This window comes from Amycolatopsis coloradensis, assembly GCF_001953865.1.
GTDB lineage: Bacteria > Actinomycetota > Actinomycetes > Mycobacteriales > Pseudonocardiaceae > Amycolatopsis > Amycolatopsis coloradensis.
The window spans coordinates 1-82435 of record NZ_MQUQ01000027.1 but is presented as its reverse complement, the minus strand read 5'-3'; the positions used below and the strand labels follow the sequence as shown (position 1 = coordinate 82435).

At 68.9% G+C, this 82435-nt stretch carries 40 protein-coding genes and 1 pseudogene; 19 read left to right on the top strand and 22 right to left on the bottom strand.

Features of this window, described 5'->3' with window-relative positions; all coding sequences use genetic code 11:
* Positions 1–40 precede the first annotated feature (40 nt).
* From BS329_RS37130 to BS329_RS37115, 3 genes are all read right to left on the bottom strand, one after another.
* Positions 41–844: an SDR family oxidoreductase gene (locus BS329_RS37130; protein ID WP_076167683.1), complete on the bottom strand. Its 804-nt coding sequence runs from the start codon at positions 842–844 to the stop codon at positions 41–43.
* 917 nt (positions 845–1761) lie between these two features.
* On the bottom strand, positions 1762–2766 hold the full coding sequence (locus BS329_RS37125) for a YihY/virulence factor BrkB family protein (protein ID WP_076167681.1): 1005 nt from the start codon (positions 2764–2766) through the stop codon (positions 1762–1764).
* A gap of 1002 nt (positions 2767–3768) precedes the next feature.
* Positions 3769–4974 carry a M24 family metallopeptidase gene (locus tag BS329_RS37115; RefSeq protein WP_158075871.1) on the bottom strand — a complete coding sequence of 402 codons (1206 nt, stop codon included), beginning with the start codon at positions 4972–4974 and terminating at the stop codon, positions 3769–3771.
* 265 nt (positions 4975–5239) lie between these two features.
* Between BS329_RS37115 and BS329_RS45605 the strand changes: the two are divergent.
* A pseudogene (locus tag BS329_RS45605) lies at positions 5240–5443 on the top strand (IS256 family transposase); the annotation flags it as partial.
* Positions 5444–5654: 211 nt separating this feature from the next.
* On the opposite strand, the gene BS329_RS37110 reads toward BS329_RS45605, so the two are convergent.
* Both BS329_RS37110 and BS329_RS37105 read right to left on the bottom strand, forming a co-directional pair.
* Positions 5655–6251: a response regulator transcription factor gene (locus BS329_RS37110; protein ID WP_076167678.1), complete on the bottom strand. Its 597-nt coding sequence runs from the start codon at positions 6249–6251 to the stop codon at positions 5655–5657.
* 366 nt (positions 6252–6617) lie between these two features.
* Positions 6618–7439: a TetR/AcrR family transcriptional regulator C-terminal domain-containing protein gene (locus tag BS329_RS37105; protein WP_076167676.1), complete on the bottom strand. Its 822-nt coding sequence runs from the start codon at positions 7437–7439 to the stop codon at positions 6618–6620.
* A 189-nt stretch (positions 7440–7628) separates the two neighbouring features.
* Between BS329_RS37105 and BS329_RS37100 the strand changes: the two genes are divergently transcribed.
* Entirely contained in the window at positions 7629–9185 is a 1557-nt protein-coding gene (locus BS329_RS37100) for an MFS transporter (RefSeq protein ID WP_076167674.1), read from the top strand.
* Between the two features lie 639 nt (positions 9186–9824).
* On the opposite strand, the gene BS329_RS37095 is transcribed toward BS329_RS37100, so the two are convergent.
* From BS329_RS37095 to BS329_RS37085, 3 genes are read right to left on the bottom strand one after another with little or no spacing between them, the layout of a single operon-like run.
* Positions 9825–10649: an aspartate 1-decarboxylase gene (locus tag BS329_RS37095; protein WP_158075870.1), complete on the bottom strand. Its 825-nt coding sequence runs from the start codon at positions 10647–10649 to the stop codon at positions 9825–9827.
* 20 nt (positions 10650–10669) lie between these two features.
* Complete coding sequence (locus tag BS329_RS37090; protein WP_076167670.1) at positions 10670–11860, bottom strand: NAD(P)-binding domain-containing protein; 1191 nt, start codon at positions 11858–11860, stop codon at positions 10670–10672.
* A 41-nt stretch (positions 11861–11901) separates the two neighbouring features.
* Positions 11902–13305 (bottom strand): MFS transporter, encoded by a 1404-nt coding sequence (locus BS329_RS37085; RefSeq protein ID WP_158075869.1) that lies wholly within the window; start codon positions 13303–13305, stop codon positions 11902–11904.
* Positions 13306–13366: 61 nt separating this feature from the next.
* On the opposite strand from BS329_RS37085, the gene BS329_RS37080 reads away from it, so the two are divergent.
* Both BS329_RS37080 and BS329_RS37075 read left to right on the top strand, forming a co-directional pair.
* Positions 13367–14137, top strand: a complete 771-nt coding sequence (locus BS329_RS37080) for an ArsR/SmtB family transcription factor (RefSeq protein WP_076167669.1) — start codon at positions 13367–13369, stop codon at positions 14135–14137.
* Between the two features lie 389 nt (positions 14138–14526).
* On the top strand, positions 14527–14751 hold the full coding sequence (locus tag BS329_RS37075) for a hypothetical protein (protein ID WP_076167667.1): 225 nt from the start codon (positions 14527–14529) through the stop codon (positions 14749–14751).
* Positions 14752–14936: 185 nt separating this feature from the next.
* Here BS329_RS37075 and BS329_RS37070 read toward each other — a convergent pair whose 3' ends face one another.
* A complete protein-coding gene (locus tag BS329_RS37070) occupies positions 14937–15587 on the bottom strand; it encodes a response regulator (RefSeq protein ID WP_084750713.1) in 651 nt (216 codons plus the stop codon).
* Positions 15584–16834, bottom strand: a complete 1251-nt coding sequence (locus BS329_RS37065; RefSeq protein ID WP_143253365.1) for a sensor histidine kinase — start codon at positions 16832–16834, stop codon at positions 15584–15586. Before BS329_RS37065 ends, BS329_RS37070 begins: the two co-directional genes overlap by 4 nt.
* A gap of 118 nt (positions 16835–16952) precedes the next feature.
* Here BS329_RS37065 and BS329_RS37060 point away from each other — a divergent pair, with 118 nt between their 5' ends.
* The 3 genes from BS329_RS37060 to BS329_RS37050 all read left to right on the top strand — a co-directional run bounded on the left by BS329_RS37060 (position 16953) and on the right by BS329_RS37050 (position 20513).
* A complete protein-coding gene (locus BS329_RS37060) occupies positions 16953–17726 on the top strand; it encodes an ABC transporter ATP-binding protein (protein WP_208619349.1) in 774 nt (257 codons plus the stop codon).
* Positions 17711–19294, top strand: a complete 1584-nt coding sequence (locus tag BS329_RS37055; protein WP_076167664.1) for a hypothetical protein — start codon at positions 17711–17713, stop codon at positions 19292–19294. Before BS329_RS37060 ends, BS329_RS37055 begins: the two co-directional genes overlap by 16 nt.
* A 163-nt stretch (positions 19295–19457) precedes the next feature.
* Positions 19458–20513 carry a hypothetical protein gene (locus BS329_RS37050; RefSeq protein ID WP_208619348.1) on the top strand — a complete coding sequence of 352 codons (1056 nt, stop codon included), beginning with the start codon at positions 19458–19460 and terminating at the stop codon, positions 20511–20513.
* A gap of 265 nt (positions 20514–20778) precedes the next feature.
* On the opposite strand, the gene BS329_RS37045 is transcribed toward BS329_RS37050, so the two are convergent.
* On the bottom strand, positions 20779–21237 hold the full coding sequence (locus tag BS329_RS37045; protein ID WP_084750697.1) for a MarR family winged helix-turn-helix transcriptional regulator: 459 nt from the start codon (positions 21235–21237) through the stop codon (positions 20779–20781).
* A gap of 57 nt (positions 21238–21294) precedes the next feature.
* Between BS329_RS37045 and BS329_RS37040 the strand changes: the two genes are divergently transcribed.
* Both BS329_RS37040 and BS329_RS37035 read left to right on the top strand, forming a co-directional pair.
* The gene (locus tag BS329_RS37040; RefSeq protein ID WP_076167663.1) at positions 21295–22518 is read left to right on the top strand and encodes a multidrug effflux MFS transporter; all 1224 of its coding nucleotides are present in this window, start codon (positions 21295–21297) and stop codon (positions 22516–22518) included.
* 1027 nt (positions 22519–23545) lie between these two features.
* Positions 23546–24709 (top strand): GGDEF domain-containing protein, encoded by a 1164-nt coding sequence (locus BS329_RS37035; RefSeq protein WP_158075868.1) that lies wholly within the window; start codon positions 23546–23548, stop codon positions 24707–24709.
* A 346-nt stretch (positions 24710–25055) separates the two neighbouring features.
* Here the strand turns inward: BS329_RS37035 and BS329_RS37030 are convergent, their stop codons facing one another.
* Together BS329_RS37030 and BS329_RS43070 are read right to left on the bottom strand one after the other, a co-directional pair.
* Positions 25056–25928 (bottom strand): hypothetical protein, encoded by an 873-nt coding sequence (locus BS329_RS37030; RefSeq protein WP_076167661.1) that lies wholly within the window; start codon positions 25926–25928, stop codon positions 25056–25058.
* Positions 25847–26704 (bottom strand): SigE family RNA polymerase sigma factor, encoded by an 858-nt coding sequence (locus tag BS329_RS43070; RefSeq protein ID WP_076167660.1) that lies wholly within the window; start codon positions 26702–26704, stop codon positions 25847–25849. Before BS329_RS43070 ends, BS329_RS37030 begins: the two co-directional genes overlap by 82 nt.
* A 676-nt stretch (positions 26705–27380) precedes the next feature.
* Here BS329_RS43070 and BS329_RS37020 point away from each other — a divergent pair.
* From BS329_RS37020 to BS329_RS43060, 3 genes are all read left to right on the top strand, one after another.
* A complete protein-coding gene (locus BS329_RS37020; protein WP_244197444.1) occupies positions 27381–28190 on the top strand; it encodes an ESX secretion-associated protein EspG in 810 nt (269 codons plus the stop codon).
* 10 nt (positions 28191–28200) lie between these two features.
* Positions 28201–28413: a hypothetical protein gene (locus BS329_RS43065; protein WP_143253363.1), complete on the top strand. Its 213-nt coding sequence runs from the start codon at positions 28201–28203 to the stop codon at positions 28411–28413.
* A gap of 496 nt (positions 28414–28909) precedes the next feature.
* On the top strand, positions 28910–29545 hold the full coding sequence (locus BS329_RS43060; protein ID WP_143253362.1) for a hypothetical protein: 636 nt from the start codon (positions 28910–28912) through the stop codon (positions 29543–29545).
* Positions 29546–30335: 790 nt separating this feature from the next.
* Here BS329_RS43060 and BS329_RS37015 read toward each other — a convergent pair.
* Positions 30336–30572 (bottom strand): hypothetical protein, encoded by a 237-nt coding sequence (locus BS329_RS37015; RefSeq protein ID WP_143253361.1) that lies wholly within the window; start codon positions 30570–30572, stop codon positions 30336–30338.
* Positions 30573–30844: 272 nt separating this feature from the next.
* Between BS329_RS37015 and BS329_RS37010 the strand changes: the two genes are divergently transcribed.
* The 4 genes from BS329_RS37010 (at position 30845) to BS329_RS36995 (ending at position 35189) form a co-directional block, all read left to right on the top strand.
* Positions 30845–32503, top strand: a complete 1659-nt coding sequence (locus BS329_RS37010) for a DUF2079 domain-containing protein (protein WP_076167655.1) — start codon at positions 30845–30847, stop codon at positions 32501–32503.
* Between the two features lie 655 nt (positions 32504–33158).
* Entirely contained in the window at positions 33159–34298 is a 1140-nt protein-coding gene (locus BS329_RS37005; protein WP_158075867.1) for an MFS transporter, read from the top strand.
* 116 nt (positions 34299–34414) lie between these two features.
* Complete coding sequence (locus BS329_RS43615; RefSeq protein WP_158075866.1) at positions 34415–34579, top strand: hypothetical protein; 165 nt, start codon at positions 34415–34417, stop codon at positions 34577–34579.
* Entirely contained in the window at positions 34572–35189 is a 618-nt protein-coding gene (locus tag BS329_RS36995) for a CGNR zinc finger domain-containing protein (protein ID WP_076167652.1), read from the top strand. Before BS329_RS43615 ends, BS329_RS36995 begins: the two co-directional genes overlap by 8 nt.
* Positions 35190–35311: 122 nt before the next feature.
* Here the strand turns inward: BS329_RS36995 and BS329_RS45300 are convergent, their stop codons facing one another.
* On the bottom strand, positions 35312–35587 hold the full coding sequence (locus tag BS329_RS45300) for a hypothetical protein (protein WP_208619347.1): 276 nt from the start codon (positions 35585–35587) through the stop codon (positions 35312–35314).
* A gap of 91 nt (positions 35588–35678) precedes the next feature.
* Here BS329_RS45300 and BS329_RS36990 point away from each other — a divergent pair, with 91 nt between their 5' ends.
* Together BS329_RS36990 and BS329_RS36985 are read left to right on the top strand one after the other, a co-directional pair.
* Positions 35679–36023 (top strand): hypothetical protein, encoded by a 345-nt coding sequence (locus tag BS329_RS36990; protein ID WP_076167684.1) that lies wholly within the window; start codon positions 35679–35681, stop codon positions 36021–36023.
* Positions 36024–36033: 10 nt separating this feature from the next.
* Positions 36034–36762 (top strand): dienelactone hydrolase family protein, encoded by a 729-nt coding sequence (locus BS329_RS36985; RefSeq protein ID WP_076167650.1) that lies wholly within the window; start codon positions 36034–36036, stop codon positions 36760–36762.
* Here the strand turns inward: BS329_RS36985 and BS329_RS36980 are convergent.
* The 7 genes from BS329_RS36980 to BS329_RS36950 all read right to left on the bottom strand — a co-directional run bounded on the left by BS329_RS36980 (position 36749) and on the right by BS329_RS36950 (position 80453).
* A complete protein-coding gene (locus BS329_RS36980; RefSeq protein ID WP_076167648.1) occupies positions 36749–36982 on the bottom strand; it encodes a DUF6480 family protein in 234 nt (77 codons plus the stop codon). The two genes, BS329_RS36985 and BS329_RS36980, sit on opposite strands and share 14 nt — an antisense overlap.
* Positions 36983–37354: 372 nt before the next feature.
* Positions 37355–37552: an MbtH family protein gene (locus BS329_RS36975; protein WP_076167647.1), complete on the bottom strand. Its 198-nt coding sequence runs from the start codon at positions 37550–37552 to the stop codon at positions 37355–37357.
* Between the two features lie 17 nt (positions 37553–37569).
* Positions 37570–38811, bottom strand: a complete 1242-nt coding sequence (locus BS329_RS36970; protein WP_084750688.1) for an MFS transporter — start codon at positions 38809–38811, stop codon at positions 37570–37572.
* Positions 38808–53639: a non-ribosomal peptide synthetase gene (locus tag BS329_RS36965; protein ID WP_076167643.1), complete on the bottom strand. Its 14832-nt coding sequence runs from the start codon at positions 53637–53639 to the stop codon at positions 38808–38810. Before BS329_RS36965 ends, BS329_RS36970 begins: the two co-directional genes overlap by 4 nt.
* 10 nt (positions 53640–53649) lie before the next feature.
* Positions 53650–71286: a non-ribosomal peptide synthase/polyketide synthase gene (locus BS329_RS36960; protein ID WP_435818565.1), complete on the bottom strand. Its 17637-nt coding sequence runs from the start codon at positions 71284–71286 to the stop codon at positions 53650–53652.
* A gap of 77 nt (positions 71287–71363) precedes the next feature.
* Positions 71364–72662 (bottom strand): serine hydrolase domain-containing protein, encoded by a 1299-nt coding sequence (locus BS329_RS36955; RefSeq protein WP_076167640.1) that lies wholly within the window; start codon positions 72660–72662, stop codon positions 71364–71366.
* 1290 nt (positions 72663–73952) lie between these two features.
* Positions 73953–80453, bottom strand: coding sequence for a non-ribosomal peptide synthetase (locus BS329_RS36950; RefSeq protein ID WP_076167638.1), 6501 nt, complete (start codon positions 80451–80453; stop codon positions 73953–73955).
* Between the two features lie 242 nt (positions 80454–80695).
* Here BS329_RS36950 and BS329_RS36945 point away from each other — a divergent pair, with 242 nt between their 5' ends.
* On the top strand, positions 80696–82354 hold the full coding sequence (locus tag BS329_RS36945) for a DUF885 family protein (RefSeq protein ID WP_076167636.1): 1659 nt from the start codon (positions 80696–80698) through the stop codon (positions 82352–82354).
* Positions 82355–82435: the final 81 nt, after the last annotated feature.

The window sequence follows — 82435 nt, the reverse complement described above, 5'->3', positions numbered from 1 at the left end:
CGCCGACCGGATTACCTACCCAACGTTGCTTGATACGGCACTAGGTACCCGATGCGGTCGTGGCGGTGCCGCCGTCGACCGGGACGATGGTGCCCGTCAGGTAAGACCCGGCCCGGCTAGCGAGGAACACGGCGATGCCTGCCATGTCGTCGTCGCGGCCGAGCCGGCGCAAAGGGGCCTTCGCCGCGATCGTGTCGCCGATGGCGTCGATCGTTGCCGCCATCATCTGCGACGGGAACACTCCTGGGGCCACCGCGTTCACCGTGACGTGCTGGGGGCCCAGTTCCCTCGCAAGCACCCTGGTGAGTTGATGGAGTGCCGCTTTGCTGCTGGCGTACGAGTAGTTGGGCGCTTCGGCGACGTGGATGGCGGCGATACTGCCGATGTTGATGATCCGCGCGGGATCATCGGTGGTGCCCGCCCTGCGCAGTGCGGGCAGCAGCGCCTGCACCAGCCAGAACGGCGACTTGAGGTTGAGGTCGATCACTGCGTCCCAGGCCTCGGCCGGGAACGTCTCCAGCGGCTCGCGCCACATCGCTCCCGCGTTGTTGACGAGGATGTCCAGGCGTTCCGAGTCGGCCTTGACAAGATCAGCGAGGCGCTGACACTCGTCGTACCTGGACAGGTCCGCGGGGATTGCTTGAACGTCGCCGAATTCGGACAGTAGACGCTGTGCCTCCGCGCACGCGTCCGCCTTGCGTGAGCTGACGACGACGCGGGCGCCCGCCTGCAGAAGACCGCGCGCGATCATCATCCCAATGCCCCTGGTGCCGCCCGTGACAAGTGCGTACTTCCCACTCAGGTCGAAAAGTGCTGAGTGAGTGGTGAAATGGTTGTCCGCCATTGGTCCTCGTCCGTTCTGTCGTGGAAGCAGGTGCTGACACGGTCACGCGTCCAGTGCAACTGAATTGAACTGATGGGAGGTAAAGCCGCGTGTCCATGGAGCGTTGTCGGCGCTTTCGTTCAGGGGATTCTCGGGCGTCCGCCTTGCGCGCCTCCTGCGGGATCCCTTACTTCTCCTCCGGGTAACTGGAGCAGACTTCAAACAGATTGACAGGCGTCCTGGACGTCTGGGAGACCCTGGCGATACAGGTACTGTGCGAGCCCCCTTGCCTGGCGCGCCGGCTCACGCCGCCACAATCCCCTCCCGCACAGTCATTTTCCTGATTGCTTTGGTCTGTATTGCGACCCGGCATCGTCGTCGTGAATCGAGGCTCGGGCCAATGTCGGGCCTGCGTGAACGCAGGTTGCGTGTCAGCTCCGCTAGCTGGAATGGAGTAGCAGTAGGACAGCGTTTAGCGTCAGACTCGCAGTTCAGGGTGGATAGCGGCTACCTACTGGTTGTCAGCGGAAGATCTTGCCGAAAGGCGCCGGTGTTGACGGTCGTCGCCAGGTCGAGCATCGCGTCGAGACCGCCCTCGTCACCGACGAATAGCCTGCGCGCTCGGGCAGGGCTCTGATCCCTGGTTACGTGCCAGACTGGTTCCTTATGGTAAAGAACCGGCTACGGAGAGGTCGTGCGAGTGAACGCGGACGAGGACACGAGAGGGCCAGTGTGGCTGCTCGACCAGCTGATCGACGCCCCCCGGGAGATACGCCTGTACCCAGTCAAGAACCACCACGTCAGAACAGATCGCGATGCCAACTAACGCCTGTCGTCACAGGAATCCGGTGCCAAGAAGTGCTCGAAGTGGAGAAGTCCTGCGTGGACCTCGGGCGCCTACTCTCGAGGGCGGCCACGCCGCGCGGTTGGCGGAGATCTCACTTGGCGGTGTCGCCACGCGTTCCGGTCTCGGCTTCGGCGACTTCCGCGGCCTGTTCGTCGTCCATCGCGCGGGTGTCGCGCGGCGGGAGGAACGGTTCGTCCTCGGCCGGTCGTCCGGCCGCCTGTTCCTTGCCCCGCGCGAGTTCCGCGTCGAGTTCGGCACCGAGCAGGACCGCGATGTTCGAGATCCACAGCCAGACCAGGAACACGATCACCCCGGCGAGGGAGCCATAGATCTTGTTGTACGAAGCGAAGTTGCTCACGTAGACGGCGAATCCGGCGGTCGCGGCGATCCACAACGTCACGGCGACCAGACCGCCCGGTGTCATCCAGCGGAACCGGGGTTGCCGCACATTCGGACTCGCCCAGTAGAGCACCGCGAACGCCAGGACCGCCAGCGCCGCGATCACGGGCCATTTCGCGATGTCCCAGACCAGAACACCGGTCGCACCCAGTCCGACGAGATCGCCGAGCGACCGGGCGACATCGCCTGTCGCGACGATCCCGATCGCGCAAAGGGCGAGGATGACGAGCAGAGCGAGGGTGAGACCGAGCCGCAACGGCCAGGTCTTCCAGATCGGACGGCCTTCGGGCATGGAGTAGATGACGTTGGAAGCGCGCATGAACGCGCCGATGTAGCCCGAAGACGACCACAACGCGGTTAGTACACCGAAAATCGCCGCGGCACCGGCCAGTCCGCTCGACCGGGACAGTTCCTCGATCGCGCCGATCAGGATCTCACGGCCCTGACCCGGCACGATCCGACCCGCGTTGTCGATCAGGGCCTGGGTGGCCGACGGCCCGAGCAGGCCGAGGATGGCGGTCAGCACCAGCAGACCGGGGAACAGCGACAGCACACCGTAGTAGGTGAGCGCGGCCGCCCAGTCCAACTGGTTGTCGCGGTTGAACTGGACGACCGTCCGCTTGAGGACCGCCCACCACGATCGCCGCGGCAGGTCGGTCGGGCCGTCGGGCTCGGTGGAATGCTTCGAGGTAGCCAAGTTGACCTCCTGGTGGGGACTACTCCGGCATACCCCGCAACACCGGGGAGAAAACCGTGGAGAGGCCGGCCGATCACCGGTGACTGTTCGGCCGGCCCTTCCCGCGGGTGTCAGGCGACGTCGTACCGGTCGCGGCCCCAACTCGCAACCGAAGTCATGGGTTGTTCATGCTGCTACGCGGCTGGCCGGGCCGAACGCCGCGGCCGGTGGTCCAGCCGTCCCAGGCGACCATCGGCTGAGGGTGTCGACGGGGTGGGCGAGGTTGCAGACCATCGCACGACCGTAAAACCGCACCCCCGGCGGTGACCGACCATGTTCACCCGACGAAGAAACCGTGCCTGCCGGCCAGAGGCCGCAAGGGCGATTCCCCGGGGGCGAGCAGGCCGCCGACCTGGAGTTGTTGAACGTCTGGCGAGCGAACCGGCTGAGCCTGCACTTCGAGCAAGCGCACATCGATACCTCGACGCTCGGGTGCCCTTCGCGATCGTCGGCACGACCGGGAGGAATCAAGACGGCAGCCGCGAACGCCACCATTGCGCTGTGCCCGGACCTGCCCAGGTGACCGCTCCGATCCCACCTCGACGCCAGGTTTCGCACCGTGCGATCACCACGTCATGCCTCTCATCGTTGCCTTCGGTACCGACGTATCACCGAAATCCAGTAGTGACTGCTGCTCAGGAGAAGCCAAGCGCCGAGTCCTACATTGAACCAGTTGTTCCAGCGCATCGGCCCCTCATCAGTGACGCCCAGGACGATCCAGAAGATCCCGATGACGTCCCAAAGCAGGGCGAGCCCCATCGCTGCCTTCAGCGGGATCCTCGTCTCGCCGAATCTCCAGGTCGTTGACGCCATGTCATCCCCCTCATTGTTGGAAACCCGCATACTTTCGCCGCCGCAGCGCTCCCGCTCCTCAAGGCTCGCGCGCCGGATGCCGCCTTAGTTAGCGATGCCGAGGGTGTTGCCCTCGGACTGTAGCTCCTCGTCCGCGGGTGCCGACGAGGTTCAGGCTGACAGTGCGTCTTCGAACGGGAAGGTCGTCAGCTGCTCTCCTCCGCCGGGTTGGATCAGGTACGGGTTTTCCAGTTTGACACCTTCTGTACCGTCGTCAGCGGTCACATAGCTTTCCACACAAATGATCATTCCGGTTTCGAGTGTGCCGTCGTAGGACGGTGTCCGCGCTTCATATGCAGGCGGAACCTGTGGATACTCGACCGACATCCCCACACCGTGCACATAGCCGAAACTGTGCTCGCGATAGCCTTCGGGTGGCAGCCAGGCCCGATCACGGAATTCCCGGAAAGTCAGCCCGGCGCGCAACAGAGCGGCGTTGTGCTCCAATTGTTCGCGAGCGAGAGCGTAGAGGGTTCGTTGCGTTCCACTTCGCCGTCCGCCACCGGCGAGAAAGGTCCGGGACACGTCGGCGTTGTAGCCGAACGGGCCGATCATGTCGGTGTCCAAGCACACCAGATCTCCTGTTTCGACCTCACGAGGACCGGCTTCCTGATACCACGGCCTGGTCCTCGGCCCCGAGTTCAGCAACCGCGTCTCGATCCATTCCCCACCTTGTTCGGCGTTCACGCGGTTGAGGATGGCCCAGAGTTCGTTCTCGCTCCTACCAGGACGTGAACTTGCCTCAGCCACTTCAGCGAGGGCATTTTCTGCCACCTCCAACGATTTGCGCATGCACGCGACCTCTTCGCTGGACTTGATCATCCGAGCGCGCTCCAGCACACTCTGGCCGTACCGCACCTCGACGCCGGCCTCCTGCAACGCGGACAGCTCCGGCACACTGGTCCGGTCGATCGCCAGCGGGCCTTGTCCGTCCACCAGGTCGGCGATCTCGGCGGCCCAGTCTCTGGCCCGTTCGACCACCTCAGGACCACCTGATATGTGGTTGACCGCGACCGCCTCCCGCACCTCTCCGATGGTGTCCAACGCCTCGCTGAGGTGGCCGGCATCGCGGTATTCGAACAGGATCGTGGACCCGCTGGCGGGCACATAGAGATATCGGCTCGGGAAGTGCATGGTCCACAGCTGCATGTTTCGCGCGTCAGTGGCGTATCGGATGTTGACCGGGTCGTTGAGCACGGCCCCCGCGTAGCCCGCCTCACTCAGCGACTGCTGAACGCGCTTCAATCGGTACGCCCGCATCCGAGCCAGCTCGGCAACCCCGGGTGACGTCGATTCAGCCTTCTCGATCCGGGCCATCCCTGTCCTCTCGTCCGAGGGCCCAAACAGCCCTGGTGACCGACGAAATCCGATCATCCGACGCATACCCCGTTCGGCCGCCATCGATGCACGCGCGCGGGACCGTCCGGCCTGCCTCGGTGTCGGCTCCGACTCGGCGGCCCCGCCCTTACCCCAGAGGTAATCGACAGGGTGCTATCGCCGCGAAGCGCGGCCACCGCTGCTTAGGCTTCCCCGAGGAACTGCAGGACGTTCGGTGCGACTCCCGGTTATGGAAGTGCACCTGATGACCGACATGATGTCCGGCGTGGAGAACGCTGAGGACTCGAAGCCCAAGACCGGTTTGGACGGCCTGGACGACCAGCTCGTCGAGCAGCTGCTGAGCCGTGCCCGGGCTGATTGTTGCGGCAGCTGACCAAGCGGTTGCCGGAGTCCGCACTGGACGGCGAGATCACCGATCATCTGGGCTATGACGGGCACGACCCGGTTGGCCGCAGGACGGACAACTCAAGCAACGACAAAGAAAATCTCGATCCGCGAGGCAGGAGAGCAAAAACTGCATGTCAGCGAGGACACGGCGCAGATCGAGCGCGGCGCCGCTCGCCACACCCGACCAGTGATTCACCGCGAACACCTCGTCTGCCGGAGAATCGGGCGGACCTTCCGACGACAGAACCCGACGGGGTTGCCATGCCCCGGAGTCAGGTCACGAGGCCGCGGCGGAAGCCGTGGGCGACAGCTTGGGCGCGGTCGTGAACGCCGAGCTTGCCGAACAAACGGCGGGCGTGGGTCTTGACGGTGTCCTCGGCCAGATACAGCTCGCGGCCGATCGCGCCGTTGCTCTTTCCCTGACTCATCCCGTGCAGGACCTGCAGCTCACGTTCGGTCAGCTCGACACGCGCCGCGGACGGCTGACGCGGGATAGGCACGGTGACGTCGGCCAGGGTGGTGGCAAGCGCCGCGATGACTTCCGGACGGGAGGCGTTCCAGCGCAGATAGCCACGAGCGCCACTGGCGATCGCGATAGCGATCGTCGGCGTGTCGTCCGGCGCGCCGAACACGATCACGTTCGCCCGCGGGTTGACCGCGATGAGCCTCCGGGCCGCCTCGACACCACCGGGTACGGCTCGCTGAGTACCGATCAAAACCAGGTCGACCGGCTCACGGGCATACCTGGCCCGCAACTCCTCACTCCGTGCGACGTTATCGATGCGGCTGATGCCCGGGACGGCTGCCATCAACCTTGTCAGCCCTTCGCGGACACTGCGCCGGTCGTCACAGATCAAGACCGTCGTCACCGGATCTCCCTCCGCGCTCACGGTGGAACGGCAGCAGCGCCGTGAGACCTGGCCCGCACCCCACGACGGGACGTCGGCGTGGCGATACCGCTGCCCGCTCCCTCCGAAGGAGACTAGCGTACAGAGAGTTACCGCCCGGTACGGACGCGTTATTCGCGACAGCCGGGCCCGGAACGGTGGCCGAGGACTGGATCTCGCGGGTATACGGTGGCCCGTCGACCGGGGGCGTGCCCACCAGCCACCGCAGCGACGAGACCCCTGCCGTTGAGGAGGTCGGGGTGGACTTCCTCAGCGCGGCCGTGGCTATCTCGCCCGCCGCGCCCCGGTCGGGACACTCGGCTCCCCGGCACGAGGGACTCACCGGCTTCACGCTTCGATGCCCTGCCGTTCGAGATCGGCCGCGATGCCGTCCAGGACACCCGCAAGGCCGGCCGCGAACAGGGTGTCGAGATCCCAGGGGTCGGCGCCCGCGCGCATCGCGGGGGCAAGCCGCGGGTACGCGCCGGGATCGAAGACCCGGCGGTGTTCATCGTCGCGGCCGTGCCCCGTCTGCGGCCTGACGCGTCCCGCCTCCACGTCGCTGACGTAGGTCAAGGCCACACCTTGCACGTAGGAGGCGAACGTGAACATGTACCGGAAGGCGTCGGCGGGTTCGAGACCGAGTCCGTCGAAGGCGGAAAAGGCACTCTCACTGTCGGCCGCGAGTGCCGGGCTGGAGTGCGTGCGGGTCGTCACGAGGATTTTCGACAGGATCCAGGGGTGGCGGTGATAGAGCTCCCAATCGCGATAGGCGGCTCGTTCGAGGCCGTGCCGCCAGTCACGCGGCGGCGCATCGGGCAGTGGGATGTCGGTCAACGCGGCCTCCACCATCAAAGCCACCAGTTCGTCCTTGGAGGCCACGTGCCGGTACAGGGCCATGGTGCTCGCTCCGAGACCAGTGGCGACCCGGCGCATCGACAGCGCGTCCAGCCCTTCAGCGTCCGCAACCTCGATCCCCGACCGTACGATGCGCTCGATCGTGAGGTGTGGTGCGGTGCCGCCCTCCTCCGGTACGCCGACCGGCTCTTCCGTCCTCCGCGCCCGATAGGCCCGTGCCTGGCAGGCGCGGGAACAGTAGCGCCGCGGACGCCCCCGTTCCGTGGACTCCAGTGCCCTTCCGCAGGACGCACAGGCCGACGACACTGACATCACGCTCCCTTATCGTCACACCTCGGAGTTTGTGACGAAATTCTATCCCACATCCATCGCCTCACCCTGAGCAGGGGACTTTCGCGCGAATAATTTGCTTGCGGCCATCCTTGTCCGCATGTGTATCTTGTACGCGTTCATGCGTATTAAGTACGCACGGTGTGACGAAAGTAGTTCGGGAGCGACGGAATGATCGAAGAAAGCAAGAGAGCCGGAACCCGGCAGTGGATCGGGCTGGCCGTCCTGGTTCTGCCCTGCGTGCTGGCGTCCATGGACCTGTCCGTCATGTTCGTCACGCTCCCCTCCCTGACCGCCGACCTCCAGCCGAGCAGCTCCGAACTGCTGTGGATCATGGATGTCTACGGCTTCCTGCTGGCCGGCCTGATGATCACGATGGGCACCCTCGGGGACCGCATCGGACGACGGCGAGTGCTCCTGACCGGCGCCGCGGCCTTCGGCCTCGCCTCGTTCCTGTCCGCTTACACGTCCAGCCCCGAGGTCCTGATCGCGGCCCGCGCCCTCATGGGAATAGCCGGAGCCACACTGGCTCCCTCGACCCTCGCCCTGATCCGGAACATGTTCCACGACGACCGGCAACGGGCCACCGCCGTCGGCGTCTGGACGGCAGGCTTCGCGGGTGGCGCCGTCGTCGGGCCCATCGTCGGCGGACTGCTGCTGGAGCACTTCTGGTGGGGCTCGGTCTTCCTGATCAACGTCCCCGTGATGATCCTGCTGCTGGTGCTGGGGCCGTTGCTGCTGCCCGAGTACCGTGCCCCTGAGCCGGGCCGCTTCGACCTGCTCGGAGCGCTGTTGTCCCTGGTCGCCATCCTCGCCGTGATCTACGGCATCAAAGTGACGGCAGAGCACGGTTTCGGCTGGATCCCAGCCATCACCATCTTCGCCGGCCTCACCGTGGGCGCGCTGTTCCTCCGTCGCCAGCGCACAACCGTCAGTCCGATGATCGACCTCGCGCTCTTCCGCACCCGCCGGTTCACCGTGCCACTGCTGATCAACGCCCTGAACACCTTCGCCATGATCGGCTTCTCACTGTTCAACTGGCAGTTCATGCAGCTCGTCCTCGGCATGAGCCCCTTCGAGTCCGCCTTGTGGTCACTGCCCACGTTCCTCGTGATGCCCGCCGGTATCGCACTGGCCACCGCGATGTCACACCGTATCGGCAAACCCAACGTGATGATCGCCGGACTTCTGGTGGCGACCGCCGGATATCTCGCACTGTCCCTGATCCGGACCGGCTCGGGCATCGGCTACCTTGTCGGTGCCCTGACGGTGGTCTCCCTGGGCATCGGCGGCGTCGCCGCCGTCGTCACCGAGGTGATCTTGTCCGCCGCGCCGCCGGAGCGGGCCGGCGCCGCCTCCGCACTGGCGGAGACTTCCGCGGAGTTCGGCGGCGCGCTGGGCATCGCGGTACTGGGCAGCATCGGCACCGCCGTCTACCGCTCGCAAATGACGTCCCGGGCCCCGGCCGGCCTCGACCCCGCAGAACTGGCCGCGGCCACGGAAACCCTGGGCGGAGCCGTCGACACCGCCCAGGCCCTTCAGCCCCGGACCGCGGAAGCACTGCGAAGCGTGGCCTTCGACGCCTTCACCCATGAGATGCGGATCGCCGCATTCGTCAGCGTCCTCGTGACAGCAGGCGGAGCCATCCTGATCACCACTATGCTCCGCGTTTCACGCGCCGCACGGCAACCACGGCCAGACGACGAATCCACCACTGTCGACTCGTGAGAGTTACCAGCACGGTTTTCGGCGCGGCAGGCCCGAACCACGGGTGCGCGGGCCTACCACGCGGACATGACCCGACCGGCCGAGGTTTCCGGCGGGACGGTACTGGCCTGGGCCGATCAAGCTCTCGGCCGGATCATTGGCCAGGCTGACCCGATTCCAGCCAGGGTCGTTCGGCGACCCTGGCTGGAATCGTGTGTGGCGGATCGTCGGCCGCTGGTCACATCAGCCTCTCCAATGCGGCGAACGGCGGTCAGAGGAACGACTCCCCCGATGCCTGACGCCCCAGGCGCCGGCACCGCGGCGGTCATCCGGCCCACACCTTCAAGGGCAGATCGCAGGGCATGTTCATGCCGCCCTCAACAGTGTGGCAACCCCACGTCATGGACCTTCACCAGGCGCGCCAAGGAATCCGGTCTTCTGCCGTCGACGGGTTCGATCGGCGACCGCCATGATCGAATCGTTCCGGGGACGAGTGCGGACCGAGTGGCCCGACCGCCGCCGACGCCACACCGCACTCGACTGCCCACACCGATCGAGTACGAACCCCCGACACCCCAGGATCACTCCAATAGCCTGAACTCCAGCAGCCCGACTCCGCCAAACAAGGTGAGGATCTCCGCCAAAGCCGAGGCGAGGGGTTCAGAGGATCGGCTCCTTGAGGAGGTTGCAGATGGTCGGCTTTCGTTGGTCAGTGGTACCGATGAAGGCGGCTTCGGAAACGCGGTCACCCACATCGGCGACGGCGGAGAGCGCGCCGGATATGCCGACCGTCTTCTTGGTCAAGCTCGGCACGACATAGCTTTCCGCTGAGGCGGCCCCTCGGCTGGCGTTGTACACGAGGATGCTCTGGTTGGAACAGAAGCCCGCACGGCGCATGTAGTCAATGGGTAGCTCGGCGCTCATCTCGATACAACCACGCCGCTCGACTTCCTGGATCTCCAGTCCGGCCAGCAGGTTCGACAGCAGTATGCGGGGCAGTTCGAGGCGACGGGCGAGTACATCATCAGACACGGAGTCGACCTGGCGGTGCTGGTGGCGGTTTTCCAGCACGATCTTCGCCTTGCTGTAGTCGTTGAGCACTTCCGTCTCCGGATAGAAACGGGCGTCGATCAGCGCGGGCTCGAATCGCCCCGCGATGTGCGATTCGTACTGCTCCTGGTTCAACGTGGTCCGTGCGATCAGACAGCAGACGTCGCCGACCTCGAGCAGGTGCGCCACCGAGCCGCGCACCTCCACCTCTTCGTTGTCGCCGGGCAGGATGAAGGTGGACATACGGTTCATCCAGTTGTCACCGCCGACCTTGGTGAGGACGACCTGCTCATACGGCGCGAAGTCCATCATCGCCATCATCGCGGGAGGGAGAATGATTCCTTCGGGAATGTCGGCTGTGGAATCCCGGACCGAAGAAGTGACCCGGATGTTGTGCAGGCAGGATCGCTTTACCGTGTAGCTTGACGTAGACAACGGCAGTGCTCCTTATCTGTTTATGGAACCTGGTGAGAATCGGAGTCTTTTCTCGCCGGATACCCCAGGAGAATGTGCCCGGCAATGATGAGGGCCGACACTCGCGCTGCTGCGGTGAAGTCGAAGAAGTGTCCGAAGTCCGCGACCGCGAACTTGCTGGTGAAATAGAGGCCTGGCACGGTGGACTGGAAGTGTCCGTCGAGTGTCGGGAGTCCGTCGCCCCGGCGGACGCCCGCCAGAGCGGTGCCCTGGTTGAGGAATTCGAGTCTGCGCAGATCCGGCCGATAGCCGGTGGCCAGCACCACCTGATCGACCACCAGCGACCGGCCGGTGTCGAGCTCGGCCAGCAATCTGCCGTCCTGACGTTCCCGACAGGAAGTGATCTGGCTGTTCGGCCACAGCTTGACCTCGGGCCGGTCGATCCTCGGCGCGAGCCAGGGCTCCAATTGGCTTCGGCCGATGCGCCACATGCGTTGGGTGATCTCCTCCTGTTCGTCGGTGGCGAGGTCGCGGTACCAGCACGGGTCGTCGATGAACCGGTCCAGCAGCGGGTTGACCCAGGACCAGTCCGCCGTGGCGAAACGCGGCGTGGGGTGGCGGTGTACGACGTGTACTTCAGTCGCGCCGTGCTCGGCCGCGAGCGCCGCCGACTCGAACGCGCTCTGCCGACCACCCACGATCAGGCAGGAACGGCCGTCGATGACGGCCAGGTCGGTGAAGTCCTGGCTGTGGGCGAACCGCCCGTCAGGCAGCATCCCCGCCCACTCCGGGGGAACATGCGCGCCGGCACCGAACCCGGTGGTCACCACGACCCGGTCGACGTTGACGACCTCGCCGTCGGACAGGGTCAACGCGAAATGTCCGCCCGCCGCGTCCAGACGTGTCACCTCGCGTTCGTCGGCCGATACCCGGCGGCGTCGCGCGATCCATTCCGCGTAGTCGAGATAGCATCTCAGTGGTATCGGATCCAGCTCGGCGGCACTGAGTCCGTTGACCTGCGCGTAGCGTTGCAGTGTGTCGGTCTCCTGAGGGTCCAGGTGCCAGTCGGGCCGGGAACGAAGAAACATGCCGGCCGGCATGTGCTCTCGCCAGAACGACATGAGGCGGCCGAACAGAATGTGCTCGATACCGAGGTGTTGACATTGGAGGGACAGGGCGAGGCCATACGGTCCCGCGCCGATGATGGCCACCGGGACCTTCTTTTGACGCACTGGTATCTCCTTGTGTCGTCGTGCTCCGTGCCGTCGGGGCGTTAAGAGAAGACGCTGCGCGCGGTCACCGCGGCGGAGATCACGATCACCAGCGTGGCGACCATCTCGGCGACAGGGATATTGCCGGGCAGGTCGTTCGCGGTGAGCGAGCCCAGCGCCGCGATGCCAAGTACCCCGCCGAGTTGCCTGCTGGCGTTGAGCAGACCCGAGGAGATCCCCACACTCCCGTCCGGAGCACTGGACAACACGAGCGCGGTCATGGAGGTGGTGATCAGGCCGGATCCGACGCCGAACACCAGCAAGGCCAGCGCGAGGACCGGATAGGGCAGCGCGCCCGCGATCACGAACCCCACGCAGCCGACCATGGTGCACAGTTGACCAACGAACAGCGGCCGCCAGCCACCTCGGTTCGCCGTCCAGGGACCGGCGATCCAGGTGGCCACCGGTGCGTGCATCAGGGTCAGCGGCAGGAACGCGAGCCCGGTCAGCAACGGTCCGTAACCCCGGTCGCCTTGCAGGGCCAGCGTGTAGACGAAAAGCGAGCCGTACATGGAGAAGTTGAACGCGGCGCCGGCGAGCAGACCGGAACGCAGGGGTGGCGAGGTGAGCACGGCTCTGGGAATCAAGGGCTTCGGTCGACCGCGTTCCCAAAGCAGGAAGAGCCCGGCGAAGACGACACCGGCGCCGAACGCGGCCAGCACCGGCGCCGCCCCCCAACCGATCCTGCCCGCTTCGATCAGGCCCGCCGTGATCGTGGTCAGGGCGAGCACAGCCAGCGCCTGGCCGAGCGGGTCCAGCGCGACCCGACGCCCGGACACCGGTCGCCGGTACACCGAAACCAGGAGCAGGGCGAGGATGCCGAACGGAATGTTGACCAGGAATATGCTCCGCCAGCCGATGGTCTGCACCAGCCCGCCGCCGACCACGGGACCGGCGGCGAAGGCGACCCCCGAGATCGCCGCCCACATGCCCAGCGCTCGCACCCTGGCCCTGGTGTCCGGGTAAAAGCTGTGGATGAGCGCCAGCGAGGTGGGGGCCAGCAGGGCGGCGCCGACACCCTGGCCGACCCGAGCGGCGATCAGCCAGCCGATGTCGGGAGCGAACCCGCACCCGATCGACGCGATCGTGAACACCACAAGACCCGCCTGAAAACCGCGTCGCGCGCCCCAGCGGTCACCGAGAACCCCGGTAGAGAGCAGCAGTGCGGCGAAGGCGAGCGTGTAGGCGTCCACGACCCACAACAGCTCGCTGGTGCTTGCCCCCAGTTGTGCACGCAGCGTCGGAACGGCCACGTTGAGCACATTGGCGTCCAGGATCACCAAGGCGAAACCAACGCAGATTCCGGCAAGGCCCCATCCCCGCCTCGCCGTGTTGGGCGATGCCGAACCCGGCGCGGCGTGAGCCGACACGTTGCCGGTTGGGCTCTCTTCCCAGGCGAAGGTCACGGGCCCATAGTGGCCCGGTGAAGCTTCCAGCCCGGTGGAAGTATGACGTTATGATGAAGTGATGGACACCATCGGTAGCCATGAGTCGACGGGTGACGTCGACATCGCCGCCATCGCGGCACTGTTCGGTGATCCGGCCCGTGCCCGCATCCTGCTGGCACTCGCGTCCGGCCAGGAGATGATCGCCTCAGCGCTCGCCGCGGAAGCCGGGCTGTCGGCGCAGGCCACCAGCGCGCACCTGCGCAAACTCCTCGACGCCGGGCTGATCATGGTCATCCGACGCAGCCGCTACCGGTGTTACCGCATCGCCCGAGCGGAAGTGGCGAGCGCGTTGGAAAGCTTGGCCCGCTTGGCGCCGTCCCATCCCGTGCGCTCGTTACGGCAAAGCAGGCATGGCCGTGCCCTGCGATTCGCCAGGATCTGTTACAACCATCTGGCCGGCCAACTCGCCATCGCGATCGGCGACGCGCTCATCAGGCAGGAAGCCATCATCAAGGTCCCCACACCCGACGAGCGGGATGTCGAGGAGACCTGGATATGGGGTCCCAACGCGCCACAGGTCCTGAACAAGGTGGGCATTCGAGCCTGCCTCACCGACGCCCACGCGGCCGGCAGCGTGCCGGTACGCACCTGTTACGACTGGAGCGCGCGCCGCCAACACCTGGCGGGTTCGCTCGGCGCGAGCCTGCTGACCGCGATGCTGGACCGCGGCTGGCTCACGAAAATTCCAGGCCAACGCGCCGTCCACCTCACCGACGATGGCTGGCACGCGCTGGAGACGAACTTGTTCACGGATGCCTGTCCGCCCCTCCCGTGTGCACAAGGACGGTGAGTCCCACCCCAGTGGGTCACAGGGCCTTTTATCGGCTGGATCACCGTGCACAGCAACGGCCGCACAGTCGGATAGCGCTTGACCAGCTCCGCCCGCCACGCCGCATCGGCGCCCTCATCCGCGGTGCCCGTCAGCGCCACGATGTCCAGCAGCGCCTGGGAAATCTGCTCGCGCGGCACCACCGCCATAGCGGTGGCGGCACTGGCCACCACAGGCGGAAAACAGATCGCGCCTGACAAGATCGACGTCAGGGGCGGAGCAGAGGTCCGGATTGCTTTGCCGGGCGAGACGAGTCCGCGCGAATTCGGATCTGGGTCGGCCGCGGTTCGGCGAAGTGGAGTGAACGCATCCCAGGATTATCGGAAGCCCTTCCCGGGTAGTAGAGGGCCATGAAAGCCGACACGTCCAAGGACGTCGACAACCGGTCGCCCTTCACGTGGAGGGCGGCGACAACGTCGTTGATGGCTGTCATGATGGTGGTAGCGGGCATCAGCATCCTCGCCTCCAGTGGCCAGGGAATCGGGTGGTTCTTCCTGGCGCTCGGACTGATCACTGCTTTGGTAGCCGCCTGGTTCCTCCAGCTCGCCCGGAAGTCCCGCCACCCGCGGGGCTGAGCTCGAGAAAGCCTTGACCGTCGAGACCGGCCAGCGGGCGTGCGCCGTGGCGAACACGATCCGGACCGACGGAACGACCGTGGCCGCGCGACCACTGCTCAGTGACCATTTCACCTGTGCTCACAGCAAAGACACTGTTCACTCCTCGAAACAGGCGTTCGGTATCCACCTCCATCATGGTGAGATCAAGAGTGGCCTGCCTCGTGGGCGATGATCGCCAGCTGGATCCGGTTGGCGAGGCCGAGCCGGGTCAGCGCGCTGGAGATCGTCGCCTTGATGCTGGACCGGGAAAGATGGAGTCGCTCGGCGATCTCCACATTGCTCAAGCCCTCGGCGACGGCGCGCGCGACTTCCCGTTCCCGTTCGGACAACAGGTCCATTCGGGCCCGCGCGGAACCGGCGTCCGGTCCTTTCCGCGCCGCCATCGCGATCACGCTCCGCGTGACGTCCGGCGACAGCACCGGTTCGCCCGCCGCCGCACGCCGGACCGCGTCGACGATCTGCTCCGGTGGCGTGTGTTTGAGCAGAAATCCCGCCGCGCCGGCACGCAGCGCGGCGAGCACGGTCTCGTCGGCGTCGAACGTCGTCAGCATGACCACGGCGGGTGCGGGCTCCCCCGTGCGGCGGCCGAGCGCCGCGGTGGCGGCGATCCCGTCGAGCACCGGCATCCGCACGTCCATCAGGACGACGTCCGGGCGCAGCCGGGTGACGGTGTCCGCCACGTCGGCGCCGTCCGCCGCCTCGCCGGTGACTTCGACATCCGCCGCACCGCCGAGCATGAGTTTCAGGCCGCTGCGCACGAGAGGGTCGTCGTCGACCACGAGCACCTTGATCACGACGCGCACGGTATCCGGGCTCGCATGCGGAACTCCCCTTCGTCGATCTCTCTGGTCAGTTCCCCGCCGTGCAGCGCGACCCGTTCGGCGAGGCCGATCAGGCCCGCTCCCGCGCCGGGGATCTCGCTCGTAGTGACGCCGATCGGTGCGGCGTTGGCCACCTCGACCAGCACCTCGCCCGCCACGCGGCCGCTCACCAGCACGTCGACGGTGGCGCCGGGAGCGTGTTTGCGGGCGTTCGTCAGTCCTTCTTGGACGATCCGGTAGATCGTGCGCTGCACCTGTGGCCGCAGGTTTCCGAGCCCGTCGGCGAGATTGGCACGCACCTGTTGCCCGCTGAGGCGGGCTTCGTTGACGAGCATCGGCAACCGGTCGACCGTCGGCTGTGGCGCGTCACGTCCGTCCTCGCCGTCGGGTTGCTGACGGAGCAGGTCGAGGACTTCCCGCAACTCGTCCAGCGCCTGATGGGCGTTGGACCGCACGACCGCCACCACGTCCCGGACCTCCGCCGCCGAAGGTTCCGGCGCAGCGCCGGACTCCGCCTGCGCCGTGCGGTACTCGAGGGCACCCGCGTGCACCGCGAGCAGCGAGATCCGATGCGCGAGGACGTCGTGCATCTCGCGCGCGATGCGCTGGCGTTCGGCGCGACGACTGTCCTCGAGTTCGCGGATGTGCCCGCGCCGCTCGGCCTCCGCGCGCATCCGCAGCGCGTGCACGACCTGACGGCGGGCGCGGACCCCGATCCCGGCCGTCACCACGAGCGCGGCCCCCAGCCCCAGGCTGATCAGCCAGGGCAACGGCTGATCTGCCGCCCCGGGGAAGAACGCATGGATGTAGGGGACGCTGATCAGCACCGCCAGCGCCGTGATCGGGATCGCCGGTTTCCAGCCACGGTGCAACGCGAGCGAGAAGAGCAGGAGGATCATCGCCGCGGCCGCCGTGTTCGCCACCGCCCCGGCCGTCGCCGCGAGCAGTCCGATCGCCACCGGGAACCGTCGTCGCCACCAGATCGCCAGGCAGACGGCGGCCCCCGCGACCGCGTCGGCGACCCGCGCCCAGGTGGGCAGGCCGAGAACGTCGGGGAGCACGAAGTACTCGAACTCGAGGCACCAGGCGAGCGCCGCGATCGCGAACATCGTGATGTCCGAGGCCCAGTCCCGGGGCGTGCGCGCGCCGGAGGGCTCACCCGGCTCGTCCGCGCGGGCGAGCTCGCGGGGCAGCATCCACCGGTCCACCGTCACGGCCATCCTCGCAGTGTAGGGAGGACGGACAGGACAAGTGGCCATGATCTTCGCGGCCACCCGGCCAGAGGACCTGTCCCCGAGACCGAAGCGCCGCGTGGGGGGCACCGGCCATCGTGAGTCCATGCTGACCGAAACGGCGCCCGCGCTGCGGCTCGACGGGCTGACGAAGACGTACTCCGGGAAAGCCGCCGCCGACCACGTGAGCCTCACCGTGCCGGCGGGCTCTCTCACCGGGCTCGTCGGTCCGAACGGCGCGGGCAAGACCACCTCGCTCGCGATGACCGTCGGGCTGCTTCGGCCGGACTCCGGGACCGCCGTCGTCCACGGCGTCGACGTCTGGTCCGCACCGGCCGAGGCCAAGACCATGCTCGGGGTACTGCCGGACGGGCTCGCCCTGCCTGAGCGGTTGACCGGTGGCGAACTGCTCACGTACTGGGCACTGCTGCGAGGGATGGACGCGGCGGTCGTGCGGTCACGGGCGACCGAACTGATGCGGATCCTCGAACTGGACGACGCCGAGGAACGCGGGCTGCTCGTGATCGAGTATTCGACCGGGATGCGCAAGAAGATCGGCCTGGCCACGGCGTTGCTGCACGCGCCCAAAGTGCTCGTACTCGACGAACCCTTCGAGGCCGTCGACCCGGTTTCGGCGCGGGTCCTGCGGGCGATGCTGCTGCGGTTCGTCGCGGCGGGCGGTTCGGTGGTCATCTCGTCGCATGTGATGTCGCTGGTCGAGAACCTGTGCGACCGGGTGGCCGTCATCGCGGACGGCCGCGTCGTGGCGAGCGGCCCGCTTTCCGAGGTGCGTGGGGAGGCGACGCTCGAGGACGCCTTCGTCCGGCTCGTCGGCGAGCGCGGTGTCGGGGAGGAGGAGCTGCTGTGGTTGGCGACCTGATCCGGCTGAAGCTCACGATCCAGCGGCACACCCCCAGCTGGAAACGGCTGCTCGGGCTGGTCGCCGGGATCGCGGCGGCCGCCGGCACCTTCGTGATCGGGTTCGTCGCCGCGCCCGTGGCCCGCGCCGATGTCCTGCTGCTCGCCCTCGCGTTCTGGGTCGCGGGATGGATGGTAGGCCCGGTTCTCACCTCCGGGGCCGCGATGCTCCGTCCGGAGTACTTCACCCTGCTGCCGTTGCCCCGGCGACGGCTCGGGGCGGGACTGCTCGCGTCGGCGTTCGTCGGAGTCGGTGGTGCGGTGACGGCGATCGCGGCGCTGGCGTTGATCCCGTACGCCCTTGCCACGGCGACCGATGCCACCGCGATCGCTTCGGCCGTCACGGCCCTCGTCGGCGCGGTACTCCTGGTCGTGTTCGTGGTCGCGCTCTCCCGGACGGTCTACGCGTTGCTCGGCGCGGCGATGCGGACCCATCTCGGCGTGGAACTCGCGGCCGTCCAATACGGTCTGCTGCTGTCGTCGATGGTGGCGGGATGGGTCGTGGTGCGCCCGGCGCTGAACTCGGTCCCGGTGTTCCTGCGCGAAGGCTTCGGTTCCGTCCCGGCGCGCGGGGCACTGGAGTGGACGCCGATCGGCTTGCCCGTGCGGGCCATCGACGCGATGGCGGCCGGGCAGCCGCTGCCCGCGCTGGGCTCGATCCTCCTGCTCGCCGCCGTCACCGCGGCCGTGACCCTCGCCGCGATCGCACTGCTGACACCGCACGTCGGCGATCGCACCGTGCGCCGTCGCCGCCGCCCCTGGGGCAGCCGGGCGCTGACCCGGGCCAGACTGCTGCCGACGAGCCCGCTCGGCGCCGTCGTCGGCAAGGAACTTCGCACCTGGTGGCGGGATCCGTGGCGGAGCCTGGAGATCCGGTCGGCAATGTGGTTCGGTGTGTTCATCGCGGTGTACGGCGCGATCGCGGGTCTGCCCGAGATCGCCGGGCTGGCCGGTGTCGCCGTCGCGTTGACGGTCGCGCTCAGCGGCGCGAACCTCTACGGCCAGGACGGCACCGCGCTCTGGCAACTCGTGGTGGCCGAGAGCCGGGACGCGGTACGCGCCGACATTCGTGGCCGCCAGCTCGCCATCACCGTCCTGTTCGGACTCTCCGGGATCATCCTGTCACTGGCGATGATGACCGTGACCGGGATCTTCGACTACGCCGTCCCGATCCTCGCGGTGCTGATCGCCCTGCTCGGTGTCGGCTGCGGCACCGCCGTGGCGATGTCGGTGCTCGGCGCGACGCCCGGGGTCGATCCGCACAAGCGGGTCAACGCCACCGACGCCGGGGAGAACACCGCCGGGATCTTCGCGGCGTTCCAGATCCAGCTGTGGGCAACGGCGCCGACATCGGCGATGGCCGCGGCACTGACGTTCGCCGGGGACTCGCTCCCCGGCTGGTTCCCCGCGGCGACCTTCGCGGTGGCACTCGTCAACGCCATCGCCGGCGCCTGCCTGGGTGGCGCCATCGCGACACGAAGGCTGGCGACGCGGCTGCCCGAGACGTTCGCCAAACTTCGGCAAAGCTGACAAAGTCTGATCTGTCCGTGCATCGACCGGTGGCAGGGTGAACATCGTCTGAAGGTCGTGATGGCAGGTGTGATCGCTTGTCTGGGGTCGAGCGAGCACAGCGCTGCCGGCTCGAACCGGGCTGGCGTTCGCGGTCGACCCGCTGGGTGAGGTGTCGCCGGGGGTGGGTCATGTGGTGAACGCCGGAGTGCTCGACCTGCCCGCGTCGGCATGGCATCGCTCCAGAGAACTGTTCGCGGAAAGGAACGACCGGATGCTGACCGTGCGCGGCATTTCCTATCTCGTCGGCGAAACTCCAGTGGACCTGGTCCGTCGCGACCTGACCGCGATCCGGGACGACCTGCACTGCACCGCGGTGATGTCCATCGGCGCCGACGTCGACCAGCTGATCGCGGTCGCCGGCCAAGCGCTCGAGCTCGGCCTGGACGTGTACATCCGGCCCAACGCGACGGAGCTGCGGCCTCCTGAGCTACTCGCGCATCTGACAAGGACCGCGGCGTCCGCGGAACAGCTGCGGCTCCGCCATCCGGGAAAAGTAACCCTGCTGGTCGGCAGCGAGTTCTCGCACACCTCCCGGGGCATCGTTCCCGGCCCCCGCTCCTATCTGCGCTTGCGGCTCATTCTGCGAGCACACACTCTGCTCCGGCGCCGCATCAACCGCCGGCTCGACGCCCTACTCGCGAAAGCGGCGGAAGCCGCCCGCGACGTATTCCACGGGCCGCTCACCTACGCCGCGGCCGGCTGGGAAACGGTGGACTGGTCCCGATTCGACCTGGCCGGGGTCAGCCTCTACCGGTCCGGGACCGACCACACGAGCTACGAACGGCGGGTCCGCGCGCTGGTCAGCGAATCGGCCAAACCGGTGGTGATCACCGAATTCGGCTGCGGCGCCTTCACCGGGGCGGACGTCCGCGGGCCCGGCTCCTTCCACATCGTCAACTGGTACGCCAGCCCGCCGCGGATCATGGACGCACATCCGCGCGACGAGGACATCCAGGCCCGCTATCTCGCCGAGCTGATCGACCTTTATGACCAGACAGACGTGCACGGCGCCTTCGTCTTCACTTTCAGCATGCCCGATTTCGCTTATCACGACGATCCGGCGCTCGACTTGGACCGAGCCGGATTCGGCATCGTCACAGCGAAAGCCGACCACTCGGCGCAATGGCGGCCGAAAGCGGCGTTCCACGCCGTCGCCCATCGCTACGGCGGCAGATAGGCCAACTCTGAACGTCGGCGGCAAGAGGGCTGTCCAGCCTCGACGTGAGCTACGGGAAGACGGAACTGTTGCTCATGCGGTTGTCCGCGGTCGCCGGTAAGCGGCTTCACGGCAGGCGGTGACCGGGGTGAAGAGGACGGCGAGGGTTCGCACGGTGATCGCGATGGGCAGAGGGGCTGACATGGAGGACTCCTTCGATGAACGTGTCACCGGTGGAGGAGGCTGCCTCCGTCGTCGCTCGGTGCTCAACGGGGCGATTCGGGCGTCAGCGGGTTTTGAGCGCTTTCCCGAGCGAGGCCAGCGCTGGTCCCGCGGCGGCCAGCTTGTCTCGTTCGTCCGGAGAAAGATTCTCCAGCGCGACGGCGAGTAGCTCGGCCCAGGAGCTCTCGATCCGTGCCATGCCGTGCTGTGCGTTCATCGTCGGAAGCAGTCGTACCGACCTTCGGTCGTCCGGATCGGGCTCGCGTTCCACGAGCTCGCGGGCGACCAGGTTCCGCACCACGACGCTGGCGTTGCTCGTCTGCAATCCCAGCTCACGCGCCATCGTGCTCAGAGGAGTGCCCGGTGTGTCCAGCACGTAGCGCAGCACTTCCAGTTCCGATGGCGGGAGCTGGTACAGCCCCGCCTCGGTGACTCCTCGCAGCCGTAGTGCACGGGACAACCCGTACAGGCCGGGTACCAGGCCTCTCGCCTGCTTGAGTCGCGCGGCGTTGTCATCGGTCACGGCACCAGTGTACCGTTAGTTATAGTTATATAAATATAGCTAACTGGGAGACCCTGGATGCCCTCTGTCAAACCCGCCGGCGCGCTCATCGCGGTGCTGGCCTTGTTGTCCTTCGTGCTGCCGATGGCCACCGACCTGTACCTGTCGGCGTTCCCGCGGATGGCCGAGGACCTCGGCACCGATGCCTCTGGCGTGCAGCTCACACTCACCGCGTTCTTGATCGGACTGGCGGCCGGGCAACTCGTCCTCGGCCCGTTGTCCGACCGGTACGGACGCCGAGGTCTCCTGCTCGCCGGAACCGCCCTGTGCGCGGCGAGCACGGCCCTTTGCGCTCTCGCTCCGACGCTGGAGTGGTTGGTGGCACTGCGTTTCGTCACCGGTTTCGCCGGCGCGGCGGGGGTGGTGCTCGGTCGCGCCGTTATCTCCGACATCGCCACCGGCGCCGCCGCGGCCCGCCTGTTCGGCATCCTGATGGCCCTCGGCGGCATCGCGCCGATCGTCGCGCCACTGGCAGGCGGAGCGGTTTTCGAGGGATTCGGCTGGCGCGCCGTCTTCTGGCTGCTGGCCGCGGTGGTGCTGTCGATGTTCGCCGCGGCATTCTTCCTGATACCGGAAACCCTGCCGCGAGAACGACGCCACGCCAAAGGATTCACGACTACGGTGCGCGCGGCGGCCGGAGTGCTGGGCAACCGGGTCTACCTCGGTCACACCCTTGTCTTCGTCTTCGCGTCCGGAGCGCTGTTCTCCTATATCTCCGCCTCGCCCTTCCTTTATCAGAAGATGCTCGGCATGAGTGTCCAGGAGTACTCCGTCATCTTCGCCGCGGGAGCGCTGATCGCCACCCTGTCCAGCGCTGCCAGCGCCAAACTGGTCGGCCGTGTCCCTCCGTCGGTGCTCCTGCGGATCGGATTGGTGGCCATGTCGGGCTCCACGGCGGTGTCCTTGCTGATCGCGACCATCGGGAAATTGACCCCGGTCAGCGCGTTGTCGCTGCTGGCGATCACCGGTGCCGGCCTCGGCCTGGTATTCGGCAACGCCACCGCACTGGCGATCGAAGCGGTCCCCGAATCCGCCGGGACCGCGTCGGCACTGCTAGGAACACTCCAAAGTGGACTCGGCGCACTCGCCGCGCCCCTGGTCGGACTCGGCGGCCAGCACACCGCGATTCCCCTCTACCTGGCCATGACGGCGTGTTCGGTCGCGGCCCTGCTGTGCGGGTCGTTCCTGGTGGGAAAGAAGGCGAAGCGACCACAACCCGCGCGTTTCAAGCCCGCCCCTTGACGTGGCACTCGCTCGGACGCCGCAGAGCGGCGACTGGGCCCGATAACCGAAGTTCCGGCAGGCTGCTCGTGGGTCCGGACCACCGAAGTCGGTCACCCGGTCCCAGATCCAGACAGCTCGTGCCGAGCGGCAGTACCACCGAGGCCAGGTCAGTGACATCATGCCTTGAATCTCGTTCGCGGCACCCTCTCCAGCACCGTATCTTGCGGCGATGTTCGCGCCGGAGGCCGGGCTCGGACCACGGCACTGCTCCGAGCCCGGCTGGGCTTGGCGCCGGAGTCGGTTGCATTTCCGCTACGCACCTGTTCTGCGGCTGCACGGCACGGACGACCTGCTTCACCTGGAAGAATCAGTGCCCGATAGCTCCTGTGACATGGGCGAGTACGGCGAAGGCAAAGCCCGGCCCGCTCAGGCACCAAGCCTTCTCGCGAGGTACGTCGGCTCCCGACTTCGCGACATCCGTCGGCGGGGTCCTCCTCAGCTTCGACGCCGCACCGCACCACCACATCGAGATAGTGGCCATCACCGGCCGCCCATGGGGCCCGCCGGTGCGCCCGTCATCGGACTCGGATCATTGATCACCAAGCGGGTGTTCGGCCTTGCCGTTGTCCCGGTCATTCAAGGTCAATCCCTGCTTGCGGCCTTTCTTCGACTGATGTTCGTATTCAGGAGCCTGACACCTCGAGAGTCGACGTTCAGCTCGGCACAGACGCTTGCATCGAGGCAGGACACTGCGCGCGGGCCGGTGAGCGCGTGCGGTGTCCGACCCTGCTGCGCCCGAAGCTGTCGGTATGGGCCAAATGACCGAGAAGAGTTGTACCACCCTGGTCGCGGCGTGGCTGCCCGCTAAGGTTGGTTCACCGGGGTGGAACTCCGGACGTGATCCACGCGCAGGGGAGGGCCAGTGGATTGGCGGGGGGAAACACGCCGTCGTGCGGCGGATAATGTGACAGGTCGGCAGTCTCAGGGTGCTCAGTTATTCACAGCTCCCCGTGGGGTTATGCCGTACTACCTGACGCTAGAGCTCATGGCACTCGTGCTACCGCTGGTGCTGCCGGGACGGGCGACGACCGGAAAGGACTGGGCGTGGTTCGGTGTGCTGCTGCTGGCCGCCGTGCTTCAAGCGGAGATGTCAGCGCAGGTAGAGCGGATGCGACGGTTCTTCGCCACCAATCCGCATATCAACATGGTCTCGATATGGACCCTGGCGGCGGCGCTGACGATATCACCCATCCTTGCCTGCCTGCTGGTCATTCCGATCTACGCACACCTGTGGCTGCGGGTCTTGCGCATGGTGCCAGGCGTGCGTCTTTATCGGGTGATATGTTCGGCGGCCACCGCGGTTATCACCGTCCTTGCCGCTTGGGCCGCGCCGGACTTACTCGGTTTCCGCGATGAACCACCAGGCTTGGTCGCGATTGTGCTCGGCGGACTGACCTACTTCGTTGTCAACACACTGCTGGTCATGATCGGCTTCAAGCTGCATGACTCTCGACGCGGATTTGTGTCCTTCATCGGCTCATGGGCCGACAACGTGCTCGACATCGTCACGCTGTGCCTCGGCGGAACCACGGCTGTGTTGCTGGTCGTGCACCCCAGCCTGGTCTCCCTCACGCTGTTGCCGGCAGTGCTGTTGCCTCGAGGCGAACTCGGGCGCCAACTGGAGATACTGGCCGACCGGGACCACAAGACCGGCTTGCTCACCATCGCCGAATGGAGCAAGCGGGCAGACGCCGAGCTGAGCAGGGCACGACGGACGAACGACCCGTGCGGCATCCTGATGATCGATATCGATCACTTCAAACGAGTCAACGACACCTACGGCCATCTGGCCGGCGACGCCGTGCTGCGCGCGGTTGCGGACGCCGTCCAGCACGAGGTGCGCATCTACGACTCGGTCGGCCGCTTCGGCGGCGAGGAATTCGTCGTTTTGCTGCCTGGTATAGGGCAAGGGCACTCGATCGCCATCGCGGAACGGATCCGGGAAGCTGTCATGAAGCTCGCCGTGGTGACGTTGACAAATGACGGCGAAACGACGATCAAGGGGGTGTCGGTGTCCCTCGGCGTCGCGGTCTATCCCATTGCCGGCAGTGCGCTGGACCAAGTGCTCGGGGCGGCGGACAAGGCCGTGTACCGGGCGAAGCACCTCGGCCGAAACCAGGTGTGTATCGACGGCTTCACGTCCTCGTGAAGCGTCGGGCATGGCTTGTTCTCGCGACGCGGTTCACAGCGGTCGGTCATTGCGCCTGGCCGGGCGGGCGTCACTGCCGTATTCAACGTGTCGTCGTGGGCGCTGTGGGCAAGAGGAGTGCGCGATCGCATGCCATACTCTTTCCAGGTTCAAGAGAAGATTTCGAAAGCAGAAGATCGATGATCCTCGGCATCGTCGTCAATTTGGTGTCGCCCTTGCCGCATTGCTGGTGGCGCCGTAGCGATCACTGTCGCGCTGTCGACGAAGAAGTAGCCGTCTTCACTCCGGGCGTCACCTGCGAAATACGTGTAGTGAACACCAACACAGGCCCAGCTTGAGCGAGGGGTCAACGCACGACGGGTTGGCCGGTCCAGCGGGCGCGGTCCGCGTGGACGGTGAGGCCGCGGTAGACGCCGAGTACGCCGTCCGGTCCCAGCGGGGCGGCGCCGGAGGCCGACGTGGCGTCGATGAAGAGATCGGCCTGCAAGCCGTCGAGGTCCGAGACGGACAGCCGGTCGGAATACTGCGGCGCCCCGAGGTGGTTTTTGCTGAGGGTGTCATGGCGGGCCGGATGGCCGTCGACGGTGGTGTTGGGCGCGCGGACGTCGGTGCCGGGGTGGACGGACACGCTCAGGGTCGGTCCGTGCTGGGCGGGGCGAAAACTCAGGTCGAGGGTGGCGTGCCACGGCCCACCGGGGCCGCCTTCCTCGACCTCGCCTGCCACCGGTCGGAATTCGGCGGGCAGGCCGGTGAGCTGGAACGGGAAGCGCAGTCGTTCGGTGCCGTCGATACGCAGTGCCCCGGCGATGCGGTGGGCGGTCTCGCGCGGATCGCCACTGAGCCGGGAGGTGGCTAGCTCGGCCCAGCCGCCGCGGGCGTAGCGCCACTTCAGGATGAGCGTCTCGGAGTCGCCGGGTATCTCCACCCAATACGCCGGGGCGCCGTTGACGGCTGGGGCGCCGGTCACCGGCCCGTAGGGCACCATTCGCGTGTACTCTCCGGGAAGCCGCGTCTCGATCGGCCGGTCGGTCATGGGGACGACGCCTGCGGCGTAAAGGCGCACCTCGACGTGCGCCGCGGGGAGGGCGGCGCCCGCACCGTTGGCCGGGTCCGGAACGAACTTCGACGCTTTCACCGTCAGCCGCTCGCCGTTGATCGACGTGGTGTGCCAGTCCAGCGTGTCCTGCTCGGGTAACCAACCGAACGAGGCGTACCGCACCAGCGGATCGAACCGCGGGGGCGCGCTGGGCGCAGGGCGGCCGCGGGGGCAGAACCGGCGGGCGGCGGCGAGCGGTCGATGACGGCGTGGGTGAGGCCGGTGGCCAGCCCCACGACGAGGACCGACGCCGCGACCGAGGTCACCGTGCGGACCCGACGCCCGCGCCGAGCCGTGGCCACCGCGCCCACGACGTCGACTCGGGACGGCGGGGCGGGGGCGTGGGCCAGATCGTCCAGAAGGGTGCGCACATCCTGCTCGTTCATCACTTGCTCCTCCGCGGCCGGCGAGACCGGTGACGGGGTGTCGGCCAGCACGCGCCGCAGCGCGTCCAGGCCTCGTGCGGTTTGGCTTTTCACGGTTCCCGGAGCGCAGCCCAGAACGTCGGCGACCTGCTCCACGCTCAGGTCGCAGTAGAACCGCAACACGAGGGTGGCCCGCTGCCGCGGCGGCACAGTGGCCAGAGCAGTCCGCACCGCGACTCGCCCGGCGTGATCCGGCTCCCCGCCGGGAGATTCCGGCGGCTCGGCCATCAGCCGGACCCTCGACCCCCATCGGCGCCGCTCGCCGAGGAACGAGCGCACCAGGATCGTGCGCGTGTAGCCGTCCAGGTTCTCCATCTGCGACACTCGTTTCCAGTGCCGGTACAGCTGTGTGAACGCCGTCTGCACCACGTCGTCGACCCGGTGCCAGTCCTGTGTCAGCAGGTAGGCCGTTTGGCGCAGCCAGGGCAGCCGTGTCGTCGCGTAGTCGACGTAGTCACGCTCTCGCTCGCGCACGGCCTCTCCTGTCCTCGGCAACTCCCACCCCCTAATGCGCCAGCCGACCACAAGGTTGCACGTCGGTTCGAATAGTTCGGACATGTACCGCCGGTTCGTGCCCCCTGACGGTGCGAAATCCAGCTAGGTAGCCACGCTCGGTCCCGAACCGCAGGGGCAGGGTGTGGAGTTCCGGCGGGATGAGGAGTGCATGGTGAGCGGTCCGTCCGCCGTTCGTCGGCGTGCGTAGGAACGACATCTGCGCATCTGGTGGCGCGCACGCTCCTGGGGAACCAGTCCTTGCTGGTCCCCAGGCGGCTTACTCGACTCGATCACCTCGACAGCTTTGACCAGTACCGCCCGAACGCCACAGCCCGCGACGCTCGGCTCGTCAGGGTCATGGATCGGCGGACCCGGTCAGGTGGGCGTGGGTGAGGTCTCCCCGGTTCAGCTGCGCAGGATGCCGGCACGTGCGACTTCACCGTATTCTCGCCGACGTGGAGATGCCTCGTGCACGGCAGGCGAACCGGAACAGGCCGACGAGGCATGGTGGCGTTTCGATCCGTGAGGCCGAAATTCTGCTCGACTCGAACCATCGCCGGCGACCGTGGCCGGACAATGTACTACGAATCGGGCTCCGGCCCGCTCCGGCGAACAGGCAGGCGGTAGCGTCGAGATGATCCGCAGTTCTGTGACGATGACGTTGCCCACCCTTCCTGCGCTCGTCTACGAAGTGGTGTGGGAACGGCTCGGCCTCGGACCTATGCCGTCGCCTCTCGTGGTGCGTCGCCACGGCCGCGATGACGAGGAACGACGGGAGTCTCGTGCTCGTGCACACCGATGGCTGGCATCCCACAGTCTCGGAGACGCGGACATCATCGACGACGACCTGCACCAAGCGTTGCAGGCGATGGACGCCCGCGACCTCATGCTGTCGTTGCGCTATAGCGACTCCGCCGGACGGGTGGCGATCGGCTGTTTTCCTCAGCCCACCGGCCGGGCACTGCGCGTGATCATGCGGGACGACACTGTGGAACTGGGCTGGATGAACGCGACGAGGATGGCGGAAGGCATGCTGGAGGTGCTGCCCGCCACCCAGCCGGGCTGCGGGCGCCCCCTCCGCGTTGGCGAGCTCGCCCTGATCCGGTCTGGCCGGGAGTGGCGGCGATCGGGGCTGCTCAGCGACGGGAAGCGATCGTTGATGGAGCACGGGGTGGACGCCAACAGCGCGGAGTGGTTCCTGCGTGTTCTGTCGAGAGCGACAGCGACCGGACAGGCGAATGCGGCGCGATCGGGAGTCACCGGGAAAGAACGAACAGTCAGCCGCCCCCTGTCCCTTGTGGACAGCTTCGATGGCCGGTACATCATCATACCGAGCTACGGATCCGTCACGCTCATGCCTGCCGACGGTGCCACGGTGACGGCCAGGATCAGAGGTCTCGCGCACGAGGACTTCATCGAGAGCCGGCCTGCACGCGATACAGGTGCGTTCAGCCACCTATGGTGATCTGTGGTGCGTGGCTTCCGCGCACGGCGGCGGCGCCTTTAGCTGGCGGGAGATGGCGCCGGACACGCTGGCATTCGACCGCGACCCGGACTTCACCCGCATCGTGAATCTCGGCAATGAGCCAGCACTTCTGCCTGCTCAGCACCGCATCCTGCTGTCCAGCGGCCCATGCGACGGCAGCTTACTGTCACCAGACACCGCAGCCTGGCTCCAGGGCCAATAGGCAACCCCTTCCACACCCCCGCGACCTGACGGCAGGTACCGGTCGAGGTCAAAGAAACCGCCACGACCGGATGGGTCACCCCTGCCCAGCCGACGCAGATCCGACGCGATCGGACACCCGGGCATCGTCGGCCGGGCGTCCGCGGGCGGATTCCGGCGAGTTGGTGCCCCGGCAGCGTCCGGGGTCGGTGCGGGACTTCACCGGCCGGGCCGAGCACTTGGCCGCACTCGACGCGCTGATCCCGCCCGACCTCGGTTTCCGGGCAGATCGGCGTGCCGGTCGCGGGCATCCAAGGCCACTGGCCCCACAAAGTGGCGACCATCTCACCGGCCACCGCGTTGTCGATGTCGTCCGGAGCACGCCCCGGGCCGAGCCGCTCCCTATCTCCCGATAGGCGCTCCCAACCAGCGGTTTCAGCGGCGCGGTCAGGGGGTAGACCCGGGGCACGGTTACTCAAGCAGAGAGATCTTGTAGCACGGCAAGTGAGGAGAAGGTGATGGCGCGAAGCCCGAATTCGATGGGGCAATCGGTGAGCACCAGCGTGAGTGGCGTACGCGAACTCGCGGCAGAGGCGGGAAAGGCTGGGGCATTAGCCGCCGCCGAGGTTGCGGGTATCGCCGAGCGGAAGCTTTCCGAAGGAGTTGACGAAGTCACTTCGACTACCCGCCGGGCTCGTAAAAAGTTTGCCAAACACACCCGGAATACCCGCAGGGAAATCCGGGACAACTCGGCCGCTGTACGTGAAGAGACACTCACGAGAATTGCCGGGCTGCACGAGCCTGGGCGCAGGGCGAGGAATGCGGTAGTGCTCGCCGCGAAATCTTCCCGCGAGCCTGGACGGCGAGGTCAGAGGCGACGAGCCGCCGCGAAGGCGAACCTGAGCGAAGCGCTGGCCGAGGCCAAGAGTGTGGCGCGAGGCGAAGGGCTGCCGAGGTCCCGTCCCCGCTGGCCATGGATCGTGGCGTTCGGAGCAGCGGCCGTAGGTACAGCCTACCTTCTTCGGATGAAAAAGAAGCCGCTCGCATTGGAGCTCCAGGAGGAACCGGACGCGATAAAGACAGCCGATGCGCCCCCGACATCGTCCGTACCCCTCGAGAACGGGCACATGACGGGAACGAAGCCGAACAACTGACAGAAGCCGGCGTTTTCGGAGATCTTTCGAAGACGTCCCCCTCGTCAATGACGCCACGTTGCTGTCCGAGTCCACCACTACTGCGGGCGCGCTACCCATACCGGGGAGAACGCTCACCGGCCTGATGAACCAGGTCACGGCCGACGAGCCCAGCGCGCCCGCAGACGGTTCCACGCCCCATCGCCGCTCGACGGACCCCGCTCGCGGTTACTCCGACCGGCGGTTTCAGGGCCCGTTGCCGCAGGTCTCCTGCCCCGTCGAGGATGAAGTCAGGCCCACCGGCAGCGGCGGCGGAGCCGTAGCGGGTGATCTTCGGGGGTTCGCCGTTCTCCTGGGCCGTCCGGGTCGTGATGCGGTTGGTGACGTCACGGCTGCAAGTGACCGGTGGCTCGGACGTGGTGGTGAGTACGTGTCGGCGGATGGAGTCGCAGCGGAGGGTATCGGTGCCGGCCTTGGTCGCGTTGTCGTAGCGGTAGAGATTGGACCGCAGGAGCGCTGTTGAGGCCTGCCGGTGAACGCGATGCAGTGGTGTTCGACCCCGCCTTCGGGTTCGGCCCACAGCTCCGTCAGGGGCATAGCCGTAGGTGAGGTCGCGCCAAGTTGGCGGTGATCATGTTCGTGGCACGGTGCACGGCGCTGCCCAAGGGGGCGAGCCGTCCGGCGTCGATCACTGCGACACCGAGGGCGGCGACCAGCTCCCCACCCGGCGAGTAGATGGGCGCGCCCGCGCAGGATGCCCAGCCCGCGGCCTCGTAGTCAAAGGCGGCGCCGCGATCAGTAGCCCGTGAGATCAGGGTCCGCCACTCCGCATCGGTGCAGCAGTCCGGTGCAGGGCCCTTCGGAAGGTGCGCGGCACAGGTGTGGTCCAGTGCAGTTCGAGCTGGGCGGTGAGATCGAATTCGTAGTAGTCGATCCGGATTCGCCGGGCGGCGCCCGGTGCGGGGTTGCGGATGACTCCCGTGCGCCACGCGGGCGTGGTGTTGCGCCAGTCACGGCGCAACAGGAACACGAACCGCACCCCATTCATCACGACAGCGAACGCCGTCGAAGCAAACTCGCCCTCGGCCTGTCGGGAATCGGGCGTGATCGAGCGGATGACCCGCCCGACCGAGCCGTTTGATCGTCGCGACCATACGTCGTCGTTACATCACCGCTTGAGGTGAACCTCACTCTTGCCAAGCGCCGACAGGTCCCGTAAAGACAGTGGTCACAGCATATTCGGAGGTTGAATCGGGCAAACCACTCAACCCGGTACAACCTCTCCGGACTGCGTATTCCCCCATTCCCGGCAGGAGATCCGTGAACCAGCACGTCCTCGCTCGTCCCGCGGCCTCGGACGAGCTTCCACATTCCGCGCACCGTCGTCCATGGCGACGCTCCGGGCCGGTTTTGCTGTGGATTTTCGCGTTCATCCCCTTCGGGCTGGCCCTGTTCACCGCCGCACGAGCGCCGAGAATGCACGTATTGCTCGATTACTGGCACGTATTGGCCAAAATCACCGACGACAAGGGCGATCTGCTGTTCGGTCAGGTATTCACTTATCACCTCGACCAGCCTTTCGTCCTGCCGTCGCTGCTGTTCTGGGCGGACGCGGCGTGGTTCGGCGGGGACAACCGGATCTTGACCGTGCTCACGGTGCTGCTGGTGGCGGGGATCGTGGCCCTGCTCCACTCGATGATTCCGAATTCTCTTTCCACCATAACGAAAGCCGTCGTCCTGACGGGCTTCTCGTGGTTACTTTTCAGCTCCCACGCCGCGGAACTGTGGTTGCAGGGCACCAACGGGATCAGCTGGGTTCCCGCGGTCTTCTTCTGCGTGCTCGCGATCGCCTGTGCCCACCGTGGACTCGGCTGGGCGGCCGGGGCCGCGGCGGCACTGGGCTGTCTCAGTTTCGGTGTGGCACTGCCGATCTGGTTCGTCCTGGCGCTGATCGCCTGGCTGCGCAAAGACTCCCGGCCGCGCGTCCTGATCCCCGGCGTGATCGGCATTCTCGTTGTCGTGGCCTGGTTTCTGGCCAAGCCGTCCGGCCAGCATTCGCTGGCCACGTCGGCGTTCGACCCCGACGGCAGGCTGTCCGTCCTCGCCGCGGCACTCGGCGGGCTGTGGTCGGCCGACGCCGCCGCCGTCGCGGTGATCGCCGGCGGGCTCACCATCGCCGCACTGGCCTACTTTGTCCGTGAAGCGAGTCCTCGAGTCGCCGGCTGGATCGCGCTCGCCACCTATGCCGCCCTGCTCGCGGGCATGCTGGCCATGGGCCGGACGACCGACCAGGTGCCCGGCGGCAACGTCGGACTGATCAGCCGGTACGTCGTCATCGGCGCGCTCGCCACCTGTGCGCTACTGGCCTTGGTGGCCATCAACCGTCCACAATGGCCTCTACGGCAACTGCTGATCGTCACCGTGACCGTCGCACTGGTCACGCACGCCATCGGCGGCGCCAAAGCAGAACGCGTCCGGCACGACTACGGTCCTCTCAACCTCGCCGCCATCGCCCTGCGCGTCGACGCGCCCAACGTCCTCGACGCCCTGCACATCCAGCGCGCCGCCGCCCCCGCGGCCCGCTCGCTCGGCGCCTATCCCTTCAACGACACCTTCACCCTCGGCTGCGGAGGCGCCGAACTCGGCAGCCGTCTGCCCACAGCGGCGCCTCTCCCTCTCGCCACGGAGACCGGCGACACACGCGGCGAAGTGGGCACCGCGCTGACCGGGGACACCCTTCTCAGCGGATGGGCCATCATCGGCGGTACCCGAGCCGACTGCGTCCTCGTCGTCGACCAGAACGACGTCGTCCTCGGCGGCGGCATCGTCGGACTCCCGGCGTCAATGGCCAAGACGAACACCCCGGCACCCGAAGGGGCGGCTTGGCAGGCGGTCGCACCACCCGGAGCGGCGATCGGCGGGGTGATCGCCGTCGAAGCGGGCAAGTTCCACAAGGTCTCGACTCTGCCGGGCCGGTAGGCGCTTGATCGCCGAGATCCCCGCCCAGATCGATCCTTGCTCCCAAGAGGACGAAGTCGATCTGCCCGTTCGCGATCATCGCGGGCGACGCACGGCTGGTGAGGGATCTCGTCGCGACGTGGCTCCCAGGTGGTCGACCGGACACCCTGCAGCAGCGGACGCGTCTCTCTCCCCCCCACGATGACGGATCCGCAGAGCCGCTGGCGCGGCGTCCCAGGACATGACGCGCGCCCCGCTCGGCGATCGCCTCGCACACAGGGACGTCCGCGGCCTGTATTTCCAGAGCAGCGGCGAGGACCGCGTCCGCCCCGTGCAGGTAGCCGACCGCGCGTGCACCGCTCGACACAGTGCGAAATCCGCTCTGCGCGGGACCACACCGATCCAGAGATGCACACGGTCGTTCACCGCTGTAAAAGCGATTGCCGGTGCAGAATGCCTGTCCGGAGAGTAATGGCCCGGTCAGAACCAGTAGATCTGGTTACTTCGCACCATGTTGTGCTCCTCTTTTGACGATCGTTACTCCAATCCGGTGAAAGCTTGATAGGCGGTGCGTGAGTGAGCCTTCGCTGGGTAGACGGACAGTATGCGCACTGGATCAGCAGTCACCCCGGCACGAGACGTGGATGGCGGTCGTGCGGGCCCGTGGCTTCTCGGTTTGTCCGGGTTGGCGACACTCGCGGTCACCTACGGCTTCGGCCGCTACGGGTATGGCCTCTTCCTCCCGCGCTTCCAAGCCGAATTCGGCGGGTCCGCCGGCGCGCTCGGAGCCGTGACCAGCATCGGCTATCTGGGCGAGTTGCTCGCTCTCGGCGTCGTGGGCCGGTGGGCGGGCCGGAGGTCACCGCGGCTGCCGATCGCGATCGGGCTGGCTTGCGCCGGTGCCGGGATGCTGCTCATCGCCGTGGCTCCCGGCACCTGGGTCCTTGCCGTGGGAGTCGCGGTCTCCGGAATGGCTCCGGGCTGGGTCTGGACGCCGTATTCCGACCTCGTCCAAGACACCGTGAAACCCAGCGGGCGGACGCACGCGTTGTCGATGATCAGCACCGGCACGACCTTCGGGGTCGTGCTCGCCGGCCCAGCCGCCTTCTTCGCCACAGACTCCCGATGGAGGCTGGTCTGGCTCGGTGCCGCGGCGGTCGCTTTCCTCGTGATGGCGTGGAACATCCGCGCGCTGCCGTCCGCGCCGGTGAACCGCGCACGACCACGGGAGCCGGTTCAGTGGCGCGCCCTGGTCGGCAGGCGGGGCGCGTGGCCCTTGTTCGTGGCAGCCACGTCATCCGGGCTCATCGGTGCGGTTTACTGGTCGTTCGCCGGAGTCGCGGTCGCGACGGCCAATGACGGAGACGAACGCGTCGCCCCAGTACTGTGGACAGTCATCGGGGTCGCGGGAACGGTCGGGGTGCTCACGGGCCGCTTCGTGCAACTTCACGGCCTCCGTGCGACCTTCGTGACCACTCAGCTCGTCCTGTCCCTCTCCACCGCCGTTCTGTGGCTCGCGCCCGCGGGCTGGGGATTCGCACTGACCTCCGCTGTGCTCTACGGATGCGGCTTCATGGTCGGCGGCACGCTGCTGTCGGTGTGGAGTTCGATGGTGTTCCCAGACCATCCCACCCGCGGCTTCAGCGTGGTGGTCGTCTTCATCACCCTCGGTGCCGTGGCGGGCCCCTCCGCGCTCGGACTCGTCGTCGACAGCGCCGGGCTTTCCAGCGCCTTCGCCATCGCCACCCTGCTCGCCCTCGCCACACTGGCGGCTCTGCCACGACACTCCCGCAACCGATCGGAAGAGACGCAATGACTGCTCGACACCCTTTTCGCGAAGGCCCATGCCCTGAGGCACCACTGATGTACGACCGGGCGAGACTGGATCGGCTGAGCGAACTCGCTGGGGCCGAAAACCGGACCTTCAGACAAGTGTTCTGCACAGAACCACACATCGACGGTCGGCGGCTGAGTCACCTGACCACCGAAAGCCCGGACTTCGCCTGGCTCGGCCACTACGTCAGCGACGTACGGTTCCGGCGACTGCCCTCACTGCGCACCACCGCCGCGCTTGCCGGGAAGGATCGTGATGCCTGAACCACTGGAGCACATCGGTGGCCTGGTGTGCCTCGATTTCGCGAACACCGTCGGCCCCCGACGGACCCGTGCCGACAAGGCCAGCCACGACCATCTCACGGACTTCGCGAGCCTCGTCGAGTGGTCCGCGGACGCCGGGACCATCGGGGCGAACCGCGCGGGTCTGCTACGCAAACGCGTCCAACGTGACCCCGAAGCCGCCAAGGACACTCTTTCGCGCGCCAAACAACTACGCGAAGCCGTCTACGCGGTCTTCGCCGCCATCGCCCAGGGTGATGAGCCCCCACGTCCGTCGCTCACCCATCTCCAGCAGGCATACGCCGAGGCCATGCGCCGCGCCGACCTTGTCTCGACCCCCACGGGCCTGAACTGGAGCTGGTCACCTCGCGGTGAACTCGACTGCGTTCTCTGGCCGGTCGCCCGCTCCGCCGTGGAAGCGGCGATCAACGCCGACTTCACCCGGATCAAGGAGTGCCTCGGACATGGCGGCAGCTGCGGCTGGTTGTTCTACGACACCAGCAAGAACGGGTCCCGCCGGTGGTGCAGCATGAGTGCCTGCGGTACGTGGGAGAAGACCAGCCGACGCGGCTCCACCGCCAGGAAGGGATGACTCGTGTGCGGCGTCGTCACCATCCACGGCGAACCAGATCCGCGACTCGGCCGTCGTGTGCTCGGAGGGTCTGTCCACCAAGTCCGGCGGAATCTCATGGACGCGCCGGGATCGTCATCGGATCACGCGTGCCTGGAGCCGGATGACACGCGGCGGTCGAACCGGATGGGGTGGCCGGCGACGGGAGCGGGGTCGAGGGTGCCGGTGCGGGCGAAGGCCGCCCAGACGGCGCGGAGGGCGGCGCCGAAGGTGTCGACCTCGGACCACGGGATCTTGCCGAGCATCGGGCTGTCCTGCCACGCCCGCTCGGTGCCGAGCAGCAGCGGCAGGGTCCAGGCAGTGGGTGGCGCCGAACTCGGACCCTTCGGGCCGCCAGTCCAGACGATACGAGCGGACATCCGCTCCGGCCGAGCGCAAGCGGTCACCGAAAGCGGCCAGCGGTCGGATGTAGATCTCGTCGGTTCCGGCGGCGCCCGGGAACGCGGTGGTTTGCCTCGCCTGCTGGACGGCCGACTGAAATTCCGCCACCTCGTCCTGCTCGACGCGCTGGCCAGGCAGGGCACCGTGGTCGGGGCCGTCGCCGAGTTGCACGTAACCCAGCCGGTGGCGACCCGAAGTCTCGCTCCGATGATCGCCACCGCGGTGCTCAACACCACCGGCTCGACCACCGGCATCACCTGGTACCTGGCCGCGATCTGCGGCGTCAGCATGATCAGCGCGATGGCACTGTTCCGGCTGATCCCTTCCCGGGTCGCGGAATCCACAGTGGACGGACCGCGCGATGCGGTTCCGCTGTCCGTGAACACCCGCCCGGCCGGGCCCGACGATCATTAGAGTCCGGTTCATGCCGGTCACCACACGCACGGTCGAGTACCCCGCCGACGGACTGACGATGGTCGGGCACCTCGCGCTCCCGGAAGGAACCGACCGCCGTCCCGCGGTCCTGATCGGACCGGAAGGGCCGGGACTGAACGATTTCCAGCGACGCCGGGCCGACGCGCTCGCCGAGTCGGGGTACGTGGCGCTGGCCTTCGACATCAACGGCGGACGCTGGTTCTCGGACCCCGACGAAATGCTGGCGTACGCGATGCCCCTGCTCGCCGACCCGGACCGGATGCGGGAGATCGGCCACGCGGCCCTCGACGTGCTGCGGTCGGAGCCACGGACCGACCCCGGCCGGATCGGCGCCATCGGCTACGGCACCGGCGGCGCGATCGCGCTGGAACTCGGCCGGGACGGCGTCGACCTGCGCGTGATCGGGACGATCAACGCGCTGACCACGGGCCGTCCGGGCGAAGCGGCGCGTATCCGCTGCCCGGTCTGGGCCGGAGTCGGATCCGAAGACCCGATCATGCCGCCCGCGCAGCGGGAGGCGTTCACCGCCGAAATGCAGGACGCGGGCGTCGACTGGCGGCTCGTGGTCTACGGCGGCGCCCAGCACGCCTTCCACCACCCCACGGTCGACCACACCGTGCTCCCGGGTGTCGCCTACCACGCGCGGCACGCGGAACGGGCGTGGCGCGACGTCGTCGGCCTGCTCGGCGAATGCCTGCCCCTGGTCAGCCCAGCTTGAGCCACCCCAGCGCCAGCGCGACGACGAACCCGCTCGCCAGGACGACGAGAACACCGATGAGGATCAGCCAGGCGACCGGCATCGCCTTGGAGGGCATCGGTTGCGGGTGCGAGAGCCCGGACGTCTGAGCCGAGTCGGGTGGCGTCTCACCTGGCGAGACTCCACCTCCTGGTTCGCGGTGGGTTTTCTCGGGTTCCGGGTCGGGCGGCTTGGCTGTCATCGCCGGTGCTCCTTCAGTCGGTCTCACCGTGCGGGTACCCGAACCCAGGCGATGAAACCCCTGTCAGCCGAGCTGGGGAACATCGTTCGGGAATCCAGGCTGGATCCGTGCGGCCCGTCCACGAACGATTCACGCGCGAGACGGCGCCGGTCCTCAAGCGATCAGCCGGTCGATGGCCGGATGCATGGTGGAGGTGGGGCCTGCGTGATCGTGTACCGCCCTGACCGAGCAGTACACGATCACGATGTGGCGCACCAACAGCCGGCGCCGCTGCCCCCCGGGCACGATCAGCAGCTAGGGAACTCGCGGACTGAGGCGTGCCCGTGTCGAGCGTCGAACCTTCTCATCGCCCGGGCAAAAGCCCGGTAGCCGCTACTCGGCCGCCATACGCTCACGCAGGCTGCGGGGACGCATGTCGGTCCAGACCTCGTCCACGTGGTCCATGCATTCCTGTCGGGTACCTGTCTTGCCTTCCGGGCGCCAGCCGTCCGGGATCTCCTTGTCCGCCGGCCAGAGCGAGTGCTGGTCCTCGTCGTTGACCAGGACCTGAAAAGTGGCGTTGTCGTCCATCGGGTTTCCTTTCTCGGTTATTCGGGTTTGGTCGCGGCGGTCACTTCGACCGGTTCGGACGCGGCGGGAAAGCCGCGCAGGGTGGGATTGACGGCGGTCACCACGGTGACGACCGCGATGGCGCCCGCACAGACGAGCACCGCGGGCGGGCCGGGGAACGCGTCGACGAGCCAGCCGCCGAACGCCGGGCCGAGCGCGGCTGCCAGCCCGCCGGTCACGCCCAGCACTCCCCCCAGCCTGCCGCGTAGTTCGTCGGGGGTGTTCAGCAACTGGTAGGTGCCGATGGCCGTGTTCGCCGCAGGCGGGAGGAACGCGATCGCGGCGAACAGCAGCCCCATCAGGTAGCCGTTGTGCACGAAGATCGCGAGCGGCGTCAGCACGGTCAGCGCCCAGAACACCCCGGTTATCAGCAGATAAGGGCTGATCCTGCGATGCAGGTACGGTGCGGCCAAGGCACCGAGAATCCCGCCCGCGCCGAGCATCGCCGCCATCACACCGATCTCGCCGGACGGCATGCCGCGGTCGTTGGCCAGCACGATGATCACCAGGTAGTAGGCCGAGAAGAACAGGTTCAGGCTGACCACGCAGAACGTCGTGACGCGCAACCGGGGCTGCCCCCACACCCACCGCAGTCCTTCGACGATCTCCCGGCCCAGATGCGCCGGAGGCCGGGCGGCCGCGGTGGTCCGGTCCGGGAGCCGGACGAACAGCAGCGCCACGAACGCGAAGAGGTGGGTGAACACGTCGAACACGAACGGGACGAACCGGCCGAGCGCGAACAGGAAGCCACCGAGCGCGGTCCCGGACAACTGCCCGGCGCTGGTCCTCGCGGCGTTCAGCGCGACGGCCGCCGGCACCTGTTCGCTCGGCACCAGCCGAGGCAGGCTCGCCTCCTCCGCCGGTTCGAACAGCGCCCGGCACACCCCCATCACCACGGCGACGGCGACCAGGAGCCCGACTCCGGCCTTCCCCCACCACAGCGCGAGGACGAGCCCGGCGGCCGCGATCGCCTGCACGGCCTCACAGCCGAGCATGATCCGCTTACGCGGCCACCGGTCCACGAGCGCTCCGGCAGGCAGACCGGTGACCAGCTGGGCGATCGCGACGGCACCGACCACGAGGCCCGACTGCGCGGCGGATCCGGTGATCGCCAGTACCACCAGGGGAAAGGCGATCATGGCGGTACTGAACCCGGCCTCGGAGACGACCTGCCCGGTCCACAGGAGCCGGTAGTCACGGTTCTTTCCCAGCCTGCTCACGCGTCGTCTCCCCGGCAGTCGGCCGCGATGGCCCGCAAGGCGCCGGCGAAGTCCGCGGCCACCGCCGCGACCGTGGCTTCCGTGTTCAGGTGCGGCTGGTAGTACCAGGAGAATTCCAGCCTGCCGTCCCGCACGCCACCGACCACTTCGAGCACGTGCGGCGGGCGGTTCGCGGGATCCTGCTCCCGGCCGATCGGCGCGAGGGCACGCCGGTAGAGCCCGCTGCCCTCACCGGCGTGATCGCCTTGGCCGAGGTAGTTGAACGCGACCTCCGGTGCCGCATCGCGGAGGTCAGGGAACCGGAAGTGGCGCAGGGCACCGTAACCGAAACCGTTGCCGGGTAAGGCTCGCAGCTGTTTCCGGACCCCCTTGACGAGGTCACGCCAGCCGACGGCCGGATCGACCGTGAGCCCGACCGGGAACAGGGTGGTGAACCAGCCGACGGTCCGGGAAAGGTCGACGTCGTCGAGGATCTCTTCGCGCCCATGGCCTTCCAGTTCGACGGCGACGGATCGCTGCCCGGTCCACCGGGTGAGTGCTTTGGCGAGCGCGGTCAGCAGGACGTCGTTGATCCGGGTGCGATAGGCGCCGGGTGCCAGGTGCAGCAGGGCGTCGGTGTCCCGTTCGTCGATTTCGACGCTGACCACTTCGGGCGGGGCGGGCGGCGTGTCGGTCCGGTCGCGCGGGATCGTGCGACCGGGCAGTTCACGTGCCCAGTGCTCGTGTTCGCCGTCCAGCTCACCGGCTTCGACGAATTCACGCAGCCGGTGTGCCCAGTCGCGGAAGGACGTCGTCTTGGTCCCGAGGTCCGCCTTCTCCCCCGCCTCGATCTGCCGATACGCGTTTTCGAGGTCTTCGAGCAGGATGCTCCATGACACCGCGTCGACGACCAGGTGGTGCGCGGCGAGGAACAACCGCGGATTCTCCCCTTCCGCCGGATCCGTCAGCAGGGCGCGCAGATGCGGTGGCCGGGCGAGGTCGAAGTCCGCCTGCGCGTTTTCGGCTTCGGCGTCCAGGTCCGCCGCGGGCACTGCCCTCAGCACGGACCTCGGCTCGACCGGCTCGTTGTACTGCGTCCAGCCGTCCGCGGTCCGCTCGAATCGCAGGCGCAGCGCGTCGTGCTGGGCGACGACGGCGTCGAGTGCCTGCCGCAGCGACTCCTCGTCGACCGGTCCGCCGAGTTCGACGAGCACGGATTGGTTGAAATGCGCCGGATTGGCGGGCTCCGAGGCGAGGAACCAGTGCTGGATCGGCGTCAGCGGCACGTCACCGACGACGACCTCGCGGTCCTCGATCGCCGTGTCGGCCTCCTTCACCACCGTCGCGAGTTCGGCGACCGTCTGGTGGGTGAACAGATCCTTCGATCGCATCGCGAGCCCGGCCTGACGGGCACGGTGGACGACCTGGATGCTCAGGATCGAGTCGCCGCCGAGGTCGAAGAAGTTGTCCGTGGCCCCGACGCGGTCCACGCCGAGGACCTCGGCCCAGAGCTTCGCCAGTGACGATTCCGTTTCGGTGCGCGGTTCCACGTAGCCCGCGCCCTGGGTCAAGGACGGATCCGGTGCCGGGAGCGCCGCGCGGTTCACCTTGCCGTTGGGGGTCGTCGGCACCGAGGCCAGCGGTACGAAGATCGACGGCACGAGGTAGTCCGGCAGGGTCTCGCCAAGGTAGGCGCGCAGGTCCGCCGCTTCGCCGACGACGTAGGCGACGAGCCGTTTGTGCCCGCCGATCTCCCGGGCGATCACGACGGCGTCGCGCACCGACGGATGCTTCCGCAGCGCGGTTTCGATCTCGCCGAGTTCCACCCGGAAGCCGCGGACCTTGACCTGCTCGTCCACGCGTCCGACGAACTCCAGCGCGCCCGAGGCCGTCCACCGGACCAGGTCACCGGTCCGGTACATCCGGGTTCCCGCCGCGCCGAAGGGATTCACGACGAACCGGTCGGCGGTGAGGCCCGGCCGTTTCAGGTAACCGCGGGCCAGCCCGGCGCCCGCGACGAACAGTTCGCCGGTCGTCCCGATCGGCACCGGCCGCAGCGCGGTGTCCAGGACGTGCACCTCGGTGTTCGGGATCGGCGTGCCGATCGGCGGGGTGCCGCCGGGGCTCAGCGGTTCACTCCACGAGGTGACGACGGTGGCTTCCGTCGGCCCGTACGCGTTGATCATCCGCCTGCCGGGCGCCCACCGTTCCACCACCGCGGCGGGGCAGGTGTCGCCGCCGACGATCACGGTCCGGAAGTCCGGCAGCTGTGCCTCCGGCACGGTGGCCAGCGCGACCGGCGGGATCAGCGCGTGGGTGACCCGGTGCCGCCGCAGGACGTCGGCGAGCGGGGCACCGAGCAACGGTCCCTCGGGCGGTACGACGAGCGTGGCGCCGGCGGGCAGCGACAGGCACAGTTCCAGGATCGACGCGTCGAAGCTGGGCGAGCTGAACGCCAGGACGCGATCCCCGGCGCGCACCTCGCAGTGCTCGATTTCGGCGGCGGAGAACGAGGCCAGTCCGGTATGGGAGACGACGACGCCCTTGGGCCGCCCGGTCGATCCGGACGTGTAGATCACGTACGCGGGTTGCGCCGGATCGACCGGCACGCCCAGATCGGTGTCCGCGAAACCCGAAGCGTCGAGTTCCGTGTCCACCACCAGGACCGGGTCGGCGTCCCGCAGCATGAACTCCACGCGCTCGGCCGGATAACCGGGATCCACGGGCAGGAACGCGGCCCCGGTCTTCGCCACGGCCAGTTCGGTGACCACGAGCGGCACCGAACGCGGCAGGCGGACCGCGACGATCTTCTCGGGGCGGGCACCTCGCTCGGCGAGCAGTCGTGCCAGCCGGTTCGCCCGGGCGTTCAGCTCCGCGAACGTCAGCGAGCCGTCGTCGGACAGCAGCGCGGACGCCGTGGGAGTCCGACAGGCCTGTGCCTCGACCAGTTCGGCCAGTGAAGCGGCCGGGACGTGTCGTGTGGTGTCGTTCCAGTCCCGCAGTTGCTCGAGTTCGCCCGAAGGCAGCATCGGCAGGGTGGCCATCGCGCGGTCCGGCTCGGCGGCGAGCGTGCTCAACAGCGTCCGCAGCCGCGCGATCAGGCGCTCGATCGTCTCAGCGTCGAACAGCCCGGTGCTGTAGTTGATCGCCCCGTTCAGCCCGTCGCCGTCCTGTTCGAACTGCACGAGCAGGTCGAAGCTCGCCGATCCGGCGGGCAGCGGCTCCTCCCCCGCGACCAGCGCGCCGGTGCCGGGCCGGTCGCCGGTGTTCTGCAGGACCACCATGGCCTGGAACAGCGGCGTCCGGCTCGGGTCGCGGACCGGCTGCACGGCGTCCACCACGCGTTCGAACGGGACGTCCTGGTCGGCGAACGCGTCGAGCACCACTTCCCTCACCTGGGCGAGGAGTTCCCGGAACGACCGTTGTTTGTCCACTGTGGACCGCAGGGTCAGGGTGTTGACGAAGAACCCGATGAGGCGCTGCAGTTCGGCGCGGTCCCGTCCGGCCGTGACGGTGCCGACGGCGACATCCTCCTGGCCTGTCCAGCCGGCCAGCAGCACCTGGCAGGCCGCCACCAGTGCCATGAACAGCGTGCCGTCCTGTCCCTTGGCCAGTTCCCGGAGCTTCGAGGTGACGTCGGCGGGGACGTCGAAGCCGAGCCAGTCGCCTTCCACCGTGCGCACCGCGGGGCGGGGCCGGTCGGTGGGCAGTTCGAGCGGTTCGAGTCCGGTGAGCCGCTCGCGCCAGTGGTCCAGCTGCCCGGTGAGTTCAGGGCCGTCGAGCTGTTCGCGCTGCCAGGTCGCGAAGTCCGCGTACTGCACGGGAAGGGCGGGCAGCCGCGGTTCCTCACCGCGGGCGAAGGCGGTGTAGCAGTCGTCGAGTTCGGCGGCCAGCACGCCCGACGACCAGCCGTCGGTGATGATGTGGTGCAGCGCCAGCAGCAGGACGTGCTCGTCGGACGACCGGCGGAACAGCCTGGCGCGCAGGAGCGGGCCGGTGCGCAGGTCGAATGGCCGCGACGCCTCTCGCGCCAGCGTGTCCTCGTCGAAGTGCTCGACCGGAAGGTCGACGTGATAGGGCTCGTGGACGTACTGGACGCCGCGGCCGTCGACGGCGTCGAAGGTCGTGCGCAGCGATTCATGCCGGGCGACGAGAGCGTCGAGTGCCTGGTTGAGAGCGCCGAGGTCGAGTTCGCCGTGCAACCGCAACGCCGTTGGCGAAAGGTATTCAGCACCGCCCGGCTCGAACTCGTCCAGGAACCACAGCCGCTGCTGGGCGAACGACAGCGGAAGAGCACCATCCCGGGCCACGGCCGGGATCTGCGGCGTCTCGGCCCGATGGTCCGGCAACGCGGCGGCGAACCGGCCGAGTGTCGGCGTGGTGAACAGCGCGCGTGGCGAGATGTCGACACCCAGTTCGGCACGCACCCGTGACGTGATCCGCATGCTGAGGATCGAGTCCCCGCCGAGTTCGAAGAAGCTGTCCGTGACGCCGACCTGGTCGACCTTGAGCACCTCGGCCCAGATCCCGGCGAGGCGGTGTTCGGTCCGGGTCCGCGGTGCCACGTACTCGACGGTGGTGTCCCTGCCGGGCGCGGGCAAGGCCCGGCGGTCGACCTTTCCGTTGCGGGTCAAGGGAAGCGCGTCGAGGGCGACGAACGCCGTCGGGACGAGATGGTCCGGCAGGCGGTCCCGCAGCCAGTCCCGCAGGCCCTGGGTGCCGCCGACGACGTAGGCGACGAGCCGCCCGTCGCGCGCGGCGACCGTGGTGTCGGTGACCGCGGGATGCCGCCGCAGCACGGCCTCCACTTCCCCGGGTTCGACCCGGAAACCGCGGATTTTCACCTGGTCGTCGACGCGGCCGAGATAGTCGATCTGCCCGTCGGCGGTCCAGCGCACGCGGTCGCCGGTGCGGTACATGCGGGTGCCCGGCCGGCCGAAGGGATCGGCGACGAACCGGTCCGCGGTCAGCCCGGGACGGCCGAGGTAACCGCGGGCCAGCTGGACACCGGCGAGGAACAGCTCGCCCGGCATCCCGGCCGGTACCGGCGAGCCGGACGCGTCGAGGACGTACGCCCGCAAGTTGGCCAGCGGACGGCCGATCAGCGGCCGTTCCCCCGTCACCGGGGTGTGGACGGAGTCGACGGTCACTTCGGTGGGCCCGTAGTAGTTGTACGAGGTGACGCCGGATTCCACCAGCTCACGCCACAGCCGCTCACCGGTCGCCTCGCCGCCGACCAGCATGGTGCCGGGCCGGTGTCCGCCGGTCAGCAGACCGGCGTCCATCAACTGCTGGAGGTAGGTCGGGGTCAGGTCGAGCAGGTCGATCCGGTGGTCGCGGACGTAGTCGACGGCGGCACGGGGATCGAGCCGGGTCTCGTCGTCCATCACGTGGAGTTCGTGGCCGTCGATCAGCGCCAGCAGCCCTTCCCACGAGGTGTCGAAGGACAACGAGGCGGTGAGCGCGACCCGCTGTCGTTCCTCGGTGAGGAAGACGCGACGGTGCGCGGCGAGCAGGTTCATCAGGCCGCGGTGCTCGATGACGACGCCCTTCGGCGTGCCCGTCGAGCCCGAGGTGTAGATAACATAGGCGGCGGTGTCGACACTCGCCCGCGTCCCGTCCGCGGTCCCGTGAACGTGCTCCGATTCGCCCAGCACCACCGCCGGTCGCGCGTCGTCCAGCAGGAACCGTTTCCGTTCCTCCGGCAGGTCGGGATCGATCGGGAGGTACACCGCGCCCGCTTTGAAGATCGCGAGGATCGCGATGACGGCTTCGGCCGAGCGCGGCAGTGCGACGGCCACCACCTCTTCCGGACCCGCACCGCGGGCGGTCAGTTCCCGCGCCAGCCGCGTCGCGCGGGCGTCGAGTTCGGCGAAGTCGAGGGCCGTGTCGCGGAACACCAGCGCGGTCTCGTGCGGCACGCGGGCGACCGTCGCCTCGAAGACGTCCAGGACCGTGCCCGGCGGCACGTCGATCACCGGGCCGCTGCCCGAGGCCACCAGGCCACGCAGTTCGCCCGAGGTGAGCGGGGAAAGCGCGTCGAGCCGGCACTCCGGGTCCGCGGTGATGGCGCGGACGAAGCCGGCGAGCTGGTCCCCCAGCCGACGGACCGTGGCCGTGTCGAACAACCGCGGGTCGTACGACAACTCGAGGCCGAGTTTGTCGTGCAGGTACGCGGTGAGGTTCAACGGGAGGTTCGTCGTGTCCAGCGAATCGACGTCGAGCACGTGCACGTCGGCCTGCCCGCTGTCCTCGATCGGGTAGTTCTCGAACACCACGACGGTGTCGAACAGGGCGGTCCCGGCGGGCACCGCCGTCAGCGCCTGGAGTTCGGACAGGGCGAGGAAGTCGTACCGGCGGGCGTCGGCCTGTGCCGCCTGCAGTTCCCGCAGCCAGTCGACGGCGGATTCCCGCCCGCGGATCTCCACCCTGGCGGGGACGGTGTTGATGAACATGCCGATCATCGCTTCGACACCCGGCATCCTCTCCGGGCGGCCGGAGACGGTGGCGCCGAACAGCACGTCGGTTTCCCCGCTGTAGCGCGAAAGCAGCAACGCCCAGGCGCCTTGCACGATGGAGTTGACCGTCAGCGCGGCGCCCTTCGCCATCTCGTGCAGCCGGGAGGACTCCTCCGGGGACAGTTCGACCAGGACGGCTTCCGCGGATTCGGCGCGGTGGACCTCTCGGGGCTGCCGGTCGTAAGGCAGCGGCGTCGGTGTCGTGAAGCCGTCCAGCACCGCACGCCACTGGTCCAGCGCCTCGGTGTGGTCTTGGACGTCGAGCCAGGCCAGGTAGTCGCGGAACGGACGGCGGGGAACCAGCCGCGCCGCCCGGCCTTCGACGATGGCCGCGTACTGCTCGCACACCTCACCGAAGACCTGCGCCGTGCTCCAGCCGTCGAGCAGCACGTGGTGCGAGGTCCACACCAGCTGGACCTCGCTGTCGGCGACCCGGGCGATCGCCAGGCGCATCAACGGCGGCGCGGTCAGATCCATCCCTGCCGCGACGTCGTCCGCCAGCAGTTTCGTCAGTTCCCGCTGCTGCTCGCCCGGGGTGAGCCCACGCCAGTCGTGCTGCCCGACCGGGACCCGGACCTCGCGGTGGACGCGCTGGACCGGTGTGTCCATGCCTTCCCACGCGGTACTGCTGCGCAGGATCGGCGTCCGGTCGACGACGCGTTGCCATGCTTCGGCGAGTGCCTCCGGATGGCTCACTCCCGTCAGGCGCAGCCGGAACTGGTCGAAGTAGGCGTTCGAACCGGTGTCGACCAGGCTGTGGAACAACATGCCCGTCTGCAACGGCGTGAGCGGATAGATGTCCTCGACGTCGCGGCCGTCCCCGGCGAGCCGGTCGACGTCGGCCTGGCCGAGCCGGGCCAGCGGGAAGTCCGACGGCGTGCGACCACCGGCGCCGGCGCAGTGCGCGACGATGCCGCGCAAGGCGTCGAGCATGGCTTCGGCGAGCGCTCGAACGGTGTCTTCCTCGTGCACCTCGTCCGAGTACTGCCAGGTGAGATGCAGTTCCCCGCCTTCGACGACACCGATGACGTCGAGCAGATACGGGCGGACGCTTTCCGGGTCGGTGTCCTGCCCGATGCTTTCACCTCGCCCTTGGAACCATCCTTCGGCGGTGCTTCCCATATCCCAGCGGCCGTGGTAATTGAAGGAAATCCGCGGCACGCCAGCCGCGCGCAAGGCGGAACCTGGTGCGTCAGGATGGCTCAGGTAACGCAAGGCCTCGAATCCGGCGCCTTTGTTCGGAACCGCGCGCAGTTGTTCCTTGACGCTTTTGAGCACGTCACCCCAGTCACCCTCGGGCAAGGTCAGCGTGAGCGGGTACTGCGCGGTGAACCAGCCGATCGTCCGCGAAAGGTCGAGTGGCCCGGCGATCTCTTCGCGGCCGTGACCTTCCATGGCCAGCACGATCCGCGGCCTGCCGGTCCACTCGGACAGCACTCGGCCCAGCGCGCTCACCAGGACGTCGTTGACCTCGGTCCGGTACGCGTCGGGAACGTCGCGAAGGAGCGCGGCGGTCTCGGCCCGGCCAAGTGACACCGAGACGCCGCGCTCCGACTTCGCGGCGTTACGGCCCGAACGGTCAACCGGAATATCCGTTCGCGCTCCGCGAGAGGAAGTTTCCCAGTACGAGGTTTCCTTGTCGAGGTGTCCCATTTTCACGTGCTCGTCCAGTGCACGCGCCCAATATGTGAAAGAGGTTCGCACTGGTTCCAGCGCTTCGCCGAGATAAGCGCGTTCGAGGTCGGCCAGCAGGATCCGCCACGACACCCCGTCCATGACGAGGTGGTGGGCGGTGAGGAACAACCGCGGCGCCCGGTCCCGGAAGGTGAACAGCACCGCACGCCAGAGCGGCCCGGTGACGATGTCAAGCGAGGTCTGTGCCCGTACCGCTTCGGCGTGCATCGCCTCGGTCACGTCGTCCACTTCGGACAGATCGACCTGACGGAGAAGGTCGGCGGACTCGACCGGCACGGCTTCCTGCTCCCAGCCGTCGTCCTTGCGGGAGAAGCGCAGGCGCAGCGCGTCGTGCCGCTCGGCGACCCTGCTCAGCGCGGTGATCAGTTTCGGAACGTCCACTGTGGACAGGACGACGTGCACGGACATGGTGAGCCGCCACGGCTCGTCCAGCTGCTCGAACAGCCAGGACTGGATCGGGCCGAGCGGGGCGGGCCCGCCCTTGTCCTCGACCGGCGCGACAGGCGCGTCGGGCTGGGCGACGGTGGCGAGTTCGGCGATGGTCTGGTTGCGGAAGAGGTCCTTGGACGTCAAGGCCAGCCCCGCCTGCCGGGCCGCGGCGACGACCTGGATGCTGAGGATCGAATCCCCGCCGAGGCCGAAGAAGTTGTCCTCGACGCCGACCCTGTCGACACCCAGTACCCCCGACCACACCTGTGCCAGCACGGCCTCGACTTCGTCGCGCGGGGCCACGTGACGGTTCTCGGTCCGTACGCCCGGCTCCGGCAGCGACCGGTGATCGAGCTTCCCGTTGGCGTTGAGCGGCAGCCGTTCCAGCGCGACGAACACCGCGGGCACCATGTGCGCGGGCAGCGTGCGGCCGAGGAACTCGCGCAGTGCGGTGGTTCCCGGCACGGCCCCGGTCAGATAGGCGACGAGACGCCGGGCGTCTCCCGTGCCGTGGACGACGACGGCGGCCGCGTCGACGTCGGGATGCGCGATCAAAGCGGCTTCGATCTCGCCGGGTTCGATCCGGAACCCGCGGATCTTGACCTGGTGGTCGGCCCGGCCGCGATAGTCCAGCTCACCGTCGGCGGTCCAGCGCAGCAGGTCGCCGGTGCGGTACATCCGGGTTCCGGGCGCGCCGAAGGGATCCGCGAGGAAGCGTGACGCGGTCAGGCCGGGTCGGTTGAGGTAGCCGCGAGCCAGTCCCGCGCCCGCGACATACAGCTCACCGGTGACACCGGGCGGCACCGGCGTGAGGCCGGCGTCGAGCACGTAGGTCCGCAGATCCGGGATCGGGACACCGACCGCGCCGGATCCTCCGGCTTCCAGCGACCGATAGGTCACGTGCACCGTGGTCTCGGTGATGCCGTACATGTTGACCAGCCGCGGCCCGTCCGGATGCCGCCGGTACCACTCCGCCAGCCGCGCGGGGTCCAGCGCCTCGCCGCCGAAGATCACGTACCGCAGGCTCAGCGGTGGCGAGGACAGGGCACTCAGCCGGTAGAACGCCGACGGCGTCTGGTTGAGGACCGTCACCCGTTGCTCGGCAAGCAGCGCCAGGAAGTCCTCCGGTTCACGGACCGCGTCCTGCGGGACGACGACGAGCCTGCCGCCGTGCAGGAGCGCGCCCCACAGTTCCCAGACCGAGAAGTCGAACGCATAGGAGTGGAACAGCGTCCAGACGTCCTGGTCGCCGAAGCCGAACCAGTGTTCGGTCGAGGAGAACAGCCGGGTCACGTTCGCGTGCGGGACCAGCACACCCTTGGGCACGCCGGTGGAACCGGAGGTGTAGATGACGTAGGCGGCGTTCTCCGCCGCGACCTGCACTTCCGGAGCCGTCTCCGGCCATTCGGCCGCCTCGACGGAGTCGACGACGCCGACCGGGCGCGCGTCCGCCAGCGTCGCCTCGATCCGCGCCCGCGGGTAGGCGGGGTCGATCGGGAGGTACGCCGCGCCCGTCTTCAGCACCGCGAGCACCGCGACGACGAGGTCGGCCGAGCGCGGCAGCCGGAGCGCCACCAGCCGCTCCGGACCGGCTCCTTCGGCGATCAGCCGGTGGGCGAGGCGATTGGCGTGGCGGTCCAGTTCGTCATAGGTCAGCTCGGTGGTCCCGCTCGTCACCGCGACGGCGCCGGGGGTGCGGGCCGCTTGTGCGGCGAAGAGTTCGTGCAGGGCGGGCGCCGGTCGCGCGGCCGCCTTGCCGTTCCACTCCAGCAGGACGCGGTCGTGGTCGGCGGGGCTGATCCACGGCAGCTTCCCGAGCGGCTGCTCCGGTGCGGTCGCGATGCCGTCGAGCAGCAGCCGGAGCCAGCCGGTCAGCCGTTCGATCGTGGCGACGTCGAAGAGATCGGTGTTGTAGTTGACCAGCGCGTCGAGGTGTCCGGCGGTCTCCTGGAAGTGGATCGTGAGGTCGAAGCCGGCGGTCACGACCGGGGGCGCCAGTTCCTCGACGTCCACGCCGGACATCGACGGACGGGAGTCCGGCGTGTTGTGCACGACGACCAGCACCTGGCACAGCGGGGTCCGGCTGGTGTCGCGTTCGGGCTGGAGGTCGTCGACGACGCGGTCGAAGGGCACGTCCTGGTGAGCGAAGGCGTCCAGGACGGTGTCTCGCACTTCGCCAAGGAAACTGTCGAACCCCCGGTTCAAGTCCACTGTGGACCGTAGGACGAGCGTGTTGACGAAGAAGCCGATCAGCCCTTCGAGATCGGTGCGCTCACGGCCGGAAACGACGGTGCCGACCGCGATGTCGTCCTGCCCCGACCACCGCGCGAACACCAGCTTGGAAGCGGCGAGCAGGGTCATGAACAGCGTGCCGCCCTGGCGGCGGGACAGCTCCTTGAGCCGCGCCGTGGTGCCGGCGGGAACGCTGAATTCGTGCAGGGCGCCGTTCTTGGTCCGGACGGCCGGACGAGGCCGGTCGGTGGGCAGTTCCAGCGCCGGGATCCCGTCGAGACGGTGACGCCAATAGCTGAGCTGGGCGTCGAACTCGGTGCCCTGTAGGCGTTCCCGTTGCCAGACGGCGTAGTCGGCGTACTGCGCGGACAGCGGCGGGAGGAGCGGGTCCTCGCCGCGGACGAACGCGGTGTAGCAAGCGGCGAGTTCGCCCAGCAGTACGCCCGAGGACCAGCCGTCGGTGACGATGTGGTGCAGCACGAGGGTGAGCACGTGATCGCCGGGGGCCAGCCTGGTGAGCGCGGCCCGCAGCAACGGGCCGTCGTGCAGGTCGACGGGACCGGTCGCGGCGGCGAACGCGGTGTCGAGGTCGCCGTCGGACACGGGGACCTCGACGGCGTACGGCGGATGGATCACCTGGACACCGCGGCCGTCGACGGTCGCGAAGGTGGTGCGCAGGGATTCGTGCCGGGCGACCAGCGCGGTCAGTGCCCGGTTCAGCGCGCCGGCGTCCAGCTCGCCCCGCAGCCGCAACGCGGTCGGCGACACGTATTCGGTGCTGCCCGGTTCGAACTCGTCGAGGAACCACAGACGTTGCTGGGCGAAGGACAGCGGTGCCTCGAAGCGGCCGCCGTCACGGGGCAGCAGCGGGATCACCGCCCGGGACGCCGTGGCGGACGGAAGTCGCGCGGCGAGCTTGGCCGGGGTGGGCGCGGTGAACACCAGCCGGGCGGGCACGTCGGCGCCCAGCGCGTCCCGCAGCCGCGCGACGACCCGGATCCCGCGCAGGGAATCCCCGCCGAGGTCGAAGAAGTCGTCGTCGGCGCCGACCTGCTCGACGCCGAGAACCTCGGACCAGATATCGGTCACCAGCCGCTCGCGCTCGTCCCGGGGAGCGACGTACGGCGTGGAGGACGTCTGCTCCGGATCGGGCAGGGCGCGCCGGTCCAGCTTGCCGTGCCGGGTCAGCGGGAGCCGGTCGAGGGCGACGAACGCCGCGGGCACGAGGTGGCCGGGCAGGACCCCGGTCAACGCGGTCCGCAACCGGGCAGGATCGGCGTCGCCGACGACGTAGGCGACCAGACGGCCGTCGCGCGCTTCCACCGCGGCGTCGGTGACGTCCGGCTGCGCACGCAGGGCGGCTTCGACCTCGCCCGGTTCGATCCGGAAGCCGCGTACCTTGACCTGTTCGTCGACGCGGCCGAGGTGTTCCAGCTGTCCGTCGGCCATCCAGCGGACGCGGTCGCCGGTGCGGTAGAGCCGGGTTCCGGGCGGGCCGAACGGATCCGCGGTGAAGCGGTCCGCGGTCAGGCCGGGTCTGCCGAGGTACCCGCGGGCGAGCTGCGCACCGGAAAGGCACAGCTCACCCGGGACCCCGGCCGGAACGAGCCGCGACCACTCGTCGAGGACGTAGGCGGTGACGTTCCCGAGCGGCCTGCCGATCAGGGGCCGCTCGCCCGCCACCAGTGCGCTCGTGGCGTCCACAGTGGACTCGGTGGGCCCGTAGTAGTTGTGGACGGCCGTGTCGGACGCGGTGAGTTCACGCCAGAGATCCTCGTCGAGGGCCTCGCCGCCGACCATCAGGAACCGCGGCCGGTGGTCGCCGTCCAGCAGCCCGGCCGGCAGCAACTGCCGTAGGTAGGACGGCGTCACGTCGAGGAAATCGACGCGCTCCTCCCGGACGTAGCGGGTCAGCTCGGCCGGGTCGAGACGGGTGTCCTCGGTGATGACGTGCAGCTCGTGGCCGTCCGCCAGCAGCACCGGGCCTTCCCACGACGTGTCGAACGACAGCGTGGCGGTCAGCGCGACCCGCAAGGGATCGCTGCCGAACACGGCGCGGTGATTGGCCAGCAGGTTGACCAGGGCCGCGTGCTCGACGACGACGCCCTTCGGCGTGCCCGTCGAGCCCGACGTGTGGATGACGTACGCGGCGTCGGAAAGCCGGGGCGCGGCCGGTCTCGGGTGGCCGGTGGTGCCGTCGGAGATTTCCTCGAGCACGACCACCGGGCGGGTGTCGTCCAGCAGCACCCGGATCCGCTCCGGTGGCAGCCCCGGGTCGATCGACAGATGGACGGCGCCCGCCTTGAGCACGGCGAACAACGCGACGATCGCGTCCGCCGAACGCGGCAGCAGCACCGCGACGACCCGGTCCGGACCGGCACCGCGGGCGGCCAGTTCCCCGGCGAGCGCGTCGCTGCGGACGGCGAGTTCGGCGAAGGTCAGCCGGACGTCGCCACAGACCAGCGCGGTCGCGTCCGGCCGGGTCCGCGTCTGGTGGTCGAGGAGATCCACGATGGTCGCAGCGGGCACTTCCAGCCCGCTTCTCCCCCAGTCCAGCAGACGCCGATCTTCGGCGTCGCCGGTCAGCGGCAGGTCGGCGATCCGGCGGCCGGGGTCGGCGGCGATCCCGGCGAGCAGCCGCAGCAGGTGTCCGATGAGGCTGTCGACGGTGGCGGCGTCGAACAGTTCGGTGCTGTATTCGAAGAGTCCCGCGAGCTTGCCGCCGGACTCCTCGAACTCCACGGAGAGGTCGAAGTTCGCCGAGTCTCGCGCGACGTCCGCCGGTTCCACGGCCAGTCCCGGGAACTCCGGCCCGCCACCGGTGGCGGAATGCAGCAGCACCATGACGTCGAACAGCGGGTTGCGGCCGGGATCACGGCCTGCCCGCACGGCGTCGACCACCGCGTCGAACGGGACGTCGTCATGGCCGAACGCGTCCAGAACGGTCTGCTTCGTGCTGGTCAGGTGTTCGGTGAACGACGCCGACCGGTCCACGGCCGTGCGCAGGACGACCGTGTTGACGAAGAAGCCGACGACGCGTTCGAGTTCCGGCCGTTCGCGGCCCCGCACGACGGTGCCGAGCGCGATGTCCTCCTGCCCGGTGTAGCGGGCGAACAGCGCCTGGCAGGCGCTGAGCAGCACGGTGAACACCGTGGTCTCCGAAGACCGGGCCAGCTCCGCCAGCCGCTCCGACACCTCCGCGGGGACGGCGAACTCCCGCACCGCTCCCGCGGTGCTCCGGACCGCGGGCCGCGGCCGATCGGTCGGCAACTCCAGCGGAGAGACGTCGGCGAGCTGCTCCTTCCAGAAGTCCAGCCCGGCACCGCGGAGCGGCCGGTTTCCTTGCCAGACGGCGTAATCCGCGTACTGCACCGGCTGCGCGGGCAGGTCCGCGCCCTCCCCGTCGCGATACAGGAGGCCGAGTTCCTCGGTCAGCACGCCCATCGACGCGCCGTCGGTGGCGATGTGGTGCACGCACACCAGCAGCACGTGCTCGGTCTCGGTGAGCCGGACCAGGGCCGCGCGCAGCAGCGGACCACGGCGCAGGTCGAACGGCCGCGTGTACTCGGCTCGCAGGACGTCTTCGAGATCCTCGGGTGAGACGTCCACGACGGGCAAGGCGACGTCATACGGAGCCTGGACGAGTTGGACGCCCTCGCCGTCGACCTCGTCGAAGGTGGTGCGCAACGGTTCGTGCCGGGCGACCAGCAGGCGAAGCGCGGTGGCCAGCGCGGCACGGTCGAGCGATCCGGTCAGGCGCAAGGCGAACGCGCTGTTGTACTCGGAGTCGTCCGGGCGCAGCCTGCTGAGGAACCACAGCCGGCGCTGGGCGGGCGAGAGCGGGATCGGGCGGGAACGGTCGGCGGCGGCCGGGATCTCCGGCGCCGGTGTGGCCGTTCCCGCCATCCGCGCTCGCAGCACCTCCCGCAGGTGGGCGGGCAGTGCCGCGATGCGGTCCTGTCGGGACGAGGTCATGGTGATGTCCTCACGCTTCCGTTCCGGAGGCGAGGTTTTCGAGCTCGCCCAAGATGAGTTCCTCGACCGTTCCGGCCAGCCCGGCGACGGTGCGCGCGGTCAGGACGTCGGCGGGGGTGAGTCGTACGGCGAACAAGGCACTGGCCTTGGCCGCGATGTGCAGGCTGCGCAGCGAATCCCCGCCGAGGGCGAAGAAGTTGTCATCGGCGCCGATCCGCTCCAGGCCGAGGACGTCGGCCCAGATCCCGGCGAGTGCCTGCTCGGTTTCGGTCTCCGGTTCGACGTGCTCGGATTCCGGCGCGGACGGCGCGGGCAGCGCCTTCCGGTCGAGTTTTCCGTTGGCGCTGACCGGGATCCGGTCCAGCGCGACGAACGCCGAGGGAACGAGGTAGTCGGGCAGCGCTCCGGCCAAGGAAACGCGAAGGGTGTCCTCGTCGGCATCGGTGACGACGTAGGCGACGAGCTGTTTCAGACCTGGCTGATCCTCGCGGACCACGACCGCGGCCTGGGTCACGGCGGGATGCCGGGCCAGTACGGCCTCGACCTCGCCGGGTTCGACGCGGAATCCGCGAAGCTTCACCTGGTCGTCCGCCCGGCCGAGGAACTCGAGAGCCCCCTCGCCGGTCCAGCGGACGACGTCGCCGGTGCGGTACATCCGCTGCCCGGCCGGGGCGGCGACGAATCGGTCGGCGGTCAGCCCGGGACGACCCCGGTAACCCCGGGCGAGGCCGGCACCGGCGAGGTACAGCTCTCCCGGCACACCCGGAGGGACCGGGCTCAAGCCCGGACCCAGGACGCAGGCGCGGATTCCGTCCAGCGGTTCGCCGATGGGGATCCGGTCCGGGACCGTCTCGTCCATCGGATGGGCGGTGGCGAACGTGGTCGTTTCCGTCGGCCCGTAGCCATCGACCACCCGCAGCCCGGGACAGGCGCCCAGGACTCGCCGCACCGCGTCGGCGGGCACGACGTCCCCACCGGTCCACACTTCCCTCAGCCCGGCGAAGCAATCCGGGGTTTCCTGTGCCAGCACCCGGAACAGGCCCGCCGTGACCCACATGGCGGTCAGGCCGTGGTCGCGGACGAGCGCCGTCAGCCCGTGCGCGTCGAGGTCGCCTGCCGGTGCGGTGACGACGCGGCCGCCGGTGAGCAGTGGCGTCCACACCTCGTAAGTGGTGGCGTCGAAGGCCGCCGGGGAGTGCAGCAGGACCCGTTCGTGTGCCCCGCCGCGGAACCGGCTGTCCATGGCCAGGGCGGCGACGTCGCGATGCCGCACCGCCACGCCCTTCGGCGTCCCGGTGGACCCGGAGGTGTACATGACGTACGCCAGCTGGTCGGGATCGACGACGACGGAAGGATCACCGTCCGGCTCGCCGTCCACAGAGGACAGCAGGATGGTGTGCGGATGCGGGTAGTCCGTGTCGGCGACGACGAACCGGACGCCGTCGAGCAGTGATCGCCGCCGTTCGGCCGGGGCGCGGGTGTCGAGCGGGAGGTAGGCCCCGCCCGCCTTGACCACGGCCAGCTCGGCCACCACGGTGCCTGCCCGGCCGGTGGCGAGGCCGACCGGTTCCTCCGGCCGCAACCCGAGCCCGATCAGCCGGTTGGCCAGCCGGTTCGCGCGCCGGTTCAGCTCGGCGTAGGTGACTTCCTCGCCGTCGAGGACGGCGGCGACCGCGTCCGGCCGTGCCCGGACCTGCTCGCCGAACATCTCCGGCAGCGACCGGGCCGGTGGTTCCCCACCTGTCGCCGCCCACCCGGCCAGCTGCCGCTCGTCTTCCGGGGTCAGCATCGACACCGCGGTCAGTGCCCGGTCGCCGTCCTCGGCCAGTTCACGAAGCAGCGCGAGCAGATGACCGGCCAGCCGGTCAGCCGTGGCGGCGTCGAACAAGGCCGGGTCGTACCCCAGGTCGACGTTCAGTTCCCGGCCCGGCGAGGCGACCACGGTGAGCGGGAAGTTGGTCGTCTCGCGCGCCGAGAGGTCACGCACGGTCAGACCGTGCCCGGCTTCGGCGCCGGTGATCGGGTAGTTCTCGAACACCACCAGGCTTTCGCAGAGGTTCACCCCACCCGGCAGGTCCGCCCAGCCCTGCACGACCGCGAGCGGCAGATGCCCGTGACGGCGTGCCTCCGCCTGGTTCGCCTGCAGGTCCGCGAGCCAGGCGGCGACCCGCGCGCCGCGGTCGACCTCGACCCGGACCGGCAGCGTGTTGATGAAGATGCCGGTGATCTCGTCGACCCCCGTGACCTCGGGCGGGCGGCCGGAGACCGTGGAGCCGAACACGACGTCGTCGTGCCCGCTGTAGGCCGCCAGCAGCAGCGCCCATGCCCCTTGCAGGACCGCGTTGTGGGTGAGGCCGTGGCGTTTGACGAACGCGTCGAGCCGCGAGGTCGCGGCCTCGTCCAGCCGGACGGGCAGCCAGTCGGACGAGCACGGGATGTGCCCGGGCGCCGGCGTCCGATCGCCGGTGATCGGGCTCGGACCGTCGATTCCGCCGAGGGTGCGGCGCCAGAACCGTTCCGCGTCCATCCGGTCGAGACCGCCCAGCCGGACGAGGTAGTCGCGGAACGGCGGCCGGGCGGGCAGTGGCTGCCCGGCGTAGGCCCCGCAGACGTCGGAGAGGACATGGAAGACGCTCCAGCCGTCGAGCAGCGCGTGATGGAACGTCCACAGCACCTGGACTTCGGTCGCCGAGATCTTCGCCAGCGTCACCCGCATCAGCGGTGCGACGGCGAGGTCGAGGCCCCGTGCGCGGTCCTCGGCGAGCAGCCTTCGCAGGGCACTGCCGTGATCGTCCAGTCCGGTCCAGTCGAGCAGGCGCACCGGAAGCCGCACCGCGCGGCTCACGATCTGCAGCGGCTCCGCCACTTCGGCCCAGGCGAACGCCGTCCGCAGGACCGGCGTCCGGTCCACGACCTGCTGCCACGCCTCGGCGAGCCGATCAGGATCGGTGACGCCGTCGAGCACGAAGGTCGCTTGCTCGACGTACATGCCTTGGGCGGTCTGCGAGAGACCGTGGAACACCATGCCGCCCTGCATGGGCGTGAGCGGGTAGATGTCCTCGACCGCGCGGCCGTCACCGGCCAACGCGTCCACTGTGGACTGATCGAGCGCTGTCAGCGGGAAGTCCGAAGGCGTCCGGCCACCGGCTCCCGGCCCGGCACAGTGCGCGATGATCTCGCGCAAGGCGGTCAGCATCCGCCCGGCCAGGTCTTCCACGACGTCGCGATGATGCCGGGTGGTGACGTGCGCCCACGTCAGTTCCAGCGTCCCGGCCACGACGCGCCCGACGATGTCGAGGCTGTGGCCGACGGGGGCCGCCGGGTCGACGTCGGCGTCGAGAGCACCGGTCCGGAACACGCCGTCCTCGGCGTCGTCGAAGCGGCCGAGATAGTTGAAGCCGACCTGGGGATCGATCTCCGGGGCGGTACCGGTCAGATAGCGCAGGGCGCCGTAGCCGATCCCGCGCCGGGGCACGGCTCGGACCTGCTCCTTCACCGACTTCAGTGCCGCGCCCCAGCCGTCCGGGACGTCCAGCGCGACCGGGAACAGGCTGGTGAACCAGCCGACCGTCCGGGACAGGTCGACGTCGTCGAACAGATCCTCGCGGCCGTGGCCCTCCAGATCGATCACCGGCACCTGACCGGTCCAGTCCCGCAGTACGCGGCCCAGTGCGGCGAGCAGGACGTCGTTGACCTGCGTGCGATAGACCTCGGGCACGTCCCGCAGCAGGGCACGGGTCTCGTCGGCGGTGAGGCGGACGGTCACCTCACCGACGTCGGCGATCGTGGCCGGACCGGCGTTTGCGACCGGCGGCGCCGGAATCCCCCGCCAGTACGCCAGTTCGCCGTCGAAACCGCCCGCGGCCGCGTGCTCGGCGAGCCGCCGGGCCCACGCGAGGTACGACGTCGTCTTCGGCCCGAGTTCCCCGCCGCGATAGGCGGTTTCCAGGTCTTCCAGCAGGATCCGCCAGGAAACGCCGTCGACGACGAGGTGGTGCGCGGCCAGTGTCAGGTGGCGTCCGTCGAGTACCGCCGTCAGCAACGGGCCTCGTTCGAGATCGAAGGCGATCTCGTCGGCGAGCAGTTCCGCCGTCCCGGCCGGTTCGCCGTGCTGGACGCCGTCGCTCTCGAACCGCAGCCGCAGGCCGTCGTGGTGTGCCCAGACCGTCCGCAAAGCCCGGCGCAGCGCGGTTACGTCGATGTCCTCGGTGAATTCCAGCAGCACTCGCTGGTCGAACCGTTCGGGCTGAGTGGCGAAATACCAGTGCTGGATCGGAGTCAGCGGTGCCGTCCCGGTGACCGGCCCCTGTTCGGCCCGCGGTCCGGCGTCCCCGCCTGAATGGGCGGCCAGCGCGGCGAGGGTCGGATGCCGGAAGACGTCGTGGGGCAACAGGATCAGCCCGGCACGGCGAGCGCGCGACACGACCTGGATGCTCAGGATCGAGTCGCCGCCGAGTTCGAAGAAGTTCGCCTCGACGCCGATCTCGGAGACGCCGAGCACGTCCGCCCAGATCCCGGCCAGTGCCCGTTCGGCCTCGGTCGCGGGCGCGGTCCGGACGGCCGTCCCGCCGAAGTCCGGCGCGGGCAGCGCGTGCCGATCGATCTTCCCGTTGGCGTTCAACGGGAAGTGGCCGAGCCGGACGAACGCGGCCGGGACAAGGTAGTCCGGCAGAGTGCGCCCGAGGAATTCGGCGAGGTCGTCCGCGTCACCGGTGTGATAGGCGACGAGCCGGTTGATCCCGTGGTCCTCCCTGGTCAGCACCGCGGCCTGGCCGACGCGGGGATGCGCGGTCAGCGCGGCCTCGATCTCGCCGGGTTCGATCCGGAACCCGCGGATCTTGACCTGCTCGTCCACGCGGCCGGTGTACTCCAGCTCCCCGCGCGCGTTCCAGCGGACGAGGTCGCCGGTGCGGTACATCCGCTCCCCCGGCGGGCCGAACGGGTCCGGCCGGAATCGATCGGCGGTCAGCGCCGGATCTCCGTGGTAACCGCGAGCCAGCCCGGCTCCGGCGAGGTGCAGTTCTCCGGACGCGCCCGGCGGTACGAGCCGCAGATCCGCGTCGAGAACGTACGCCCGCATGTTGTCGAGCGGCTTCCCGATCGGCACGGCAGCGGGCACTTCGCCGGGGATCCGGTGTGAGGTGGCGAAGGTCGTCGTCTCGGTCGGGCCGTAGCCGTCGACAACCACGATGCCAGGGCACGCCTCCCGCACCCGCTGGACCGAGTCGGCCGGGACGACGTCGCCGCCCGCCCAGACCTCGCGCATACCCCGGAAGGTCCCCGGCGCCTCCTGCGCGAGAAGCCGGAACAGTCCCGCGGTGAAGAACGCGCCGTGGACGTCGTGTTCGGCGATGACGCGCCGGAGAGTGTCCACGTCGAGATCACCGGGCGGCGCCACGACGACGGTGCCGCCGTTGAGCAGCGGAACCCAGAGTTCGTACGTCGAGGCGTCGAAGGCCGGTGAGGCGTGCAGCAGGACGCGTTCGTGCGCGGCGAACCGGCGGTCGGCAGCCAGGGCGACGACGTCACGCTGCCGCACCGCCACGCCCTTCGGCTTCCCCGTCGAACCCGACGTGTACATCACGTACGCGAGGTTGTCCGGTGCCGCGACGGAGAGCGGCGCGTCCACGGTCCGGCCGTCGGGGACGACGACTTGTCCACTGTGGACCACAGTACCGGCGCGGGTCCTGTCGGTGACCAGGATCGGCACACCTTCCAGGAGAGTCTTCAGCCGTGGAGCGGGAGCGCGGGTGTCGAGCGGCAGATAGGCCGCGCCTGCCTTGACGATCGCGAGTTCGGCCACGATCAGGTCCGGGGAACGGTCCATGAGCACCCCGACGACCGTTTCGGGTCCGGCGCCGAGGGAGGCCAAGTACCGACCGAGCCGGTCGGCCCGCTCGTCCAGCTCCGCGTAGGTCAGGCGGACGTCGTCGCCGGCGAGCGCGACGGCGCCGGGCGTACGTGCCACCTGCCTGGCGAAGAGTTCGGCGAGGTTTCCCTCCGGTACCGGCTGGGTGGTGTCGTTCCAGGTGACGAGCAGCTGATGGTGGTCTTCGGCCGTGAGCAGGTCGATGTCGCCCAGCGACTGGTGCAGATCCGTCGCGAAGGCGTCGAGGACGCCGGTGAGCTGCCGGGTGATCCGTTCGGCGGTCGCGGTGTCGAACAGGCCGGGGTCGTAACCGACGTCGAGGGTCAGCCGTTCCCCCGGCGAGGCGACGACGCTGAGCGGATAGTTCGTCGTCTCGGCCGCGTCCACGTCACGCAGGCGCAACCCGTTCGCCGCACCGGCGGCCGCGTCGACCGGATAGTTCTCGAAGACGACGATGCTGTCGAAAAGGCTCCCGTCGGCCCCGCTCCACGCCTGGAGCTTCGTCAGCGGCAGGTGCCCGTACCGGCGGGATTCCACCTGCCGGGTCTGCAGTGCCGCCAGCCAGTCCACGACGGGTGACCGATCCGTGGTGACCCGCACCGGCAGCGTGTTGATGAAGATCCCGGTGATGTCGTCGGCGCCGGGCAGTTCGACCGGGCGACCGGACACGGTGGTGCCGAAGCAGACGTCGCGTTCCCCGGAGAGCCGGGACAGCACCAGTGCCCACGCGCCCTGCAGGACGGTGTTCATCGTGAGCCCGGCCCGGCGCGCGGCGTCGCTCAGCCGCGCGGAGTTCTCGACCGGCACCCGGATCCACTCCGCCGAGCGGCTGCCGTGGGCCTGGGCGGGCGCCCGGTCCACCGGAAGCCGGGCGGGAGCGACGAGATCGCCCAATTCGCCACGCCAGTGCCGTTCCGCGCCCGCGTCGTCCTGGCGGCCGAGCCACGCCACGTAGTCGCGGAAGGGCGGCCGCTCGGGCAGTGCGTCACCGGCATAGGCGGCGAAGACGTCGGACAGCACACCGAAGACGCTCCAGCCGTCGAGCAGGAGGTGGTGGAACGTCCACAGCACCCGGGTTTCCGTATCCGAAAGACGCGCGAAGACCAAGCGCAGCAACGAGTTGCCGGAGAGGTCGAGACCCTCGGCACGGTCTTCCGCCAGGACGTCCTGCCAGGCCTGATCCCGTTCGGCGGGGGTGCGGGCGCGCCAGTCGTACTGGGTGACCGGGACGGTCACCCGCCGCCGCACGACCTGCACCGGTTCCGGCACGCCCTCCCAGGCGATCCGCGTACGCAGCACAGGAGTCCGGTCGACGACCCGCTGCCACGCCCTTGCCAGCGCTTCCGCGTCGCCCGCGCCGTCGAGGACGAACGAGACCTGCTGGAAGTACAGGCGTTCTTCCCGCTGGGACAGGGAGTGGAACACCATCCCCGCCTGCATCGGCGTGAGCGGATAGACGTCTTCGACGGCCCGTCCGTCACCGACCAGGGCGTCCACGGTGGACTGGTCGAGTTTCACCAGCGGGAAGTCGGACGGCGTCCGGCCGCCCGCGCCGGGCCGCGTACAGTGCCCGATGATCTCGCGCAACGCCGCCAGCAGGTCCGCCGCGAGCCGGTCCACAGTGGACTTCCGGTGCACACCTTCGGCGTAGTACCAGGTCAGTTCGAGTTCACCGCTCTCGACCCGGCCGACGACGTCGAGCAGATGCGCCCGCGCCGAGCGCTCGCTCTCGTCGGATTCCAGCCGTCCGGAGCCGAACTGGCCGAGGTAGTTGAAGCTCACCTCCGGATCGATCGCCGGCGCGGTCCCGGCCAGATACCGCAGGGCGCCGTAGCCGATCCCGCGCCGCGGAACAGCGCGCAACTGCTCCTTGACCGACTTCAGTGCGACGTCCCAGTCGTCCGGGACGTCCAGCGCCACCGGGAAGACGCTGGTGAACCAGCCGACCGTCCGGGAGAGGTCGACGTCGGCGAAGAGGTCTTCCCGGCCGTGTCCTTCGAGGTCGATGACGGGGATCCGGCCGGTCCAGTCCCGCAGCACCCGGCCGAGCGCGGTCAGCAGGACGTCGTTGACCTGCGTGCGGTAGGCCGCGGGCACTTCCCGCAGCAGAACTTCGGTCTCGTGAGCGGGCAAGCGGACGGTGACCTCGCGCATGGCGGCGACCGTGGTCTCGCCCTCGCCGTCGACCGGGATCGAGGTGCCGGCGGGCAGGCCGCGCCAGTGGTCCAGCTCGTCGTCGAACCCGCCGCCGTCGGCGTGCTCGGTGAGCCTGGTCGCCCATTCGCTGAAGGAAGTGGTGCGTGGTCCGAGGTCGATCGGCTCACCCTTCAGGGCCTGGGCGTAGCCGCTGTCGAAGTCCTCACCGAGCACGCGCCACGAGACGCCGTCGACCACGAGGTGGTGCACGGCGAGTGTGACGTCGTGGTCGGAGATGTCGAGGCGGATCAACGGTGTCTCGGCGCCGACGGGCCCGTTCTCCTGGCGCTGTTCGCCGTCGTCGTGGGTGAAGCGCATCCGCAGGGCGTCGTGGTGCTCCAGCAGGGCGTCCACGGCCTTGCGCGCGGCGGCCGGGTCGATCCGTCCGGGTCCCCAGTGGACGAATTGGTGGAAGTGCTCCGGATCGGCGGTCTGGGTCGCGAAGAACCAGCGCTGGATCGGGGTGAGCGGCACCGGTCCGCTGACCGGGCCGCGGGCGACCGCCTCGGTGGCGGTCCGCGCCGCGACGGCGAGTGCCGCCGGGGTCCGGTGGTCGAACAGGTCGCCGGGCAGGAGTTCGAGTCCGGCGCGGCGAGCGCGGGACACCACCTGGATGCTGAGGATCGAGTCGCCGCCGAGTTCGAAGAAGTCGTCGGTGGCACCGACCCGTTCGACGCCCAGCACCTCGGCCCAGATTTCGGTGAGCAGGCGTTCGCGGTCGGTGCGCGGCGGCACGTGGTCGCGGACGTCGAAGTCGGGCGTGGGCAGCGCGGTGCGGTCGAGCTTGCCGTTGACGTTGACCGGGAACTTCTCCAGGCGGACGAACGCGGCCGGGACCATGTAGTCCGGCAGGGTCCGGCCCAGGAAGTCCGCCAGTCCTTCGGTTTCGCCGACGACGTAGGCGACCAGCCGCTTCACGCCGCCGTCCGCGCGGGCCAGCACGGCCGCCTGTTCGACGCCGGGATGCTCGCCCAGCGCGGCCTCGATCTCGCTCGGCTCGACGCGGAAGCCGCGGATCTTGACCTGTTCGTCCACCCTGCCGACGAATTCGAGGGCGTCCTCGTCGTTCCAGCGCACAAGGTCGCCGGTGCGGTACATCCGCTCCCCCGGCGGCCCGAACGGATCCGCGACGAACCGCTCGGCACTCAGACCCGGCCGTCCCAGATAGCCGCGCGCCAGCCCGGCCCCGGCGATGTGCAGTTCGCCGGGCGCGCCGGGCGGGGCGAGCCGCAGGTCGTCGTCGAGGACGTAGACGCGGGTGTTGTCGAGCGGCCCGCCGATCGGCACGACGTCGGGGATCTCACCGGGCAGCGGGTGCACGGTCGCGAAGGTCGTGGTCTCGGTGGGGCCGTAGACGTCGGCCACCAAGGTCCGCGGGCACGCGGCCCGCACCCGGCGCAGCGCGACGGCGGGCACGGCGTCGCCGCCGGTCCAGACCTCCCGCACGCCGCCGAACATCTCCGGCGCTTCCTGCGCGACGAGCCGGAACAGCCCGGTCGTCATGAAGACGCCGGTCACCGCGTGCGTGGTGAGGATCCGGCCGAGGGTGTGGACGTCGAGGTCGCCCGGCGGGGCCAGCACGACCGTCCCGCCGTTCAGCAACGGCACCCACAGTTCGTAGGTCGAGGCGTCGAAAGCCTGCTGCGAGTGCAGCAGCACGCGGTCGTGCGCGGTGAACCGCTGGTCGGCCGCCAAGGCGAGGACATCGCGGTGCCGCGCGGCGACCCCCTTCGGCTTTCCGGTCGACCCCGAGGTGTAGATGACGTAGGCCAGCTGCTCGGGATCGACGGTCACAGCGGGCGAGGTCGCCGGGAAGTCGCCGGCCTCGGTGACGATCACCCCGCCGTGCACTTCCCGTGCGGTGGCGAGCCAGTTCTGGTCGGCGACCAGGACGTCCGCCCCGGCTTCGCCGAGCAGCAACCGAAGCCGTTCCGCCGGGGCGCGCAGGTCCAGCGGCAGGTAGGCGCCACCGGCCTTCACGATCGCGAGTTCGGCCACGACGAGCGCGGGCGAACGGTCCATCAGCACCGCGACCCGGTCCTCGGCCCGGACCCCGAGGTCACGCAGCCGGTTGGCCAGGCGGTTGGCCTGGGCGTCCAGCTCGCCGTAAGTGACGGTCTCTTCGTCGGTCACCAGCGCGACCGCGTCCGGGTTCCGGCGCACGTGAGCCTCGAACAGCTCGGGCACCGTCCCACCGGGTACCTCGGGTGCCGTGGTGTTGCGGTCGCGCAGCAGGTGCCGGATCTCCGGTCCGGCCAGCATCGGCACCCGCGTCACGGGCTCGTGCGGGGCGGCGGCGAACCCGCGGAGCAGCGTTTCGAAGTGCGCGGCCAGCCGCTCGGCCAGCTCCGGGCTGAGCAGCTCAGGATCGTGGTTGAGCACCAGGGAAAGCCGTTGTCCGGGGTAGGCGACGACACCGAGCGGGTAGTTGGTGCGTTCGGCCGCGCGGACGTCGCGCAACCCCGGGAGATCCGCGACCGGATAGTTCTCGAAGACGATGATGCTGTCGAAGAGGCTTCCGCCGGTCTCGCTCCAGGCCTGCAACCGGGGCAGGCCGACGTGCCCGAACCGGCGCGATTCCGCCTGTGCCGCCTGCAAATCCCGCAGCCAGTCGGCGAGACCGCGTTCGGCGTCGAGCTTCACCCGCACCGGCAGGGTGTCGATGAACAGGCCGGGGATGTCGTCCGCGCCCGGCAGTTCGACCGGGCGACCGGACACCGTTGCGCCGAAACACACCTCGGACTCACCGCTGTAGCGCGAAAGCAGGGCCGCCCATGCACCTTGGACGATCGTGTTGAGGGTCAGGCGGTGCCGCCGCGCGAACGCGTGCAGTTCGGCGGTGGCGGCGTCGTCGAGTTCCACCGGGACGCGGGCGGTCGAACTGGCCGAGTGGGCGCGGGCTCCGCGGTCGCCGGGCAGCGCGGTCGGCGTCACCCCGGCGAGTTCGGCCCGCCAGTGGGTTTCGGCGGCGGCGTCGTCCTGGTCGGCGAGCCAGGCCGCGTAGTCACGGAACGGACGCCGGGTCGGCAGGTCGCCGCCGCGCAGTAGGGCGAGGACGTCGGAGAGGATTCCGAACACGCTCCAGCCGTCGAGCAGGACGTGGTGGAAGGTCCAGATCACCCGGACCGAAGTGGCCGAGTCCTTGGCGATGACCAGCCGCATGAGCGGCCCGCGGGTCAGATCGATCCCTTCGGCGAGATCGTCGGCCAGCTTTCGCCGCATCGCCTCGTCGACGTCCACTGTGGACCAATCCGGGTAGGACACCGGGAGGTCGGCGGCGCGCAGCACGATCTGCAACGGCCGGGGTACGCCGTCCCACACGATCCGGCTGCGCAGCACCGGTGTCCGGTCCACGACCCGGCGCCAGGCCGCGCCGAGTGCTTCGGGATCGGGAACGTCGTCGAGGGTGAAGGAGATCTGTTCGAAGTAGTTCCGGTCGCCGGGCTGGGCCAGGCCGTGGAACACCATGCCCGCCTGCATCGGGGTGAGCGGGTAGACGTCCTCGACGTCTCGGCCGTCGCCGACCAGTTCGTCCAGAGTGGACTGACTGAGACCGGCGAGGGGGAAGTCCGCCGGGGTCCGGCCGCCCGCGCCGGGTTCGGCGCAGTGCCCCAGGATTTCGCGCAGGTTCTTCAGCAGGTCGTCGGCCAGCCGGGTGACGGTGCCGTCGTCATGCACGCCTTCCGCGTAGTGCCAGGTGAATTCGAGGGTGTCGCCGTTGACCTGGCCGACCACCTCCAGCAGATGCGGGCGGATGTCGCCGGGATCGGCGTCCAGGGTCAGCTCGCCGTGCAAGCCGGTGTAGAGGTCACCGGGCAGGTCGAATCGGCCGAGGTAGTTGAAGCTGATCTGCGGGTCGAGGACCGGTGCGGTGTCGGAGAGGTACCGCAAAGCTCCGTAGCCGATCCCCCGCCGCGGAACCGCCCGCAACTGCTCCTTCACGGCTTTGAGTGCGGCGCCCCAGTCTCCTGGCACGTCCAGCGCGACCGGGAACAGGCTGGTGAACCAGCCGACCGTCCGGGACAGGTCGACGCCGTCGAACAGTTCCTCGCGGCCGTGGCCCTCCAGATCGATCACCGGCACCTGGCCGGTCCAGTCCCGCAGCGTCCGGCCCAGTGCGGTCAGCAGGACGTCGTTGACCTGCGTCCGGTAGACCTCCGGCACCTCCCGCAACAGCGACCGCGTCTCCCCCGGGGTCAGCCGGACGGTGACCGCGCGCGACCGCGCGACCGTGTTGGTGCCGGTTCCGTCGACGGGGATCGGGGCGACGGCCAGTCCGCGCCAGTGTTCGAGTTCGTCGTCGAATCCTCCGGTCTCCGCGTGGGCGGAGAGCCGCGCGGCCCATTCGCGGAAGGAAGTCGTGCGCGGCCCGAGGTCGGCCGGTTTTCCCTGGAGGACCTGGTGGTAGGCCCGGTCGAGGTCTTCGAGCAGGATCCGCCACGACACCCCGTCGACGACCAGGTGATGGGCGGACAACTGCAGCACCCGGCGTTCGGGCGGACCGGAGAAGGACCAGTGCAGCAGCGAGTGGCCGTCCTCGACACCGTTGGTGTGCAGCCACCACCGGTCGCCGTCACGGGTGAACGTCGTCCGCAGCGCGTCGTGGTGCCGGGTCAGCGCGGCGATGGCGGTGGCGAGCGCGTGCTCGTCGGCGTACTCCGCCAAGTCGACCGCGATGACCTGGTCGAACCGGTCCGGGGCCCGCACGGTGTCGAAGAACCAGCGCTGGATCGGGGTCGGGACGACGTCGCCGGACACGGGGCCGTGGTCGATGGCGGTCACCGCCTCGGCCAGCGCCGGGGCGAGGGCGGCGATGGTCTGGTGGCGGAAGAGGTCGGCCGTGGTCAGGGCGAGCCCTGCCCGCCGGGCGCGGGCGCTGACCTGGATGCTGAGGATCGAGTCGCCACCGAGGGCGAAGAAGTTGTCCTCGACGCCGACGCGGTCGAGGCCGAGCACGTCGGCCCAGATCCCCGCGAGCACGGCTTCCCGCTCGGTCCGGGGAGCGGCACCGTGCTTGCTCGCGGACTCGAACCGCGGCTCCGGCAACGCGCGCCGATCGACCTTTCCGTTGGCGCTCAGCGGAAGCGCGTCGAGAACGAGGATCGTCGACGGCACGAGGTAGTCCGGCAAGGTTCGTCCCAGGGTGCCACGGAGAGCTTCAGTGTCCACTGTGGAGTCTTCGGCGGCGACGACGTAGGCGACGAGGTACTTGCGCCCGCCGGTGGCCCGCGCCGTCACCACCGCTTGCGCGACGGCGGGTTCGGCGGTCAGCGCCCGTTCCACCTCCGCCGGTTCGACCCGGAAGCCGCGGATCTTGACCTGGTCGTCACCGCGGCCGGCGAACTCGAGGGTCCCGTCGGTGCGCCACCGTCCACGGTCGCCGGTGCGGTACATCCGCTCGCCGGGAGCGCCGAACGGGCAGGCGACGAACCGGTCGGCGGTCGCGCCCGCCCGGCCGACGTAGCCCCGGGCGAGCCCCGGTCCGGCGACGCAGATCTCGCCGAGCGCGCCGCGCGGCACCGGTCGCAAGCCTTCGTCGAGCACGTACACGCGCATGCCGGTCAGCGGCGTCCCGATCGGGATCACCTCGGGGACCGCGGCAGGCGAGGCCATGCGGAACGCGGTCGCGAACGTCGTGGTCTCGGTCGGGCCGTAGCCGTCGACCACCGCGACGCCAGGGCAGCTTTCCAGCACCCGGCGCACCGCCTCGGGCGGGACGACGTCACCGCCGGTCCAGACTTCACGCAGACCTTGGAAGCACTCCGGCGTGTCGACGGCGAAGAGCCGGAACAGCCCGGCGGTGAGCCACAGAGCGGTGACGCCGTGCCGTGCGGTCAGCGCACGGACGGTCTCGGCGTCGACGTCCCCCGGTGGCGCGACGACCACGGTGCCGCCGTTCAGGAGCGGCACCCACAGTTCGTAGGTCGAGGCGTCGAAGGCCAGCGGTGAGTGCAGCAGCACACGCTCGTGGGCGCCGCCGGCGAACCGCCGGTCGGTGGCCAGCGCCACCACGTCCGCGTGCCGGACGGCCACGCCCTTCGGCTCCCCGGTGGATCCCGAGGTGTACTCGACGTAGGCCAGGCTCGCCGGATCGATCGCGACGTCGGGCGTGGGCTCCTCACCCGCGTCGGGAAGGACCAGGATCCGTCCGTTGTGGACGGTGCTCGCGGTGCCTTGCCAGGTCTCGTCGGTGAGCAGGACCGACGTGCCGTCGAGGAGCAGCCGGAGCCGGTCCGCCGGGGCACGCAGATCCAGGGGCAGGTAGGCGGCGCCCGCCTTGAGGATCGCGAGAACCGCCACGACCAGGTCGGCCGAGCGGTCCATCAGCAGGCCGACCCGGTCTTCCGGGCGCACGCCGAGGCGGACCAGCCGTCCGGCGAGCCGGTCGGCCCTGGTGCTCAGTTCTCCGTAGCCGAGCCGCTGGTCACCGAAGAGCACGGCGGGCGCGTCCGGCCGCAGTCCGGCTTGGCGATCGAACAACCGGGTGAGGGTTTCCGCCGGGGCGGCGTCCGGTGGGAGCAGCTCGTCCGAGGTGAGCAGCGGCAGGTCACCCACGCGGCGGGCGGGGTCGGCGGCGATCCCGGTGAGGAGGGCCTCCAGGCTCGCGGTCAACTGCTCGATCGTCGCGCTGTCGAAGAGCGCGGTGGCGTATTCGACCGTGACCCGCAGGCCGTCGTCGTGCGGCCAGAACTCGATCACCAGGTCGAACCGGGCCGACGGGCGGGGCAGTGCGTACTCGCGCACCCGCAACCCACCGGCTTCACGAGGCCGGACCAGCGGGCTCTGCAAGACGACGACGGCTTGGACCAGCGGGGTTCTCGACGGATCGCGTTCGGGCTGGACTTCCTCGACCACGCGGTCGAACGGCACGTCGCCGTGCGCGAAGGCTTCCAGCACCGTCTCCCGGAGCCCGGCGAGGAAGTCCGGGAACGCCTGCGCCCGGTCGACCTGGGAGCGCAGGACGAGGGTGTTGACGAAGAAGCCGGTCAGGGCTTCCCATTCGGCCCGGTCACGACCGGCGACGGCGGTGCCGACGGCGATGTCGCGCTGGCCGCCGTAAGCGGACAGGAGTAGCTGCACGGCGGCGGTCAGCGTCATGAACAGCGTCGCACCGTGCGGACGTCCGGCGGCGGTGAGGCCCCCGACCAGGTCCGCGGGGAGATCGTGGCGGTGCACAGCGCCCTCGGTGGTGCGCTGCGCCGGGCGTGGCCGGTCGGTCGGGACCGCCAGCGGTTCGAGCCCGTCGAGCGCCTCGCGCCAGTACCCGAGCTGGGTGTCGTCGTCGGAACGCTCTCGCCAGAGCGTGTAGTCGCGGTAGCCCAGCGACAACGGCGGCGGGGTGATACCGGCGTAGAAGTCCATCAGCTCGGCGGTCAGGATCCCGATCGACCGGCCGTCGGTGACGATGTGATGCTGGCACAGGACGAGCAGCTGCTCACCGGGTGCCTGCGGGTACAGCACGGCCCGGGTCAGCGGTCCGGTGCGCAGATCGAACGGCGTGCCGAGCTCGGCGGCGAGCGTGGCGTCGTCCGCGCGTGTTTCCGCGACGCGCAACGGGATCTCGCCGGTCTCGGCGATCCGCTGGACTCCCTCGCCCTTGACGGAATCGAAGGTCGTCCGCAGCGACTCGTGCCGGGCGCAGAGTGCTTTGAGCGCGTCGCGCAGGGTCTCGAGGGCGAGTGGGCCGGACAACCGGAGCCCGACGGCGGTGTTGTACTCCGCGCTGGCTCCGGTGAGCTCGTGGAGGAACCACAGCCGTCGCTGGGCCGGGGACAGCGGAAGGACGTCCGAAGGCGCCGAAATCGGGATCGCGGCCTCTTCGCGCTGGGGCGCCTCGTCGAGCAACCGCGCCAGCTCCGCGACGCTCGGGGCGTCGAACACCGTCCGGGCGGACAGGTCCGCGCCGAAAGCCCGGCGCAACCGCGACAACGCTTGCACGGCGAGGATCGAGTCGCCGCCGAGAGCGAAGAAGTCGTCGTCGGCCTCGATCCCGGTCACTCCGAGCACGTCAGCCAGGATTCCGGCCACGGCGCGTTCTGTTTCCGTCCGCGGTGCGACGCTCTTCCGTTCCTCCTCCGGCGGCGCGGGCAGCGCGCGGCGGTCGACCTTTCCGTTCGCGCTCAACGGAAGCTCGTCGAGGACGACGAACGCCGACGGCACCATGTAATCGGGCAACGCCGCTGCCGCCGTCTTCGCCAGGTCCCCGAGTGTCTCTCCGGACCGGGCGACCACGTAGGCGACCAGCCTCTTGACGCCCGGCCGCTCCTCGCGGGCGGCGATCACGATCTCCCCCACCCCGGGGGCGGCGGCGAGCACCGTTTCGATCTCGCCGAGTTCCACGCGGAAGCCGCGGATCTTGACCTGCTCGTCGGTGCGGCCGAGGAACTCCAGTTCACCGTCGTCGTTGTGCCGCACCAGGTCTCCGGTGCGGTACATCCGGCCGCCGGGCTCGCCGTCCGGATCGGCCACGAACCTTTCCGCGGTCGCGCCCGGCCGGGCCCAATAGCCCCGCGCCAGCCCGGCTCCGGCGATGTGCAGCTCTCCCGGCTGTCCTGGCGGCACCGGGTTCAGCGCGTCGTCGAGGACGTGCGCGCGGACGTCGTCCAGCGGGCGGCCGATCGGCACCGCGTCGGGGACATCGTCCACCGAGGACATCGGATGGACCGACGCGAACGTGGTCGTCTCCGTCGGGCCGTATCCGTCGACCACGGTCAGACCGGGGCAGGCGCGCAGTACTCGCCGCACGGCGCCGGCGGGGACGACGTCACCGCCGGTCCAGACCTCGCGAACACCGTCGAAGCTGTCCGGTGCCTCCTGTGCCACGACGCGGAACAGACCCGCGGTCAGCCACAGTGAGGTGACGCGGTGCCGGGCAAGGGTTCTCCGCAGTGTTTCCACATCCAGGTCGCCGGGTGGCGCGATCACCACCGTCCCACCGTTGAGCAGCGGGACCCACAGTTCGTAAGTGGAGGCGTCGAACGCCGCCGGGGAATGCAGCAGCACACGGCGGTGCGCGTCACCCGCGAACCGGCTGTCTGCGGCCAGCGCCGCCACGTCATGGTGCCGCACCGCCACGCCTTTGGGCGTCCCTGTCGACCCCGACGTGTGCATGACGTACGCCAGCTGGTCCGCGTCCACGCGCGGTGGCGCCGAATCCGGTTCCGGGAATGGTCGCCCGGCGACGACGAGCTGTCCACTGTGGATATCGGCCCCCCGGTCGGGCTGATCGGCGATCAGCACCGAGACCCCTGCCGAAGCCAGTGTCGACCGCGAACGAGCATCTGGAGCCCGCCGGTCGAGCGGGACGTAGGCCCCGCCCGCGATCACGATCGCCAGTTCCGCCACGACGAGTTCGGCCGATCGTTCGAGCAGCAGCCCGACGCGGTCTTCGGCACGCACGCCCAGCCGGATCAGGTGACCCGCGAGCCGCGCGGCACGCTCCGCCAGCTCGGCATAGGTCAGGCGGCCGTCGGCACCGTCGACGGCGATCGCCCGCGGCGACGAGCGCACCTGGGCGGCGAACAGTTCCGGCAGGGCGGCGGTTCTCTCGGCGTCGGGGGCGCCGTCCGTCGTGTCTTGCACGATCATCGTTTTTTCGCACCTTCCAGGCACAACAAGGAGTCCCGCCCGCAGGCGGAAAACGGGGGTGGGAACGTCGCTCAGAGACGCCGTGCTCGGCGGCCGCCGACTTCGATCGCGGTCGCCGCGCCGGGCGCGCCGCGCAACCGGCCGCAGGGCGTCACGCGACCGGTGGCCGGATCGCGGACCGTGAAGGTGGCGTCCTCGTGAAGCGTGCAGTCCGCGAAGATCTCGCCGTCGACGACGAGAACGGCACCACCCCGGTCGTCGGGGCGGATCGTGTAGTCGATGGCACCGTTGCGGTAGGTGCCGAAGTCACCGGCCGGGAACGGGACCGGCCCGGTCACGGTGAGGGGACGCTGGAGAGGGAGCATCAAGCCGAGCGTGCGAAGTTCGGGAACCAGGTCCTGCCACAATGCGGTGCCCGCGGCGCCGTTCGCCGTGAACGCGACCACGCAGGCACCGGACTGATCGATCCTCAAGTGACAGGAGGTGCCGTCGGCCGTGCCGTCGTGGCCGAGCCAGAGGTCGTCGTCACCCTCGTAGTGCGCGATTCCGAGGCCCCAGCCGTCGGCGAGGCCGAACGGATCCGCATCAGGGACCCGGCGGTGCATGTCCGCCGCGGTCACGACGTCGAGCAGTCCCGGTTTCCCCAGGTGGACCCGGCCCAGTTCGACCAGGTCGTCGGCACTGAGCGCCAGTGCGCCCGCGGGTTCGAGCATCGGCGCCAACGACTGCTCGACCGGGCGGGCGGCGGCCGGTCCCGTCGCGTGCGCGTGCCCGGAAACGACACGTTCGCCGCCGTTGTAGGCGGGCTCTATCTCCAAGGGACGCAGGACTATCGCCTCGACGGCTTCACGCCAGGACATCCCGGTCACCGCTTCGATCAGCGCACCGACCAACGCGTAGCCCAGATTCGAATAGGAGAACGCCGTTCCCGGCGGGCAGACGGATACCGCCGCGCGGACTTCCCGCAGGCACGCACTGGTGACATCGGCCGGATCGGACGGCAGGCCACTCGTGTGGCTCAACAGGTTCCACGGCGTGATCCGGTCGGAGAGCCCGGAGACACCGAGCAGTTCACCGACGGGCTGATCGAGTTCCAGATCGTCGTCGGCGACGAGCGCCATCACGACCGTCGCGGTGGCCAGCTTGGTGATGGAACCGGTCGGTACAGCGGAGGACGCTCTCATCGGTCTCTGTCTGTCCTGGTGTTCGACACCGGTCTGGACCACTGTCTTCAGGCCGTCCCGCAGCACGGCGAGCTGAGCTCCGGGCACGCGGTGCCGAGTCACCAGACGGTTCAGCACACGCTGAAGATCTTGTGCCCGCACCGGATGCCGGCTCGGGCTTTCGTAGCGTTCTTGGACAGACCGCATAAATCCTCCAAACAGTAGGGACTACGAAATGGACAGCCGCGGTCTTCTGCCGCGCCACGATTCTCACTCCGCCACCCGTGGGACTTCTCTGTCCACATCGGGCTGGAAACAACACGCTGCCGGGCACCGGAGATCGTCAGTACCGCCAATAGTGGGATGGCGGGTCCGAACGGAAATCAACCGACGTTACACAAGGTAGCATTTCCACCAAAACGATTCGTTGAATGACTGTCAATTCGCCGCATATCTTGGAATGGCGGAACATAGCGAACCCGAATAAGACAAAATGAGGACGACACATCCGGCGGTAACCGGATGCGCTGGAGAGGTGATGACACCAGCTGTGTCGCATCCCGGGCACAAGGCCCGGCAGAACAATCGCGCCAACCTCCGCTCTTCGCATTTTTCCAGTTCAAGCCGCTTGGCCTTGCATATCGCTCCACGGCAACGCCTGCTGGTTCCCACCGTATCGATGACTCAAACATGAAAACTCAGGAAGCGGCTGACGCAGATCATCTTCTTCCCGGCGACGACGCCATCAACTGCGGAAACAAGAAAGTGATCTTGTTCAACGGGATTCTCACGTTTTGGGCAGCACGGCCATGCGCACGTGCACCAGCCCGTGCGCCGCCGAGAAATGATCTTTTTCGGCGAGTTTTCGATCATCTCGAACCTTCAGAAAAGTGGAAATTCCAAATTTCACCCGGTTGCCTGTAACGGCTGGACAGGCGCCGTTGACCCGACCATCGTCGCTTGTCTGAGCGGCCGTCCTTTGGTAGATGGGAATTTCTCATTCGGGCCCCGGCGCCAGTTTCACGACTCGACGCAGGGCTGGCTTCCGGTGAATCGGTACTGACGCAGCGGGTGTCTCGCGGGGCGGACGCCGAAGAGGGACTCCTCGATCGCCGATATGCGCCGCTGATCGGTGTCGGTGTCTCCACACCTATCCACGGGCCAGGAGAAGAACGAGTCTCAGGCAGACCGCGCCTGTACGCGGCGTGGGCAGGGACTTCTCCAGCCATCAAGCCGCAAGGGCCAGCACAGCCGAGAAAATCACCGTGCCGGTGAAACCCGCGGGGCCGCGGCCGGGGACGAGCGCGTTGGCAGGCTCGTCCTCGTCCGCGGTCGCCTTGGCGTCAACCCACTGTTCTGTTACCGCACCCTGGACAGGGTGTCGTCCGGGTCCGAGCCGAAGGCGGTGCCGGCACCGCCGGGCGCCTTCCCCCGCTGGAGCAGGCCGAGGTGCGGGTCATCACCGGCACGCTCACCTTGACGCGGTCTCGCACCGCGTCAAGGTGATCCCGGGTCGAGCGCGGCTGCCAGGATGGGACCGAGCTGGTTCAGGGCGTGCGGGCGCATCATGCGGTGGTGTGTGGTGTCGATCTGGTGGGTCGTGATGCGGCCATCGACGTGAGGCCGCCATTCGTCGGCCAATCCGGTCGGTCCGGCCGTGCACAGCAGCAGGTCACCGCCGAACCGGCCGGGAAGGAAGCCGCCTTGCAGCCGGATGCTGTGCCGGATGCTGGCGGTGATTCGCCCGATGGACTCGGCAGGCAGGCCGGCCTGGCCGATTTCGTCCGCGAGCACCTCGTCGGCGATTCCGTCCGGGAGGGGGTCGCCGGCCCGGTCCACCACGGGCGGTACGTCGAGGATCGCCAGCATCGTCACCTTTTCGCCCTCTTGCTCGAGCCGGACCGCGAGGGCGTGGGCGACCAGCCCGCCGAACGACCAGCCCAGCAACCGGTACGGTCCGCTCGGTTGCACTTCCCGGATGTGGCGCAGATAGTCCGCGGCGATCTCCTCGACGGTGTCCGGCACGGCACCGTCGTCGCCGAAGATCGGCGACTGCAGTCCGTAGAGCGGGGTCTCCGGATCGAGGTGGTGCAGCAGTCCCGCGTACGACCAGCTCATCCCGCTCGACGGATGGACGCAGAACACCGGTGGCAGGCTGCCGTGACCGCGCAATTCGAGCAGTACGTCGAAGGCACCGCCTGTGGTGTCTCCCGCCATCAGCCGGGCGAGCGCGGCGGGCGTGGGTGCTTCGAACACCGCCCCGACACCCAGTTCCACCCCGAGCACGGCCTGGACCCGGCTGACCAAGCCGGTCGCCAGCAGCGAATGCCCGCCCAGGTCGAAGAAGCCGTCGTCCGGGCCGACTTCGCCGATACCGAGCACGTCGGCGAACAGCCGGCACAGCACCGCTTCCCTCGGCGAACGGGGACTGTCCGCGGACCCGGCGAACGTGGGTTCCGGCAGTCCCCGGCGATTCAGCTTTCCGTTGGGCAGCAACGGAAACGTGTCCAGCACCAGCACCACGACCGGCACCAGGAAAGCGGGCAGCCGCTCCGCGACATACTCACGCGCCATGAGATCCAGGTCGGTGGCGGCCCCCGGTTCCGGTGTCACGTAACCCACCAGGCACGGCTCACCCCGGCTGTCCGGCCGGACGACGACCACCGCCCGCGCGACTCCCGGGCAGCCGGCGAGCGCCGCTTCCGCTTCGCCCGGCTCGACCCGGAACCCGCGGATCTTCACCTGGTCGTCCGATCGGCCGGCGAACTCGAGATGACCGTCCGGATGCCAGCGGGCGAGGTCGCCGGTGCGGTACATCCGCGCGCCCGGCCCGCCATAGGGATCCGGCACGAACCGTTCGGCGGTCAGCCCGGGACGGTTGCCGTATCCCCTCGGCAGTCCCGCGCCCGCGGTGTACAGGTCACCGGCGATGCCGACCGGCACCGGGCGGAGTCCGCTGTCGAGCACGTAGGCACGGAGGTTGTCCAGCAACCGGCCGATCGGCGCGGGAGACGGCCAGGCGGCGGGGTCACCGTCCATGGTGTACGCGGTGACGACCTGGGCCTCGGTCGAGCCGTAGTTGTTGTGCACCCGGCGCTCCGGCACCCGCCCGCAGAATTTCCTGACCTGACGGCTCACCGTCAGCGCCTCCCCCGCCTGGACGATGTCCCGCAGGTCCGGCAGATCCGCGTCCAGCTCGTTCGCCGCGCCGCCGAGCGCGTCGATCAGCAGGTTCGGCGCGAACAACTCGTTCACCCGGTGCTTTTCGAGCCACCGCACCAGCCGGAGCGGGTCGGTCCGGACGTCGGCGGGCACGATCACCAGTGTGCGGCCGGAAGTGAGCGCCGACAGCATCTCCTGCAGCGACACGTCGAAGCTCGCCGACGCGAAGTGGGCCGTGCGGATGCCGGGCCCCTTGCCGAGCACGGTGTTGTGCCACTCGAACATGTTCACCATGACGTCCGGTGTCATCACCACCCCCTTCGGCCGTCCCGTGGACCCGGAGGTGTAGATGACGTACGCGGGGCTCAGCCGGTTCAGGCCGGCAGTCCGCTCGTCGTCCCGCACCGCATGGCCCGGATAGGCTTCCAGGTCGACGTCGTCGACGGTGACGCACGGATAATCGTTGTCCGGCAGCGACTTCGCGATCGCCTTGGTGGTCAGCAGCAACGCCGGACTCGCGTCGCTTAGCATGAACTCGATGCGCTCCGCCGGATAGTCCGGGTCGATCGGCAGGTACGCGCCGCCCGCCTTGAGGATCGCCATCAGCCCGACCACGACGTCCAGCGACCGCCCGATCATCACGCCTACCGTCCGTTCCGGACCGACGCCGTGGTGGATGAGCAGCCGGGCCAGCCGGTTGGCCCGTTCGGCCAGTTCGCCGTAGGTCAGCTGCGCGTCCTCGTAGACAGCGGCGACCGCGTCCGGTGCGCGCGCCACCTGTTCGTCGAAGAGATCCGGCAACGCGGCGAACGGGATGTCGCGAGCCGTGTCGTTCCACTCGACGAGGACTTGCCTGCGTTCATCCTCGGTCAGCAGCTCGATGTCGTCGAGGGCGCGCTCGGGCTGGGCGGCCACCGCCGTCAACAGGCGGCGCAGCCGGGTCACGATCGACACGGCGGTGCCGAGGTCGAAGACATCGGTGTTGAACTCGATCGTGCCGTCCAGCTTCGCTTCGCCTTCGGTGAACTGCAGGAAGATGTCGAACTTCGACGTCCCCGTCGGTACGTACCCGTCGGTCACGCTCAGCCCGTCCATCTCGATCCCGCCCCGCGGCAGGTTCTGCATGCCCAGCAACACCTGGAAGAGGGACTGGTGCGCCCGGGATCGAGCCGGATTGAGCATCTCGACGATCTGCTCGAACGGGACGTCTTGATGGGCGTAGGCGTCCAGGTCGACGCTTCGTACCCGCTCGAGCAGCTGCCGGAACGTCGTGACACCCGAACAATCGGTCCGCAGGACCACCGTGTTGACGAAGAACCCGACCAGATTGTCCAGCGCCTCGTCGGTACGCCCGGCGACCGGCGTCCCGATCGGGATGTCGCCGCCCGCGCCGAGCTTCGACAGCAGCGCGACCAGACCCGCGTGCACCACCATGAAAAGGCTGACTTCGTACCGGGCGGCGAGTGTGGTCAGCGCGGCATGGAGCTCCGCGTCCCAGGTGAACTCGTGGAGGTCGCCCCGGTGGGTGCCGATCGCCGGATGCGGCCGATCGGCGGGCAGCGTGATCCGCTCGGGCAACCCCGACAGTGTCCGCCGCCAGTACTCCAGCTGTGTGCCATGGACACTCGCGGGATCCGAGGCGTCACCGAGCAACTCCTTCTGCCACAACGTGTAGTCCACGTACTGCACGGGGAGTTCCGTCCACCCGGGATCTTCGCCCGCGTGTCGGGCGTTGTACGCCGCGCTGAGGTCCTTGGTGAGCGGCGACAAAGACCAGCCGTCACCGGCGATGTGATGCAGCAGCACCATGAACACGTGCTCATCGGCCGAGCACTCGACCAGCCTGGCGCGGATCGGCAGGTCGCGAGCCAGGTCGAAGGTGCTGCGAGCCAGGGACTCCAGCACGGTGTCCAGGGTCTGTCCGTTCACCTGGACCGACTCGACGACCGGCCGCGCGGCGTCGACGGGAAGCACCTGCTGGCGTGGCACGCCGTCGGTGTCCGGGAACACCGTGCGCAGGCTCTCGTGCCGGGCGACCACGTCATCCAGCGCGGCGCGTAGCGCGACCTCATCCAAATCTCCCTTGATCCGCAGGGTCATCGAGATGTTGTACGTCGCCGACGGTCCTTCGAGCCGGTGCAGAAACCACAGCCTCGCCTGCGCCGGGGACAACGGCACGTGGTCGGGCCGGGGCATCGGCCGCAGGACGAGCCTGCGTTCCCGCGCCTGCGACACGAGGCCTGCCAGCCGCGCGGGGGTGGGCGCGTCGAACGGTGCCCGCATACCGAGTTCCACCCCGAGCACCGAACGAACACGGCTGACCAACCGCGTCACGACGAGCGAATGCCCGCCCAGATCGAAGAAGCTGTCGTCGGCGCCGACATCCTCGACGCCGAGCACCTCGCCGAACAGTCCGCACAACGTGCTTTCCAGCGGGGTCCTGGCGGCGCGCGACGCCGAGCCGAACACCGGCGCCGGAAGTGCCCGCCGATCGACCTTCCCGCTGGGCGCCACCGGGAATCGCGCCGAGACCATGATGACCGCGGGCACCATGTAGCCGGGGAGATACCGGGTGATGAACTCTTTCGCCGTCACGCCCAACCGCGCCGGATCCACCGAGGTTTCCGAAGTATCGGGTGTGATGTGCCCGACCAGGCATCGCTCGCCGCGGGCGTCGGTACCGACGACGACCACCGCGCCCGCCACGCCGGGGCAGCGCGCCAGCGCCGATTCGACTTCACCCAGCTCGATCCGGAAGCCGCGGATCTTCACCTGGTCGTCGGTACGCCCCAAGTACTCCAGCCCGCCGCCGCCCCACCGCACCAGGTCACCGGTGCGGTACATCCGCCCTCCGCCGAACGGATCCGCCACGAACCGGGTAGCCGTCAACCCGGCGCGGCCCCAGTATCCCCAGGCCAGGCCCGTACCGCTCACGTACAGCTCACCCGGCACGCCCGGCGGTACCAGCCCCAGCCCGTCGTCCAGCACATAGCACCGGTAACCGGGCAGCGGACGGCCGATCAGGCCGGCCGCGGCCTGCCGGCCGGGCTCCAGCGCCGCGTACGTGACGTGCACCGTGGTCTCGGTGATGCCGTACATGTTGACCAGTCGGGGGCTGTGGTGCCCGTGCCGTCCGTACCACTCGTCCAGCTTCGCCAGGTCGAGCGCCTCACCACCGAAGATCACGTAACGCAGGGCGAGCCTGCCCGACGTGGACGGGTCCTCGGCGTCGGCTCGCATCAGTTCGTAGAACGCCGACGGGATCTGGTTAAGCACGGTGACGTTCCGGTCGGCGAGCAGGCGCAGGAGATCCGGCGGGGACTGGGCGATCCCGGCCGGGACCACGACGAGCTCGGCGCCGTAGGCCAAGGCGCCCCACAGTTCCCAGACCGAGAAGTCGAAGGCGTACGAATGGAACAGCGTCCAGGTATCCTCCGGGCCGAAATCGTACGAAGCACCGGCCGCGGTGAACAGCGCCACGACGGTGCGGTGCGGGACGACCACTCCTTTCGGACGGCCGGTGGATCCGGAGGTGTAGATCAGGTATGCGGCGTCATCTGCTTGGGGCGCAAGGGAAACAACGGGGATCGGGCCGTCGGCCAGCCGAGCGTCGATCGCCGGGTCGTCCAGCAGGATCCGGGCAGGCCGCCGCCGAGGCGCGCTCTCCTCCAGCGCGGCGGGCTTCTCGCCGGGTGGCGCGGCGTCCGTGCGGACGGCGTAGACGTTGCAGAGCGCGGTGTTGTCCAGCAGCCGGTTGTCCTGCGCGCAGGTCACCTCGTACCCGAGCCCCCGCAGCAGGGCCAGCACCTGCTCGAGCCGGCCGTCGACGTCGTGCACCTCGACCACGAGCTGCCGGATGAGAGGCCAATGTTCGGCGTCGATGCCCTTGAGCACCTCGTATTCGGCGCTCTCCACATCGATCTTCAGCAGGTCGATCCGCTCGACGCCGTACTCGCGCACGACCTCCGAAAGGGTGCGCTGCCGGCAGGTGAACCGTTCGCTGGCCAGCCGCGCGTCGACCAGCTCGTCGACGGCCTCGTCGCTGGCGGCCGCGTCGTCAAGCTCGTCGAATTGGTTGCGCAGGTAGGAGTGGACCATCTCGTGCGCCGCTTCGGCGGTGGTGACGCTGGAGGAGAGGACCGTGTCATGCGGGTAGAAGGTGAAGTCCGCCTCGCCTGACCGCGCGGCGAGGCCGTATGGAAGGGCCTTGGCGTTGAGGCCGTGCAGCTCGACGTTGCGGCGCAACGACTCGTACACCGGAGGGACCGGTTCGAAGGAGTAGATGGTGGCGCTGGGCCAGCGCAGGCCGGCGAACAGCGTGTACATGCCGATGTTCGCGCCGACGTCGAAGAGCACGTCGCCGTCCCGCACGGTGATCCCGTTTCGCAGGTACTCGAGCTTGGTGAAGATCTCCTCGAAGAGGAAGTCGGTCTCGCTCTTGTTCTGGTGGAACAGCTCCACGCCGTTGGGCAGCGTGTAGAGCTGCCCCGGCGCGTCCGGGCCGAGCGTGTCCGAAGTGCTGACGACCACGACCGGATCCGCGTCCCGCAGCATCCACGCCACGCGCTCCCCGGGAAAGGACGGATCCAGCGGCACATACGCCGCTCCGGACTTCAGCACCGCCAGCAGCACCATCGGCAAGTCCGCGGACCTCGGCAGCCGCACGCCGACGAACGTGCCAGGGCGGGCACCGTGTTCGGCCAGCAGCCCGGCCAGCCTGCTCGCCCGGTCGTCGAGTTCGCGATACGACACCGAGATCTCGCCGCACACCACCGCGACCGCGTCCGGCCGTTGCCGCACCTGGGCTTCGAAAAGGTCCACCAGGGTCGCGGTCACCGCCGGTCCTCCAGCACGGGGTGCGACAACAGGCGAGTCAAAGACGGCTCCTTCTTCTCGGCGCCGGAACGGAAACCACCTCGACTCTAGGGACCGGCCGGGTGACAGGAGAACTACCCGGTTGGGTAGGCCACTCGGCGCACACGGGCTCCGCACTCGCGTTTCTTGCCACCCCGCAGGCGAACGGCTAGCGTCGATCTTCAGTCCGATCTCGCGGTTTCCCGGCATGACGGAGGGCGGAAATGGACTGCGCATCGACCTCGGCGTTGCCGGAGCTGGCGGCGGACTTCTGGGCCTGGCGCACCCGGACCCAGCCGGACTCCTACGACGACATCACCAGGGTGGAGCGGCCTCCGGACTGGGTGGCCGACTGGTCGCCGTCGGCGATGCGAGCCCGGCGCGAGGCCCACGCGGGATTCGCCGACCGGTACCGCCGGATCGAGGTGTCCGATGTGGACACCAGCGGCCTGGTGGACCGGCGGCTGCTCGGATCGGCGTTGGCGCGGGTCCGGTGGGAGCTGGACCTTGCGCGTGCCTGGCAACGTGATCCGTCGTTCTACGTCGACCAAAGCCTGGGCTGTGTCTACAACCTCCTGTTGGAGCCGCCACCGTTCGGCACCCAGCGGGCCGACGCCGTCGTCCGTCGTCTGCGCAACGTGCCCGTCGTTCTGGCACAAGCACGCGAGAACCTCGACGGGACGATCGTCGGGCCGTTCGCCCGGCGAACGCTCACCGTGCTCCAGCAGGCCGACGAACAGCTGCGCACGGCGATGGCCGCACTGGCCGTGTCGTTGCCCGACCGCCGATTGCCCGCCGCGGCCGAAAGCGCCGCACGGTCGGTCGCCGGCTACCGGGATTGGCTTGCCCGGCAAGCTCCGTCCGGCACCGACGAGGTCGCGGTCGGCGCGGACGCGTTCGCGTTCTTCCTGCACCGCGTGGCGCTGCTGCCGTTCCCGGCGGACCGGCTGCGGACGATGGCCCTCCAGGAAAGGAATCGGGCAGTGTGGGCCGAGACGCTTCCACGCCGTGACGATCACACGGTGGCCGACGGGAATCTGCCCGGCATGGCCGAGTTGATCGCCCGGCAACGCGACGCCGAGCGTGACCTGCGGCGGTTCTACCTCGAACACGGTGTCCTGAGCCTGCCCGCGGGTCCGCGGAGATACCGGATGGCACCTCTTCCCGCGTATCTCGAACCGCTGACCTGGCTGGGTGTGCCGCACGACCCCGGGTCACCGTCCCGTGTGGACGATGACGCGATTCGCTATGTCCGGCAGCCGGACCCGAGCCTGCCTTACTTCGATCTCGCCGAGATCCGCACCCCGCTCACCGGGCTCGCGCACGAAGGCGTCCACGCGCAGCAGCTCGCGATGTCCTGGCAGCACGGCAATCCGGCGCGCCGTCGCTACTACGACTCCGCGCCGAACGAGGGAATCGCGCTCTACCACGAAGAACTGCTGCTGAACCTGGGAGCCTTCGACGGTGAACCGGCAGGCGCCGCGTTCGTCGTCAACGCGATGCGGCTCCGGGCGCTGCGCGTGGAGATCGACGTCGCGCTCGCGCTCGGGGAGTTGTCCTTGCGGGAAGCGGCCGACGTGCTCGCGGAATCGGTCCCCATGGACCGGGCGACCGCGTGGCAGGAGGCCACGTTCTTCGCGGGCAACCCCGGCCAGGGGTTGAGTTACCAGATCGGTAAACTGCAGGTCCTCGACCTGCTGGCGGCCTGCGCACAGCGTCAGGGCGACGACTTCGACCTGAAGGCGTTCCACGACCGGCTGTGGCGCGAAGGCAACGTGCCGATCGCGTTGCAACGCTGGGAACTCCTCGGTCTGCGCGACCACCTCGACCGGGCGGACCTGCTGGCTCCCGCTGGCGACGCGAGTCGAAAGCTCGTGTCGTAAGTCTGAATGGCGATTCGGGCTCGCCGGGTGCTGATCTGGGTGTCGCGAAAGCCACTTTCGGGACGTCTGATGTCCCGAAAG

Coding starts and splice junctions, on each gene's coding strand:
- BS329_RS36995 (WP_076167652.1), top strand. CDS start 34,572: ATGCCTGAACCACTGGAGCACATCGGTGGCCTGGTGTGCCTCGATTTC.
- BS329_RS43060 (WP_143253362.1), top strand. CDS start 28,910: ATGGCGCGAAGCCCGAATTCGATGGGGCAATCGGTGAGCACCAGCGTG.
- BS329_RS37035 (WP_158075868.1), top strand. CDS start 23,546: ATGGCACTCGTGCTACCGCTGGTGCTGCCGGGACGGGCGACGACCGGA.
- BS329_RS37020 (WP_244197444.1), top strand. CDS start 27,381: ATGACGTTGCCCACCCTTCCTGCGCTCGTCTACGAAGTGGTGTGGGAA.
- BS329_RS36980 (WP_076167648.1), bottom strand. CDS start 36,982: ATGACAGCCAAGCCGCCCGACCCGGAACCCGAGAAAACCCACCGCGAA.
- BS329_RS45300 (WP_208619347.1), bottom strand. CDS start 35,587: ATGTCCGCTCGTATCGTCTGGACTGGCGGCCCGAAGGGTCCGAGTTCG.
- BS329_RS36955 (WP_076167640.1), bottom strand. CDS start 72,662: ATGCGGTCTGTCCAAGAACGCTACGAAAGCCCGAGCCGGCATCCGGTG.
- BS329_RS37060 (WP_208619349.1), top strand. CDS start 16,953: ATGCTGACCGAAACGGCGCCCGCGCTGCGGCTCGACGGGCTGACGAAG.
- BS329_RS37080 (WP_076167669.1), top strand. CDS start 13,367: ATGGACACCATCGGTAGCCATGAGTCGACGGGTGACGTCGACATCGCC.
- BS329_RS37100 (WP_076167674.1), top strand. CDS start 7,629: ATGATCGAAGAAAGCAAGAGAGCCGGAACCCGGCAGTGGATCGGGCTG.
- BS329_RS36945 (WP_076167636.1), top strand. CDS start 80,696: ATGGACTGCGCATCGACCTCGGCGTTGCCGGAGCTGGCGGCGGACTTC.
- BS329_RS37065 (WP_143253365.1), bottom strand. CDS start 16,834: ATGGCCGTGACGGTGGACCGGTGGATGCTGCCCCGCGAGCTCGCCCGC.
- BS329_RS37105 (WP_076167676.1), bottom strand. CDS start 7,439: ATGTCAGTGTCGTCGGCCTGTGCGTCCTGCGGAAGGGCACTGGAGTCC.
- BS329_RS36985 (WP_076167650.1), top strand. CDS start 36,034: ATGCCGGTCACCACACGCACGGTCGAGTACCCCGCCGACGGACTGACG.
- BS329_RS37075 (WP_076167667.1), top strand. CDS start 14,527: ATGAAAGCCGACACGTCCAAGGACGTCGACAACCGGTCGCCCTTCACG.
- BS329_RS37040 (WP_076167663.1), top strand. CDS start 21,295: ATGCCCTCTGTCAAACCCGCCGGCGCGCTCATCGCGGTGCTGGCCTTG.
- BS329_RS37115 (WP_158075871.1), bottom strand. CDS start 4,974: ATGGCCCGGATCGAGAAGGCTGAATCGACGTCACCCGGGGTTGCCGAG.
- BS329_RS36965 (WP_076167643.1), bottom strand. CDS start 53,639: ATGACCTCGTCCCGACAGGACCGCATCGCGGCACTGCCCGCCCACCTG.
- BS329_RS36975 (WP_076167647.1), bottom strand. CDS start 37,552: ATGGACGACAACGCCACTTTTCAGGTCCTGGTCAACGACGAGGACCAG.
- BS329_RS37015 (WP_143253361.1), bottom strand. CDS start 30,572: ATGAATGGGGTGCGGTTCGTGTTCCTGTTGCGCCGTGACTGGCGCAAC.
- BS329_RS37130 (WP_076167683.1), bottom strand. CDS start 844: ATGGCGGACAACCATTTCACCACTCACTCAGCACTTTTCGACCTGAGT.